This window comes from Qipengyuania gaetbuli (assembly GCF_020171365.1).
Taxonomy (GTDB): domain Bacteria; phylum Pseudomonadota; class Alphaproteobacteria; order Sphingomonadales; family Sphingomonadaceae; genus Qipengyuania; species Qipengyuania gaetbuli_B.
Genome location: NZ_JAIUZO010000002.1, coordinates 1,944,676 through 2,058,366, shown reverse-complemented (window position 1 = coordinate 2,058,366; position 113,691 = coordinate 1,944,676). Strand labels below are relative to the sequence as shown.

The 113,691-nt window shown below is 65.2% G+C and carries 103 protein-coding genes (2 of these 103 cut by a window edge); 44 read left to right on the top strand and 59 right to left on the bottom strand.

The window, feature by feature from the left end; genetic code table 11:
• Nucleotides 1-2,593: the 5' portion of a TonB-dependent receptor gene (locus tag LCL94_RS10655; RefSeq protein ID WP_224832180.1), read on the bottom strand. It extends 11 nt beyond the left edge of the window; only the first 2,593 of its 2,604 coding nucleotides appear in the window; it begins with the start codon at nucleotides 2,591-2,593; its stop codon lies off the left edge, out of view.
• A gap of 258 nt (nucleotides 2,594-2,851) precedes the next feature.
• On the opposite strand from LCL94_RS10655, the gene typA reads away from it, so the two are divergent.
• The gene (gene typA / locus LCL94_RS10650; RefSeq protein WP_224832179.1) at nucleotides 2,852-4,672 is read left to right on the top strand and encodes a translational GTPase TypA; all 1,821 of its coding nucleotides are present in this window, start codon (nucleotides 2,852-2,854) and stop codon (nucleotides 4,670-4,672) included.
• A gap of 12 nt (nucleotides 4,673-4,684) precedes the next feature.
• Here typA and LCL94_RS10645 read toward each other — a convergent pair whose 3' ends face one another.
• The gene (locus tag LCL94_RS10645) at nucleotides 4,685-5,461 is read right to left on the bottom strand and encodes an SDR family NAD(P)-dependent oxidoreductase (RefSeq protein ID WP_224832178.1); all 777 of its coding nucleotides are present in this window, start codon (nucleotides 5,459-5,461) and stop codon (nucleotides 4,685-4,687) included.
• A gap of 134 nt (nucleotides 5,462-5,595) precedes the next feature.
• Here LCL94_RS10645 and putP point away from each other — a divergent pair, with 134 nt between their 5' ends.
• Genes putP through LCL94_RS10630 form a run of 3 tightly spaced genes read left to right on the top strand, consistent with a single transcriptional unit; the run spans nucleotide 5,596 to nucleotide 8,174 of the window.
• A complete protein-coding gene (putP, locus tag LCL94_RS10640) occupies nucleotides 5,596-7,074 on the top strand; it encodes a sodium/proline symporter PutP (protein WP_224832177.1) in 1,479 nt (492 codons plus the stop codon).
• Nucleotides 7,075-7,088: 14 nt separating this feature from the next.
• Nucleotides 7,089-7,460: a VOC family protein gene (locus tag LCL94_RS10635; RefSeq protein ID WP_224832176.1), complete on the top strand. Its 372-nt coding sequence runs from the start codon at nucleotides 7,089-7,091 to the stop codon at nucleotides 7,458-7,460.
• 45 nt (nucleotides 7,461-7,505) lie between these two features.
• Complete coding sequence (locus tag LCL94_RS10630) at nucleotides 7,506-8,174, top strand: extensin family protein (RefSeq protein WP_224832175.1); 669 nt, start codon at nucleotides 7,506-7,508, stop codon at nucleotides 8,172-8,174.
• A 38-nt stretch (nucleotides 8,175-8,212) separates the two neighbouring features.
• On the opposite strand, the gene LCL94_RS10625 is transcribed toward LCL94_RS10630, so the two are convergent.
• From LCL94_RS10625 to LCL94_RS10595, 7 genes are all read right to left on the bottom strand, one after another.
• Entirely contained in the window at nucleotides 8,213-8,839 is a 627-nt protein-coding gene (locus tag LCL94_RS10625) for a response regulator transcription factor (protein ID WP_224832174.1), read from the bottom strand.
• 139 nt (nucleotides 8,840-8,978) lie between these two features.
• The gene (locus LCL94_RS10620; protein ID WP_224832173.1) at nucleotides 8,979-9,725 is read right to left on the bottom strand and encodes a proteasome-type protease; all 747 of its coding nucleotides are present in this window, start codon (nucleotides 9,723-9,725) and stop codon (nucleotides 8,979-8,981) included.
• A gap of 19 nt (nucleotides 9,726-9,744) precedes the next feature.
• Nucleotides 9,745-10,560, bottom strand: coding sequence for a transglutaminase family protein (locus tag LCL94_RS10615; protein ID WP_224832172.1), 816 nt, complete (start codon nucleotides 10,558-10,560; stop codon nucleotides 9,745-9,747).
• Nucleotides 10,560-11,504, bottom strand: coding sequence for an alpha-E domain-containing protein (locus tag LCL94_RS10610; protein WP_224832171.1), 945 nt, complete (start codon nucleotides 11,502-11,504; stop codon nucleotides 10,560-10,562). The genes LCL94_RS10615 and LCL94_RS10610 overlap by 1 nt, the downstream gene beginning before the upstream one ends.
• The gene (locus LCL94_RS10605) at nucleotides 11,504-12,931 is read right to left on the bottom strand and encodes a circularly permuted type 2 ATP-grasp protein (RefSeq protein WP_224832170.1); all 1,428 of its coding nucleotides are present in this window, start codon (nucleotides 12,929-12,931) and stop codon (nucleotides 11,504-11,506) included. Before LCL94_RS10605 ends, LCL94_RS10610 begins: the two co-directional genes overlap by 1 nt.
• A 77-nt stretch (nucleotides 12,932-13,008) precedes the next feature.
• On the bottom strand, nucleotides 13,009-13,761 hold the full coding sequence (locus tag LCL94_RS10600) for an esterase/lipase family protein (RefSeq protein ID WP_222554368.1): 753 nt from the start codon (nucleotides 13,759-13,761) through the stop codon (nucleotides 13,009-13,011).
• 86 nt (nucleotides 13,762-13,847) lie between these two features.
• On the bottom strand, nucleotides 13,848-14,384 hold the full coding sequence (locus LCL94_RS10595; RefSeq protein ID WP_224832169.1) for a DUF3617 family protein: 537 nt from the start codon (nucleotides 14,382-14,384) through the stop codon (nucleotides 13,848-13,850).
• A gap of 97 nt (nucleotides 14,385-14,481) precedes the next feature.
• Between LCL94_RS10595 and uvrB the strand changes: the two genes are divergently transcribed.
• The 4 genes from uvrB (at nucleotide 14,482) to LCL94_RS10575 (ending at nucleotide 19,691) form a co-directional block, all read left to right on the top strand.
• On the top strand, nucleotides 14,482-16,677 hold the full coding sequence (gene uvrB / locus LCL94_RS10590) for an excinuclease ABC subunit UvrB (protein ID WP_222554370.1): 2,196 nt from the start codon (nucleotides 14,482-14,484) through the stop codon (nucleotides 16,675-16,677).
• Nucleotides 16,678-16,791: 114 nt separating this feature from the next.
• Complete coding sequence (locus tag LCL94_RS10585; protein WP_224832168.1) at nucleotides 16,792-17,580, top strand: class I SAM-dependent methyltransferase; 789 nt, start codon at nucleotides 16,792-16,794, stop codon at nucleotides 17,578-17,580.
• A 42-nt stretch (nucleotides 17,581-17,622) separates the two neighbouring features.
• Entirely contained in the window at nucleotides 17,623-19,119 is a 1,497-nt protein-coding gene (locus LCL94_RS10580) for a S10 family peptidase (RefSeq protein WP_224832167.1), read from the top strand.
• A gap of 32 nt (nucleotides 19,120-19,151) precedes the next feature.
• A complete protein-coding gene (locus tag LCL94_RS10575; RefSeq protein ID WP_224832166.1) occupies nucleotides 19,152-19,691 on the top strand; it encodes a hypothetical protein in 540 nt (179 codons plus the stop codon).
• On the opposite strand, the gene LCL94_RS10570 is transcribed toward LCL94_RS10575, so the two are convergent.
• Nucleotides 19,633-21,726, bottom strand: a complete 2,094-nt coding sequence (locus tag LCL94_RS10570) for a protein-disulfide reductase DsbD family protein (protein ID WP_224832165.1) — start codon at nucleotides 21,724-21,726, stop codon at nucleotides 19,633-19,635. The genes LCL94_RS10575 and LCL94_RS10570 overlap by 59 nt on opposite strands.
• Before the next feature lie 25 nt (nucleotides 21,727-21,751).
• Between LCL94_RS10570 and LCL94_RS10565 the strand changes: the two genes are divergently transcribed.
• Complete coding sequence (locus tag LCL94_RS10565) at nucleotides 21,752-22,966, top strand: FAD-dependent monooxygenase (protein WP_224832164.1); 1,215 nt, start codon at nucleotides 21,752-21,754, stop codon at nucleotides 22,964-22,966.
• A gap of 4 nt (nucleotides 22,967-22,970) precedes the next feature.
• On the opposite strand, the gene LCL94_RS10560 is transcribed toward LCL94_RS10565, so the two are convergent.
• From LCL94_RS10560 to hemC, 3 genes are read right to left on the bottom strand one after another with little or no spacing between them, the layout of a single operon-like run.
• Nucleotides 22,971-23,846: an MICOS complex subunit MIC60 gene (locus tag LCL94_RS10560; RefSeq protein WP_224832703.1), complete on the bottom strand. Its 876-nt coding sequence runs from the start codon at nucleotides 23,844-23,846 to the stop codon at nucleotides 22,971-22,973.
• Nucleotides 23,847-23,890: 44 nt separating this feature from the next.
• Nucleotides 23,891-24,583 carry a uroporphyrinogen-III synthase gene (locus LCL94_RS10555; protein ID WP_224832163.1) on the bottom strand — a complete coding sequence of 231 codons (693 nt, stop codon included), beginning with the start codon at nucleotides 24,581-24,583 and terminating at the stop codon, nucleotides 23,891-23,893.
• Entirely contained in the window at nucleotides 24,580-25,509 is a 930-nt protein-coding gene (hemC, locus tag LCL94_RS10550; protein ID WP_224832162.1) for a hydroxymethylbilane synthase, read from the bottom strand. Before hemC ends, LCL94_RS10555 begins: the two co-directional genes overlap by 4 nt.
• A 48-nt stretch (nucleotides 25,510-25,557) precedes the next feature.
• On the opposite strand from hemC, the gene tsaD reads away from it, so the two are divergent.
• From tsaD to LCL94_RS10490, 13 genes are all read left to right on the top strand, one after another.
• A complete protein-coding gene (gene tsaD / locus LCL94_RS10545; protein WP_224832161.1) occupies nucleotides 25,558-26,598 on the top strand; it encodes a tRNA (adenosine(37)-N6)-threonylcarbamoyltransferase complex transferase subunit TsaD in 1,041 nt (346 codons plus the stop codon).
• Nucleotides 26,595-27,587 carry an NAD(P)H-dependent glycerol-3-phosphate dehydrogenase gene (locus LCL94_RS10540; RefSeq protein ID WP_224832160.1) on the top strand — a complete coding sequence of 331 codons (993 nt, stop codon included), beginning with the start codon at nucleotides 26,595-26,597 and terminating at the stop codon, nucleotides 27,585-27,587. Before tsaD ends, LCL94_RS10540 begins: the two co-directional genes overlap by 4 nt.
• On the top strand, nucleotides 27,584-29,077 hold the full coding sequence (locus tag LCL94_RS10535) for a lipopolysaccharide biosynthesis protein (RefSeq protein WP_224832159.1): 1,494 nt from the start codon (nucleotides 27,584-27,586) through the stop codon (nucleotides 29,075-29,077). Before LCL94_RS10540 ends, LCL94_RS10535 begins: the two co-directional genes overlap by 4 nt.
• 192 nt (nucleotides 29,078-29,269) lie before the next feature.
• Complete coding sequence (locus LCL94_RS10530) at nucleotides 29,270-30,895, top strand: vWA domain-containing protein (protein WP_224832158.1); 1,626 nt, start codon at nucleotides 29,270-29,272, stop codon at nucleotides 30,893-30,895.
• Between the two features lie 61 nt (nucleotides 30,896-30,956).
• On the top strand, nucleotides 30,957-31,697 hold the full coding sequence (locus LCL94_RS10525) for an OmpA family protein (RefSeq protein ID WP_224832157.1): 741 nt from the start codon (nucleotides 30,957-30,959) through the stop codon (nucleotides 31,695-31,697).
• Nucleotides 31,697-31,828, top strand: coding sequence for a hypothetical protein (locus tag LCL94_RS13435; protein WP_263611776.1), 132 nt, complete (start codon nucleotides 31,697-31,699; stop codon nucleotides 31,826-31,828). The genes LCL94_RS10525 and LCL94_RS13435 overlap by 1 nt, the downstream gene beginning before the upstream one ends.
• Nucleotides 31,825-32,301 (top strand): hypothetical protein, encoded by a 477-nt coding sequence (locus LCL94_RS10520; protein WP_224832156.1) that lies wholly within the window; start codon nucleotides 31,825-31,827, stop codon nucleotides 32,299-32,301. Before LCL94_RS13435 ends, LCL94_RS10520 begins: the two co-directional genes overlap by 4 nt.
• A 63-nt stretch (nucleotides 32,302-32,364) precedes the next feature.
• Nucleotides 32,365-32,736 carry a response regulator gene (locus LCL94_RS10515; protein ID WP_224832155.1) on the top strand — a complete coding sequence of 124 codons (372 nt, stop codon included), beginning with the start codon at nucleotides 32,365-32,367 and terminating at the stop codon, nucleotides 32,734-32,736.
• 15 nt (nucleotides 32,737-32,751) lie between these two features.
• Nucleotides 32,752-32,862 (top strand): four-helix bundle copper-binding protein, encoded by a 111-nt coding sequence (locus LCL94_RS10510; protein WP_224832154.1) that lies wholly within the window; start codon nucleotides 32,752-32,754, stop codon nucleotides 32,860-32,862.
• A 37-nt stretch (nucleotides 32,863-32,899) separates the two neighbouring features.
• Entirely contained in the window at nucleotides 32,900-33,349 is a 450-nt protein-coding gene (locus LCL94_RS10505; protein WP_224832153.1) for a lasso peptide biosynthesis B2 protein, read from the top strand.
• 92 nt (nucleotides 33,350-33,441) lie between these two features.
• On the top strand, nucleotides 33,442-34,617 hold the full coding sequence (locus LCL94_RS10500; protein ID WP_222554678.1) for an acyl-CoA dehydrogenase: 1,176 nt from the start codon (nucleotides 33,442-33,444) through the stop codon (nucleotides 34,615-34,617).
• A 153-nt stretch (nucleotides 34,618-34,770) separates the two neighbouring features.
• Nucleotides 34,771-35,412: a maleylacetoacetate isomerase gene (maiA, locus tag LCL94_RS10495; protein ID WP_224832702.1), complete on the top strand. Its 642-nt coding sequence runs from the start codon at nucleotides 34,771-34,773 to the stop codon at nucleotides 35,410-35,412.
• Nucleotides 35,413-35,416: 4 nt separating this feature from the next.
• Nucleotides 35,417-36,427 (top strand): fumarylacetoacetate hydrolase family protein, encoded by a 1,011-nt coding sequence (locus LCL94_RS10490; RefSeq protein ID WP_224832152.1) that lies wholly within the window; start codon nucleotides 35,417-35,419, stop codon nucleotides 36,425-36,427.
• A gap of 60 nt (nucleotides 36,428-36,487) precedes the next feature.
• Here the strand turns inward: LCL94_RS10490 and LCL94_RS10485 are convergent, their stop codons facing one another.
• Together LCL94_RS10485 and LCL94_RS10480 are read right to left on the bottom strand one after the other, a co-directional pair.
• Nucleotides 36,488-37,651, bottom strand: a complete 1,164-nt coding sequence (locus LCL94_RS10485; protein WP_160606277.1) for an acyl-CoA dehydrogenase family protein — start codon at nucleotides 37,649-37,651, stop codon at nucleotides 36,488-36,490.
• 44 nt (nucleotides 37,652-37,695) lie between these two features.
• Nucleotides 37,696-38,457 carry a crotonase/enoyl-CoA hydratase family protein gene (locus LCL94_RS10480; protein WP_224832151.1) on the bottom strand — a complete coding sequence of 254 codons (762 nt, stop codon included), beginning with the start codon at nucleotides 38,455-38,457 and terminating at the stop codon, nucleotides 37,696-37,698.
• Nucleotides 38,458-38,571: 114 nt separating this feature from the next.
• Between LCL94_RS10480 and LCL94_RS10475 the strand changes: the two genes are divergently transcribed.
• The gene (locus tag LCL94_RS10475) at nucleotides 38,572-39,840 is read left to right on the top strand and encodes an acetyl-CoA C-acetyltransferase (RefSeq protein ID WP_222554389.1); all 1,269 of its coding nucleotides are present in this window, start codon (nucleotides 38,572-38,574) and stop codon (nucleotides 39,838-39,840) included.
• Between the two features lie 12 nt (nucleotides 39,841-39,852).
• On the opposite strand, the gene cysN is transcribed toward LCL94_RS10475, so the two are convergent.
• From cysN to LCL94_RS10450, 5 genes are all read right to left on the bottom strand, one after another.
• Entirely contained in the window at nucleotides 39,853-41,760 is a 1,908-nt protein-coding gene (cysN, locus tag LCL94_RS10470; RefSeq protein ID WP_224832150.1) for a sulfate adenylyltransferase subunit CysN, read from the bottom strand.
• On the bottom strand, nucleotides 41,760-42,668 hold the full coding sequence (gene cysD, locus LCL94_RS10465; RefSeq protein WP_224832149.1) for a sulfate adenylyltransferase subunit CysD: 909 nt from the start codon (nucleotides 42,666-42,668) through the stop codon (nucleotides 41,760-41,762). Before cysD ends, cysN begins: the two co-directional genes overlap by 1 nt.
• A gap of 142 nt (nucleotides 42,669-42,810) precedes the next feature.
• Nucleotides 42,811-44,217, bottom strand: a complete 1,407-nt coding sequence (locus LCL94_RS10460) for an alpha-amylase family glycosyl hydrolase (RefSeq protein ID WP_224832148.1) — start codon at nucleotides 44,215-44,217, stop codon at nucleotides 42,811-42,813.
• On the bottom strand, nucleotides 44,210-45,760 hold the full coding sequence (locus LCL94_RS10455) for an MFS transporter (protein WP_224832147.1): 1,551 nt from the start codon (nucleotides 45,758-45,760) through the stop codon (nucleotides 44,210-44,212). The genes LCL94_RS10460 and LCL94_RS10455 overlap by 8 nt, the downstream gene beginning before the upstream one ends.
• Nucleotides 45,761-45,863: 103 nt before the next feature.
• Complete coding sequence (locus LCL94_RS10450) at nucleotides 45,864-46,895, bottom strand: LacI family DNA-binding transcriptional regulator (RefSeq protein ID WP_224832146.1); 1,032 nt, start codon at nucleotides 46,893-46,895, stop codon at nucleotides 45,864-45,866.
• A gap of 60 nt (nucleotides 46,896-46,955) precedes the next feature.
• Here LCL94_RS10450 and LCL94_RS10445 point away from each other — a divergent pair, with 60 nt between their 5' ends.
• The 7 genes from LCL94_RS10445 (at nucleotide 46,956) to LCL94_RS10415 (ending at nucleotide 59,321) form a co-directional block, all read left to right on the top strand.
• Nucleotides 46,956-47,705: a DUF6445 family protein gene (locus tag LCL94_RS10445; protein ID WP_318245579.1), complete on the top strand. Its 750-nt coding sequence runs from the start codon at nucleotides 46,956-46,958 to the stop codon at nucleotides 47,703-47,705.
• A gap of 190 nt (nucleotides 47,706-47,895) precedes the next feature.
• Nucleotides 47,896-50,703, top strand: coding sequence for a TonB-dependent receptor (locus LCL94_RS10440; RefSeq protein ID WP_224832144.1), 2,808 nt, complete (start codon nucleotides 47,896-47,898; stop codon nucleotides 50,701-50,703).
• A 114-nt stretch (nucleotides 50,704-50,817) separates the two neighbouring features.
• On the top strand, nucleotides 50,818-52,335 hold the full coding sequence (locus tag LCL94_RS10435; protein WP_224832143.1) for a tryptophan halogenase family protein: 1,518 nt from the start codon (nucleotides 50,818-50,820) through the stop codon (nucleotides 52,333-52,335).
• Nucleotides 52,332-54,173, top strand: a complete 1,842-nt coding sequence (locus tag LCL94_RS10430) for an alpha-amylase family glycosyl hydrolase (RefSeq protein ID WP_224832142.1) — start codon at nucleotides 52,332-52,334, stop codon at nucleotides 54,171-54,173. The genes LCL94_RS10435 and LCL94_RS10430 overlap by 4 nt, the downstream gene beginning before the upstream one ends.
• Nucleotides 54,170-55,792: an alpha-amylase family glycosyl hydrolase gene (locus tag LCL94_RS10425; RefSeq protein WP_224832141.1), complete on the top strand. Its 1,623-nt coding sequence runs from the start codon at nucleotides 54,170-54,172 to the stop codon at nucleotides 55,790-55,792. Before LCL94_RS10430 ends, LCL94_RS10425 begins: the two co-directional genes overlap by 4 nt.
• Nucleotides 55,789-57,825 (top strand): glycoside hydrolase family 97 protein, encoded by a 2,037-nt coding sequence (locus LCL94_RS10420; RefSeq protein ID WP_224832140.1) that lies wholly within the window; start codon nucleotides 55,789-55,791, stop codon nucleotides 57,823-57,825. The genes LCL94_RS10425 and LCL94_RS10420 overlap by 4 nt, the downstream gene beginning before the upstream one ends.
• Nucleotides 57,825-59,321, top strand: a complete 1,497-nt coding sequence (locus tag LCL94_RS10415) for a tryptophan halogenase family protein (protein WP_224832139.1) — start codon at nucleotides 57,825-57,827, stop codon at nucleotides 59,319-59,321. The genes LCL94_RS10420 and LCL94_RS10415 overlap by 1 nt, the downstream gene beginning before the upstream one ends.
• 6 nt (nucleotides 59,322-59,327) lie before the next feature.
• On the opposite strand, the gene LCL94_RS10410 is transcribed toward LCL94_RS10415, so the two are convergent.
• The 24 genes from LCL94_RS10410 to LCL94_RS10290 form a co-directional block, all read right to left on the bottom strand.
• The gene (locus tag LCL94_RS10410) at nucleotides 59,328-60,269 is read right to left on the bottom strand and encodes a hypothetical protein (RefSeq protein WP_224832138.1); all 942 of its coding nucleotides are present in this window, start codon (nucleotides 60,267-60,269) and stop codon (nucleotides 59,328-59,330) included.
• A 172-nt stretch (nucleotides 60,270-60,441) separates the two neighbouring features.
• Nucleotides 60,442-61,224 carry a Bax inhibitor-1/YccA family protein gene (locus LCL94_RS10405; RefSeq protein ID WP_224832137.1) on the bottom strand — a complete coding sequence of 261 codons (783 nt, stop codon included), beginning with the start codon at nucleotides 61,222-61,224 and terminating at the stop codon, nucleotides 60,442-60,444.
• A gap of 132 nt (nucleotides 61,225-61,356) precedes the next feature.
• Nucleotides 61,357-61,860: a YbjN domain-containing protein gene (locus LCL94_RS10400; RefSeq protein ID WP_224832136.1), complete on the bottom strand. Its 504-nt coding sequence runs from the start codon at nucleotides 61,858-61,860 to the stop codon at nucleotides 61,357-61,359.
• A 148-nt stretch (nucleotides 61,861-62,008) separates the two neighbouring features.
• On the bottom strand, nucleotides 62,009-63,634 hold the full coding sequence (locus LCL94_RS13430; protein WP_263611775.1) for an SPOR domain-containing protein: 1,626 nt from the start codon (nucleotides 63,632-63,634) through the stop codon (nucleotides 62,009-62,011).
• 56 nt (nucleotides 63,635-63,690) lie between these two features.
• Nucleotides 63,691-65,391 (bottom strand): cell division protein FtsZ, encoded by a 1,701-nt coding sequence (gene ftsZ, locus LCL94_RS10385; protein ID WP_224832135.1) that lies wholly within the window; start codon nucleotides 65,389-65,391, stop codon nucleotides 63,691-63,693.
• Nucleotides 65,392-65,524: 133 nt separating this feature from the next.
• On the bottom strand, nucleotides 65,525-66,817 hold the full coding sequence (gene ftsA / locus LCL94_RS10380) for a cell division protein FtsA (RefSeq protein ID WP_224832134.1): 1,293 nt from the start codon (nucleotides 66,815-66,817) through the stop codon (nucleotides 65,525-65,527).
• Nucleotides 66,817-67,713 carry a cell division protein FtsQ/DivIB gene (locus LCL94_RS10375; protein ID WP_224832133.1) on the bottom strand — a complete coding sequence of 299 codons (897 nt, stop codon included), beginning with the start codon at nucleotides 67,711-67,713 and terminating at the stop codon, nucleotides 66,817-66,819. Before LCL94_RS10375 ends, ftsA begins: the two co-directional genes overlap by 1 nt.
• A complete protein-coding gene (locus LCL94_RS10370) occupies nucleotides 67,706-68,671 on the bottom strand; it encodes a D-alanine--D-alanine ligase (protein ID WP_224832132.1) in 966 nt (321 codons plus the stop codon). Before LCL94_RS10370 ends, LCL94_RS10375 begins: the two co-directional genes overlap by 8 nt.
• A 4-nt stretch (nucleotides 68,672-68,675) precedes the next feature.
• The gene (murB, locus tag LCL94_RS10365) at nucleotides 68,676-69,599 is read right to left on the bottom strand and encodes a UDP-N-acetylmuramate dehydrogenase (protein WP_224832700.1); all 924 of its coding nucleotides are present in this window, start codon (nucleotides 69,597-69,599) and stop codon (nucleotides 68,676-68,678) included.
• Between the two features lie 38 nt (nucleotides 69,600-69,637).
• Nucleotides 69,638-71,059, bottom strand: a complete 1,422-nt coding sequence (murC, locus tag LCL94_RS10360) for a UDP-N-acetylmuramate--L-alanine ligase (RefSeq protein ID WP_222554410.1) — start codon at nucleotides 71,057-71,059, stop codon at nucleotides 69,638-69,640.
• On the bottom strand, nucleotides 71,056-72,252 hold the full coding sequence (gene murG / locus LCL94_RS10355) for an undecaprenyldiphospho-muramoylpentapeptide beta-N-acetylglucosaminyltransferase (protein WP_160606252.1): 1,197 nt from the start codon (nucleotides 72,250-72,252) through the stop codon (nucleotides 71,056-71,058). The genes murC and murG overlap by 4 nt, the downstream gene beginning before the upstream one ends.
• A complete protein-coding gene (locus tag LCL94_RS10350) occupies nucleotides 72,249-73,508 on the bottom strand; it encodes an FtsW/RodA/SpoVE family cell cycle protein (protein WP_224832699.1) in 1,260 nt (419 codons plus the stop codon). Before LCL94_RS10350 ends, murG begins: the two co-directional genes overlap by 4 nt.
• Nucleotides 73,509-73,513: 5 nt before the next feature.
• Nucleotides 73,514-74,809, bottom strand: coding sequence for a UDP-N-acetylmuramoyl-L-alanine--D-glutamate ligase (gene murD, locus LCL94_RS10345; protein ID WP_224832131.1), 1,296 nt, complete (start codon nucleotides 74,807-74,809; stop codon nucleotides 73,514-73,516).
• Nucleotides 74,806-75,876 carry a phospho-N-acetylmuramoyl-pentapeptide-transferase gene (gene mraY / locus LCL94_RS10340; RefSeq protein ID WP_160606249.1) on the bottom strand — a complete coding sequence of 357 codons (1,071 nt, stop codon included), beginning with the start codon at nucleotides 75,874-75,876 and terminating at the stop codon, nucleotides 74,806-74,808. Before mraY ends, murD begins: the two co-directional genes overlap by 4 nt.
• A gap of 17 nt (nucleotides 75,877-75,893) precedes the next feature.
• Nucleotides 75,894-77,360, bottom strand: a complete 1,467-nt coding sequence (locus LCL94_RS10335) for a UDP-N-acetylmuramoyl-tripeptide--D-alanyl-D-alanine ligase (protein WP_224832130.1) — start codon at nucleotides 77,358-77,360, stop codon at nucleotides 75,894-75,896.
• Nucleotides 77,357-78,829, bottom strand: coding sequence for a UDP-N-acetylmuramoyl-L-alanyl-D-glutamate--2,6-diaminopimelate ligase (locus LCL94_RS10330; protein ID WP_224832129.1), 1,473 nt, complete (start codon nucleotides 78,827-78,829; stop codon nucleotides 77,357-77,359). The genes LCL94_RS10335 and LCL94_RS10330 overlap by 4 nt, the downstream gene beginning before the upstream one ends.
• Entirely contained in the window at nucleotides 78,826-80,529 is a 1,704-nt protein-coding gene (locus tag LCL94_RS10325) for a peptidoglycan D,D-transpeptidase FtsI family protein (RefSeq protein WP_224832128.1), read from the bottom strand. The genes LCL94_RS10330 and LCL94_RS10325 overlap by 4 nt, the downstream gene beginning before the upstream one ends.
• Before the next feature lie 41 nt (nucleotides 80,530-80,570).
• Entirely contained in the window at nucleotides 80,571-81,086 is a 516-nt protein-coding gene (locus LCL94_RS10320) for a hypothetical protein (protein WP_224832127.1), read from the bottom strand.
• Nucleotides 81,083-82,021, bottom strand: coding sequence for a 16S rRNA (cytosine(1402)-N(4))-methyltransferase RsmH (rsmH, locus tag LCL94_RS10315; RefSeq protein WP_224832126.1), 939 nt, complete (start codon nucleotides 82,019-82,021; stop codon nucleotides 81,083-81,085). The genes LCL94_RS10320 and rsmH overlap by 4 nt, the downstream gene beginning before the upstream one ends.
• Complete coding sequence (locus LCL94_RS10310; RefSeq protein WP_160606496.1) at nucleotides 82,018-82,503, bottom strand: division/cell wall cluster transcriptional repressor MraZ; 486 nt, start codon at nucleotides 82,501-82,503, stop codon at nucleotides 82,018-82,020. The genes rsmH and LCL94_RS10310 overlap by 4 nt, the downstream gene beginning before the upstream one ends.
• A 337-nt stretch (nucleotides 82,504-82,840) precedes the next feature.
• On the bottom strand, nucleotides 82,841-83,596 hold the full coding sequence (locus LCL94_RS10305) for a GldG family protein (protein ID WP_224832125.1): 756 nt from the start codon (nucleotides 83,594-83,596) through the stop codon (nucleotides 82,841-82,843).
• Nucleotides 83,574-83,939, bottom strand: coding sequence for a hypothetical protein (locus LCL94_RS10300; protein WP_160606244.1), 366 nt, complete (start codon nucleotides 83,937-83,939; stop codon nucleotides 83,574-83,576). Before LCL94_RS10300 ends, LCL94_RS10305 begins: the two co-directional genes overlap by 23 nt.
• Nucleotides 83,940-83,971: 32 nt before the next feature.
• Nucleotides 83,972-84,988, bottom strand: coding sequence for a cysteine synthase A (locus tag LCL94_RS10295; RefSeq protein ID WP_224832124.1), 1,017 nt, complete (start codon nucleotides 84,986-84,988; stop codon nucleotides 83,972-83,974).
• Between the two features lie 42 nt (nucleotides 84,989-85,030).
• Entirely contained in the window at nucleotides 85,031-85,348 is a 318-nt protein-coding gene (locus LCL94_RS10290; RefSeq protein WP_224832123.1) for a 2Fe-2S iron-sulfur cluster-binding protein, read from the bottom strand.
• Nucleotides 85,349-85,429: 81 nt separating this feature from the next.
• Between LCL94_RS10290 and LCL94_RS10285 the strand changes: the two genes are divergently transcribed.
• The 3 genes from LCL94_RS10285 to LCL94_RS10275 are packed head-to-tail and all read left to right on the top strand — an operon-like array spanning nucleotide 85,430 to nucleotide 87,934.
• The gene (locus tag LCL94_RS10285) at nucleotides 85,430-86,047 is read left to right on the top strand and encodes a DNA-3-methyladenine glycosylase family protein (RefSeq protein ID WP_224832698.1); all 618 of its coding nucleotides are present in this window, start codon (nucleotides 85,430-85,432) and stop codon (nucleotides 86,045-86,047) included.
• A 26-nt stretch (nucleotides 86,048-86,073) separates the two neighbouring features.
• Nucleotides 86,074-86,880, top strand: a complete 807-nt coding sequence (locus LCL94_RS10280; RefSeq protein WP_224832122.1) for an SDR family oxidoreductase — start codon at nucleotides 86,074-86,076, stop codon at nucleotides 86,878-86,880.
• Nucleotides 86,881-86,890: 10 nt separating this feature from the next.
• On the top strand, nucleotides 86,891-87,934 hold the full coding sequence (locus LCL94_RS10275) for an alpha/beta hydrolase (protein WP_224832121.1): 1,044 nt from the start codon (nucleotides 86,891-86,893) through the stop codon (nucleotides 87,932-87,934).
• On the opposite strand, the gene LCL94_RS10270 is transcribed toward LCL94_RS10275, so the two are convergent.
• Nucleotides 87,931-88,224 (bottom strand): 4a-hydroxytetrahydrobiopterin dehydratase, encoded by a 294-nt coding sequence (locus LCL94_RS10270; protein ID WP_224832120.1) that lies wholly within the window; start codon nucleotides 88,222-88,224, stop codon nucleotides 87,931-87,933. The two genes, LCL94_RS10275 and LCL94_RS10270, sit on opposite strands and share 4 nt — an antisense overlap.
• Nucleotides 88,225-88,278: 54 nt before the next feature.
• On the opposite strand from LCL94_RS10270, the gene ccmA reads away from it, so the two are divergent.
• Both ccmA and LCL94_RS10260 read left to right on the top strand, forming a co-directional pair.
• Nucleotides 88,279-88,860, top strand: coding sequence for a heme ABC exporter ATP-binding protein CcmA (gene ccmA, locus LCL94_RS10265; RefSeq protein WP_224832119.1), 582 nt, complete (start codon nucleotides 88,279-88,281; stop codon nucleotides 88,858-88,860).
• On the top strand, nucleotides 88,857-89,516 hold the full coding sequence (locus LCL94_RS10260; RefSeq protein WP_224832118.1) for a heme exporter protein CcmB: 660 nt from the start codon (nucleotides 88,857-88,859) through the stop codon (nucleotides 89,514-89,516). Before ccmA ends, LCL94_RS10260 begins: the two co-directional genes overlap by 4 nt.
• A gap of 6 nt (nucleotides 89,517-89,522) precedes the next feature.
• On the opposite strand, the gene map is transcribed toward LCL94_RS10260, so the two are convergent.
• Entirely contained in the window at nucleotides 89,523-90,353 is an 831-nt protein-coding gene (map, locus tag LCL94_RS10255) for a type I methionyl aminopeptidase (protein WP_224832117.1), read from the bottom strand.
• 40 nt (nucleotides 90,354-90,393) lie between these two features.
• Nucleotides 90,394-91,224, bottom strand: coding sequence for a PdaC/SigV domain-containing protein (locus LCL94_RS10250; protein ID WP_224832116.1), 831 nt, complete (start codon nucleotides 91,222-91,224; stop codon nucleotides 90,394-90,396).
• A gap of 43 nt (nucleotides 91,225-91,267) precedes the next feature.
• Between LCL94_RS10250 and LCL94_RS10245 the strand changes: the two genes are divergently transcribed.
• The 5 genes from LCL94_RS10245 to glnA all read left to right on the top strand — a co-directional run bounded on the left by LCL94_RS10245 (nucleotide 91,268) and on the right by glnA (nucleotide 96,055).
• Nucleotides 91,268-92,656 (top strand): leucyl aminopeptidase family protein, encoded by a 1,389-nt coding sequence (locus tag LCL94_RS10245; RefSeq protein ID WP_224832115.1) that lies wholly within the window; start codon nucleotides 91,268-91,270, stop codon nucleotides 92,654-92,656.
• 77 nt (nucleotides 92,657-92,733) lie between these two features.
• The gene (locus tag LCL94_RS10240; RefSeq protein WP_224832114.1) at nucleotides 92,734-93,087 is read left to right on the top strand and encodes a hypothetical protein; all 354 of its coding nucleotides are present in this window, start codon (nucleotides 92,734-92,736) and stop codon (nucleotides 93,085-93,087) included.
• Nucleotides 93,080-94,006 (top strand): N-acetyl-gamma-glutamyl-phosphate reductase, encoded by a 927-nt coding sequence (gene argC, locus LCL94_RS10235; protein ID WP_224832113.1) that lies wholly within the window; start codon nucleotides 93,080-93,082, stop codon nucleotides 94,004-94,006. The genes LCL94_RS10240 and argC overlap by 8 nt, the downstream gene beginning before the upstream one ends.
• A gap of 241 nt (nucleotides 94,007-94,247) precedes the next feature.
• Nucleotides 94,248-94,586, top strand: coding sequence for a P-II family nitrogen regulator (locus tag LCL94_RS10230; RefSeq protein WP_160606231.1), 339 nt, complete (start codon nucleotides 94,248-94,250; stop codon nucleotides 94,584-94,586).
• A gap of 59 nt (nucleotides 94,587-94,645) precedes the next feature.
• The gene (gene glnA / locus LCL94_RS10225; RefSeq protein ID WP_222554430.1) at nucleotides 94,646-96,055 is read left to right on the top strand and encodes a type I glutamate--ammonia ligase; all 1,410 of its coding nucleotides are present in this window, start codon (nucleotides 94,646-94,648) and stop codon (nucleotides 96,053-96,055) included.
• Between the two features lie 100 nt (nucleotides 96,056-96,155).
• Here the strand turns inward: glnA and LCL94_RS10220 are convergent, their stop codons facing one another.
• The gene (locus LCL94_RS10220) at nucleotides 96,156-96,815 is read right to left on the bottom strand and encodes a hypothetical protein (RefSeq protein ID WP_224832112.1); all 660 of its coding nucleotides are present in this window, start codon (nucleotides 96,813-96,815) and stop codon (nucleotides 96,156-96,158) included.
• Nucleotides 96,805-97,017, bottom strand: coding sequence for a helix-turn-helix transcriptional regulator (locus LCL94_RS10215; protein ID WP_224832111.1), 213 nt, complete (start codon nucleotides 97,015-97,017; stop codon nucleotides 96,805-96,807). Before LCL94_RS10215 ends, LCL94_RS10220 begins: the two co-directional genes overlap by 11 nt.
• Nucleotides 97,018-97,167: 150 nt before the next feature.
• Here LCL94_RS10215 and LCL94_RS10210 point away from each other — a divergent pair, with 150 nt between their 5' ends.
• The 3 genes from LCL94_RS10210 to LCL94_RS10200 all read left to right on the top strand — a co-directional run bounded on the left by LCL94_RS10210 (nucleotide 97,168) and on the right by LCL94_RS10200 (nucleotide 99,432).
• On the top strand, nucleotides 97,168-97,764 hold the full coding sequence (locus tag LCL94_RS10210; protein ID WP_224832110.1) for a lysozyme: 597 nt from the start codon (nucleotides 97,168-97,170) through the stop codon (nucleotides 97,762-97,764).
• 86 nt (nucleotides 97,765-97,850) lie between these two features.
• Nucleotides 97,851-98,855, top strand: coding sequence for a hypothetical protein (locus LCL94_RS10205; RefSeq protein WP_224832109.1), 1,005 nt, complete (start codon nucleotides 97,851-97,853; stop codon nucleotides 98,853-98,855).
• Nucleotides 98,856-98,868: 13 nt separating this feature from the next.
• A complete protein-coding gene (locus LCL94_RS10200; RefSeq protein ID WP_224832108.1) occupies nucleotides 98,869-99,432 on the top strand; it encodes a fasciclin domain-containing protein in 564 nt (187 codons plus the stop codon).
• On the opposite strand, the gene LCL94_RS10195 is transcribed toward LCL94_RS10200, so the two are convergent.
• From LCL94_RS10195 to LCL94_RS10180, 4 genes are all read right to left on the bottom strand, one after another.
• Nucleotides 99,426-103,622, bottom strand: coding sequence for a translocation/assembly module TamB domain-containing protein (locus LCL94_RS10195; RefSeq protein ID WP_224832107.1), 4,197 nt, complete (start codon nucleotides 103,620-103,622; stop codon nucleotides 99,426-99,428). The two genes, LCL94_RS10200 and LCL94_RS10195, sit on opposite strands and share 7 nt — an antisense overlap.
• Nucleotides 103,622-105,706, bottom strand: coding sequence for an autotransporter assembly complex protein TamA (locus LCL94_RS10190; protein ID WP_224832106.1), 2,085 nt, complete (start codon nucleotides 105,704-105,706; stop codon nucleotides 103,622-103,624). The genes LCL94_RS10195 and LCL94_RS10190 overlap by 1 nt, the downstream gene beginning before the upstream one ends.
• A gap of 46 nt (nucleotides 105,707-105,752) precedes the next feature.
• Nucleotides 105,753-106,595, bottom strand: a complete 843-nt coding sequence (locus tag LCL94_RS10185) for an arginyltransferase (RefSeq protein ID WP_224832105.1) — start codon at nucleotides 106,593-106,595, stop codon at nucleotides 105,753-105,755.
• 133 nt (nucleotides 106,596-106,728) lie between these two features.
• Complete coding sequence (locus tag LCL94_RS10180) at nucleotides 106,729-107,982, bottom strand: threonine ammonia-lyase (RefSeq protein ID WP_224832104.1); 1,254 nt, start codon at nucleotides 107,980-107,982, stop codon at nucleotides 106,729-106,731.
• Nucleotides 107,983-108,089: 107 nt separating this feature from the next.
• Between LCL94_RS10180 and LCL94_RS10175 the strand changes: the two genes are divergently transcribed.
• Nucleotides 108,090-109,739 carry an amidohydrolase gene (locus LCL94_RS10175; protein WP_224832103.1) on the top strand — a complete coding sequence of 550 codons (1,650 nt, stop codon included), beginning with the start codon at nucleotides 108,090-108,092 and terminating at the stop codon, nucleotides 109,737-109,739.
• On the opposite strand, the gene tatC is transcribed toward LCL94_RS10175, so the two are convergent.
• The 6 genes in view from tatC to nagZ are tightly spaced (at most 59 nt apart) and all read right to left on the bottom strand, a layout consistent with a single transcriptional unit that may run on beyond the window.
• On the bottom strand, nucleotides 109,724-110,527 hold the full coding sequence (tatC, locus tag LCL94_RS10170) for a twin-arginine translocase subunit TatC (protein WP_224832102.1): 804 nt from the start codon (nucleotides 110,525-110,527) through the stop codon (nucleotides 109,724-109,726). The two genes, LCL94_RS10175 and tatC, sit on opposite strands and share 16 nt — an antisense overlap.
• 1 nt (nucleotide 110,528) lies before the next feature.
• Nucleotides 110,529-110,975, bottom strand: a complete 447-nt coding sequence (tatB, locus tag LCL94_RS10165) for a Sec-independent protein translocase protein TatB (protein WP_224832101.1) — start codon at nucleotides 110,973-110,975, stop codon at nucleotides 110,529-110,531.
• 23 nt (nucleotides 110,976-110,998) lie between these two features.
• Complete coding sequence (gene tatA, locus LCL94_RS10160) at nucleotides 110,999-111,229, bottom strand: twin-arginine translocase TatA/TatE family subunit (RefSeq protein ID WP_224832100.1); 231 nt, start codon at nucleotides 111,227-111,229, stop codon at nucleotides 110,999-111,001.
• A gap of 59 nt (nucleotides 111,230-111,288) precedes the next feature.
• Complete coding sequence (gene scpB / locus LCL94_RS10155) at nucleotides 111,289-111,879, bottom strand: SMC-Scp complex subunit ScpB (RefSeq protein ID WP_160606219.1); 591 nt, start codon at nucleotides 111,877-111,879, stop codon at nucleotides 111,289-111,291.
• On the bottom strand, nucleotides 111,876-112,676 hold the full coding sequence (locus LCL94_RS10150) for a segregation and condensation protein A (RefSeq protein WP_224832099.1): 801 nt from the start codon (nucleotides 112,674-112,676) through the stop codon (nucleotides 111,876-111,878). The genes scpB and LCL94_RS10150 overlap by 4 nt, the downstream gene beginning before the upstream one ends.
• A protein-coding gene (nagZ, locus tag LCL94_RS10145) for a beta-N-acetylhexosaminidase (protein WP_224832098.1) crosses the window boundary here: on the bottom strand, nucleotides 112,673-113,691 show its 3' portion. Its footprint extends 1 nt past the window's final position; the window shows 1,019 of its 1,020 coding nt (coding positions 2-1,020); the start codon is cut by the window's right edge — 2 of its three bases fall inside, at nucleotides 113,690-113,691; its stop codon occupies nucleotides 112,673-112,675. The genes LCL94_RS10150 and nagZ overlap by 4 nt, the downstream gene beginning before the upstream one ends.

The window sequence follows — 113,691 nt, the reverse complement described above, 5'->3', positions numbered from 1 at the left end:
AGCGTACGACGCCACCGTAAGTGCGCGGCTGGCTCGGATAGCCCGAAACCGTACCCGACTGCGCTACGCCGTCGAACACCGTGATGATGTACTGATCGTTCAGCAAATTACGCGCCCAAGCCCCAACTTCGATGCCGTTGTCGAGCGCCAGTGTGATCGAGCCGTTCACGAGGTTCACCTCGCGGCGGAAGATCTGCGTGTTACCGAGCGAAGCATTGTAGGTCGGCAGGCCGTTGTTGATGTCCGTGTTCGATTCATGGCTGTAATCGATACGCGAAATCAGGCGAGTGCCGCTGCTCCACTCGTGCGTGTAGGTCGCCGAGGTTGCAAGGCTCCAAGCTGGGATGCCGCCCGGACGCTCACCGGTAAGATCGCCCACAGGGCTTTCGGTGAAGCTGTCGAAGATCGGATCAAGGTGCGTGACCGCGAAGGTGAAGACCAGGCCATCGGTAGGCCGGAGCGTCGTGTCGAATTCAAAGCCCGTCACCGACTGCTGACCGGCATTGTTCAGCTGGAAGCCCGTACCGGTGAACAGGAAGGACTGGAAACCCTTGATCGTCTGGTCGAACACAGCGAGGTTGAACCCAAAACCGTCCCACTGACCCTTGACGCCAAGTTCCATAACCTCAGCCTCTTCGGGACCCGCGAAGCGCGAACCGGTGCCAAGGTTGGTGACGGCAAGGCCACCGTTCGTGATGGGCGAAGCCGGCGCGAGGATACGCGAGCGCGCCGGACCCGGGATGTAGTCACCGAAAGCTGGACGCGAATCACGCGATAGGTTGACCGAGCTTGCCTTAAAGCCGGTCGCATAGCTGGCGTAGACGTTGACCTCGTTCGAAACCTGATACGCTGCACGCAGCAGGTAGGTGAACTTGTCATCGGCCGTCTTGCCGTCTTCAACCGCGTTCGGGATGGTCAGGAACGGTGGCTGGAACTGGAACGGTGCCAGGCCCACAAGCGGAAGAAGCGGGTTGCAGTTCGGCGGCGGAGCGCTGGCTGAACATTGCGTAAAGGCCAAGGTACTCAGGGCCGTGCGGTTGGCGACAGGCAAGGCATTGAACTGCGCTGCGTTTGTCACCGTTCCGCTGGTCGCCAAGGTGATGAAGGCATCGATCGCATTGAAATTTGCCAGCTCATCAAACGCCTGACCCGCGAGCGCAAAGTCCTTCTTGTCGTCGGTGTAGTTGAAACCGCCGGTGAAAACGAGGCCATCAACGGGCTCGAAATCGACCGTTCCGAAAATCGAGTAGGACTGGTTGTCCATCGAGTAGGTTTCAGAAGTCAGCGGACCAGCCGAGAAGATGCTGTTCTGCGGGAAACCCACCCCGCTTTCAATCGCGTTGAAAGTGAAGGTAGGATCCATTGTCGCCGCCCGCGCCAGCAGGGTGAAGAAGCTGCGGGCCTGCGTTCCGGTCGTCAGGAAGCTGTCCTGCGTGATGCTTTCGTCGAAATAATAGCCGCCCAGCAAGAAGTTGATCGGGCCATCGAAGTCGGAAGCAACCCGCAGTTCCTGCGTGAATGTGTCGACGCCCTGATCACGTGTTTCGTAAAGGATATCCGCGCTGGTGAAATCGACGTCCTGATCCAGGAAGTTGGCGAGCTTGCGATACGATGTGATCGAGGTCACCGAGATCGGGCCGGTCTCCCAGTCGATCTGACCCGACACGCCGTAGTTATCCACCTTGTTCACCGGCTGCTGGTTGAGGTAGGTCGTATAACCGAAGAAGTCGGTAGTGAGGTTACCGCCTACGCCAACAACTGCAGCCGCAGTCGGTCCGGCAACGAGCGTGGAGACCTGGCAGCAAACTTCGTCGATTTTCGAATAATCGCCGATCAGTCGGACACTGAGATCAGGGGTCGGTTCGAACAGCAACTGCCCACGAGCGGCCCAGCGATTGCGGTTCGAAATTTCCTCGCCCAGGTTGACGATGGTCGCATAGCCATCGCGAGTGTTGTAGCTACCGTCTACCGAGAACGCGATCGTATCGCTGATCGGTCCGGTGATATCACCCTTGAGCACCAGAGCATTGTAATTGCCGTAGCTGGCTTCGAGCGACCCTCCGAATTCGAATTGCGGCGGGCGGGTCACGACCGAGATCACGCCTGCAGAAGCATTCTTGCCGAACAGCGTTGATTGCGGGCCGTTGAGAACTTCGATCCGCTGTACGTTCGGAAGGTCAGACAGGGCCGCGGCCGAACGCGAACGGAACACGCCGTCGATGAATACACCGACAGAAGGCTCAATGCCGAAGTTGTTGTCGCCATTGCCGAAGCCACGAATGATGAAAGTCGATGCCGAGGCGTTCTGCAACTGGCTGACGCGGAGTGAGGGGGTGACGGTCTGCAGGTCGAGTACGTCTCGGATCTGCGCGGCTTCAAGTGTTTCACCGGTGGTTACCGAGACCGAAATCGGGGTTTCCTGCAGCGTCTGTTCGCGCTTGGTTGCCGTAACCACGATGATGTTCTCATCAGGTTCTTCAGCAGCATCGACATCATCCTGCGCCAGGGCAACGCCGGGCAATGCCAGAGCAGCGGTGCCAATCAAAAGGGCAGAACGGACGGCCGCGGTACGACCAAGTGCTGTAAATTTCATATAAACGCGTCCTCTCCAACGATAGCGTTTCGGGTCTGTCTTCTGATCCCAAAATCACGCAGACGTATGCGCGAATAGAAGCACAAGACGCCGCGCTCAAGCCTTATGCGTTGCGCTTCAGCAACATAATTTTAAGTGTGTTCCCGATGTGACACAGGCTCGTGCTTGCCGCATTGCACCATTTGGGCTAGGGGCGCGCACGAATTGAGCGGGCCAGAATCGTCCGCCGCTACGGCATCCTTACGAAAGCATCAGATTATGTCCCGCGACCTTCGCAACGTGGCGATCATCGCCCACGTCGACCACGGCAAGACCACCCTCGTCGACCAGCTCTTCCGCCAGTCCGGCACCTTCCGTGAAAACCAGCGTGTCGAAGAGCGCGCGATGGATTCGAACGAGCTGGAAAAGGAGCGCGGCATCACCATCCTTGCCAAGTGCACCAGCGTCGAATGGAACGGCACGCGCATCAACATCGTCGACACGCCAGGCCACGCCGACTTCGGCGCGGAAGTCGAACGGATCCTGAGCATGGTCGATGGCGTGATCCTGCTGGTCGATTCCGCTGAAGGTCCGATGCCGCAGACCAAATTCGTGACCGGCAAGGCACTTGGCCTGGGCTTGCGCCCCATCGTGGTCGTCAACAAGATCGACCGCAGCGACGCGCGCCCGCAAGAAGTGCTCGACGAAGTGTTCGACCTCTTCGCCAGCCTCGATGCGAATGACGACCAGCTCGATTTCCCGAGCCTGTGGGCTTCGGGCCGCGATGGCTATGCCAGCGACGACGAAACTGCGCGTTCGGGCGATCTCAACCCGCTCTTCCAGCTGATCGTGGACCACGTCCCTGCCCCGGGCCTCGACACCGAAGCACCGTTCAGCTTCCTTGCCACCCTGCTCGACCGTGACAATTTCATGGGCCGCGTGCTGACCGGCCGCGTCCAGTCGGGGACGATCAAGCTCAACGATCCGATCCACGCACTCGATGCGCAGGGTAACGTCCTCGAAGTCGGTCGTGCGACCAAGCTGCTGTCGTTCGACGGGCTCGACCGCGTGCCGGTCGAAAGCGCCGAGGCAGGCGATATCATCGCGCTTGCGGGCCTTGAAAAGGCGACCGTGGCCAACACCATTGCCGATCCCAGCATCAAGACGCCGATCGAAGCGCAGCCGATCGATCCGCCGACGCTGGCCATGCGATTTGCCGTCAACGACAGTCCGCTTGCCGGGCGCGAAGGCACCAAGGTAACGAGCCGCATGATCCGTGACCGCCTGATGCGTGAAGCGGAAACGAATGTCGCCATCCGCGTCACCGAAAGCGAGGACAAGGATGCCTTCGAAGTCGCCGGGCGCGGCGAACTCCAGCTGGGCGTGTTGATCGAGACCATGCGGCGCGAAGGATTCGAACTCGGCATCAGCCGTCCGCGTGTGCTGTTTCGCGAGGAAAACGGACAGCGCATGGAGCCGTTCGAGACCGTCGTCATCGACGTCGATGATGAACACTCGGGCACGGTCGTGGAGAAGATGCAGCGCCGCAAGGCCGATCTTACCGAGATGCGTCCGAGCGGATCGGGCAAGACCCGCATCACCTTCTCGGCGCCCTCGCGCGGCCTTATCGGCTATCACGGCGAATTCCTGTCCGATACGCGCGGCACGGGCATCATGAACCGCCTGTTCGAAAAGTACGACACCTACCGCGGGCCGATCGAAGGTCGCCAGAACGGCGTCCTCATCTCGATGGTCCCGGGTGAAGCCGTCCCCTACGCGCTCAATGCGCTGGAAGAACGCGGCGAGCTGTTCATCCGCGGCGGCGCGAAGATCTACGAAGGCATGATCATCGGCGAAAACGCCAAGCCGGACGATCTCGAAGTGAACCCGATGAAGTCGAAGCAGCTGACGAACTTCCGTTCGACCGGCAAGGACGATGCCATCCGCCTCACCCCGCCGCGCGTGATGACGCTCGAACAGGCGATCGCCTATATCGACGACGACGAAATGGTCGAAGTGACGCCGGAAAGCATCCGCCTGCGCAAGGCCATCCTCGACCCGCACGAGCGCAAGCGCGCAAAGCGCGCCGCGCAGGGCTAAGTCTGGCGAAGGTCAGCCGAAGAAATTCGGCTGGCCGTTCGACGCCGTGATCCCGCCGTCGACCGGCAGATTCACGCCGTTGACGAACACGGCATCCTCGCTCGCGAGAAACAGCACGGGCCCAGCGATCTCGTCGGGCTCGGCAGCGCGGCCGAGCGGCATGCGGTTGCGCAGCATCTTCATCGCACCCTCGTTCTCGGTCACGCCCGTGGTCATGTCCGACCGCGTCATGGACGGGCACACGGCGTTGGCGCGCACGCCCTGGCTGCCGAATTCCAGCGCCATGGCGCGGGTGAGGTTGCACACTCCGCCCTTGGAAGCGTTGTAGACGCCCAGCCCCCAGTCGCCGCCGAGGCCCGACACGCTCGAGATATTGATCACATTGCCCTTGGCCGCCAGCAGATGCGGAAAAGCCTCGCGCGTCAGATAGAGGATGCCCTTCAGGTTGATGTCGATGATCATGTCGATGAACTCGTCCGATGCATCGCTCAGGCGCCCGGCACGTCCGACGCCCGCATTGTTCACCAGCACGTCGATGCCGCCAAAGGCCGCGACGGTCTTCTCGACCATCTCCCTGGCGAAGGCGGAGGAAGACACGTCACCCGCAGCTACGAGCACACGTTCACCGCCCAGCGATGCGGCGACCTTGTCGCAATCCTCGGCCTTGCGCGAATTGAGCACGACATTGGCGCCCTCTGCATGGAAGCGCCGTGCGATAGCTTCGCCTATCCCCATCGACGACCCGGTGACGATGACAGTCTTGCCGGTAAAGCGTGCGGGCTGGGTCATGGATGGGGCTCCTCTCTGCCTGATTGCCTAGGGTGCTAGAGGCGAAGCGGCATCACGCCAAGCCTCAAGCGGTGCTCAAGGCTGCCGGCACGGTTCGCTGGCCAGCACCGGTTGCATTTGTTACCTGCCTCGCCATGCAGACCGGAACACTGATTTCTCTCGCCCTTTATTTCATCCTCATGCTTGCCATCGGCCTGTGGGCCTGGCGGCGTTCGACCGACACCAGCGAAGGATATCTCCTCGCCGGACGCAACCTTTCGCCATCCGTGGCGGCGCTGTCCGCCGGTGCCTCCGACATGAGCGGCTGGCTGCTGCTCGGCCTGCCGGGTGCGCTTTATGCTGCTGGCCTGGTCGAAGCGTGGATCGGGATCGGCCTGTTCGTGGGCGCCTATTTCAACTGGCTGATCGTAGCCCCGCGCCTGCGCAAGCAGACGCAGGACCTGGGCAATGCCCTCACTATCCCCGAATTCCTCGCCAATCGCTTCCCCGACAAGGCAGTCGCGCTGCGCGTGATTTCCGCGCTGATCGTGGTGGTCTTCTTCTCCGTCTACACGGCCGCCGGCCTCGTCGGCGGCGGCAAGCTGTTCGAGACGAGCTTTGCTGGCCTGTTGCCCGATGTGGGGATGAGCGATTACATGCTCGGCATCTGGATCACCTGCCTGGTCGTGCTGGCCTATACCATGATCGGCGGTTTCCTTGCCGTCAGCCTGACCGATTTCGTACAGGGTCTCATCATGGTGACCGCGCTCGTCATCATGCCGCTCGTGATCATGTTCGGCCCCGGCGGCAGCGCGGGCGGGTCGCTGACGCAGGTGCCGGTCGACGGCTTCCTCAGCCTGACGCAGGGCCTGACCGCCCTTGGCTTCATCAGCGCCGTGACCTGGGGCCTCGGCTATTTCGGCCAGCCGCACATCATCGTGCGCTTCATGGCCGTCCGCTCGGTGGAAGAGGTCAAGACCGCGCGCAATATCGGCATGACCTGGATGGGTGTCGCGCTGATCGGGGCGATCGGCATCGGCATCGCGGGCCGCGCCTATGTCGAGCGCAACGGGCTCGTGATCGACGATCCGGAGACGATCTTCATCGTCCTTGCGAACCTGCTGTTCCACCCGCTGGTCACCGGCTTCCTGCTGGCAGCGCTGCTGGCCGCGATCATGTCGACGATCAGTTCGCAATTGCTGGTCGCTTCCTCGTCACTGACCGAGGATTTCTACAAGCTGTTCTTCCGCAAGGAAGCTGGCGAGCGCGAGAGTGTCAACGTGGGCCGCATCTGCGTGGCGCTGGTGGCGCTGGCGGCAATCTGGATCGCGCGCGATCCCGAAAGCCAGGTGCTGGGCCTCGTGTCGAATGCCTGGGCTGGCTTCGGCGCGGCCTTCGGTCCGCTCATCATCCTATCGCTGACCTGGGACCGCATGACGGGCGCAGGCGCCGTGGCGGGTCTCGTCACCGGCGCGGCGGTGGTCGCGGCGTGGATTGCGCTGGGCTGGAATGCGCAGCTTCCCGGTTTCGACGGCGGCCTGTATGAAATCGTCCCCGGCTTCATCGCCGCATGGCTCGCCATCTGGCTGGTCAGCAAGGCGACGGCGCCGGACGGCAAGCAGGCAGCAGCCTGACGAAGGAGGCGGATATGGCGAAGATTACCGGCCTTGGCGGCGTGTTCTACGTGGTCGATGACCCCGAGGCGACACGCGCCTGGTACCGCGACACGCTGGGTATCGATGGCGACTATGGCCCCATGCTCCGCTGGAGCGAGGAAACCGGTGAGAAGCCCTATTCGCTCATCAGCCACTTCAAGGACGACAGTTACCTTAAGCCGGGTACGGCCAGCTTCATGATCAACCTTCGCGTGGACGATCTCGACGGCTTCGTGGCCCAGCTTCGCGCCAAGGGTGTCGACGTGCTCGACGAGGTGGACGAAGGCTACGGCAAGTTCGCCTGGCTGCTCGACCCGAACGGGGTGAAGATCGAACTCTGGCAACAGCTCGCCGCACCCGAATAATCAGTCGCTTGCCCGCGATTCGGGCACGATGTATCCTCTGGTGCGATGAGGATCGGGTCTCTTGCCGCAATCGCCGTGTCGCTGCTTGCCGCGTCATGCGGCATGGTGCCCGATCGCCGCAGCGAGGCGCCGGTCAAGGCTGGTCCTGTTTTGACCGCCCCGATCCTGCAGTCCGCGGAAGGGCGCCAATGTCTCGCCGATCTGGGCAAATCGGGTGCGCGTTTCTCGCCCTTGCCCGACAAGTTGCGGGCGGGCGGCTGTTCCACTTCGAACACAGTCAGTCTGGACCAATTGGCAGGCGACGGGGGAAGCTTCGGCGTGACCAATTTGCCCTCCATCGCCTGTCCGGTTGCGAACGATTTTGCTGCATGGGCGCGTTTCGGCGTCGACCGCGCAGCGCGCCAGATCCTCGGCAGTGGGCTTGCCCGGATCGAGACCTTCGGCAGCTATGCCTGCCGCAATGTTGCGGGAACGAACCGCCTGTCCGCTCACTCGCGCGCGCACGCCGTCGACGTGTCCGGCTTCGTCCTTGCCGACGGGCGGCGGATCACGGTGAAGGAAGGGTGGAGCGCATCGCGCGAGGAGCGTGAATTCCTGCGCACCGTCCATGCCAGCGCCTGCAAGCGCTTCGGGACCGTGCTCGGCCCGGATTACAACGCGGCGCACCGCGATCACCTGCACCTCGAATTCGGTAGCGGCAGTTTCTGCCGCTGAGCAGCCCAGGGTGCGACCCGCGGGCTCGTGGGCGAACGCTAGGCGGAGCTCGCTTGCGCGCCATCGAGATGCGCCTCGATCCGCAGCCTGACCGCCTCGGCCGCGTGATGCGCGCCAAGCTTGCTCATCATGTTGGCACGGTGGATTTCGACAGTGCGCGGACTGATTTCCAGCTCGCGAGCGATCATCTTGTTGCTCCGCCCTTCCGCGAGCCAGTCGAGCACCTCCCGCTCGCGCGGTGACAGGGTGGCCAGGCGATTGCGGGCGTCGATCATCTTGCGGCGCGCAATGCCATAGGCTTCCGCTTCCTCTGCAATGCGCACCACCGTTTCGGCGAGGCGTTCGACCTGCAGCGGGAGGCGCAGGTAATCGAGTGCGCCCGCCTTGATCGCTGCCACCACCCGGCCGGGGCGCGGATCCGACGACGTGGCGACCACAGGCAGCCACAGCCCTGCATACGCCAGCCGCCGCAGCACCTGGGCGACCGAACCGCGCCCCTCTTCGTCGCAGGCGATGACCACGCCCCTGTCCGGCGCGGCGGCGATGAGTTCATCGACATCCGCATAGACTTCGCAATGGTGTCCGATGTCGAAGCCGAGATGCGCCTGCTCTGCCCGCGCCCTGCTGGAGCCGTCGACGATGTGAAGGGTATGCCGCTGTTCCATAAGGAGAACTTTGCCACCCTAGGGAAGAATGCGCATTCCGTAAGACTACGGATGCGGACCAAATGCTGGCTTAAAGCCGGGAACTCCGGCTGAAATCCTCACCGAAAAATGCGTCCGCTTCGGATGAAGTTACCGGCGACTACTCTTCGAAGTAGAAACTGTAATCGGGAAGCGAGTGGAACGCGTTCTTCAGCGCGTCGCCCCAGCTCGACGAAATTGCCTGGAAATAGGGGTCGTCATGGGTCACGCGGTGCTGGTGGCTGGCCTCGTAGCTGTCGCGTTCGATGACCTGCAGGTCGAGCGGCAGGCCGACCGATAGATTGGCCTTCAGCGTGGAATCGAAACTGACCATGAGCAGCTTCACCCCGTCTTCAAGGCTCATCTGGCGGTCGTAGCCGCGAATGATGATGGGACGACCATACTTGGTCTCGCCGATCTGGAAGAAGGGCGTGTCGAGGCTGGCCTCGATGAAATTGCCTTCGGGATAGACCATGAACAGGCGCGGCTCCATGCCCTTGATCTGGCCTGCCACGATGATGGAGGCCGTGAAGCGGCCATGTCCGCGGTCGCCGTTCACGCCCTGCCGTTCGGAAATGATGTCGCGCAGCAGTCGCCCGATTTCGGTCGCCACCTGGAACATGGTCGGCGACTTGAGGATCGCGTTGTCGCGCTCGTCCGGTTCCTTCGCGCGTTCTTCGAGCTGGCTGATGACTGCCTGCGTCGTGGCGAGATTGCCGGCCGTCATCAGCGTGATGATCCGTTCGCCCGGGACCTGCCAGGTGAACATCTTGCGGAAGACCGAAATGTTGTCGACGCCTGAATTGGTGCGGGTGTCGCTCATCAGGACGAGGCCCTTTTCGAGCACCATTCCCACGCAATAGGTCATTCCCGGTCCACTCTCGCGATTACTGCTGCACTTGCTGCTGTTCGACCGCCACGTCGACTTCGAGCACCTGCGTCGTATTGCCGAAGCTGATGCCCGTCACCGGCGCGGCATCGCGATAATCCCGCCCCGTGGCAACCCTGACATAGCGCGTATCGGGGGAGATCCCGTTCGACACGTCGAAGCCCACCCAGCCCAGCCCTTCGACATAGGCTTCTGCCCAGGCGTGGGTCGCGTCCTGTTCGACGCGATCATTCATCATCAGGTAGCCGGAGACATAGCGCGCCGGGATGTCCATGGCCCGCGCACTGCCTATGAAGATGTGCGCATGGTCCTGGCAGACCCCTGCGCGCGCGGCGAAGCTTTCCTCTGCCGAAGTGCCGGGATGAGTGGCTCCGATCGTATATTCCACCCGGCCCAGGATCGCGCGCGAAAGCTCGTGCAGCATTTCCAGCCGGTCTGCGCCGGACTTGCGCATTTCGCCGATGAACTTGCGCATGCCCGGCCCCGGGCGGGTAAGCTTGCTTTGCGTGAGGAAACTCCACAGGGGCAGATGCCCCGCGTGCTGTCCGATAACACCGGCATGGTCGTGCGTGTCCACCCGGCCCCGGCAGGTAATCGTGACCTCGCGCGTGCCCTGTTCGACCGACACCAGCGTGGTCGTGTTATGGTGCTGATCCTCGAACTGCAGTTCCTCGCGGGCGTTCTCGTATTCCATCGACCAGTCGAGGATTTCCTGCCCCTGCGTCTGCTTGGGCACCAGCCGCAGCCGCTGCAATGCGTGCACTACGGGCTGGTCGAAACGGTAGCGGGTCGTATGGCGGATCGAGAGGCGCATCAGGCAAGGAACCTGTAGTCGTTGGCAATGGCATCGGCGATAGAAGCATTGTTCGCGGTGAATTCGACGAGGAATTCGTGCAGGCCCTGATCGAAGATGTCATCGATGGTCAGTTCGGTCAGCCGCGTGTCGGCATCGCGCATCAGCATGTTGCTGTGCCCTTCGCTGCCATGCAGGCGCGCAAGGGCAGCGAGGTCGTCTCGCAGCGCACAATAACAGAAGGCGAGGCTGCGCGGGAAACTCTCGTCGAGGATCAGGAATTCGCAGATCCCGCGTGCATCGATCTGGCCTGCATTGAGCCAGCGATAGGCGCGGTCGCCGGAAACAGACCGGAGCACCTGGTCCCATTGCCCCGTATCGAGGCTGGACCCGACGTAGGAGAGCGAGGGCAGCAGCAGGTAGTACTTGATGTCGAGAATCCGCGCGATGCTGTCGGCCCGCTCGATAAATGTGCCGGCGCGGGCGAAGTGATAGCCTTCGTCGCGCAGCATGGACCCGGCCAGCGCGCCATGCGCCAGCGTGCCTGCTCGGCGGATGGTCGCCACCGTATCGAGCACGCGGTTCTCGCCCACGGGCTTAGATAGCTGGTCCTCGATCACCAGCCAGTTCTCGTTGATCGCTTCCCACAACTCGCCGCTGATGGCGTTGCGTGCCAGCCGTGCGTTCTGTCGCACGAGGCTGAACATCGACAGCACCGATGACGGGTTGCCCTTGTCGCGCAGCATGTAATTCCAGGTCTGGTTGCCGGTGTAGGTGCCGTGCTTCGCCTCGTATCCCGCGCGTTGCCCCGCGGTGGCAATGACGGAGCGCCATTCCTCTTCGGCCGTGACGAGGTCGCGGGTCAGCGCCATGCGCAGTCCTGCATCGAGCAGGCGCGCGGTGTTCTCCGCCCGCTCGAGATAGCGGAACATCCAGAACAGTCCGTTGGCGGTTCTTCCCAGCATCAATCCTTGAGCACCCAGGTATCTTTCGTGCCGCCACCCTGGCTCGAATTCACGACCAGCGAACCTTCCTTCAGCGCCACGCGGGTCAGGCCGCCGGGCGTGATGTCGATCTTGTCGGGCGAGACCAGCACAAAGGGGCGCAGGTCCACATGGCGCGGCGCGAGGCCCTTCTTGGTGAAGATCGGGCAGGTCGAGAGCGAAAGCGTCGGCTGGGCGATGTAGTTCGAGGGGTTGTCGACCAGCTTGGCGCGGAATTCCTCGATTTCCTTTTTGGTCGAGGCAGGGCCGACCAGCATGCCGTAACCGCCCGACCCGTGCACTTCCTTCACGACCAGCTCGCCGAGGTTGTCGAGGACATATTTGAGGCTGTCCTCGTCGGCGCAACGCCATGTTTCCACGTTCGGAAGCAGGGGCTTCTCGCCGGTGTAGAATTCGACGATTTCCGGCATGAAGGAATAGATCGCCTTGTCGTCGCAGACACCCGTGCCTGGCGCGTTGGCAATGGTTACCCCGCCCGCGCGGTACACATCCATGATCCCTGGCACGCCGAGCATGCTGTCGGGATTGAAGGTGAGCGGATCGAGAAATTCATCGTCCACGCGGCGATAGATGACGTCGACCGCCTTGTAGCCGCTGGTTGTGCGCATCGCGACGCGGCCATCGACGACGCGCAGGTCGCTGCCCTCCACCAGCTCCGCGCCCATCTGGTCGGCGAGGAAGGCGTGTTCGAAATAGGCGGAATTGTAGATGCCCGGCGTCAGCACCGCGACCACCGGCTTGTCGCCCGCGCAATCGGGCGCGCAGGCGGCAAGGCTCTTGGCAAGGCGGCGCGGATAATCCGAAACGCTCTCGACTGGGCAGCGCAGGAAGAGTTCGGGAAACATCGCCATCATGGTTTCGCGATTTTCCAGCATGTAGCTGACGCCAGAAGGCGTGCGAGCATTGTCTTCCAGCACGAAGAACTCGTCCGGCCCCGTACGCACGAGGTCGATGCCGACGATATGGGTGTAAACCCCGCCCGGCGGCGTGAAGCCGACCATATTGGGCAGCCATGCCTCGTTGTCGCGCAGCAGGCGCTGCGGCAGGCGTCCGGCGCGCACGATTTCCTGCCGGTGGTAGAGGTCGTGCATGAAGGCATTGAGCGCGGACACGCGCTGTTCGATGCCGCGCGTGAGGCGACGCCATTCGCCCGCCGTGATGATGCGCGGGACCATGTCGAAGGGGATGAGGCGCTCTTCCGCCTCGTCCTCGCCGTAGACGTTGAAGGTAATGCCGGTCTTGCGGAAGTTGGTTTCGGCCTCCGCGTGCTTGCGCTTCAGCAGCTTGCTGTCCTGGTCGTTGAACCAGCCGCAATAGTCGGCGTAGGCATCGCGAACCGATCCGTCGGGTTCGCGCATCTCGTTGAAGAATTCGGCCTCGCCGCTCATGAACCCCCGATTGTCTGACCGCCACGCAGGACGCGCGGGGCTGCAGGACCCGGCGTCCTGCTTAACAGACTAAAGGCTCAAGCGCGATCAAGTTCCGAAAGAAGCGCGCCCATGGCCTCGTGCGTAAGGACGAAACCCATGTGCGAGCAGCGCAGGGCAACGGCACGGTCGCGTTCGCCCGGCCGTCCGCAGGCGGAGCGCGGGTGCACGATGCCGTCGCGCGGCGACCAGAAGGCGACCGTTTCGACCGGCGGCTTTTCGCTTACCACGGTGTCGATCTCGGGTTCGTCCACGCGGTGTCCGGCAATCGCCTGGTAGGCGCGCCAGCCATTGTTCGCGCGGGGCGAGCCGGAAAAGGGCGATCCCATGGTCACGACCTTGGCGACCTTCGCCGGATGCTTCTTGGCCAGTTCGCGCGCCATTACGCCGCCAAGGCTCCAGCCGACCAGCACGATCGGCTCGCCATAGCGCGAATGGAGGTCGAGCAGGCGGCGTTCCACCTTGGCGAAACGGTCAGCGGTCGCACCGAGGTTGTAGCCGAGGCCCCAGCGCTTGGCAGTATGACCCGCCTCTTCCAGCTTGCGCGCCATCCAGCGCATGCGGATCGGATGGGCCCCGAAACCGGGCAACAGCATCACGTGGCGCGGATTGCGCGCTTTCTCGACAGTGAAATCCTCGAACCGGCGCCTGATCGGCTCGACCGGCCAGAGGAATTCCTTGGCCAGCAGCAGGGCCCGCGGCCCGCGCGCGTCGTCGGGGCACGGCTCGGCCGCCAGCGCCAGCCGGCGGCTCATTTCCTGGCGTGATTCGTAGAACGGTAACGTTGCCATCGTTCCGTAATAATCCACTACGCCGGATTTCGGTTCCTTGAACCGCCCCGCGTCACATCACGGACGCAAGTGCTGCATGGTGCAGGTCAGGTGCAGTCGCCGGTCCGCGTCATGGAAACCTTCATCGTGACCTTCTTCTCGCCCTGTTCGGACGGTTCGATGGCGGTCATGGTCATTTCGGACGCCGTACCGGTCGAGGTGCTGGCGAGCGAGACCTTGGCATCGCCGCCTGCCGCCTTGCAGGTCATGGCCGCCTGCATGCCGTCGGCATTGGATGTCAGGCTGTCGACGTTGCAGTCGCCGTTCTGAAGCTGCTCGGCCACGCCGACCATGCCCTTCTTGGCGTCCTCTTCATTGAGGCAGCGCGGCGGAGCCATGCCGCCCATGGCGCCCATGAATTCCTTCGCCTGCGCGATTTCCTGCTCGCTCATGGTCGGATCGACCAGTTCGACCAGTTCCATGTTCATCTTGTACTGGCCTGCTTCCAGCGGCTTTACCTTGGCGGTGGCGGCCTTGATCTCGTCGGCCGAGACGCTTCCGTCCCCGTCGGTATCCGCATCGTCGGAGCTCCCGCACGATGCGAGGGCGAGACTGGCGATGGCAAGCGTAATGGGAAGGCGCATGGAAAGCTCCGTAGTGATTTGCCCGCGACGCTAGCAGCCGCTGGGCGCGACGCAAGCGGCGTTGCACCGCGCCATAACGTTCCCCATATGTGCGCGCATGGCAGAGCTAGTTATCCGACGCGGACTCGAAGAACCCGACACCACCGGCGAGTTCGTGCCGCACAAGCCTGCACGCCCGGAAAAGTCGATGGGCGGGCGCCCGTTCAAGCTGGTGTCCGACTACACCCCCTCGGGCGACCAGCCGACCGCGATCGCGGAACTGACCAGCGCGGCGAAGGACGGCGAACAGACGCAGGTACTGCTGGGCGTGACCGGTTCGGGCAAGACTTTCACCATGGCCAAGGTGATCGAGGAATTGCAGCGCCCCGCCCTGATCCTGGCCCCGAACAAGATCCTCGCCGCGCAGCTCTATGGCGAGTTCAAGAGCTTCTTCCCCGAAAACGCGGTCGAGTATTTCGTCAGCTATTACGACTACTACCAGCCCGAAGCCTACGTGCCGCGGTCGGACACCTACATCGAGAAGGAAAGCTCGGTGAACGAGGCGATCGACCGGATGCGCCACTCGGCCACCCGCGCCCTGCTGGAGCGTGACGACGTGATCATCGTCGCTTCGGTCAGCTGCCTCTATGGTATCGGGTCGGTCGAGACCTATTCGGCGATGATCTTCGACATCAAGACCGGCGAGACGGTCGACCAGCGCGAGCTGATCCGCAAGCTGGTGGCCCTGCAATACAAGCGCAACGATGCCGCCTTTGCGCGCGGCAATTTCCGCGTGCGCGGCGACAGTCTCGAGATCTTCCCCTCGCATTACGAGGACATGGCCTGGCGGATCAGCTTCTTCGGCGACGAGATCGAGGAAATCAGCGAGTTCGATCCGCTCACCGGAAAGAAGGGCGCTACGCTCGACAAGGTGCGCGTCTATGCGAATTCGCACTACGTTACCCCCGGCCCGACGATGAAGCAGGCCGCCGAGGCCATCAAGTTCGAGCTGCAGGAGCGCCTCAAGGAACTGCACGAGGAAGGCCGCCTCCTCGAAGCCCAGCGGCTGGAGCAGCGCACCAATTTCGACCTCGAGATGATCGCTGCAACCGGTAGCTGCGCAGGGATCGAGAATTACAGCCGCTTCCTCACCGGCCGCCTGCCGGGAGAACCGCCGCCGACGCTGTTCGAATACCTGCCCGACAATGCGCTGCTGTTCGTGGACGAAAGCCACCAGACGGTGCCGCAGATCGGCGCGATGGCGCGCGGGGACCACCGCCGCAAACTGACGCTCGCCGAATACGGTTTCCGCCTGCCGTCCTGCATCGACAATCGCCCGTTGCGGTTCAACGAATGGGACGCGATGCGCCCGCAGACCTTTGCCGTCTCGGCCACGCCCGGTTCGTGGGAAATGGAGCAGACCGGCGGCGTCTTTGCCGAACAGGTCATCCGGCCGACCGGCCTCATCGACCCGCCGGTCGAGATCAAGCCGGTGGAAGACCAGGTCCAGGACTGCATCGAGGAATGCAAGAAGACCGCCAAGCTGGGCTACCGCACGCTTGTCACCACGCTGACCAAGCGGATGGCGGAAGACCTCACCGAATTCATGCACGAGGCGGGCGTGCGCGTGCGCTACATGCACTCCGACGTGGAGACGCTGGAGCGTATCGAGCTGATCCGCGATCTGCGGCTCGGCGTTTATGACGTGCTGGTGGGCATCAACCTGCTGCGCGAGGGCCTCGACATTCCCGAATGCGGCCTCGTCTGCATTCTCGATGCCGACAAGGAAGGCTTCCTGCGTTCGGAAACCTCGCTGATCCAGACCATCGGCCGCGCCGCGCGTAACGTCGATGGCCGCGTGATCCTCTATGCCGACCGCGTGACCGGCAGCATGGAGCGCGCCATGGCGGAGACCGAGCGCCGCCGCGAGAAGCAGCGTGCCTACAACGAGGAACATGGCATCACGCCGCAGACGATCAAGCGCCAGATCGCCGACATCGTCGCACATACCGCCGCGCAGGATGGCGTAACCGTCGATACGGGCGATGACGAGCGCAACAACCTCGTCGGCCATAACCTGCGCGCCTATATCGAGGACCTCGAAAAGCGGATGCGGGCTGCTGCTGCCGACCTCGAATTCGAGGAAGCCGGACGCCTGCGCGACGAAATCCGCCGCCTCGAAAACGACGAGCTCGGCCTTGGCGACGAGGAAAAGAAGGCCCCGCGCGTCGGGCGCAGCGATGCTGGGCGCCCCGGCACGCGCAAGACCCGCTACGGCAAGACACGCTACAAGCGGATGGGCGGCAAACCTTAACCTGCGGCAATCATCGACCAGCGGAGCGCGCGGTTCGACCGGCGTTGGTTCGCGGGCTTCCCTCCTCACCAGCGAGGGCGCAAGCTGGCGCCTTCATCGCAAGGGGAGAGAACCGTGAAGCCATATTTGATCCTGACCAGCGCGCTGGCCCTGTCGCTTGCCGCCTGTTCGCAGCCAGCATCCGAGGACGCCGCCCCGCCTGCAGAAACACAGGCCGTATCGGCCGACGCGCTGGCTGCGGCGGTCGCAAACGAGGCGCGGCCCGAAGCCGCACGTGAACGCGATGCCGGGCGCAAGCCGGCCGAAATCCTCGCCTTCCTCGGGCTCGAACAGGGCGATGCGGCGGTCGATGTCATCTCGGGCGGCGGCTATTGGGCGGAAATCCTTGCCCGCGCGGTGGGTGAGAACGGCAGCGTCACCGCCTTCGAACCCGAGCAATTCTATGACGAGGAAGCCTGGAGCGCGCTGTCCGAGCGCGAACCCGGGATTGCCGTGGAACGCTATCCCTTCGAGAAGTTCGCTCCCGGTGCCGACCGCTTCGATTTCGCGATCATGAACCTCAACTACCATGACGTGTATTGGGAATCGGAAGAGTACAAGCTGCCGCGCACCGATCCCGAGCAGTTTCTCGCAGCGCTTTATGCGACGATGAAACCGGGCGGCGTGGTCGGGGTGATCGATCACACCGGCAAGCCGGGCGACACCCGCAAGACGGTGGACGATTTCCACCGCATCGACCCTGCCGTGGTGCGTGCCGATTTCGAGAAGGCGGGCTTCGTGCTGGAAGCGGAAAGCGACATGCTGGCCAATCCGGACGACCCGCTCGACGTAGGCGTGTTCGACCCCGCGATCCGCGGCAAGACCGATCGCTTCGTCATGAAATTCGTCAAACCGGCCGGATAGAGGGGAATTTACGCAGGCTCCGGGCTTTGCCATAGCCATCCCATGACCAGACAGCTGTTGGCCGCTGCAGCGGCACTCGCCCTCGCCACGCCCCTTGCTGCACAGGAAAAGCCGGAGGCGTCGGCGCAGGCCGAAATGATCACGCCGCAGGTGAAGAGCCGCGACCTGTCCGGCACCTTCGGCGGGCAGCGCATCGCCTACAAGGCGACCGTGGGCGAGACGATCCTGACCGGCGACGACGGCAAGCAGGAAGCGGTCATCGTCACCACCAGCTATGTTAAGAGCCCGCGCGACACATCGCGCCCGGTGTTCTTCATCTACAATGGTGGCCCCGGTTCGGGCTCGGTGTGGCTGCAGATGGGTGCATGGGGGCCGAAACGGGTCGCCATCCCTTCCGATGCGCGCGACGACGGGGCGCCGCCCTACCCGCTGCTCGACAATCCCGACAGCCTGATCGACGTCGCCGACCTCGTCTTCATCGATCCGCCGGGCACGGGCTTCAGCTACCTGACCGACGGAACCGACCCGAAGAAATACTACGGCCTCAGGCAGGACGCGAAGGCCGTGGCGCAGGTCATCCGGCGCTGGATCAACGACAATGGCCGCTGGAACAGCCCCAAGTACCTCGGCGGGGAAAGCTACGGCACCACGCGCACCGCGATGGTGGTGGACGAGCTTGAAGGCGGCACCTTCAACGATGTCGGCCTTAACGGGTTGATCCTCGTTTCGACGATCCTCGACTTCGCGGGGCGCGAACCGACGCCGGGCAACGAGATGGCCTATATCGTCACCCTGCCGAACATGGCCGCAGCCGCGTTCTATCACGGCAAGGTGGAAGCACCCTCGGTCGAATCGATCGCGGAAGAAGCACGCCAATTCGCCATCGGTCCCTATGCGACCGCGCTGCTGAAGGGACAGGACCTCCCCGCGGCAGAACGCGCGGCCGTGCGGGCGGAACTGTCGCGCCTGACGGGCCTTTCCGAAGCCTATCTCGACCAGGCGGAACTGCGCGTGACGTCGGAGCGGTTCTACAAGGAACTGCTGCGCGACCGAGGTCTCACCATCGGCCGCCTCGATGCGCGCTACACCGGCCGCGACTACGACAATGCAGGCGAGACGCCGGACAACGACCCCAGCTTCTACGGCATCGATGCAGGCTACACGGCCGCGATCAACAGCTGGCTGCGGGACAGTCTGGGCTTTGCGACCGACCGCGAATACCAGTCCATCGGACGCGATCCGGGCCAGCATTGGGACTGGTCGCTGGGCAGCGGCTGGGGGCGCAATGCCTATCTCAACGTCGCGCCATTCGTCGGCAAGGCCATGCGCGAAAACTCGGGCCTGCGCCTGTTCAACGCGCAAGGCTGGTACGATTTCGCGACGCCCTTCTTTGGCGCGGAATATTCGCTCAATCGGGTGGGAATCCCGCAGGACCGGTTGACCTTCCGTTACTATGACGCGGGGCACATGATGTATGTGCGCGACGAAGACCGGGCAAAACTCAGCGCCGATCTCAGGGCATTCATCCGGGCGCGTTGACGCCCGTGGCGCGCACGGAGTAGCTGGCTTCCATGGTCCGCCTGCCCGCGCTCTGCGCCCTTCTCTTGCTGTCCGCCTGCAAGCCGCCCGCCTCGGACGAATATGTCACGCGCGAGCGGATCGCAGGTGAACGCACCGCGCCGCGCACGCCGGTCGCCTCGCCCGAGACCGACGGGGCGGTCTGGGCGCGCAGCACCGATGGCGAACGGCTGCTCTACGGCAAGCCCGGCGCCGCTCCCTATTTCGCGCTCGCCTGCGAGGAAGGGCGCATCCGCTACACACGCTTCGTCGAAGCCGATCCCGATGCGAAAGCGGTCCTCGCGCTCATCGGCAACGGCCATGTCGAACGGCTGTGGATCGATGCGGAAGAAGCGGAGGAAGCATGGGTCTGGCGCGGCCGGATTGCCGCCGACGATCCGCGCCTCGAAGTGCTGACCGGCCCGCGGAGCGTGGAAGCGACCGTCCCGGGTGCAGGATCGCTCAAGCTCAACCCCAGCCGCCTGCCGGGCGAATTTATCGGCGAGTGCGCTCCGCCCCCGGCTGAGCAAGCTGAGGAAGCAGATCCGGCGTAAGCACCTGCGGCAATTGCTGCGCGTCGCCGCCGGCTGGATACCACAGGTAGAGCGGCACGCCTGCCGCCCCCTGGCTGGCGAGGAAGCTGGCGATTTCCTCGTCCTTGCGCGTCCAGTCGCCGCGTAGCGATATCACCCCTGCCTGCTCGAAGGCTGCGCGGGTTTCCTCGCGTTCGATGGCAACGCTTTCATTGACCTTGCAGGTGACGCACCAGTCGGCGGTGAACCACACGAAGACCGGCTTCCCGCTCGCCCGCGCTTCGGCCAGCGCGTCTTGCGAGAAGGGACGCGGAGCGAGCAGGCTCTCGGCCTCTTCCGCGACAGGCGGGTCGAACGTTTCGGCCACCGCAAGACCCGATATCGCTGCCATGGCGAGGCCGACCGCGGCCAGCCGCGCGTCGCGCTTCTCTCCGGCGCGCGAGGGCAGGAAAGCGCCGAGCGCCAGCAATATGCCTGCCGCGACGCCCGTTCCGGCGAGGAGGAAAAGCGGCCCGCCCACACGCCAGAGGAGCCAGGCGAGAGCGAGCGCGGTGAGGCCCATCGGCAGCGCCATCCAGCGGCGGAAACGCTCCATCCACGGTCCCGGTGCAGGCAGGCGCTTGCGGATCGCGGGCACGAAACCGACCAGCAGGAAAGGCAGTGCAAGACCCACGCCGAGCGCGGTGAAGATGGCCAGCCCTTCCACCGGGCGCAGCACCAGCGCTGCGCCAAGCGCCAGCGCCATGAAAGGACCGGTGCACGGCGTGGCAACAAATGCGGCGAGCAGACCGGTGGCGAAGGACCCTGAAGAACTCGGCTTTCCACCAGAAATCGCGATCCCCGGAATGGAAAACAGGCCGAGGAAATTGGCCGTGATTGCCGCAGACAGAACGAAGAGCGAGGCGATGATCGCAGGCTCCTGCAACTGGAATGCCCAGCCCACCTGTTGCCCTGCCGACCGCAGCAGCAGGATCAGCGCGCCGAGCCCCGCACAGGCCAGCACGACGCCGGCTGTATAGGCCAGCGCATCGCGCCGCGCCGCCGCCTGGTCGCCGCCCGCCTTCGCCAGCGCCAGCGCCTTGAGGCTGAGGATCGGAAACACGCAGGGCATGACGTTGAGCAGCAGCCCGCCGAGCAGCGATGCAAGGAGCAGCACCCACAATTCGGGCATCGCATCCGGGCCGCGCAGCGGCTTCACCCCTTCGAGCGGTACGTCGGCAGGTTCGGCGACGAAACGCACGCCGCGCCCATCGCCCAGCGAGAGGATGCCCTCTACCTGTGCTGGCTTATCTCCGCCCGCCCTATCGATACGGGTCAGCGGCAGTTCGGCGACGAGGAGATTGCCCTCGCGAACCCATGTCTGGATCGCGGCGTATTGCGGCCTGAGGCCGTTCCCGAGGTCGGAATTCTCGAGGAAGAGGTGGAGATCGCCCAGTTCCATCGAGGCAGGCAGCGGGATACCGATGCGCAGGCGTTCGCCTGCAATCTCGAAGCCTGCCGTGCTGTCGAGCAGCGGCGCGACTGCCGCACGCCAGGTGGCGAAGTCGCCGCCACTAATTGCCCGCAGCTCCGCATCCTGCGGCACACAGACGCGGTCGGTGCAGGCAAGGTATTCGACATAGCCCGTTACCGACGCAAGAGCGGCGACGTCGGCACCCTCGGGCGGCGTGACCGGCACGAGAACGACGTACTCGCCCTCGAAAATGTGGTTCATCAGCCCGCCGATCAACAGGGTCTGCGGCACGGGGTAGAGCGGCTTTCCCACCACCCAGCCCTCGGGCAGGTCGAGTTGCAGATCCATGCCCTGCCCCGCATCGCCCGGGTTCGCCCAATAGCCGTGCCATTCAGGCGCGCTCGGCGTGAACCGAAGGGCCAGCAACCATTCCTCGCCCGCCTTCGGCGCACCATTGGCGTACAGCTGGACCGCTATATTTTCGTCGCCATAGCGGGGCGCGCGGTCCTGCGCGTGGGACACCGCCGGCAGCAGGCACAGGACAGCGATCAGGATCGCTGCCATCCTGACCCGCCAGACGTCCATAATCCTTGCCAGTGTCACGCCGCCCGCTCTAGGGACGGTGCCCATGACAGACAAGCGCGACCTGCTCATTCTCGGCGGCGGACTCGTCGGCTCCACACTGGCGCTGGCAGCCGCGAAACAGGGCTTTACCAGCCACCTGGTCGACCGGGCAGATCCGGCGGACCTGACTGCGGAAGGCTTCGACGGACGGGCATCGGCCATCTCGACTGCCAGCTGGCGCCTGTTCCGCAACATCGGCCTTGCCGACACGCTGGAGCCGCATGGCTGCCCGATCGAGAGCATTGCCGTGCTCGACCAGATGAAGCCGGGCCGCCTCGACTTCACGCCGGAGGAACACGAAGGTTCGCTGGGCCGGATGTTCGCCAACCGCGTGCTGCGCACCGCGCTGTTCGACGCAGTAAAGCAGGAACCGCTCATAACGCTCCACGCGCCGGTCGAAGTGACCGAACGCCACCGCGATGCCTATGGCGTTTCCGCCACGCTGGCGGACGGTAAGGTGCTCAAGGCCGACCTGCTGATCGGCGCCGAAGGCCGCCGCTCCCCCACGCGCGAGGATGCGGCGCTCAAGATGGCGAGCTGGGACTATTCGCACCGCGCTATCATCACCGGGCTCGACCACACGAAACCGCATGGCGGGGTCGCCTGGGAAATCTTCTATCCCGCAGGACCTTTCGCGCTCCTTCCGCTGCTCGACGGGCCGGACGGCCAACACCGCAGCGCGCTGGTCTGGACGGTGGACGAGAAGGACGCGGCCGGCGTGCTGAAAATGGGCGAGCGTGCTTTCCTCGCCGAAGTGCAGAAGCGCATGGGCGACCTGCTCGGCGACCTCACGCTGAACAGCCCGCGCACCTCCTACCCGCTCACCTTCCAGCACACCGCGCGCATCGTGGGCGAGCGCATGGCGCTGGTCGGCGACAGCGCGCACGGGATGCATCCGATCGCGGGACAGGGCCTCAACCTAGGCCTGCGCGATGTCGGTGCATTGGTCGAAGTGCTCGGCGATGCCCGCAGGCTCGGCCTCGATATCGGCGATGCGCAGGTGCTGGACCGCTACGAGAAATGGCGCGCGCTCGATTCCATCATGGTGATGGGCGCAACCGACAGCCTGACTCGCCTCTTCGGCGTGCCCGGCAAGGCGGCCAGCGCCGTGCGCAGGCTCGGCATGGCGGGCGTTCAGCGGTCCGGCTGGCTCAAGAAATTCTTCATGGACGAGGCCCGCGGCGTTTCGGGCGACGTGCCCGAACTGATGAAGGCCTGAGCGCCTACTCCACCGGGCTCGGCTGTTCGATGCGGTTGCCGGCCCCGTCGCGCAGGCGGCGTGGTTCGAGCACGGCTGCGGTTTCGATGAGGTCCAGCGCACGCTGCGCCGAGGCATAGCGTTCCGCATCGCGCAGCCAGCCTTCGGCATTGACCGCGCCCGGCAGGTTGCGAACCTCCGCCACTGCGGCATCGGCGCGGCCGGACTGCAGGAACAGGCGGGCACGCTCGAGCCGCTTTTCGGGCTGCGGCGACGGCGCGCTTTCGCGGCGGATGGTGAACAGCGCGCCCAGTTCGTCGGCAAAGCGTTCAAGGCTCGGCTTGCCTTCGCCCGTCTGCAATTGCGGGGCGAGCCCGTCCAGACGGGCGATCAGCTGGTCGAGCGTCACCGGCTCGCGCGAGAAAGTGAGAATAGTGTTCACCGCATTGGGCAGCGCGTCGCCGAAGCGTAGCCGCAGCTGGTCGGCGAGGTAGCCGAGTTCGGCCCCCTTATCGATCGCGCGGCGCGTAGCGAAGGCGATCAGAAGCCCTTCGGCGCGGGCGACATTGCCTGCCGATGCCTCGGCCTGGAGATCCAGCCGGGCAAGTCGCTGTTCGGCAGCGGCAAGGCGCTGGTCGATGCCGCCCTGCTGTTCGGCCACGCGTTCCACTGCCTGTGCGGCAGCGCTTTCGCTGGCGCTGGGCGTGGGGCTTGGTGCGGCAGTTTCGGTGGCGGCGGGTTCGGCGATCTGTGCCGGTTCTTCCGCAACCTCTTCCGAGGCGTTCATCCGCCAGGCGACGTAGCCCACCAGGGCAGCCCCCAGCGCGAATGCGCCGGTCACGGCAAGCAACATGGAGCGCGTGCTGCCCCCGGCCCGCCGAGTGCTCGAATACTCGTCCATCATACTCCAATCCACGACCCCGACGCCACTTTGCGGACGCCTGATTACCCCGCGCCTGTCTGGCACAACTGTTCCACCAAGGCCAGTAGCTCGGCATCGCGAGGGTGGCTCGAGGTGTGGACGGATTGCCAGCCATCGCCGGCCATGCCGGCAATCCGCGGTCCAAGCGCCGCGACGGTAATAGCCGACCGGTCGACGCCCAGCCGCTCGCATTCCTCGCGCAGGCGCACTGCCGCCTCGCCCGAATGGAGGAGGACGATACCGCCCTTGCCCAGCATTGCCGCCATGTCCCCGGGGATATCGAGCGGCACGGTGCGATAGACCACGCGGGTATCGATATCGGTGCCATCGGGCGGGTCCAGTTCGACATGCGCCTCGCCGGCCAGCCTCAGCAGGCGGCGTCCGCCCAGCTTCGCCTCGTCGAGCAGCGCCTGCAGGCCGCCGCGACCCGTGCGCGATACGATGAAGCCCTTCTCGCGCGCGCCTTCCGCGGTCGCTTCGCCCACGGCATAGACGGGCAGCCTGACCAGCCGGTCGAGATTGGTGCCGCCGTGCCGGAAGACGTTGGAGCTGCCGACCAGCAGGCCGTCGAAATCATCGACCTGCGGCGCGTCCCATTCGGCGGGTTCGACCTCGAAAAGCGGGCATCCATGCGCGTCCAGCCCCAGTGCACGGGCGGTTTCCAGCGTTACGGACAGGCCCGGTTCGGGCCGGAAGACGAAGACCGGGCGGCTCACCCCATCTGCCCGAAGTTGACCGACACTTCCCTCGGCGCCTCGCGCAGCATGTCGCGCGCAAGGGCGATGGCTTCATCCGTGTCGCCGGGCTCGAAGCGCGCTTCGCTATCGACGCGGATTGATCCGTCGGGGCTGTAGATGGCGGCGCGCATGTGCAGGCGCTCGCCCTCGTGCGTGGTGAGCACGGCGATGGGGCTGTGGCAGGTCCCGCCCAGCCCTTCGAGCAGCGCGCGTTCGGCCAGCACTTCCTGCCGGCTCTGTTCGTGATCGATGGCGGACAGGAGTTCGCGCGTGCGTTCGTCGCTGGTGCGGCATTCGACACCGATGGCGGCCTGCGCAGGCGCGGGGAGCCATTCCTGCGGATCGAGCCGTGTGCCGGTATTGTCCTCGCCCAGCCGCATCAGGCCCGCAGCGGCAAGGAAGGTTGCGTCGGCCTCGCCCGCTTCCAGCTTCGCCATGCGGGTGGCGACATTCCCGCGAATGCCGACCACTTCGAGATCGGGGCGGGCATGGAGCAATTGCGCGGCGCGGCGCGGGGCACTGGTGCCGACCCGTGCGCCTGCCGGTATGGCCGCGATGGAGGCTGCGCCCAGCAGCACGTCGGCCTTGTCCGCGCGCGGCAGGATCGCGCCGATGGCCAGCGCATCGGGGCGGATCGTCTCCACGTCCTTCATCGAATGGACCGCAGCGTCGATGCGCCCCTCGTTCAGCCAGATGTCGAGTTCGCGGGTCCACAGCGCCTTGCCGCCGATTTCGGCGAGCGGGCGATCCTGAATCCGGTCGCCGCTAGCGATAACAGGGACGAGTTCGACCGCCCCGACGTCCCAGCCGTGGGCAGCGCACAGGCGTGCGCGCGTCTCTTCGGCCTGCGCCATGGCGAGCGGCGAACGGCGGGTTCCAAGGCGCATGATCGGTGTGTCGGACATTGCGGTCGCTTGCCCTAGCGAGCGAGACCGCTAAGGGAAAGCGAAGTTATGACGCTTGTTCTCGGTATCGAAAGTTCCTGCGACGAAACCGCCGCCGCGCTGGTCGACGGCAACCGGCGGATCGTTGCGCAAAGGATCGCCTCGCAGGACGAGGAGCACGCTCCCTTTGGCGGGGTCGTGCCCGAAATCGCCGCGCGTGCCCATGCCGAACGGCTCGCCCCGATGATCGCGGGCGTGCTGGAGGATGCCGGCGTCACGCTGGAAGATTGCGATGCCATTGCGGCTACGGCCGGCCCGGGCCTCATCGGCGGGGTCATGGTCGGGCTGGTCAGCGCGAAAGCGCTGGCGATGGCGAGCGATACACCGCTCATCGCGATCAACCACCTCGAAGGCCATGCGCTGAGCCCGCGCCTTGCCGATGCGGACCTCGCATTTCCCTATGCGCTGCTGCTGGTATCTGGTGGGCATTGCCAGATCCTGCGCGTCGACGGCGTGGGCCGCTATCGCCGGCTGGCAACCACCATCGACGATGCGCTGGGCGAGGCGTTCGACAAGACCGCCAAGATCCTCGGCCTCGGCTTCCCCGGCGGTCCTGCGGTTGAACGGTTGGCGGCGACGGGCGATGCGAAGGCCGTCCCGCTGCCCCGCCCCATGGTTGGCAGCGGCGAGCCGCATTTCTCCTTCGCCGGCCTCAAAAGCGCCGTCATGCGAGCTCACGAGAGTGGGAAATATGCGCCCGAGGACATTGCGGCGAGCTTCCAGCAGGCCGCTGTCGATTGCGTCATCGACCGGCTGCGGATAGCGCTGGCAGCGATGGGACCCGTTGAAACTCTGGTGGTGGCAGGCGGCGTGGCCGCCAATGCGACCGTGCGCGCCGCGCTCGAAACCCTCGCAGGCGAGCATTCGATGCGCTTCACCGCTCCGCCGCCCCGCCTCTGCACCGACAATGCGGCGATGATCGCCTGGGCCGGTGTCGAGCGCCTGCAGATGGACGGCTTCGCGCCTGATCCGCTCGATATTTCGGCCCGCCCGCGCTGGCCGCTCGATCCCGAGGCAGAACCCGTGCGCGGTGCAGGAGTGAAGGCATGACGAGCGTCGGGGTTCTCGGAGCCGGTGCCTGGGGCACCGCGCTGGCACAAATGCTGGCGAGCGACGGGCGCGACGTGCGCATCTGGGCGCGCGAGGAAGAGCTGGTCGCCGAGATCAACGCCGCGCACACCAATTCGCTGTTCCTGCCAAGCGCGCGCCTGGCCGAGAGCATTACCGCCACCTCGGACCTTGCCGACATGGCCGCACTCGACGTGCTGCTGGTGGTCACGCCCGCCCAGCACATGGGCAGCGTGCTGGCTGCCATGCCGGCCCACCCGCGCGACCTCGTGCTGTGTTCCAAGGGCATCGAGGCGGGTTCGGGGCGCCTGATGAACCACGTGGCCAAGGAAGCCGCGCCCGGCAGCGCCATCGCAGTGCTGTCAGGCCCCACCTTCGCCCATGAAGTGGCCGCAGGATTGCCGACCGCAGTGACGCTCGCCTGCGCCGGCGGCGAGGCGCAATGGGACAGGCTCTCGCCGGTCGTCGCCCGCCCTGCCTTCCGCCCCTATTATTCCGACGACGTGACCGGGGCGGAAATCGGCGGCGCGGTGAAGAACGTCCTCGCCATCGCCTGCGGCGTGGTCGACGGGCTTGGCCTTGGCCAGAATGCTCGCGCGGCGCTGATCGCGCGCGGATATGCCGAGATGCTGCGCTTCGGCGAGGCGCTGGGCGCAAGGGCGGAAACGCTGGCGGGCCTGTGCGGCCTCGGCGACCTCGTGCTCACCTGCTCTTCCACCTCCAGCCGCAATTTCTCGCTCGGCAAGGCGCTGGGCGAAGGCCAGAGCGCCGAGGCGCTGATGGCCGACCGGCGCACCGTGGCCGAAGGCGCGCATACCGCACCCGTGCTGGTCGAACTGGCCGCGCGCCACGCTGTCGCCATGCCCATCGTCGCAGCGGTCTATGCGCTGCTGCAGGGCGACAATCCCAAGGCTGTGGTCGAAGGCATCCTCGCCCGCCCGCTCAAGGCCGAACTGGGCGATGCCGGATGAGTGCCGCCGCGCAGGATGAAGACCTGACCGCCCTCGCCAAGGGCGGGCGGCAGAATTTCTTCGGCTTCCTGCTGCGTCTGCTGGCGCGCCTGCCTTTCCTGTTCATCGCGGGCCGCCTTTACGGACCCGATGCTCTGGGCCGCTTCGCTTCCGCGCTGGTGGTCGTCGAGCTGGTCGCGCTGCTGTGTTCCATGGGCGAGAAGCGCGGCCTTGCGCAGCGCCTCGCCGAAGGGGAGGAGGCGCATCCCGCAAACCTCGTTTACGACGGGATGCTCCTGGCGATCGTGTTTTCCGCAATTGCAGCGGTCTTCTTCTGGTTCGTGCCCGCCCCGCTCTTCCCGAGCGGCGAGTTCACCCAGCTCGACCGGCTGATAGTGCTGGCCATTCCCGGCTATGCCCTGACCGAAATCGTGCTGGCAGCGCAGGCCTATCGCTATGACATTGCCACCACGGTGCGCGCCCGCGCGGTGGTGGAGCCGTGGACGATCTCGATCATGGCGGGCGTCTTCGTCTTCATTCCCGCGCTTGCCGACAGCGGGCTTGCGCTGGCCTATCTCGCCTCGATCTATGCGGGCCTCGCGGTCGGCCTGTGGTCCTTCTTCCGCAGCTATGGCCCGCCGCGCCGCTGGCGGCCCGAGTTCGGCTATATGCGCAAGGTCACCGCGCGCGCCCTGCCGCTGGCAACGGCCGATGCGATCGAATGGGGTACGCGCCGCCTCGACATCTTCATCCTCGGCCTCTTCGCCGCACCCGCCGCAGTCGGCGTCTATTACATCGCGCAGCAGGTCGCGAGCCTGCCGCAGAAGCTGAAAACCAGTTTCGAGCCGATCCTCGGGCCCGTCATCACCAAGAACCTGAAGACGAAGAACTACGAGGCGATCGCCAAGCAGGTCTGCCAGGTGGGCTTCTGGATCATCGCCGCACAGGCCGGCATCGCGCTGGCGCTGGGCGTTCCGGGCGAAGCGGTCATGGGCCTCGTCGGGCCCGAATTCGTCGGCGGTACGGGCGCGCTGGCCTTCCTGCTGGCGGCTGAAGTGGTCGCCGCGACTGCGGTCGTGTCCGAAGCGGTGCTGATCTACGTCGCGCGGGGGCGCAACCTTGCCATCTCGGTCGGCACCATCGCTTTCCAGGCGGCGCTGACGATCACGCTGATCCTGCTGGTCGAGCGGCTGGGTTACGGAGAGCCGTTCAAGGCCGCTGCAGCCGCCATCGCCCTGATGGTCGCGCTGGGCGTGGCAAGCCTCGTCAAGGCCCTGCTGCTGACCCGGATCCTCGGCTATCCGATCAACAACTGGCGCTGGGCGCTGGTCTATGCAGTTGCCCCCGCTGTGCTGGTCGGCTGGCTTGCCACACAGCTTCCCGAATGGGCCGAACTAGCATTCGGCATACCGGCGATCCTGCTGACATACGGCTTCATCATCTGGAAACGGGGCTTCGGCCCCGAAGACCGGGTGCTTTTCCAGCGAAATAAGGCAGAAGCGCCCGATTAGGGCGCGCCCTGCCTCTTTTTCCCAAAACACAATATATTCAACATTTTGCTTGCGTCTCGCAGCCGGTTTCGGCGCGCACAAACGCACGTCCGATTGACTCTCGCCTTATTTGTGCCACAATTTGGCCTTGTTGATGCCATTATTTATGTAATAACATCACATCCGGGAGAACGAATCGTGGAGAGGAAGAAAATGGACAATCGGACACGTCTTGCCGGCGGCTCGATGGCGCTGGCATCCACCATGGCCTTGCTGCTGCTTGCCGGATGCGAAGCGACAAACCGGAACGAGCAGGTCGAACACGTCACCACGGTGGATATTGCCGAACCGGCCTATGCGCCGATGTACGAAAGTGCCGAGGCCGTCGCCGCTCCCCCGCCCGTGATGGCGCACTGGACCGGCGATCCTGCGCTGATCCCGCCGGAAGACCGCGAACGCTATGCGGGCGAGGCGGTGTCGCCCATCCGGATCGCCGCGGTGGAGCCGGTGTCCACCTTCTCGGTCGACGTCGATACGGGCGCCTATGCCAATGCCCGCCGCTTCCTGACCATGGGGCAGCTGCCCCCTCAGGACGCGGTGCGGACGGAAGAGATGATCAACTACTTCCGCTATGACTATGCCGCGCCGCAGGACCGCACCAAGCCGTTCTCGGTCACACTCGACACGGCGGCCAGCCCGTGGAACGCGCAAGCGAAGCTGGTGCGGGTGGGCCTGCGCGGATACGACCTCCCGCGCGAGGATCGTCCGGCGGCCAATCTCGTCTTCCTCGTCGATGTGTCCGGATCGATGGACAGCCACGACAAGCTGCCACTGGTCAAGCAGGCGCTTTCCGGCCTTGCCGGGGAAATGACCGGCAAGGACAAGGTGTCGATCGTCGTCTACGCGGGCAGCACGGGCGTCGTGCTCGAACCCACCAGCAGCCCGGCCAAGGTACGCGCCGCCCTCGCCCGGCTCGGCGCAGGCGGATCGACTGCCGGCGCGGCGGGGCTCGAACTCGCCTATGCCATGGCCGAGCAAGGCTTCATCAAGGGCGGCGTGAACCGCGTGATCCTGGCCACGGACGGCGATTTCAACGTCGGCATTTCCAACACCGACACGCTGGTCGACATGATCGAGCGGAAGCGCGACAGCGGCATCACGCTGACCACGCTCGGCTTCGGTACAGACAATTACAACGAGGCGATGATGGAGCAGATCGCCGACCACGGTAACGGCAATTACGCCTATATCGACACCGCGCTGGAAGCGAAGAAGGTGCTGCGCGACGAGATGAGCTCCACGCTCTTCACCATCGCCAAGGACGTGAAGATCCAGGTCGAATTCAATCCCGCCGCAGTCAGCCAGTACCGCCTGATCGGCTACGAGAACCGCGTGCTGCGCGAAGAGGATTTCGCCAATGACCGCGTCGATGCCGGCGATATCGGGGCAGGTCACCAGGTCACCGCGCTCTACGAGGTGATCCCCGCAGGCGCGAAGGGCTGGGTCGGCGAGCGCCGCTACGACGCGAACAAGGGCAAGGCCGCTTCCGGCCCCGCCGACGAGGCCGCCTTCGTCCAGCTGCGTTACAAGCTGCCCGGCGCATCGCAGTCGAAGCTGCTGCAGTACCGCCTGCCTGCAACTGCCCTCGAAACGCGGCGCCTGCCGCAGGGCGACTTCGCCTTTGCCACTGCCGTTGCAGCCTATGGCCAGAAGCTGCGCGGCGATGCGCTGCTGGCCGATTTCGGCTGGGACCAGGTCGTCCGGCTCGCCGGAAACCAGCGGGATTTCTGGCGGCAGGAGTTCGTCGAGCTCGCCCGCACGGCCGAAGCGCAGATGTAATACCCCGCCCCGCGCGCCGCAGGTCTTGCACCCACGCGGCGCGCGGCTAGAAGGCGGGGCGATGACGTCGCGCCCCGCCCTTACCATCGCGCTCGGTGCCGCCTTTGTGGCGGCGCTCGGCTATGTGGCGAGCGGACCGGGCGCCGACGCCATGGGCACTCGCCTGGCCGAACAGGCCGATGCGGCACTGAAGGAAGCCGGCCTCGGCATGGTCAGCGCCAAGTTCACCGACCGCTTCGGTGCGCCCACGCGCCATCCCATGCTCTCTGGCGGCGAGAAGCTTGACGAAGGCCGCCGCGCCGAAGCCGCGCGGCTGGTCGCCTCGCTCCCCGGCGTGGGCGGGACGAGCTGGGAAGACGGTTTCGCCAATGCCGCAGCGGGCGCGATCGAATACGAGCCGCTGCACTGCCAGGAAGACGTCGAAGGCCTGCTGCGCACCCGCTCGATCCGTTTCGAGGAAGCAAGCGCGGAATTGCTGCCGGTCAGCATGATCCTGATCGACGAGGTGGCGGACGCGCTGCGCCCCTGCCTCGGCTCGATCATCGCGATTACCGGCCATACCGACGACACGGGCACCGAGCCGGGCAATATCGCGCTCAGCATGGACCGTGCGCGCGCCGTGCGCGAGGCGCTGGTCCAGCGCGGCATCCCGCGCGACGGTCTGCGCGCGCAGGGCGTCGGCTCGGCCGAGCCGGTCGAGGGCCTAGCCCCCAATGATCCGGCCAATCGCCGCATCGAATTCTCGGTCGTCCGGATCGAGCCGCTCAAACCCACGCCAGTCGATACGCCGGGACCGCGCTGATGCCCATCTGGCTCGAAACCACCGCCCTCATGCTGGCCGCCTACGGGATCGGCCTCGCCATCGGCTGGACCGTCTGGGGCCGCGCACCGGCGCCGGATACGGAAGATATGCAGGAGAAGGATACGCTATGAGCGAACTCATCGCCGAACAGTGGCTGCTGGTCGTCGTCGCCCTCGTCATCGGGCTGGTCGTCGCATTCTACCTCTTCCACGCAGGCAAGCGCACCCGCGTCACCGGCGCGAAAAGCGACGTGCTGGACGAAGGCGCGGAAAAAGCGCAGCGCAATGCCGCGCTGATCGACAGTGCGCCCGCCGCTACCCGCGATGCGACGCAGGCCGCTGCACCCGCAACCGCTGCGTCCGGAGGCGACGACCTCACCCGCATCAAGGGCGTCGGTCCGAAACTGGCCGCAACGCTGACCTCGCTCGGCGTCACCCGGTTCGAGCAGATCGCCGCCTGGGACGATGCCGAAATCGACCGGATCGACGCGCAGCTCGGCCGTTTCGAAGGCCGCATCCGCCGCGACGACTGGGTCGGCCAGGCCGCCTTCCTCGCCAAGGGGGACACGGCGGGCTTTACGCAGAAATACGGCGCCACTGCCTGATCCGGGAACCATCCCCTCCCCACGCGTTAATCCTATGGGTCGAGAGCGCGTGAGGAGACACGGATGGGACATTTGCAGCAACCTTTGCGCATTCTCGTGGCCGAGGATGAACTGATTATCGGCTACGACCTGTGCGATACCGTGGCGGAAGCCGGTTACGTCGTGGAAGGCCCGTTCGACGACCTGTCGTCGGCCATGCTCGCCTACCAGAAGAACAAGCCCGACATCGCGATCCTCGACGTCCAGCTTGGCGATGGCATCGTCTATCCGCTCGCCGAACAGATGATGGCGGAAGACGTGAAGGTCATCTTCCATTCCGGCCAGCTGACGCCCGACCAAGTGCACGAACGCTTCCCCGGCGCTCGCGCCTTGGCAAAGCCCTGCCCGCCAGCCGAAGTCATCCATTCGGTGCAGGAAGCTGCCCTGACCCACTGATTCTCGCTTGCCGGAATGTTTGCTGCGCTATGCAGCCAGCAGAACAATCCGCACCGCCAGCTATGCGCCACCATGTGCCGCGAATGCGCCGAGGATTGCCGCAAGGCCCTGCCGCTCGTTAAGTGAGGCAAAGCGCGCCGGCACGTGATATGCTGGGCGCTTCATGTCGAAGCTCCAGTCCTTCCTGGCCCTAGACGGCGCCGACCGGATCGCCACTTTCGAGGCGATGGGATTGCTGCTCTACGCAAGGCTGCTGGTCGCGATGGTGCCGCCGCGCCGCTGGCGATCGCGCTTCGGCTCGATCGGCTGCGCTGCGCCGCAAGGCGGAAGCGGGGCCGTCGATCTCGGCACGGTCAGGCGCATGCGCCTTGCCGTGATGCGCGCGCTGCGCAACGTGCCCGGCGCTCCCAATTGCCTGCCGCAGGCGCTGGCAGCCCGCTGGATGCTGGAGCGGCGCGGGATCGCCTCCGACCTCTACATCGGCACCCAGCGCGCACCGGGCGACCACCCCCGGTTCCACGCCTGGCTGAAAGTGGGCGAGGAATGGGTCACGGGACTATGCGACGAGGGCGAATATGCCCTCTTTTCTACAGGCGATGCGGAAGTGGCCTGAAAGGGCGCTTGTCCGGCCTTGCACCGCGCCGCGCTTGGTGCCAGTGCCCGACCCGTAACAAAGGAGACTATATGGCCGGCCCTAACAGCGGGATGGTGCCCTTCGACTGGGAAGACCCGTTCAACCTCGACGACCAGCTGACCGAGGAAGAGCGGATGATCCGCGATGCAGCCAATGCCTTTGCACAGGGCGAGCTGCAGCCGCGCGTGACCGACGCCTATCGCGAGGAAATGGACGCGCCCGAACTCTTCCCGCTGATGGGCCAGGCCGGCCTCTTGGGTGCGACCGTGCCCGAGGAATACGGCGGCGCAGGCGCCAGCTACGTCGCCTACGGCCTCATCGCGCGCGAGATCGAGCGCGTGGACAGCGGCTACCGCTCGATGGCCTCGGTCCAGTCCAGCCTCGTGATGTACCCGATCCACGCCTATGGTTCGGAAGAACAGAAGCGCAAATACCTCCCCGGCCTCGCCAGCGGCGAACTGATCGGCTGCTTCGGCCTGACCGAACCCGACGCGGGCTCCGACCCGGCAGGCATGAAGACCGTCGCGAAGAAGGATGGCGACGGCTACAAGATCTCCGGCTCCAAGACCTGGATTTCCAACGCCCCCTTCGCCGACGTCTTCGTCGTCTGGGCGAAGAGCGAGGCGCATGGCGGCGGCATCCGCGGCTTTATCCTCGAAAAGGGAATGGAGGGGCTTTCCGCTCCCAAGATCAAGGGCAAGCTGTCGCTGCGCGCCTCGACCACCGGCATGATCGTCATGGACGAGGTCAAGGTGGGTGCGGATGCGCTGCTGCCCGAAGTGCAGGGCCTCAAGGGTCCTTTCGGGTGCCTCAACCGCGCACGCTACGGCATCAGCTGGGGCGCGCTGGGTGCAGCCGAATTCTGCATGCACGCCGCGCGCCAGTACGGCCTCGACCGTCACCAGTTCGGCGTGCCGCTGGCATCGAAGCAGCTCTACCAGCTGAAGCTTGCCGACATGATGACCGAAATCTCGCTCGGCCTGCAGGGATCCTTGCGCGTCGGGCGCCTGATGGACGAAGGCAGGTTCTCGCCCGACATGATCTCGATCGTGAAGCGCAACAATGTCGGCAAGGCGCTCGATATCGCGCGCAAGGCCCGCGACATGCACGGCGGCAACGGCATTTCCGAGGAATACCAGGTGATCCGTCACATGGTGAACCTGGAAACGGTCAACACCTACGAGGGCACGCATGACGTCCATGCGCTGATCCTCGGCCGGGCCATCACCGGGATTGCCGCGTTCTGATGCCCTTTCCTACTTTTGCGCGTGGTGGCATCAGGGTCTCATGAGAGAGCCGAGAACCGCAGCAACCCGCGCAAAAGCAGGCTCTGGTACGCCCGGCGCTTTTTCCGCCTGGACCGTGTTCCATCTGTTCCAAGCTGTAGGAGAGGCCGCATGATGAAGCTGCATGGCTACTACCGCTCGTCGACCAGCTACCGCCTGCGCATCGCGCTGGAACTGAAGGGGCTGGATTACGAATACGTGCCGGTGAACCTGCTGACTTCGGAACAGAAGGGCCAAGCCTTCACCAGCCGCAACCCGTTCGGCTCGGTGCCGTTGCTCGAAGCCGACGGGCGCGACCGTGCGCAGTCGATGGCGCAGCTCGAATGGCTGGACGAAGCCTATCCCGAAAACCCACTGCTGCCGGCGGATGTCGAAGACCGCTACACCGCGCGCGAACTGGCCTACGCCATCGCCACCGAACTGCACGCGCCGCTGAACCTGCCGGTGCTCAAGTACCTCGCCAATGAATACGGCAAGTCGCAGGACGAGATCGGCGTGTGGTACCGCCACTGGCTTGCCCGCACGCTCGAACCGCTCGAAGCGCGGCTTGCGCAGCTGGGAACGGGCGACTTCCTGTTCGACAAACCCGGCTTCTTCGAGGTCTGCCTGCTGCCGCAGGTCTACAATGCGCAGCGCTTCGCCTTCGACTTCGGCGCCATGCCCCACATCACCCGGGTCGAGCAGGCCTGCCTTGCCCTGCCCGCCTTCCAGCGGGCCCATCCGGACAACCAGATAGACAATCCTGAGAGGAAATAGCCCCATGAAGCTCGCCACAATCAAGGACGGAACCCGCGACGGCAAGCTGGTGGTCGTCTCCAAGGACCTCACCCGCTACTGCGCCGCCGACAACATCGCTCCGACGCTGCAGGCCGCGCTCGACAATTGGGACGAGATCGCGCCCAGGCTAGAAGCGCTCTACATCGATGTCGAACACCAGGTCGTGCCGTGCGCACGCTTCCACGAGCGCGAGGCGCATTCGCCGCTGCCGCGTGCCTACCAGTGGGCCGACGGCTCGGCCTACATCAACCACGTCGAACTGGTCCGCAAGGCACGCGGCGCGGAAGTGCCGGAGAGCTTCTACCACGACCCGCTGATGTACCAGGGCGGCAGCGACAGCTTCCTCGCCCCGCGCGACGACATCCCGCTGGGCGACACCAAGTGGGGCTGCGACATGGAGGGCGAAGTCGCCGTCATCACCGACGACGTGCCGATGGGCGTCACTTCCGAACAGGCAGCAGGGCACATCAAGCTGGTCATGCTGGTCAACGACGTGTCCCTGCGCGGCCTGATCCCGGGCGAACTGGCCAAGGGCTTCGGCTTCTTCCAGTCCAAGCCTGCCAGCGCCTTCTCGCCGGTCGCCGTCACGCCCGACGAGCTGGGCGATGCGTGGCAGGGCAATGTCATCCACCTGCCGCTGATGGTCGATTACAACGGCCAGCCTTTCGGCCGTGCCAATGCGGGCGTCGATGCGACCTTCAGCCTCGCCGACCTGGTGGCCCATGCCGCCAAGACCCGGAACCTTTGTGCAGGCAGCATCATCGGTTCGGGCACCGTCTCGAACCAGGGCCCCGATGGCGATCCGGGCAAGCCGGTCGCCGAAGGCGGTCTCGGCTACAGCTGCATCGCGGAAATCCGCATGATCGAGACCATCGCGGACGGCGAGCCGAAGACCCCTTTCATGAAGCCGGGCGACACGGTGCGCGTCGAAATGCGCGACGGCGAAGGTCACTCCATCTTCGGCGCGATCGAACAGAAGGTGGTGGAGGCCTGAGTAGCCCCTCCCCGAATTCCCTGGGACCAGATCACTAGCCCCGAGGATCGAGTCAGAACACTACATCGAGCGCGCAATCACCATTTTCATGACTTCGTTGGACCCGCCGAAGATGCGGGTGATGCGGCTGTCACGATACATGCGCGCGATCGGGTAGTCGTTGATGAAGCCTGCACCGCCATGGAACTGGAGGCACTTGTCGACCACTTCACCCTGCAATTCGGTGACCCAGTACTTGGCCATGCAGGCCGTATCGACACTGAGTTCGCGCTTGAGGTGCTTTTCGATGCAATCGTTGACGAAAATCCGTGCCGCAGTCGCGCGCGCCTTCAGGTCGGCCATCACGAACTGCGTGTTCTGGAAATCCCAGATGGTCTGGCCGAAAGCCTTGCGCGACTTGACGAATTCCATCGTGGTCTCGAGCGCCTTTTCGATGCCGGTCATCGCGCCCATGGCGATGATCAGGCGTTCCTGCGGCAGTTCGCCCATCAGCTGATAGAAGCCCTTGCCTTCCACACCGCCGAGAACGTTTTCCGCCGGGACGAAGACATCGTCGAAGAACAGTTCGGAGGTATCGGCCGCGTCCAGCCCGATCTTGTCGAGCTTCTTGCCGCGCTGGAAGCCTTCGGCCCCTTCCGTCTCGAGCAGCATGAGCGAAATGCCCTTGGCGCGCTCGTTCGGGTCGGTCTTGGCGACGACGATGATGAAATCGGCCGTCTGCCCGTTGGAAATATAGGTCTTGGCCCCGTTGATGCGGTAGCCATTGCCGTCCTTCAGCGCTGTCGTGGTGACGCTCTGGAGGTCGGACCCCACGCCCGGCTCGGTCATGGCGATGGCGCTGACGAGTTCGCCAGTGACCAGCTTGGGCAGGTACTTCTTCTTCTGCTCTTCGGTGCCGTGGCGCACGAGATACGGCAGGATCACAGTGTTGTGCAGGCTGGCGGCAAAGCCTTCGACGCCGTGCTTGGCCTGCTGGTCGATCACCACCATGTCATGACGGAAGTCGCCGCCATGGCCGCCATATTCCTCCGGCACCGACACGCCGAGTAGGCCCGCCTCGCCCGCCTCGCGCCAGAAATCGCGTTCGACCTGGCCTTCCTCGCGCCATTTGAGCACGCGCTTTTCAGGGGCATGCTGCTGGTAGAACTTGCCCACGGCATCGGCGAAGATCGAGATTTCCTCGTCGTCCATGAAAGCGGGCTGGGGTACGTCGATGACGGGCATTCCGGGGGTTCCTCTCTCGTGACTTTCTATCGCTTCTTAGGGTCTTACTTGCCCTTCCAGTTCGGCTTGCGCTTCTCGGCGAAGGCAGCTGCGCCTTCGCGGGCGTCTTCGGAAACGAAGACCGGCGCGATCAGTTGGGCCTGGCGATTGTAGCGTTCGTCCATCGGCCAGCCGCGCGATTCCTTGATGATCTGCTTGGAGACGCGCACCGCAAGCGGGCCATTGGCAACGATCCGGTCGGCCAGTTCGCGCGCACCGATCAGCGCCGAGCCATCGACCACGCGGTTGATGAGGCCGAGTTCATAGGCGCGGTCCGCACCGATGAAATCGCCGGTCAGCGCCAGTTCCATGGCAACGCGTTCGGGGATCTGGTCGGGCAGCATCATCACGCCGCCGGCCGCAGCAACAAGTCCGCGCTTCGCTTCGGGGATACCGAACTTGGCATCCTTGTTCGCCACCACGAGATCGCAGGCGATCATCAGTTCGAGCCCGCCGGCCAGCGCATAGCCTTCGACGGCCGCAATCAGCGGCTTCTTCGGCGGGGCCTGCACCACGCCGCCGAATCCGCGACCTTCGATGCTGGGCGATTCGCCGCGCAGGAATCCCTTGAGGTCCATGCCCGAACAGAAGGTGCCGCCAGCGCCGGTCAGGATGCCGACGCGCAGGTCGTCGTCCGCATCGAGACGGTCCATTGCCGCCGCGATGCCCTCGGCAGCGGCCTTGTTCATGGCGTTCTTGGCTTCGGGACGGTTGATCGTGACAATCAGGACGCCGTTGTCGACCTCGGTCAGCACTTCCTCGGACATCTCGCTCTCTCCATTGCAAACTGAAACTGTTCTTGCGCCCTTGCTGCTTGAGGTTTACGCAAACGTCAACCGGCAAAAGCCGCAAGATTCGACAAGACGAGAGAGGATCAAGCCATGTCCGAAGCCTATATCATCGACGCCGTCCGCACCCCGCGCGGGATCGGCAAGCAGGGCAAGGGCGCGCTGGCCGCAATGCATCCGCAGCACCTCGCCGCGACCTGCCTGAAGGCGATCAAGGACCGCAACCACCTCGACACCAAGACCGTCGACGACGTGATCTGGTCGGTCAGCACGCAGGACGGCATGCAGGCGGGCGACATGGGCCGCATGGCCGCGCTCGACGCAGGCTACGACATCACCTCCTCCGGCACCACGCTCGACCGCTTCTGCGGCGGCGGTATCACTTCGGTTGCCCTCGCTGCGGCACAGGTGATGAGCGGCATGGAAGACTGCGTCGTCGCAGGCGGCACGGAAATGATGAGCCTTACCGCCCAGATGTCGAAGGAAAAGATGGCCGCCGGCCTGCGTCCGCCGATGATGGGCAGCTATAACGAGCGCCTGATGCGCACCCACCCGCAGAGCCACCAGGGCGTGTGCGGCGATGCCATCGCCACGATGGAAGGCTTCACCCGCGAGGAACTGGACGAGGTCGGCTATCGCAGCCAGCAGCGCGCTGCGCAGGCGATCGCGGAGAACCGGTTTGCAAAGTCGGTCGTGCCCGTGGTCGACGACGACGGCAACGTCGTGCTCGACCGGGAGGAATATCCGCGCCCCGAAACCACCATGGAAGGCCTCGGCCAGCTGGAGCCGGCTTTCGCCAAGATCGCCAATGTCCCGCTCGACAAGAACGGCACGACCTTCGCCGGGCTGGTCAACGCCAAGTATCCCGACCTCGAGATCAAGCACTTCCACCACGCGGGCAACAGCTCGGGCGTGGTCGATGGTGCCGCCGCCGTGCTGGTGACCAGCAAGGATTATGCGCAGAAGCACGGCCTCAAGCCGCGTGCCCGCATCGTGGCGACTGCCAATATGGGCGATGACCCCACGCTGATGCTGAACGCTCCGGTCCCGGCCGCCAAGAAAGTGCTGGAGAAGGCCGGCCTGACCAAGGACGACATCGACCTCTACGAAATCAACGAGGCCTTTGCCGTGGTTGCGGCCAAGTTCGTGCGCGACCTTGATCTCGATTGGGACAAGGTCAACGTCAACGGCGGCTCGATCGCTCTCGGCCACCCGATCGGGGCGACCGGTTCCATCCTGATCGGCACCATGGTCGACGAGCTTGAGCGCCAAGACAAGCGCTACGGCCTTGTCACCATGTGCGCGGCAGGCGGCATGGCCCCGGCAATCATCATCGAGCGAGTCGACGATTTCGTCGACTGATCCGGCCCGCCACTATTTGAGAGGCAGGATCTTAGAGATCACGTAGTCGGCAGCCTCTTCCGGGGTCATTTCCACCGTGTTCACGCGGATTTCCGGGTTTTCCGGGACTTCGTAGGGGCTGTCGATGCCGGTGAAGTTCTTCAGCTTGCCTTCGCGCGCCTTCTTGTAGAGGCCCTTCACGTCGCGTGCCTCCGCCACTTCGAGCGGGGTATCGACGTGGATCTCTATAAACTCGCCCTCGCCCATCATGTCGCGGACCAGCTGGCGGTCGGCGCGGAACGGGCTGATGAAGGCGGTCAGCACGATAAGTCCTGCATCGGTCATCAGCTTGGCGACTTCGCCGATGCGGCGGATGTTCTCGATGCGGTCGCTCTCGGTAAAGCCGAGATCCTTGTTGAGACCGTGCCGGATATTATCGCCGTCCAGCAGGAAGGTGTGGCGGTTCATCATAGCCAGCTTCTTTTCGACCTCGTTGGCGATGGTCGACTTGCCGGAGCCGGACAGGCCGGTGAACCACAGCACGCGGGGCTTCTGGTTCTTCATCGCGGCGTGATCGTCACGCGTGATATCGGTCGCCTGCCAGTGCACGTTCTGCGCGCGGCGCAGGGCGAAGTGCATCATCCCCGCCCCGACCGTGCGGTTGGTCAGCTTGTCGACGAGGATATAGCCGCCCAGCGTGCGGTTCTGCTCGTAAGGCTCGAACACGACGCGGCGGTCGGTGGTGATTTCCGCGACGCCGATCTGGTTGAGGTGGAGCGTCTTGGCCGCGAGGCGGTCCATTGAATTGACGTCGATCTCGAACTTGGGCTCGGCCACCGTCACGCTGACAGTCTGGGTGCCGAGCTTGAGCCAGTAGCCGCGCCCGACGACCAGCGGTTCCTCGTCCATCCACACGATGGTGCTTTCGAACTGGTCGGCAACCTGCGGCGGATTGTCGGCTGCTGCCAGCACATCGCCGCGCGAACAATCGATCTCGTCCTCCAGCGTGAGCGTGACCGACTGGCCCGCGCCTGCTTCGGGAAGATCTCCGTCCATCGTCACGACCGCCTTCACGCGGCTGGTCTTGCCAGAGGGGAGCGAGCGCACTTCGTCGCCCGGCTTCACGCTGCCCGAGGCAATCAGGCCGGAGAAGCCGCGGAAATCGAGGTTCGGGCGGTTCACCAATTGCACCGGCATGCGGAACGGGCGCGCGAGGTTGGCGTCGCTGCGCACCTCGACCGCTTCCAGGTGCTCGATCAGCGTGGGGCCATCGTACCAGCCGGTATTGCCCGAGCGCGCGGTGATATTGTCGCCCGCAAGGCCCGAGATCGGGATCGCCGAAAAACCTTCGATACCGATGCTCTGCGCGAAATCCGCATAGTCGGCCACGATCGCGTCATAGGCGGCACGATCGTAACCGATCAGGTCCATCTTGTTCACCGCCAGCACGAGATGGCGGATGCCGAGCTGGTGGCACAGGAAGCTGTGCCGTCGCGTCTGCGTCAGCACGCCCTTGCGCGCGTCGATCAGGATGACGGCGAGGTCGGCAGTCGAGGCGCCGGTCACCATGTTGCGCGTATATTGTTCGTGGCCCGGGCAGTCCGCGACGATGAACTTGCGGCTCTCGGTCGTGAAGAAGCGGTAGGCGACGTCGATGGTGATGCCCTGCTCGCGTTCGGCGGCGAGACCGTCGACCAGAAGGGCGAAGTCGATCTCCTGCCCCTGCGTTCCCACCCGCTTGCTGTCGCTTTCCAGCGCAGCGAGTTGGTCTTCGAAAATCATGCGGCTGTCGTAGAGCAGGCGACCGATCAGCGTGGACTTGCCGTCATCGACGCTGCCGCAAGTGATAAAGCGCAGCATCGATTTGTGCTGGTGCTTGTCGAGATAGGCGTCGATGTCCTCCGCGATCAGCGCGTCGGTCTGGTAGGTGGGCGGTGACATCAGAAATAGCCCTCCTGCTTCTTCTTCTCCATCGAGGCATCGCCGCCATCCTTGTCGATGACGCGGCCCTGCCGTTCCGACGTAGTGGTCAGCAGCATTTCCTGGATGATTTCGGGCAGCGTCGCCGCCTCGCTCTCGACCGCGCCGGTCAGCGGGAAACAGCCGAGCGTGCGGAAGCGGATCGAGCGTTCGGTGATCTCGGGCCGGCGGCCCATGACCTTTTCCAGCCGTTCGATATCGTCCGCCATGAACAGCCCGCCCTCGTATTCGAAGGTCGGCCGGCGGGCAGAGAAATAGAGCGGCACGATCTCGATGTTTTCCAGATGGATGTATTGCCAGATGTCGAGCTCGGTCCAGTTCGACAAGGGGAAGACGCGGATGCTCTCGCCCTTGGCCTTCCTGGCATTGTAGAGGTTCCAGAGTTCGGGCCGCTGGTTCTTCGGGTCCCAGCCGTGGCTGGCAGTGCGGAAGGAGAAGATACGCTCTTTCGCGCGGCTCTTTTCCTCGTCGCGGCGCGCGCCGCCGAAAGCGGCATCGAAACCGTATTTGTCGAGTGCCTGCTTCAGCCCTTGCGTCTTCCACATGTCGGTGTGGAGCGGGCCATGGTCAAAGGGGTTGATGCCCCGTTCCTCGGCTTCCGGATTGCGGTGGACGAGCAGTTCCATGCCGGCATCGCGCGCGCTCTTTTCGCGCAGATCGTACATGTCGCGGAACTTCCACGTCGTATCGACATGGAGCAGCGGGAACGGCGGCGGCGAAGGATAGAATGCCTTCTTCGCCAGGTGCAGCATGACCGCGCTGTCCTTGCCGATCGAATAGAGCATCACCGGCTTGTCCGCTTCCGCCACCACTTCGCGCATGATGTGGATGCTCTCGGCTTCGAGGCGCTGGAGATGGGTAAGGGTCATCGACGGTCGGGCCCGGGGTCTGCGTAATCTCTATCGGCGAGCCTGTGAGATGGCCAGAAGCCTCCTATCCCGCAAGCGCCATTTGGTCGCCTGCGGGATAGGATTGTTTTCAAGCCGGAAACGGCGGGCGCCCGGTGCGGCCCTATTCGCCCTTGGTCGAAAGCAGGCGGAAGCCCCATGCCGGCAGCGTCACGCTGTCGCCTGCTTTCAGCGTCACCTTGTCCTTACCGCGGAACTCGTCATAGGTGCCGGCGGCCAGCCCGTCGGCCAGCTTTGCGGTCACTTCCGAGCCCGAGAAGTTGAACAGGCCGACGACCTTGTTGCCATCTTCCTGGCGCGCCCATGCCAGCACTTCCTGCGGCCTGTCGGTGACGACCTGGTGCATGCGCGCACCCCATTTGCCGTTTTCGAGCGCGGAGTTCGCCTTGCGGAAGGCGATCAGTTCCTTGACCAGCGCCGCATAGTCGCAGCCCTCGCCCTGGCTCCAGTCGATCGCGTCTTTCTCGAAGAATTCGAGCCGCTTGGCATTGCAGGCCTCCATTCCGTTGTGGACCATGGCGAGCCCTTCGCCGGTGAAGGACAGGGCCGTCATGGCATTCAGCGCGGGGCCGTAGTTTTCGGCCATCGTGCCTTCCCAGGCGTTGCTGTCGTGGTTCTCGATATAGGTCATGCGCATGGCCTGGCGCGGCCACAGGCTCTCGTTCTCGGCGTAATAGCCATAGAAGCTGGTCGCATTGCCCTTGCCCTGCGCCACGTTCTTCGAAGTGACGTGCCAGTCCCAGCCATAGGTCGCGTCGAAGGCCTTGTGGTGCCACGCGGTCTGCTGCACCTCGCCAAGCATGAACACCGGCCGGATTGCCTCGAGGCGCGGTCGCATGGTTTCCCAGAAATCGAGCGGGACGTATCCGGCCACATCGGCGCGGTAGCCGTCGATGCCGAATTCGCGCACCCAGTATTCCATCGCCCCGCCGACGTGTTCGCGCACGCCGGGCTTGGTCCAGTCGAGATCGACGATATCCGACCAGTCCCACCATGGCGTGGGGCGGAAATCGCCGTCCCAGCTCTTCTCGTACCAATCAGGATGTTCGGTGCGCAGCGCATTGTCCCACGCGGTGTGGTTGGCGACGAGGTCGAGGATGACCTTGAAGCCTTGCGCGTGCGCGGCATCGACGAAGGCCTTGAGGTCCTCCTTGGTGCCGAATTCGGGGTTCACACCGTAATAGTCCTGCACCGAATAGGGGCTGCCGAGTGTACCCTTGCGGTTTTCCTTGCCGATCGGGTGGATCGGCATGAGCCACAGCACGTCGACGCCCAGCTCCTTCAGGCGCGGCAGTTCCTCCTGCGCGGCGCGGAAAGTGCCCTCTTCAGTGAACTGGCGGGTGTTGATCTGGTAGAGCACCGCGTCGCGCGCCCATTCCGGGTTCTCGAGCGTGACCACGTCGCGCGGTTCCCAAGGCGAGGCCGCAGGCTCTTCGGCAGGCGAGGACATGGCATAGGCGCCTCCGGCCAGCGCGGCGGCGGCGGCGGTCCCGATTACGAACTTACGCATGTGCAGTCTCTCCCGGAACGCTGACGCGGAGCATTGCAAAGCCGGCGAGCGCCCAGCTCGCGGCGGCAAACAGCATGGTCCAGATGGGATCGGCCGGGAAAAACGCGTTCATTACGCTGCCCATGACCGTCGCCACCAGCAATTGGGGGACCACGATGAAAATGTTGAACAGGCCCATGTAGATGCCGAGCTTCGACTGCGGCAGGCTACTCGCGAGGATCGCATAAGGCATGGCGAGGATCGAGGCCCAGGCGATGCCTTTCAGGATTTCGCAGATGATCAGCAGGTTCGGATCGCGCAGCACGAAATAGCCAAGGAACCCGAGTGCGCCGAGCAGGAGGCAAGTCATGTGCGTGCGCGCCTTGCCGATTTTCCTCGAAAGGACCGGAAGCAGGGCGAGCGCAGCGACAGCCGCGACACCGTTCTGGACGGTGTAGATCAGGTTCCACCAGTTCGCGCCCTCGTTGTAGGCGGCGGTGGTCGGGTCGGCGCTTCCGTAGAAATATTGCGAAACGATCGGGCCGGAATAGATCCACATGATGAAGAGCGACGACCAGCTGAAGAACTGGACCACGGCCAGCCGCTTCATTGTGTCGGGCATCCCGCTGAAATCGCCCACGATGCTCGACAGCATGTTGGCGTGCTGGCCCTTCTTCGCCATCGAGATGGCGATCATGCTGAGCAGGCCGTAGCCAGCTAGCAACGCGCCGAGCAGGAGGATTTCCTTCTCCAGCCCGAGCGGGCTCACGCTGAGAGCGACTGCGAGGCCCAGAGCCATCCAGACGGCGGCAGAAGTATAGTTCTTGGCCGCCAATGCCCGCACGCTCTGGCCAGCTTCGGCCTCGCGCTCGGTCTCGAAGGCGGCCATTTCCTCGGGGCTGTATTCCTTGGTGGTCACGACCGTCCAGCCGATGGCGACGAACAATGCTGCAGCACCTGCCCAGAAGCTCCATTTGACCGTGTCGGGAATCTCGCCTGCCGGGGCCACGTTGCTCACCCCGAATTGCTCGAGCAGCCACGGGAAGATTGCGGCGACCACCGCGCCAGCGCCGATAAAGGCGGTCTGGACCGCGTAGCCGGTTGCGTGCTGCGACTTGTCGAGCATGTCGCCGACGAAAGCCCGAAACGGCTCCATAGAAATATTGAGGCTGGCATCGAGCACCCACAGCAGCGCAGCAGCAAACAGCAGCGGCGCGCCGAATGCAGGCGCCAGCGGCATGAGCAGGAGCGAGATCGCTGCCAGCAGCGCACCGGTCATGAAATAGGGTCGGCGGCGGCCGAACCGGTTCCAGGTCTTGTCCGACAGGTGTCCGATAATCGGCTGGACGATCAGACCGGTGAGCGGTGCAGCCACCCAGAGCGCGGGCAAGTCGTCAAGCGAGGCGCCCACCGTCTGGAAGATGCGGCTCATGTTGGAATTCTGCAGCACGAAGCCGATCTGGATGCCGAAGAAGCCGAAGCTGATGTTGGCCAGCTGGCCCCAGCCGACCTGCGGCTTGCGTGTTTCTAGCTGTGCGGTTTCGGCCGCGCCCTTGGTCGCCATGCGAACAGTCCTCTCCCGGCCGGGTCGTCATGCCCGGTCTATCCGGAAGGTGGCTCGCACGAAGCGGGCCTTTGCGCAAACACGTATACGAATACGTAGCGCCTCAGACGGGCGCGGTGCTGCCCCTCGTGACGAGCTTGCCGGGCAGCTTGTGCGGCGGAATTTCGCGCCCTTCGATCTGTGCCAGCAACGCGTCGACAAGCGCTTCCCCGGCCCCCTTGATGTCCTGCATCACGGTGGTGAGCGGCGGGGTGGTGAGGCTGGCGGCAGGGATGTCGTCGAAGCCGACCACGGCAATGTCCGCCGGCACCCGCTTGCCCGCTTCGGCAAGCGCGCGCATGGCGCCGATCGCGATGAGGTCGCTGGCGGCAAAAATGGCATCGCAGGCCCGGCCGCTGGCAAGCAGGGTCCGGGCCGCGGCATAACCCGCCTCTTCCGTGGTGATCGCAGCGAAGCAGGGCGGCGCGGCAAGGCCTGCCTCTTCCAGAGCGGAGCGCAGCCCTTCGTAGCGGCCGGCGAATTCCGGGCTGGTGTCCCCCGCCTCGCCGAGGAAGACCACGTCCCGCCGTCCGGTCTTGAGGAAATGGGCGGCCACCTTCCTGCCGGCATCGACATTGTCGGTCCCCACGGTGGCGCCGCTGGCATCGTGGCTGACCGAACCCCAGCGCGCATAATGCGTGCCCTGGTCAACCAGCTTCTGCAGCTTGGGCGTGTAGAGCGTGTAGTCGCCATAGCCGAGCAGGATTAGCCCGTCGGCACGGTGGCTGTCCTGGTACTTCACGTGCCAGTCGTCTTCCATGCGCTGGAACGAGATGAGCAGGTCCAGCCCGCGATCCGCGCAGGCCCGCGTGATCGAACCCAGCATCGCGAGGAAGAACGGGTTGATCATGCTCTCGTCGGGCGTCGGATCCTCGAAGAAGAGCAAGGCAATCGTGTTGGAGCGCTGCGAGCGGAGCGAGGATGCGTTCTTGTCGACCGTGTAATTGAGATCCTGGGCGATCTGGCGGATTTTCTCCCGCGTCTGCGCGCTCACGGAACGGTCGCCGCGCAGGGCGCGGCTTACGGTCGGCTGCGATACTCCGGCAGCATAGGCAATGTCGAAACTGGTCGGGCGACCAGTCGGCTTGCGTCCCATCTCTCTCCTCCGGACCGGAAAACCGGTCCACGGCCGGACCATAAGCGCGACAAAGCGATCATGCAAAGCGGCAGGCCCTTCAAAGCGAATAAAAACGCGGTATTGGACGTGGTGAAGATGGAAAGCCCCCTCGCCCTTTCGCCCCGAGCCGCAGTCTCGATGGAGACATTCGGCGCAGAAACGCAGCCGGTCGTGACCGTGGCCGATGTGCTGACCGATCCTGATGGGGTAATCGAGATCGCTGCCCGGCACCGGTTCGGGACTCACGGGGCATTCTACCCCGGCATTCGCGCGGCCGTGTCCGAAAAGATCGGCATGCCGATGGTCGCGCCGCTGCTGGAACGCTTGGTCGAGGTCTTCTCCCTGCCGCGGCTGCCCCGCTTTCGCGAATGTTACCTTTCGGTCGTAACCCATGCGCCAGCGGAGCTCGCCCCCATCCAGCGCCTGCCGCATTTCGACGGTACCGAGCGCGAGCGGCTGGCCGTGCTGCTATACCTCGACAAGGCCGATCGCGGCGGGACGGCCTTCTACCGCCAGCGGGCAACCGGTTTCGAAAGCGTGGATGGCGAGCGGTTCGACACCTACCGATCGCAGCTGGAGGCCGCGACTGCCGAACACGGGCTTCCGGGCCCGGCTTACATCTCCGGCGACACCGCGATTTTCGAACAGATCCACCGCGTCTCCGACACGTTCAACTCGATGGTCATCTATCGCGGAAACACGCTCCACTGCGCTGATTTGGGGGCAGATTTCGTGCCCGACCCCGACCCGAAAACGGGCCGACTGACGCTCAATCTGTTCCTCGACTGACCGGCTTCCAGCTGTGTGACATTTCCGCGACTCGCCCCCCTGCGAACCGGTTGCGTATACGTATGCTGTCTTCCTGAGCCCGCCTGCTGACCCGTATTCAAGCACCAATACGGGCGGGCTTTCGCCGCCTGTGGGGTTTCGAGTCGGTCCATAAGAAAAGCCGGGGCCGGCCATCAGGGAGAGCACGATTATGGCATTTCGTTCCAAGCTCGTCGGGGGCATCAGCGCCGGCGCCGTCACTATCGCACTGGCCGCATTCGCAACGCCCGCAATGGCGCAGGAAGCCTCGGTTGAGCCGGGCGATGAAACCGCCTCGCAGGAACAGCCGGGCGAAGACAACATCATCGTCGTCGAAGGCTACCGCCAGGCGCTCGAAACCGCGATCAACCTGAAGCGCGACGCGCCGGTTATCGCCGAAGCATTCAGCTCGGAAGACATCGGCAAGCTGCCCGACGTCTCGATCGCGGAAACGCTGGGCCGCCTGCCCGGCCTCGCCGTCCAGCGTATCGACGGCCGTGCACAGAGCCTCTCGATCCGCGGCCTTGGCCCCGACTATTCGACCTCGCTGCTGAACGGCCGCCAGCTCGTTTCCTCGGGCGACAACCGCGCCGTCGAATACGACCAGTATCCGGCCGAACTCATCGACCAAGGTGTCATCTACAAGGTGCCTTACGCCGGTCTCATCGGCCAGGGCCTTGCCGGTACAGTCGACCTTCGCACCATCCGCCCGCTCGCCAAGGGTGAGCGTATCGTTTCGCTCTCGGGTCGCCTCGAGTTCAACGAAGACGGCTCGCTCAACCCCGACGTGAAGGGCTGGGGCTATCGCGCCACCGGCACCTATGTCGACCAGTTCGCCGACGACACGCTCGGCCTCGCGGTCGGCGCTGCCTATCAGTCGAGCCCGAGCCAGGTGAAGAAGTTCAACGCCTGGGGCTATCCCAACGATGCCGGCTACAGGGTCCTTGGCGGCATGAAGCCGTTCGCCAAGTCGGTCGACCTCGATCGCCTGGGCGTGTTCGGCACCCTCGAATGGGAACCGAGCCTCGAGTGGAACACCACGATCGACATCTTCTATGCCGACTATCGCGAGCGTATCCCGCAGCGCGGCATCGAATTCCCGCTCAACCCCGGCTGGGGTTCGGGTGCGACGATCACCGACAATAGCGGCGGCGATTTCCCGAACAGCGTGACCTTCACCGGCGTCCAGCCCGTGGTCCGCAACGACTACGACCGCAAGGACACCGAAACCTTCGCTGCCGGCTGGAACACCAAGTACGAGAACGACGACGTCATCCTCAACTTCGACGTCTCCTACTCGAGCTCGGACCGCCGCCTGCAGCAGATCGAAAGCTATTCGGGCCTGACCTACGCGGCCAATGCTTCCGGTCCGTCGGACACGGTGACCTACACCCGTCCGTCGAGCGGCTTCCCGTTCAACTTCACCAACACGATCGACTATTCGGACACCAGCCTCATCCAGCTGACCGACCCGCGTGGTTGGGGTGCCGGCGGCATCGTGCAGGCCGGCTTCATCAACGACACCTCGACGGACGACGAACTGTGGTCGGCCCGTGCAGAAGTCATCGGCAAGGTCGACAGCGGCTGGGTCAAGAATTTGGTTGCCGGTATCGCCTTCGACGATCGCACCAAGTCGCGTGACATCGTGCAGAACTTCCTGAGCCTTGCCGGCGGCCCCTCGGTCTATGCCGCCAACGGCGCAGTGACCCGCCTGCCGATCCCGAGCGATGCGCTGCTGACCCCGATCGCCAGCCTCGACTTCCTCGGCTTCGGTCCGCAGGTCGCCTACGATCCCTTCGTGCTGCTCAACAACGGCACCTATGTCCTGACCGACGTGCAGAGCTCCAGCCTGCCGTTCCCGGGCGACTGGTCCGTCAACGAGAAGGTTTGGAACGGCTGGCTTCGTGCCGACCTCGAAGGTTCGCTCGGCGCGATCCCGGTCGAAGGCAACATCGGCGTGCAGCTGGTCTTTACCGACCAGAGCTCGGACGGCTTCCAGTCGAACGGCGGTATCGGCGCAGCGCTGATCCCCGTGGCCGGCGGCGACGAATATGCCCACGTTCTGCCGAGCGCGACGTTCAACTTCGAAATCTCGCCGGACATGAAGCTGCGCCTGGGTGCGGCCCGCACGCTGGCCCGTCCGCGCATGGACCAGCTGAACGCTTCGTATAACGCCAGCATCGCCAACCAGCCCCCGTCGAGCGGTTTCAACTCGATCTTCAGCGGTGGCGGCGGCAATCCGCAGCTGCGTCCCTATGTCGCAGACGGCATCGACGCCTCGTTCGAATGGTACTTCGGCGGCGAAGGCTACCTGGCGCTTGCAACCTACTACAAGTGGCTGGACGACTTCGTGAACCCGAACGCTCCGGTTCTGCGTGACTTCTCCTACCTCGTCCCGACCCTGACGCCGGCCCAGCAGCTTGCATTCGCTGCCACCGGCAACCAGACGCAGGGCCTCGTGGGTGGTCCGGACAACGGCGCGGAAGGCTACATCTTCGGCGTGGAAGGCAGCATCGCCCTCCCGCTGGGCGACATGACCGGTTTCCTCCCGGGCTTCGGCGTCCAGTCGAGCGCGTCCTACACCGACAGCAAGCTCGACGTGACCCTGTCCAATGGCGACACGTTCAACGTCGACACGCCCGGCCTGTCGAAGTGGGTGGTCAACTCGACCGTCTACTATGAAAACAGCGGCTTCGAAGCGCGTGTCAGCCACCGCTATCGTACCGGCTTCCTTGCCGAATTCATCGGCATCTCGGCCAGCCGTTCGTTCCGCCAGACCTATGCGGAATCGATCTTCGATGCGCAGATCGGCTATCGCTTCCAGGAGGGCACGTCGCTCGACGGTCTTGCCTTCACCCTGCAGGCGCTGAACCTCACGAACGAGCCGTTCATCAACTACACGGACGGCAATCGCGAGTTCGTGGTCGACTATGAGGAATACGGCCGGACCTACCTGGTCGGCGTTTCCTACAAGTTCTGATCGGCTATCGACGGCGGGGCGGTTCACATCTCCTCCGGACCGCCCCGTCCCCGATACGCCGGATGCGCAGCCATGCTATGGCCCGCGCATCCGGCGTGACGGGAGCCCAGAGCCATGACCCAGGACACCATTACCAGATACGTGATAGCCGGGGGCGGAACCGCCGGCTGGATGGCAGCGGCGGCCCTTGCCCGTTTCGCCCCGCCCGGGACCTCGATCACGCTCGTCGAAAGCGATGCCATCGGCACGGTCGGCGTAGGCGAGGCAACGATCCCGCAGATCCATCTGTTCAACGGCGCGCTCGGCCTCGACGAGGCGGAGTTCGTTCGTGAAACCAAGGGCAGCTTCAAGCTCGGCATCGAATTCGACGATTGGCGGCGCCAGGGCGAAAGCTACATGCACGCTTTCGGCAATATCGGCCGCGGCGTCGGACTGCTGCCCTTCCAGCATTACTGGCTGCGTGCCGCAAAGCTCGGCATTGCCAAGCCGCTGATCCGTTATTCGCTCAACGAACTGGCTGCGCGCACCATGCGAATGCAGCGCGGGCGCCGCACACCGCAATCGCCCGAAATGCCCTATGCCTACCATTTCGACGCGGGCCTCTATGCCGCCTATCTCCGGCGCTTCTCGGAAGCCCGCGGGGTCGTGCGCAAGGAAGGCATGATCGCGCAGGTCGAACAGCACGGCGACACGGGCACAATCGCTGCCCTCGCGCTCGACGGCGGCGAACGCGTCGAGGGCGATTTCTTCATCGACTGCACCGGTTTTCGCGGCCTGTTGATCGAACAGGCGCTGGGCGCAGGGTTCGAGGACTGGACGCATTATCTGCCCTGCGACCGCGCAATGGCCGTCCCTTGCGCCAATGGCGGCGATTTCACGCCCTACACCCGCTCCAGTGCGCGGAAAGCGGGCTGGCAGTGGCGCATCCCGCTGCAGCACCGCATCGGCAACGGCATGGTCTATTCCTCGGCGCACCTGTCGGACGACGAGGCTGCCGAAACCCTGCTTTCCCACCTCGATGGCGAGCCGCTGGGAGATCCGCGCCCCATCCGCTTCACGACTGGCAAGCGCCGACGCCACTGGCAGGGCAATTGCCTCGCTCTCGGTCTGGCGGCAGGTTTCATGGAGCCGCTGGAATCGACCAGCATCCACCTCATCCAGAGCGCGATAAGCAGGTTCCTGTCGGTTCTTCCCGCCGGCCGGCCCGATCCGGCCATTGTCGACTGGTTCAACGACCAGGCCGATTTCGAATGGACCCGCATCCGCGATTTCCTCGTCCTTCACTACACGGCCAACGAACGTGAGGGAGAGCCCTTCTGGGACGCAGTCCGGCACATGGAATTGCCGGACACGCTGGAGGCCAAGCTGGAAAACTGGCGGGCCTCCGGTTTCATTCATCGCGAGCACGAGGAACTGTTCACCGAAGTGGGCTGGTTCCAGGTGCTCGTCGGACAGGGCGTGGAAGCGCGGGGCTACAACCCGATCGCCGACACGCTTGCAGAAGAGGAACTGCGCCAGCTCCTCGACGGCACCGAATTCGCCCTTATCGAAGAGGTGAAGCAGATGCCGCGGCATCTCGATTTCGTGCAACGATTCATCAATGCCCCTCCCCAGCAGGAAGCCCCCGCATGATCCGCAAGTCCCTTCCCCTCCTGGCCCTGGGCCTCGCGGCCTGTGCGACGGCGCAGACCCCGCCTGCTGCCGTTTCGACCGGGCCGGAAGTGAATTTCAGGGACCGCCTGCCGAGCGAGGAAATCGTCTATTTCGTCCTGCCCGACCGGTTCGAGAACGGCGATCCGACGAACGACCTTGGTGATTTCACAGGCAACCGCCTGCAGACCGGTTACGACCCCACGGCCAAGGGCTTCTTCCACGGGGGCGACCTCAAGGGCCTGACCGACCGGCTCGACTATCTGGAAAAGCTGGGCGTCACCGCCATCTGGTTCGCGCCGATCTTCCAGAACAAGCCGGTGCAGGGCCCTCCCGGTGACGAAAGCGCGGGATACCACGGTTACTGGGTCACCGATTTCACCCGTCCCGACGGCCATTTCGGCACGCGGGAGGAGTTCAAGGCCTTCGTCGGTGCCGCCCATGCGCGCGGGATGAAGGTCTATATGGACATCATCACCAACCATACGGCCGACGTCATCACCTATGCCGATGGCGACGCGACCAATTTCGAATACCGCAGCAAGGGCGACTATCCCTATTCGACGCGCGGCGGCCCCGATGGTGCGCGGATCAACGAAGGCTTCATGGGCGATAGCGACAGCAGCGAGGCGAATTTTGCCAAGCTGACCGATCCGAACTACGCCTACATCCCGGTCGTGCCCGAGGCGGAAAAGGACGTGAAGGTCCCCGCCTGGCTCAACGATCCGATCTACTACCACAACCGCGGCAACAGCTCGTTCACCGGCGAAGACAGCCGCTTCGGCGACTTCTCGGGCCTCGACGACCTGTTCACCGAGCATCCGCGGGTGCGGGCCGGCATGATCGAGATTTTTGGCGACTGGGTGCGCGACACCGGCGTCGACGGCTTCCGCATCGACACCGCGCGTCATGTCGATCCCGGTTTCTGGCAGGAATTCGTGCCCGCTCTCGAAGCCGTGGCGAAAGAAAACGGCATCCCGAACTTCCACATGTTCGGCGAGGTCTACAAGGACATCCCGGAAAACGGCTACATCGCCGAGTATACCCGCCGCGACAAACTGCCCGCCGTGCTCGATTTCGCCTTCCAGGCAGCGATGCGCGAACTGCTCGGGCGGGACAAGGGTACGGTCGTCCTGGCGCATATGTTCGACGGCGACGTACTGTATGAAGGCGGCGAGGATACCGCGGGCAAACTGCCCACATTCCTCGGCAACCACGACATGGGACGGTTCTCGACGCTCATCAAATGGGACAAGCCCGAAATCTCGCAGGACGAGTTGCTGAAGCGCGTCATGCTTGGCCACGCGATGATGCTGAGCCTGCGCGGCAGCCCGGTGATCTATTACGGTGACGAGCAGGGGTTCGTTGGCGACGGCAACGACCAGCTTGCCCGCGAAGACATGTTCCCTTCGCGCACCGCGGTCTACAACGACAATGACCTGATCGGCACGGACGCGACCACTGCGGACAGCAATTTCGACGAGAACCATCCGCTGTTCCGACTGATCGCGGAATTCTCCGCCATCCGGCGCGCGCACTCCGCCCTCACCCGCGGCCGCCAGGAAGTGCGCCATTACGAGCAGGAGCCGGGCATTTTCGCCGTCAGCAGGTTCGATCCCGACGAGGGTACGGAATACCTCGCCGTGTTCAATACCACCGGCGCCCCGCGCAGCGCCAATGTGATGCTCGGCTACGATGCCCGCCGCCTCGATACGCTTGCAGGATCCTGTCCGGCGGCAGTAACCGCGCCGGGCAGCGCCGCCTTTACCCTTCCCGCCTTCGGCTGGGCCGTGTGCCGCGTTTCGGAGACCTCGAAATGAACCGCGCAAGTCCGATTGTGAACGTTCACACCGACGCTACCGACCTGCCCTGGTGGAAGGGTGCGGTGATCTACCAGATCTATCCGCGCAGTTTCCGGGATTCGAACGGGGACGGTATCGGCGACCTTCCCGGCATTACCGAGAAGCTGCCGCACATTGCCGGCCTGGGTGTCGATGCGATCTGGATTTCGCCCTTCTTCAAGTCGCCGATGAAGGATTTCGGATACGATGTGTCCGACTATTGCGACGTCGACCCGATCTTCGGCTCGCTGACCGATTTCGACGCGCTGGTCGCCCGCGCGCACGAACTGGGCCTCAAGGTGCTGATCGACCAGGTCTATTCGCACACTTCGGACGAGCACGACTGGTTCGCCGAAAGCCGTTCCAGCCGCGATAATGCAAAGGCCGACTGGTATGTCTGGGCCGATGCCAAGCCGGACGGCTCGCCGCCTTCCAACTGGCAGTCGGTGTTCGGCGGACCGGCGTGGACTTGGGACGCGCGCCGCGGCCAGTATTACCTGCACAATTTCCTCAACAGCCAGCCGCAGATGAACCTGCACAATCCGCAGGTGCAGCAGGCGGTGCTGGACGTCATGCGCTTCTGGCTGGAACGAGGGGTCGACGGTTTCCGCATCGACGCGCTCAATTTCGCGATGCACGACCCGCAATTGCGCGACAATCCGCCGGCGCCGGCCACCGACCGGCAGCGCACGCGCCCGTTCGACTTCCAGCTCAAGACCTACAACCAGTCGCACCCCGACATTCCCGCTTTCATCGAGCGTATTCGCGCCCTGACCGACGAATATGACGGCGTGTTCACCGTCGCCGAAGTCGGCGGGGACGATGCAGAACGCGAGATGAAGGCCTTTACGGAAGGCGAGAGCCATCTCAATTCCGCCTACGGGTTCAACTTCCTCTATGCCGAGAAGCTGACGCCGACGCTGGTCTGCTCCGCGCTGGCCGAGTGGCCCGACGAAGACGGTATCGGCTGGCCGAGCTGGGCATTCGAAAACCACGACGCGCCGCGTGCCCTCAGCCGCTGGTGCGCTCCGCAGGACCGCGACGGTTTTGCCCGGCTCAAGGTGCTCCTGCTGATAAGCCTGCGCGGCAATGCCATCCTCTATTACGGCGAGGAGCTGGGCCTCACGCAGGTCGATATTCCGTTCGACCAGCTGCACGATCCCGAAGCCATCGCCAACTGGCCGCTCACCCTCAGCCGTGACGGTGCACGAACCCCCATGCCATGGGATGGCAGCGCGGATGCAGGCTTCGGCAGCAGCCAGCCCTGGCTGCCGGTGGGCGACGAGAACCTCGGCAAGGCTGTATCCGCCCAGGACGGTGCGGCGGGCTCGCTACTCGAATTTACCCGCCAGGCGATTGCCCTGCGCAAGGCTAATCCGGCACTGCACCACGGCCCCGTTGTCGCCTGCAAACATGACGGCGACCTGCTCGAACTGGTCCGCGAGGCCGGCGGCCAGCGCCTGCGCTGCCGGTTCAACCTCGGCGCGGGCACGATCGCCTGCGAGGATTGCGACGGGCAGCCGCTGATCGCCATCGGCGGCGCCAGCGCGACCGCCCTTCCCCCCTACTCCGCCATCATCCTGGAGACTGCCGCATGATCCGCCACATTGCCCTGCTGCTGGGCGCATCGCTTCTTCCCATCAGTGCGGCACAGGCGGAAACCGTCACCTCGCCCGACGGCCGGATCAAGGTATCGCTGGACGCGGACGGCGAAGGCATTCCCTACTACGAGGTCACGCGCGACGGCGTGCCGGTGATCACCAAGTCGAACCTCGGCTTCAATTTCACCGACGCCGATCCCATGCGCCGCAATTTCGAAGTCGTCTCCTTCCGCGAGGAAGCGCACCAGAGCAGCTGGGAACAGCCCTGGGGCGAACGCCAGTGGGTGCAGGACTTCCATAACGAGCTCGCCGTCACCTTCCGCCAGCGCGATACGTCCGCCCGCGAAATCACGGTGCGGATGCGCGTGTTCGACGACGGCATGGGCTTTCGCGTCGAATTTCCCGAAAGCGCGTCGCAGCCGGTCTACCGGATCGCCGACGAACTGACCGAATTCAACATCGCGGGCGACGGCACTGCCTGGTCGATCCCGGCGGGCGACTGGAACCGCTACGAATACCTCTACCAGAAGACGCCCGTCAGCGCGCTGTCGACGGTCCATACGCCCGTGACAATGGTCCTGGACAATGGCCTGCACCTGTCCTTCCACGAGGCGGCGCTGGTCGATTATTCGGGCATGTGGCTGAAGCGCATGGACGGCACGCGCCTGCGCGCCCTGCTCTCGCCTTCGCCCCGCGGTCCCAAGGTCATCCGCGAAGGCGCCTTCGCCACGCCGTGGCGCACGATCCAGATCGCCAGCGGGCCAAAGGGCTTGTTCGAGAGCAATCTCATCCTCAACCTCAACGAGCCGAACAAGCTTGGCGACGTGAGCTGGTTCACGCCCCACAAGTACATCGGCATCTGGTGGGAAATGCATCTCGACAACACCAGCTGGGCGAGCGGCGCCAAGCATGGCGCGACCACCGAGAATGCCAAGAAGCACATCGATTTCGCCGCCGAACACGGTTTTCGCGGCGTGCTGATCGAAGGCTGGAACCTGGGCTGGGACGGCAACTGGTTCGGCAATGGCCGCGATTTCGATTTCACCACCGCCTATCCCGATTTCGATATCGAGGCGGTAGCCGCCTATGCCCGCGAAAAGGGCGTGCGCATCATCGGCCACCATGAAACCGGCGGCAACATCAAGGTCTACGAAGAGCAGCTGGCCGACGCGATGGCGTTCTACGAGCGGCTCGGCATCGATGCGGTCAAAACCGGATATGTCGCCGATGCGGGCAGCGTGATCGCCCCCGCAGATGAAAACGGCGAAGGCGAGATCCTGGTCTGGCACGACGGGCAGGAAATGTCGCGCCACCACCTCAAGGTCGTGAAGGAAGCTGCCGAGCACAAGATCGCCGTCAATCCGCACGAGCCGATCAAGGACACGGGCCTGCGCCGCACCTATCCCAACTGGGTCAGCCGGGAAGGCGCGCGCGGTGCGGAATACGATGCCTGGGGCGTGCCCAAGAACGATGCCGGGCACGTACCCGAGATGATCTTCACCCGCCTGCTGGCAGGGCCGATGGACTATACGCCGGGCGTCTTCTCGCTCGAAGGACGCGGGGCCGAAGCGGCAGACATTCCCAGCACGCTTGCCCGCCAGCTGGCCTTCTACGTGGCGATCTATTCGCCCATCCAGATGGTCGCCGACCTGCCGGAAAACATCGCGAAATACCCGCAGGCGCTGGACTTCGTGAAGCGAGTGCCGGCCGACTGGGCCGAAAGCATGCTGGTCGACGGCAAGGTCGGCGAATTCGCGGTTATCGCCCGGCGGGATCGCAACACGCTCAACTGGTACGTCGGTGCGGTGACCGATGAGAAGGAACGGCAGGCGAAGGTGCCGCTCAGCTTCCTCGATCCGGGCAAGAGCTACCGCGCGACCGTGTGGCGCGACGGGGCAAAGGCCGATGGACTTGGGGCCGATCGCCATGCGATGGAGGTCGAGACCATGACCGTAACCTCCGACAAGACGCTCGACCTTCGCCTTGCCCCTGCGGGCGGCTTTGCGATCGAGTTCGTGCCGCTGGGGTGATGGACGCGGCCAAACCGCCCCGTGTCGTCGTGCTGGGCGGCGGCAGTGCAGGCTGGATCACCGCCTGCCTGCTGCACCGCGAATGGGGCGACCGCGGGGGCACCGTCACTGTCGTCGAAAGCCCCGCCATCGGCATCATCGGCGTGGGCGAAGGCTCGACCCCGCAGCTCAAGGCTTTCTTCGACCATCTCGGCATCACCGAGGCGGACTGGATGGCTGCCTGCGACGCAACCTACAAACTCGGCATCCGTTTCACCGGCTGGAGCGAGCGGGAAGGCTGCGAGAGCTATTTCCATCCCTTCCCCGGCCCTGTCGACCTGCACACCGAGCCCGGCTTCACCCACAATTGCGCGCTGCGGCGCCGCGGGGTGGACGTCCCGGCCCACCCGGACGACTGGTTCCTCGCCGCGACGCTCGCTGCCGGGTGCAAGGGGCCGCAGCCAGACGCCAACTTCCCCTTCCCGCAAAGCTATGGCTACCATTTCGATGCCCACAAGCTCGGCGCGTTCCTGCGCGACTGGGCCGTGCCGCGCGGCGTCGAACACCGGGCGCTAAAGGTGGAGGACGTCGAGCTGGATGCGCGCGGCGACGTGGCTGCACTCCTGTGCGAAGGCGGGGAACGCGTGGAGGGCGATCTCTTCGTCGATTGTTCGGGCTTTGCCGCGCTGATCGCCCAGAAAAAACTGGGCGAGCGGTTCATCCCTTTCACAGAGAACCTGTTCAACGACCGCGCGGTCGTCTTGCCCACCCCGCATTCCGGCCCCGTGATCCCGCAGACCGAAAGCGTGGCAATGAAGGCCGGATGGCGCTGGTCTATCCCGCTGACGACGCGCGTGGGGAACGGCTATGTCTATTCCTCCCGCCACATTTCCGACGAGGAGGCAGAAGCCGAACTGCGCGCGGCGCTCGGCCTCGGACCGGACGATCCGCAGGCGCGCTTCCTGCAGATGAAGGTCGGCCGGCTGGAGAACAGCTGGACGCGCAACTGCCTTGCCGCCGGACTGTCGCAAGGCTTTATCGAACCGCTCGAGGCGACTGCGCTGCATATCGTCATCGCCACCGCGCTCGATTTTGCCAGTGCCTACGAAAGCGGCGGTTTCACCGACCGGCACCGCGACGAGTTCAACCAGCGTATCGCAGCCCGCTACGACGGGATCCGCGACTACATCGTCGCCCACTACCGGGTGAACCAGCGCAGCGACACGGATTACTGGCGGGAAAATGCCGCCAACCAGGCGCTGTCCGACAATCTCAAGTCGATGATGACGGCGTGGTTCACGCACCAGCCCATCATCGAGGCCAATGCCGCGATTTACGGGCAGGAACCTGCCTATGCCGCGATGAGCTGGCATGCGCTGTTCGCAGGCTATGGCACCTTCCCGCCGCGCGAGAAATTGCAGGCCGCACCCCAAGGGCTGGATGTCGCGGATGTGGAGGCGACCCGTGCGATGCTGGCCGCCTGCGCGCGCAATTTTCCCGACTATTCGCCGGTCTGAGGACGCTTAGCGCGGATCCGGCGTATCGACCGGGCCGACCTCGCCCTGCACGACTTCGCCCGACTGGAAGATCGGTCCCTGCGTCGGCAATGCCGTGGTGGTTTCGCCCGTCGCAGGGTTCTGCGTGGCGACCACGACCGGCTGCTGGGCGGAAGCGGGCGGTGCCTGCGTCGAAGCCGTGGCGCTACGCGGCGCGGCTGCCGGCATGGAGTTCACCAGCGTCTGCCCCGGTGCGACATTGACCCGCGGATCGAGCGGGTTCGTGTACCCCTGCACCGTGGTGGTCACGGACGAAGGGCCGTAACGCGAATCCCAGGCGGCCAGATCGACGCGGTACTGCTCGTAAGCGCGGTAGAAATCGTTGAAGACCGACTCGATCCGCGGCAGCGCGACCGCCGCGAAACTGTCGAGCGTGTTCGGCTCTGCCAGCAGCACTTCCTGGCTGACGGAATAGGTCACGTCGCAGAAGTTCTTCAGCGCCGGCGGCAGCGCGAAATAGTTGTAGACCTGCGTCATGTAGGAATCCTGCACGTCGCGGTAGGTCGCCCCGTACTTCTGGCGGAATTCGCTCTGCAGGGCGCGGTTGGTGGCCGACAACTGGCGCGCGTTGCGCTTCAGGAAAGCGCCGTAATTGTCGACGATCGAGGTGCGCATCGGCTCGGGGCAATTGAGCGCCGCCACGTTCATCGCCGAGCGCAGGTTCCAGGTCGTCTGGGACGGGGTCAGGTTGGCATTGACGGTCTGGCGCACGCCGTTCGCCACCAGCGGGATCGTCATGCCCGTGGTCGCGCCCATCGGCGGGACCGGACGCGGCGGTATCACCACCGGCGGAGGCGGCGGAGGCGGCGGAGGCGGCGGGGGTGGCGGCGGAGTGGCACAGGCGGCAAGAGCGAGCAGACCGCCGGCGACGGCGGTGAAGCGGATTGTGATGTTCGAACGGCGGCTCACGGCGCGCTGGCCCTCCTCAAGCATGTGCGACCCCAACATGCGCCTGTCTGCATTGACCGGCGATGAAGCGTGGCCGAAACCTAGCCGCAAGCAGGACCAAAGAAAATGCCCGGGGCGCAAGTTACGCCCCGGGCACGATGAAGAGAGTCGCTGCTGCGACGGGCGGAGCGAATTACTCGCGGTTGCCCAGGAACTGCAGCAGGAACATGAACAGGTTGATGAAGTCGAGATAGAGGCTGAACGCACCCATCACGACCGCCTTGCCCGCATATTCGGTACCGCGGACATAGCTGTATTCGTTCTTCAGGCGCTGGGTGTCGTAAGCCGTGAAGGCGGCGAAGATCAGCACGCCGAGGATATTGATCACCAAGGCCATAGCGCCCGACTGGAACACAAACTGGTTCAACAGCATTGCCACGATAATGCCGATCAGGCCCATCGTGAGGAAGCTGCCCCAACCCGACAGATTTTTCTGGGTAGTGTAGCCGAATAGGCTGAGGCCCGCGAAAGCAGCAGCCGAGGCGAAGAAGGCCGAAGCGATCGATTCACCCGTGTAGGTTTCGAAGATCGTCGACATCGACAGGCCGAATATCACCGCGAAGGACCAGAACATCGCCTGAAGCGTGGTCTTGCTGAACCGCGCCACGCCGCCGAAGCTGAGCACGAGAATGAAAGCCAGTGGCGAGAGCGAGATGATCCAGCCAAGCATCGTCGGCTGCCTGACTTCACCCATCGTGGTTGGTACTGCCTGATATGCTAGATCGAACAACGGCGAATTGACGAACAGCAGCGCGACGATGCCGGTCAGCAGCACGCCCGATGCCATCATGTTGTAGATCGACAGCATGTGCTGGCGCAGGCCAGCATCGAAAGTGGTCTGGCGGGATACGGCGTCGCCCGCGCGCGGTACGGACGTGGCGCCCGTCCTACGGTCGGTGTCGTTCCAGTCGGACATTGTCAAAACTCCTCTGCGCGCCTCACACAATAGTGCGGCGCTCCGGACCCGAATATCGGTGTTTCTCCGGTCGATTTCAAGCGAAACCGGAATGCCTTTGGCTAACGCAAATCAACCATTTGGGCCCTGCGGTCAGGCTTCGCCAGCCGCATCCACCATGGCGGCCTTCAGCGCCTCGCGCGGGGTCTTGTCACCCCAAAGCACGAACTGGAACGCCGGGTAGAAGCGGTCGCATTCCTCGACCGCGATTTCGACCAGCGACTGCGCCTGCGACAGGCTGAGCAGCCCTTCGTCGCCCAGGATGGTGCCGTTGCGATAGAGCAGCACGCCGCCGTTCGACCAGATGTCGAAATGGCCGAGCCACATCTGCTCGTTGACCAGCGTCACCAACTCCTGCGCAACCGCCCGCTTTTCATCCGGGATGCGGATTTCCGGCAGGCACAGCAGTTGCAGGACCATGTCTTCCGGACGCCAGATCCCGCGCAGCTGGTAACTCGTCCAGCTGCCCGGCACCTCGCCGCTCATTTCCTCGCCCGACGACCCGCAGGCCCAGCCGCGGGCCTCGAACAGGGCCATCAGCATATCGAGTGGAGCGGCGTCCTCTTCGGCCTCGAACCGGCTTTCCGAGGTTCTCATTCTGGCGATCCCGTGGCTCTCATGTGAGGCCTTTTGCAGAACGGCGTGGCGGCTTGGCAATCGGCCTGCGCGAGGGTGCTGGGGAGAACGCAAGCGGCTTGTGCAAACCCTGTGCACAAGCTGCCGGATACGGATAGGCGAGGCCCGCTCAATCGAGCGGCGCAATCTCCTGGCCTTCGTCGCTGGAGAACGGGAAACTGTCGATTTCCAGCTCTTTCAGGCGGGTCACCATGGCGCGCGCGGCATCGCGCGATTCGTAAGGCCCGGCCAGCAGACGGTTGGCTTCGCCCCAGGGCGTGGTGAACGGGCCCTTTTTGTCGAGCGCGCCGTCAGCCTTGCGCGAAATCCTGCGCCAGTCGTAGCCCAGCGCCTTCAGATCCTTGCCGGTCGCGACCTGCACCCAGTGGCGGGCTGGATGTTTCGGCGGGGGCGGCGGAGGCGGTGCTTCGACCTCGCGCGGGGCCTTGATGCGGGTGATGTCCACTGCACCGGCGCGCGGTGTGGCACTGGTTTGCGTAAGGTCGAAATCGGCGAAAGCATCCGCGACGCTCGGCTCCGGCTCGGCCGGTGCAGGCGCGGGAGGCGGTGATGCTGGCGGAGGCGCCGGAGGAGGCGCTGTCTGCGATACGGCTGTCGTTGCCGGAAGCTCTCCGCGCGCAACAACGACCGGCTCGCTGACGGTCGACGCGATCTGCGGTGTGGGTGCAGGCGCGGGCGTGGGCGCCGGAAGAGGTGGCGGCGGCGGCGCAGGTCGCTGCACAACGGGTTCGATGCGCGGACGGCTCGTAACCGAGCGCTCGAAGGCCGGGATCGTGCTTGCCACCTGCGGCGCGGCGCGGCGCGGTTCGGGCGAAGGGGCAGGTTCCGGCGTCGGTGCCGGTGTTGGCCTTGTGGCCTGTGCCTGCTGCTGCGCGCGGGTGCGCTCGAGCTGCGAACCCATCGGCGGGCCTTGCGGCGCAAGGCCTGCATCCGCGCCGCGCACTGCGGAACTGTCGAACCCGGCGATCGCCGGATCGTCGCGACCGATTGCTGCTGTTCGCGGGAATACGCCGAGCGTCCCTGCGGCCGCCTGCTGCGCGGGCGTCAACTGCGGCATGTAGCGGAGGTAAGGTTCCACACGCGAAGCCATGGGCGTTGGCATCATGTCGCGCGCGATCTTCACTGCTGCCTCGACCTCGCCCAGCACAGCGAGGCCGAACGCGCGGGTGCGGAACGCGGCATTGTCGCCCTGTTGCAGCAGCGGCAGCAACGTCGCCTCGAACCCGGCCTTGTCGCCAGATATCGCCTGGCTGAGCGCGAGATTGCGCCGGATATCGGAGTTCTCGCCCTGCGACAGCGCCAGCCGGTACAGCGCTTGCGCACTCGCCGCATCGCCGACGAGGTCGAAAGCGAGCCCGCGGTCGGCGGCCATCAGCGCCGGTGCAACCCCTGCCCGCTCGGCCTCGGCGAAGAGCTGCAACGCCTCAACGGGGCGGCGGGAATAGGTATAGGCGCGTGCAAGGCCCAGCGTGATGCGCGAATTGGCCGGCGCTATGTCCTGGGCACGGCCGAAGAAACCGATGGCGGCGGGAATGTCACCCAGCTTGAGCGCTGCTTCGCCTGCGTCGAGCAGGGCCGGAACATCACCCGAATTGCGCGCAAGCCGCTGGAGGGCCGAGTTGAGCTCGTCCGTCCCTTCGGGCGGGAGCGGCTGGACCACTTCCTGCGCTGCAAGCGGGGTCGCGGCGATGGCGAGCGCGACCAGGGCCGCGCCGCGCCATCTGCTGTTTTTCATCGGTCGATACATGGCCTGCCCTTGCCGCGCCCGGAGCGCAGCGGGGTTCGGAAACCTTACTGGTTGTTCTGGCGTCCAAGGAAGCGCGGGATGTTGAGCGAGCCGCTGCTGCCCTCATCCTCGTCGCCATCGTCATCGTCGTCGCTTTCCGACTGGGATGAGCCGCGCGACAGGTTCGCCATGCGTTCGAACAGCGTGCTGCCCTGCGAAGCGGGTGCACCGCCGCCGGCATCGCCGCCGCCGCCACCTGCGCCGCCGCCCAGGATCGCCTGCTTGCGGCCGGGCTTGCTGGCGAGCGGGCTCTGCCCGTCGGCATACTGGTCCGCGCCGAGCTGCAGTTCGTCCTGGCCTGCTTCACCGTCGAGCGGGTCGGACAGGTCGAGCGGCGAACCGGCAGCGCCATCGCCATCGTCGGTCCAGCCGTCACCGAAGCCGGTGTCATCGGCCGGCGAAGGCAGGTCGTCTTCGTCGTCGGCGTAATTGTCGAAACGCTCGGTCTCTTCGTTGCGCAGGCCGGCGAGCGGATCGACGATGCCGTCGACATCGTCGTCTTCTTCGTCCTCGTCACCGAAATCGTCGGCGCTGGCAGACGACAGGCCCAGCGAGGAGATGCCCTCGTCTTCGGCCATAGTGTCAAGAACGTCTTCTTCCGGCTCGGCCGAGAGGCCTTCGCTCAGTTCGAAGGGTTCGTCATCGGTCACGCTTTCGCTCGGCAGGTCGAGCACCGGGCGCTGCGGGGCGCGCGATTCCGACATGGAGAAGCTGCGCGTCGGCGCTGCGGCAGACGAACCGCTCTGTTCGATGCCGGTGGCAACCACCGAGACGCGGATCTTGCCCTGCAGGTCGGGGTTGAAAGCGCTACCCCAGATGATGTTGGCGTCTTCGTCGACCAGCTCGCGAATGTGGTTCGCAGCCTCGTCGACTTCGAGCAGCTTCATGTCCTCGCCGCCAATGATCGAGATGATCACGCCCTTGGCGCCGGCCATCGACACGCCGTCGAGCAGCGGGTTGGCAATCGCCAGTTCGGCAGCTTCGAGCGCGCGGTTTTCGCCCTCGCCCTCGCCGGTGCCCATCATGGCCTTGCCCATTTCGCTCATCACCGAACGCACGTCGGCGAAGTCGAGGTTGATGAGGCCCGGCATGACCATGAGGTCGGTGATCGAACGCACGCCCTGCTGCAGCACCTCGTCGGCGAGCATGAAGGCTTCCTTGAAGGTGGTTTCCGCCTTGGCGACCAGGAACAGGTTCTGGTTCGGGATGACGATCAGCGTGTCGACGTGCTTCTGCAGTTCCTCGATCCCGGCTTCCGCGGCGCGCATGCGGCGGGTGCCTTCGAACAGGAACGGCTTGGTCACGACGCCGACAGTCAGCACGCCCTTGCGGCGCGCGGCTTCCGCGATGACGGGCGCTGCACCGGTGCCGGTGCCGCCGCCCATGCCGGCCGCGATGAAGACCATGTTGCAACCGTCAAGCGCGTCTTCGATGTCCTCAACCGTTTCTTCGGCCGCGGCCTTACCCACTTCAGGGCGGGCGCCAGCGCCGAGGCCGCCGGTGATATCCGGGCCGAGCTGGATGCGCTTTTCGGCCGACGAGCTGGACAGTGCCTGCGCATCGGTATTGGCCACGATGAATTCCACGCCCTCGATCTCGGCCGCCATCATGTTCGCGATCGCATTACCACCGGCGCCACCGACGCCGATCACCATGATCTTGGGACGCAAATCGTCGCTGGAAGCGGGGCCGATATTGATGCTCATTGAGCTTTCCTCGAAGTAAAAAGTCGACTGAAAACGGTTATGTCACACCTTTGGCAGAAAGCGAATCGCCGCGCCAAAGGTAAATAGCCTTATCCACAAGGCCTAAAGCGCGTGTTACCTTGGCATTCAACCATCAGAAGTACTCCTTCACCGCCTGGACTACGCGGTTGAGCAGGCCGAGGCCGGAATAGCGCCGCGAGGGCTGGTAGCTGGGGCCGATGGACCGGATGTCGACCGGGTCTTCCGAGGCATAGAGGCACAGGCCCGCCAGCGTCGCGAAACCGGGCGTCGCATGCGCTTCGGGCAGGCCGCGCAAGGCCGGCGGCTTGCCGGTCCGCACGGGCAAGCCGAGCGCACCCTGCATGAATTCGGCAATGCCATGGAGTTCCGCCCCGCCGCCGGTGAGGACGACCTGTCCGCCGCTGCTCCCCGAAAAGCCCATCCCCTTGAGAGCCTTGGCGATTTCGGAGGTCATCGCGCCCAGCCGGTCGGTGACGACCGACACCAGTTCTGCGCGCGGGATGCGGTTATGTTCGTCCGCGCCTCGCGCAGGCTGGCCGCTGGGTTCTTCGTCCGGCGCATTCACCGGGATCATCTCGCGGTGGTCGCTCGGCGTCGCGATGGCCGATCCCGAAACGCATTTGAGGCGCTCTGCCTGGCTGCGCCGGATACCCAGCGAAGAGGCAATGGCATCGGTGATGTCGTTGGAGCCGACCGGGATCGATCGCAGGCCCAGCAGCATCCCGCCGGCATGGACCGAGACATTGGTCACCTGCGCGCCGATTTCGACCAGCGCCACGCCAAGTTCGCGCTCTTCAGCAGACAGGCAGGCATAGGCCGCGGCAAGCGGGCTGGCGACCACGCCTTCGACATCGAGATGCGCGCTTTGCACCGCTTCGATGAGGTTCCTCACCGGCGCGCCTTCGGCCAGCGTGACATGGATATCCACGCCCAGCGATTCCGCATGGAGGCCTGTGGGATTGGCAATCCCGTGCGCCCCGTCGAGCGTGTAATGGGCCGGCTGCGCGTGCAGTACCATGCGCCCGTCGGGCTGGATATGGTCGCGCGCCGCGTAGAGCAGGTGTTCGAGATCGTCCTCGTCGATGCGGCGCCCACCGATGGCGATTTCGACGCTGGCAATCTTGCTCGACAGGCCTGCGCCCGCACAGCCGATCCACACGCTCGATACGGAGGTATTGGCGTTCGCTTCCGCCTTTTCGACGGCATTGCGGATGGCGTGGGTGGCGAGGCGCATGTCGGTGACATAGCCGCGCTTGATGCCCTCGCTCTTGCGGTGGGAAGAACCGAGCACGACCATCTCGCCGTCTTCGGCCTGGCCCATGATCATGGCCGACACGCGGAAGGATCCGATGTTCACTGCGCCGAAGACGCGGGTGACGCGCGGCAAGGGAAGCTGCGTGGCCATTACTGCGCGCTCATCCCGCGCGGACAGGGGCCGTCCTTGCAGCGCAGGTAAGCGCGGTCGGGAACGCGCATGTCGATGGCAACCGCCTGCCCCCCGATCAGCCGGTTGCGCCCGTCCATTTCGGCAAATTTGACCAGCGCAGCCGGCCCCTTCTCGCCTTCGGGAAGCGCCAGCATCTGGCCGGTACGGAAGGTGAGGTTCCAGCGGCGATTGCCGACCCATTCGGCGGCAATGATCTGCGGCTTCAGCGCCGGCGCTGCATCGAGCAGGCGGCCGAGGTCGGCGACCTGCTTCTGCGCGCCCGGGCCGGAGATCAGCAGCTTGCCCTTGGCAGCATCGGCCGACACGGGTTCCAGTTCGTGCCCCTCGTCATCGACCAGCATAAGCCGGTCGGGTTTCGCCAGCACGGCATGCGGCTCGCGCTCGACGATATCGATGCGCAGCGTGTTGGGCAGCTGGCGTGAGACGCGCGCATCCTTGACCCACGGTAGTTCGAGCAGGCGCTCGCGGATTTCCTCCAGCTCGACGAGCGGCATCGGCCGGTCGGTTTCGCCCAGCACCTTCTGGTAGACGAGCTGTTCGCTCATCCGCTCGACGCCGGTGACGCGCACGGTGCGCACTTCGTACCCTGCGCGGCTGGCGGATTTCGCCAGCTCGGCGCGCGCGAGTTCGGGAACGCCGGCAAAGCTTGCCACCGTCCACGCGATACCTAGCCCTGCCGCGACGATCAGGAAGAGGAAGAATTTGTTCCACTGCTCTTCGGTGAAGGGCAGCGCAGCCATCACCTTGTCGAGCATCCCGCTGGTATGCCGCTTGGCCGCCCGCGCCTTCTGGTTGCGGCTGCGCGCCGCAGCCGAGCGCCTGACGCCGGTGGGCTTGCGGGTGACCTTAGCCATCGCGCCGCCCCTTCTCGCGCAGGGCTGCGGCGATGATGGTTTCCACCAGTTCGCCATAGTCCATGCCGATGTGGCGCGCCTGTTCAGGCACGAGGCTGAGCGGGGTCATGCCCGGCTGGGTGTTGGTCTCGAGCACGAAGAGCCCGTCCTCGCCCTGTTCCTCGTCCCAGCGGAAGTCCGTCCGGCTGGTACCCTTGCAGCCCAGCACCTTGTGTGCCTTGAGCGCGATTTCGAGGCACAGGTCGCGGATATTGTCGGGAATGTCCGCCGGGCAGACGTGGTCGGTCATGCCGTCGGTGTATTTCGCGTCGAAATCGTAGAAGCCGCTCTTGGGCTTGAGTTCGGTGACCGCAAGCGCGCGCGGACCATCCTCGAAATCGACCACGGCCGACGTCATCTCGCGCCCCTTGATGTAAGGTTCGGCGAGCAGTTCCTTGAATTCCTGCCACGGTCCCTTGGCATCGCGCGCAATCGGATTGCCGTAATTGCCTTCGTCAGTGACGATGGCGACGCCGACCGAGCTGCCTTCGTTGACGGGCTTGAGCACATAGGGGCGCGGCAAGGGATCGCGCTCGAACAGCTCTGCGCTCTTCACGATGCGGCCGCCGGGCATGGGAATGCCATGCGGCACCAGTGCCTGTTTGGTCAGCTGCTTGTCGATCGCGATGACCGAGGTCACGAGGCCCGAATGGGTATAGGTCACGCCCATCAGGTCGAGCATGCCCTGCACCGTGCCGTCTTCGCCCGGAACGCCGTGGAGCGCGTTGAACACGACATCGGGAGCAGCCTCGGCAATGCGGGCCGCGACCTGCCGGTCCATGTCGATGCGTGTGACCTTGTGGCCGCGCGCTTCCAGCGCCTTGGCGACGCCTTCGCCCGACATCAGCGAAACGGGCCGTTCATTGGCCCAGCCGCCCATCAGGACGGCGACGTGGATCTTGGCCTCGAGAATGCTCATCGTATCAGGGCCTTCCAACCCGCTGGATTTCCCATTCGAGCATGACGCCCGAGTTTTCATAGACGCGCCGGCGCACTTCCTCGCCAAGCCCTTCGATATCGGCGCTGGTGGCCGTGCCGGTGTTGATGAGGAAGTTCGTGTGCTTCTCGCTCACCTGCGCGCCGCCCATGGTGAGACCGCGGCAACCGGCCTTGTCGACCAGTTCCCACGCCTTCATCCCGGGCGGGTTCTTGAACGTGGACCCGCCGGTCTTGGTGCGCAGCGGCTGGCTGGCCTCGCGTGCATCGGCGATACGGTCCATTTCCGCACCGATGGCTTCCGGATCGCCGGGCGTGCCCTGGAACCGGGCCGACACCACCACCGCCCCGTCGGGCAGGGCGGAATGGCGATAGGTATATTGGAGGTCCGCCGCCGGCAGCGTCACCAGCGCCCCGTCGGGCAGGATAACCTGGCAGTCGATCAGGCAGTCCGACACCTCGCGCCCGTAGGCACCGCCATTCATGCGCACGAAGCCGCCCACGGTGCCGGGAATGCCGCGCATGAATTCGAGGCCCGCAACACCCGCATCGCGCGCCGCACTGGCGACGAGGATGCCGTGCGCGCCGCCGCCGCAGGTCACGACCTGCCCGTCGACCGAAACCTTGGCGAAGGGCTTGCCCAGCTTGATCACCACGCCCGGCACACCGCCATCGCGCACGATCATGTTGGAGCCGAGACCGAGCGCCATCACCGGAAGTTCGCCTTCCAGCCGTTCGAGGAACAGGCGCAAATCCTCGAGGTCTTCGGGCTCGAACATCCAGTCGGCATTGCCGCCGGTCTTGAACCACACCAGCTTTGCAAGCGGGGCATCCGGCGTCAGCTTGCCGCGCAGCCCATCCGTCGAAACGGGGGTAGCGCCACCGCCCTCGACCTCGCAGTCGGGTGCCATGCCGTTGTCCCAGTTGAAGACGTCGTCGGGCTGCTCCATCACGCGCCGCGCTCCTTGGCGATCGCGTCGGCAAGGCCGGCGGCCCATTTCGTGATGTCGCCGGCGCCGAGGCACACGACGAGATCGCCCTGCTGGACCTCTCCGGCCAGTTGCCGGGCGAGATCGTCACGGTCGGTCACCGTGGCGACGGAACGGTGGCCGCGCGACTTGATGCCGGCGGCAAGCGCTTCGGCATCGACGCCGGGGATCGGGTCTTCGCCCGCAGCATAGACAGGCGTGATGTAGACGAGGTCGGCCTCGTTAAAGGCGCTCTGGAAGTCGTCCATCAGGTCGCGCAGGCGGGTGTAGCGATGCGGCTGCATCACCGCGATCACGCGGTTGCCCGTCGCCTCGCGCGCAGCGCCCAGCACGGCGCGGATCTCGACCGGGTGATGACCGTAATCGTCGATGACGGTCGCCTTGCCGTCGCGCGTGGCAACTTCGCCGACCTTGGTGAAACGCCGGCGCACGCCGCCGAAGCTGGAAAAGCCGTTGCAGATGACATCGTCGGGGCAGCCCATCTCGATGGCGACCGCAATCGCGGCGAGCGCGTTCTGCACGTTGTGGCGGCCCGGCATAGGCAGGGCCACGTTCTGGATCCGGCGGTCCTCCTCGCCGCGCTGGCGGACGATGACGTCGAAGCGGTTTCCGCCCTCGTGCGGTTGTACGTTGACGCCGCAGATGTCGGCCTGGAGGCTGAAACCGTAAGTGATCACGCGGCGGTCGCGGACCTTTGCAGTCACGGCCTGCACTTCCGGGTGGTCGATGCACATCACAGCCGCGCCGTAGAAGGGCACGTTGTGGATGAATTCCACGAAGGCGTCCTTCACCCCGTCGAAATCGCCGTAATGGTCGAGATGCTCGGGATCGATATTGGTGACGACCGCGATCGTCCCGTCGAGCCGGAGGAAGCTGCCGTCGCTCTCGTCCGCCTCGACCACCATCCAGTCGCTGTCGCCGAGGCGTGCGTTGGAGCCGTATTGCTCGATGATGCCGCCATTGATGACGGTCGGATCGATATTGCCCGCATCGAGCAGGGCCGCGATCATGCTGGTCGTGGTCGTCTTGCCGTGCGTGCCCGCGACCGCGATGGTCGACTTGAGGCGCATGAGTTCGGCGAGCATTTCGGCGCGGCGCACCACGGGGATGCGGTTTTCCAGCGCATGGGCGACTTCGGGATTGGTCCGGCGCACGGCGGTCGAGGTGACGACCACGGCCGCGCCTTCGACGTTTTCGGGCTGGTGCCCGATCTTCACCGCGATGCCCTGTTCGCGAAGGCGTTCGACCACCGGGCTTTCGTTGATGTCGGAGCCTTGCACCGTGTAGCCGAGGTTGTTCATCACTTCCGCGATGCCCGACATGCCGATGCCGCCGATACCGACGAAATGGATTGTGCCGATGTCGGTTGGTACGCCCTTCATTCGGCCATCTCCCGGTTCGCGCCCTGCCCCGCCGGGATACCCTGCGACGCCCCGCGGGCATTGTTTCCGCCGACGCGGATGACGTCCATCATGTCCGCCCCGCCGAAGCTTTCGACGAGGTCGGCGAGGTCTTCCACCGCCTTGGGCCTGCCGCAGTTCCACGCTGCATGGGCGGCATTGGCGAGGCCCTTGGGATCGTCCGCCAGCACGCGGATCTGCTTGGCGAGTTCCTTCGCCTCGAAGCGCTCCTGCCGGATCATGCGCGCGCCGCCCGCCTTCACCATCTCGCGCGTGTTGGCAGCCTGGTGGTCGTCTGTCGCGATGGGCAGCGGGACGAGGATCGCGGGCCGGCCCACGGCGGTGAGCTCGGCAATGGTCGAGGCACCCGCGCGGCCGATGAACAGGTGCGCATCGGCAAGGCGGCTGGCCATATCCTCGAAATAGGTGGCGAGTTCGGCCGGAATGCCGTGGCTGCGATAGCGTTCGCGCACATTGTCGAGGTCTTCGGCGCGGCACTGCTGGGTCACCTGCAGCCGGTCGCGGATGGCAGGGGGCAGCATGGCAAGCCCGTCGGGCACGATTTCGGACAGCACGCGCGCGCCCTGGCTGCCGCCGGTCACGAGGACACGCAGCAGGCCGTCTTCGCCGAATGCAGGAAACGGCTCGTCACGCAGCGACAGCACGCCTGCGCGCACCGGATTGCCGACGAGGTGGACCTTGCCCTCGTGCTTGGGCTTGAGGCGCTGCACATCGGGATAGGCCGTGGCGATGGCGTCCACCCGGCCCGACAGCAGGCGGTTCACGCGGCCCAGCACGGCATTCTGTTCGTGCACCACGGTGGGGATGCCCGCCGACGTCGAGGCGAGGATCGCGGGAAGCGAGGGATAGCCCCCGAAGCCCACGACCGCGCTCGGCTGGAAGCTGTCGTAAAGGCGCAGCGCCATGCTGCGGCCCTGCGCAACGGCGCGTGCGCCCTTCAGCCAGTGCAACGGGTTCTTGCCGAACCGGCCTGCGGGCAGGACATGGGCGGGCATGAAATCGGGCTTGCCGGGAATCTCCGCCCCGCGCTCGTCGGTGATCAGCGCGACGTGATGGCCGCGCCGGTCGAGTTCGGCAGCAAGGGCGAAAGCGGGCAGCAGGTGGCCGCCGGTCCCGCCGGCAGCAAGCACGTAATGTCGGTTGGAAGCACTCATTGGTAGATATCGCGCGTCACACGCACCTGTTTGGTATCCATCGGTTCCGCCTGCCCTAATCCGAGCAGGTCGCCAAGCCCCCGGGTCGACCTTTTCAGGAACGGATTACGCCGCGTAATCGCGATGAGCAGGCCGATGCCGAAGCACACGGCGATGGTGGACGAACCGCCATAGCTGATGAGCGGCAGCGTCATGCCCTTCGACGGGAAGAGCTGCAGGTTCACGAGGATGTTGATGAAAGCCTGCCCGCCCAGCAGCGCGGCAAGGCCGGTGCCCGCCAGCAGCGCGAAAAGGTCGTCCTCGTCGATCAGGCGCATCAGCACGCGAATGACCATGCCGAGATAGAGCAGGACGATCACCGCGCAGGCGATCAGGCCGAATTCCTCGCCGATGACCGAGAAGATGTAGTCGGTATGCGCTTCGGGCAGGCTCATCTTGCGGATGCCAAGGCCGTAGCCCGCGCCGGTCCACCCGCCAGCCAGCAGCGTGCGGCTGGCAAGGTCGACCTGGTCATACGCCGTACCGCCGCCGAAGAAGGAATCGATACGGTGGCGCGCGTTGTCGTAGAGGAAATAGGTCGCGGTGATGCCGACGATGCCGCCGCCGATGACCGCGCCGAGGCGCTTTACCGGAATGCCCGCGACCAGGATCATCACCAGCCACATCCCGGCAAACAGGATCGCCTCGCCGAAGTTCGGCTGCAGCATCAGCAGGCAGAAGATGAGGCCCGTGAGCGCGGTGGATATGCCGAGCACCGGCAGGTTCGGATCGCGCATCCGCCAAGCAAGGATCCACGCCATCCCCACGGCGAAGGCGGGCTTCAGGAATTCGGACGGCTGGAACTGCATGCCGAGCCAGATCCAGCGCCGCGCACCGTTGATCTCCACCCCGATGAAGGGGACGACGAACAGCAGCGCGAGCATGGCTGCACCCAGCAGCAGGGCAAGGCGCCGCGCGTTCTCGCGGCTGAGCATGGACACGCCCAGCAGCACCGCCAGCGCGATCGCCTGCCAGGCGAGGTGGCGGTAGAAGAAGTACAGCGGGTCGAGCGAGGTCGCCGAGGTCGACAGGCGGTCCGCACTTGCGGGACTGGCCGCAGCAACCGCAATCGTGCCAAGCGTCATCATCAGCAGCACGAGGCCCAGCAGCGCGCGGTCGATCTCGCGCCACCAGATCTTCAGTTCGCTCCAGCGCGACAGCTTGCCCGCAGGCATATGCGCAGGCTTGCGTTTCGCGCCGGGGACGAAGGGCTGCATGGTGCTCATTTCAGGCCCTCCACCAGTTCGCGGAAATGGTCGCCGCGCGCTTCGAAATCGCGGTACTGGTCGAAGCTGGCGCAGGCAGGTGAGAGCAGGACGGTGTCGCCCGTCCTTGCCTTTGCGGCGGCAGCGCTCACCGCGCGGTCGAGCGTCGCACACTGCTCCACCGGAACGCGGCCTTCGAGGAGGGCGGCGAAGTCGGGTCCGGCCTTGCCGATAGTGTAGGCGGCTTTCACATGGCCCAGTTCGGCCTCGCACTCGCCCAGCCCCGGTTCCTTGGCGAGTCCGCCGAGGATCCAGTGGATATTGTCGAACGCGGCCAGCGCCGGTGCAGAGGCGGCAGTGTTGGTGCCCTTGCTGTCGTTGACATAGGCGACGCCCGCGATTTCGGCGACCCGCTCCATCCGGTGGGCGAGGCCGCGGAAACTGGCGAGCGCAGCATTCACCGTCGGTCGGTCGACGCCAAGGTCGAAGGCGACGGCCCATGCCGCATAGGCATTCTGCGCATTGTGCGGACCTTGCAGCGAAGGGGCATCATCGAGGTCGAGAAACGCGCTGTCCTTCGCCCCAGCCGAAAGCGTGGTCACTTCTCCGGGCCCGTCGATCTGCCTCATCGCCTCGGCAATGTCCGGATCGCAGCTGGCATCGACGCCGGTATGCCCATCCGACTGCATGGCGAACAGGCGCAGCTTCGATGCGCGATAGGCCTCGAACCCGTCGTACCGGTCGAGATGGTCCGGCGTGACGTTGAGCAGCACAGCCACATCGCAATCGAGGGAATAGGTCAGGTCGATCTGGTAGCTCGACAGCTCCAGCACATAGACGCCGCCCTTGGGCAGCGGCTCCTGCTCCAGGATCGGCAGGCCGATATTGCCGCCCATGGTGGTCGGCACGCCTGCGGTCTTGAGGATGTGGTGGACCAGCGCAGTCGTGGTCGACTTGCCGTTGGTGCCGGTGATGCCGACGACACGGTGCAGCGGCAGGTCACCCCGCGCCTGCGCGAAAAGCTCGATATCGCCGATTACCGGCACGCCGAAGCTGTCCGCATGCGGCTTGATCGGGTGCGTATTGAGCGGAACGCCGGGGCTGACGACCACGCCCGCGTAGCCGGTGAGGTCCGCTTCCAGCGGGTCGCCGATGGCGCAGCGTCCGGCATAGGGCTCGCGTGCCTCGGCGCGGTCGTCCCACACCAGCACGTCGGCTCCGGCGGCGAGCAGCGCTTCGACCGTCGCCCGCCCGGACCGCGCGAGGCCGAGCACCGCGTATCTCTTGTCCTTCCAGGCAGGCGAGGTGATCATCGTAGCTTGAGCGTCGCGAGCCCCAGGAGTGCGAGCACGATGGCGACGATCCAGAAGCGGATCACGACCTTGCTCTCGGACCAGCCGAGCTGCTCGAAATGGTGGTGGATGGGAGCCATGCGGAAGACCCGCTTGCCCGTGCGTTTGAACCAGAAGACCTGGATGATGACGCTCAATGCCTCGAACACGAACAGCCCGCCGACGATGGCAAGGACAACCTCGTGATGCGTCGCCACGGCAATCGCACCCAGCGCGCCGCCAAGGGCCAGCGAACCCGTGTCACCCATGAAGACCGCAGCCGGCGGCGCATTGAACCACAGGAATGCGAGCCCCGCGCCCATGATCGCGGCGCAGAACACGGCCATCTCACCAGCGCCCGGCACGTGCGGGATGCCCAGATAGGCGGAATAGTCCACGCGGCCGACGAGGTAGGCGATGATGGCGAAAGTGCCCGCCGCGATGATCACCGGCATGGTCGCGAGCCCGTCCAGCCCGTCGGTCAGGTTCACCGCATTGCCCGCGCCCACGATGACGAAGGCGGCAAAGACGAAATAGAACCAGCCCAGCTCGATGCCGAAATCATTGACGAAAGGCACGTAGAGGAAGGTGTTGATCTGGCTGACGATGATCCAGCTTGCAGCGCCTGCCACGATGAATTCGAACAACAGGCGGGTGCGGCCCGACACGCCCTTGTGGCTGGCCTTGGACACCTTGTCGTAATCGTCGAGGAAACCGATCAGGCCGAAACCGCCGGTCACGGCAAGACAGGCCCAGATGAAGGGGTTCGACAGGTCCATCCACAGCAGCATGGAAATGAACAGGCTGACGAGGATCATCAGGCCGCCCATGGTCGGCGTGCCGCGCTTGGCGAGGTGGGTCTGCGGCCCGTCTTCGCGGATTGGCTGGCCCTTGCCCTGGCGCACACGCAGCATGTCGATGAAGCGCGGGCCGATGACGAGGCCGATCAGCAGCGCGGTCAGCAGCGTCGCACCCGCGCGCGCCGTCTGGTAGCGGACCAGATTGAACAGGCCTTCGAAATTCAGGTACTCGGCAAGGAGGTAAAGCATCGGGCCGCGCGGGCCTCCTATTCAGGGCGAGTGAAACGGTCCACGAGCCGGCCGAGACCGACCGAATTGGAGCCTTTCACCAGCACCGCGTCGCCCGACACGATGCCGAAATCCTCGAGCAGCTCCATCGCCTCGTCGGCGGTCTGGCAATGCTCCCACTCGAGCGGCTTGCCAAGCGAGTTCAACACCGGTTTCCCCAGTTCGCGGGCCAGTGCGCGCATCTCGTCGCCCACCAGCACCGCATAGTCGATGTCGGCGGCAATCACGTGCTGCGCGAGGTCGGCATGGAACTGCGGGCCGAAGTCACCAAGCTCCTTCATCGCACCCAGCACCGCAATGCGGCGGGTGGACGGCGTCGCGCCCAGCTGCGCAAGCGTTGCGCGCATGCTGGCGGGGTTGGCGTTGTAGCTTTCGTCGATCAGCAGCGCCTTGCCGCCCGGCGCGTCGATCCCGTGGCGGGCACCGCGGCCCTTGAGGCCGCCCATCTCGGCAAGCGCGAGGCCGGCAGCCGCCATGTCGCCGCCCGCTGCCCTTACGGCAGCCATCACGGCGAGCGAGTTGATGATCCAGTGTTCGCCCGGCTCGGCCACGGTGTAGCACAGGCGGCCGGTATCGAATTCGCAGGTCACCAGGCTGCCGCCATTGGCGCTGGGGATGGCATCGAGCAGGCGCATGTCCGCATGGCGCGCCTTGCCGAAGCTGACGATCCTGGCGCCGTGACGCTCTGCAGCGGCGCGCAATTGTTCGTAATGGGGCGTATCGGCGGGGATGACCGCCGTGCCGCCCGGTTCCAGTCCTGCGAAGATTTCCGCCTTGGCGTCGGCGATGGCCTCCATGGACCCCAAATTCTCGATATGGGCTGGCGCAATCGTGGTGATGACCGCGACATGGGGGCGCACCTGCGTGGTCAGGCCCTCGATCTCGCCGGCATGGTTCATGCCCATCTCGAACACGCCGAAACGGCTGCGGGCACCCATGCGCGCAAGGCTGAGCGGCACGCCGACATGGTTGTTGTAGCTGCGGGTCGAACGGTGCGCCGCCCCGCGGCTGGCGCGTTCGAGCGCGGCGAAGATGGCTTCCTTGACGCCTGTCTTGCCGACCGATCCGGTGACCCCGATGATACGCGCCTGCGTACGTTCGCGGGCTGCGCGGGCCAGCGCTTTCAGCGCCTCGGTCGTGTCCTCGACCAGGATGTGCGGATAGTCGACCGGGCGGTCCACCAGCGCGGCGACAGCGCCGTTGGCGAAGGCCTTGTCGAGGAAGCGGTGGCCGTCCATCGCCTCGCCCTTGAGCGCAACGAAGAGATCGCCGTGCACTACGTCGCGGCTGTCCATCTCGACACCCGCGACCTGGAAATCGCAGCTGGCCGTGCCGCCCGTCGCCTCGGCGATAGCGCGGGCATCCCACAGGGTGAGCGGCAGGCGGTCGCGCGGGTCGGCAGGCCAGTCGATGAAGGCCGGATGGCGCAATATGGCAGCGCTCATGCGTCACCTCTGGCGAGTGCGGCAGCGCATTCGCGCGCGACTTCCACATCGTCGAAGGGCAGCACCTTCATGTTCTCTCCCGATCCGATGATCTGACCCTGTTCGTGTCCCTTGCCCGCGACGAGCACGATATCGTCGGGACCGGCCTCGCCGATGGCGGCGCAGATGGCGTCGCGGCGGCCTGCTATCTCGCGGGCACCCACGGCGCCTCCAAGCACGGCGCGGCGGATCTCCGCAGGGTCTTCCCCGCGCGGATTGTCGTCGGTGACGATGACTACGTCGCTCGCCTTGGCAGCAGCTTCGCCCATGGGCGCACGCTTGCCGTGGTCGCGGTCGCCGCCGGCGCCGAAAACGGTGATGAGACGGCCCGTGACGTGCGGACGAAGCGCGGCGATGGCCGCCTCGATCGCGTCGGGCGTATGGGCGTAATCGATATAGACCGGAGCACCCGAGGGCGCGATGACCGCGCGTTCCAGCCGCCCGCGCACGGGCTGCAGGCGTGCAACCCCGTCCCAGACGCGGCTTGCATCGATGCCGGTTGCCAGCGCGAGGCCTGCGGCAATAAGCGCGTTCGAGACCTGGTAGGCACCGATCAGGGGCAGGTTGATGGTCCGCTGCGCCCCGGCGTGTTCGACCGTCAGCGATTGGCCGAGCTGGGTGGGTTCGCGCTTGACGAGGCGGATGTCCTCGCCCGTTTCGCCGACCGTCATGACCGCAAGGCCGCGTGCCTTGGCGTGTTCGACCACGCGCGCATTCCATTCGCTGCCGTCGAGCCAGACCACGGCAGTCGCGCCGTCCGATGCTACCTCGTCGAAGAGGCGCATCTTGGCCGCGAAATAGTCTTCCATGTCCTTGTGGTAATCGAGATGGTCGCGGCTGAAATTGGTGAAGGCGGCGGCTTCGACCGGCACGCCCTCGTTGCGCGATTGGGACAGGCCGTGGCTCGACGCTTCATAGGCGACATGGGTCACGCCTTCGCGCGCCAGGCCGCTCATGTTCGACAGGAAAGTGACGATGTCGGGCGTGGTGAGGCCGGTGGAGACGCTCTCGTCGGGGGTGGTGACGCCCAAGGTGCCGATGCTGGCCGCGCGCTCGCCCGCCATGCGCCAAATCTGGCGCGTCATTTCGACGGTGGAAGTCTTGCCGTTGGTGCCGGTGACCGCGACGATATGGTCGGGCACGGGGGTGAAGAACTGTGCGGCCAGCAAGGCAAAGGCCTTGCGCGGTTCGTCGGCGGCGATGTGGAGTGCGCCTTCTACCTTTGCCTCGGGCCGTGCGACGACTGCGATCGCGCCAGCCTCGATGGCGGCAGGGATGTAATCCTCGCCATTGGAAACGCTGCCGCGGAACGCGCCGAAGACCGTGCCGGGCGCGACCTTGCGATTGTCGATCGCAAAGCCCGTCACGCTGGCATCGCCCCCTTCGGGACACGCCATGCCAGCCTTTTCACACAGCCTTGAAAGCCTCACTCCTGCGCCTCCGGGATCAGCGGCTTGATTGCCGAGATGTCGATGTCGCGCGTATCGTCGGGGCGCACGCCGATCAACGGCCCGATGCGCGGGACGAGCCGGCCCACGATGGGCGCTGCATTCCATGCGGCAGTTCGCTGGAAACTGGAGGCGACGGTACCCTTGGGCTCATCGAGCATGGCGATGATCACATAGCGCGGGCGGTCCATCGGGAACGCTGCGGCGAAGGTCGAAACCAGCGCGGTCTTACGGTAGCCGGCCGAGCCACCGGGCTTTTCGGCAGAGCCGGTCTTGCCGCCCACCCGGTAACCCGGTGCATCGGCATTGCGGCCCGTGCCATAGACCGCGATGGCGCGCAGCATCTGGCGCATCCGGCTGGAAGTGGAAGCCTTGAACACGCGGCGACCCTTGGGCGCTTCGCCCGCGCCCAGCTTCTTCAGCGTGGCGGGACGCCATACCCCTCCGTTGACCATGGCGGCATAGGCGCTGGCGAGGTGCAGCGGGGTCACGGCGATACCGTGGCCGAAACCGACGGTCATGTTCGTCAGGCGCGCCCAGTCGCCCCTCGGCCAGAGCGGGAAGCCCTTGGCCGGCAGTTCGATGTGCGGACGCTCGTTCATGCCCATGTCGATCATGTACTGGCGGAGGCGCTCCGGCCCCATGTCGTCGGCAATGCGGGCAGTGGTGGTGTTGGACGAGTGGATCAGCGTTTCCACCGCGTTGAGCGTCGGGCCCATCGCATGGCTGTCCTTGATGGTGAAGCGGCCGACCTTCACCGGCGATGCGTCGTAGCGCTTGCCGAGGTCGCGGATGGTGCCGGAATCGATCGCGGCCGCCACGGTCAGCGGCTTGAAGGTCGAACCCAGCTCGTAGACCTGGTTGGTCACGCGATTGAACATCAGCTTCTGCCCTTCCGCATCGATGCGGTTGGGGTCGAATTCGGGAAGCGAGGCCAGCGCGAGCACTTCGCCCGTGTCGACGTCGAGCACGATGCCGGCACCGCCCTGCGCCTGCGTCAGCTTCATGCCGCGGCGCAGTTCGTCTTCCAGCGCACCCTGCACGCGCACGTCGATCGACAGCGCAACCGGCGTGCCGCGGGTGGCGGGGTTGCTGAGATGGTCGTTCAGCACCTGCTCCATGCCGACGCGGCCCGTGCCGTCGGCGGCGACATAGCCGAGCACGTGCGCACCCATGGCGCCCTGCGGATAGTGGCGGTCCTGCTCCATCGGCACTTCGAGCGCGAGCTCGCCGATTTCCTGCACGCGGTTTGCTTCTTCCGGCAGCAGGCGGCGGCGCAGATAGCCCTGCTTGCCCGACGCGAGATGCGCGGTCAGCTTGTTCTCGTCGAGGTCGGGAAAGATCGCGACCAGCTTGCGCGCCACTTCGCGCGGCGAACGCACCAGCGGATCGCCGTCTTCGCCCAGCGCCTTGGGATTGAACCACAGGGCATAGGCCGGGAACGCGCGGGCCAGCGGCACGCCGTTGCGGTCGGTGATCTCGCCGCGCGGGGGCAGCAGGGCATCGGCCAGCGAGGTGGCGCGGGCGCCCTCGCCGTTCATGCCGAGATAGGAAATGCGCATCAGCGCGACCATTGCGGCCAGCGCGAAAGCGAGCGCGATCCACAGCACGCGCCAGCGTGCGAGGTCGAGCGAGCGCTGGCGCAGCGTAACGAGCTGCACCCGCCCGCTTGCAACCGCCATGCTAACCGCGCCGGGCCCGCCATGGATGGCGGAAAAAGCGTTCACCGAGCCACCTCGGCAGCGGCAAGCGTGGCATTGCCCGGCTGCGACAGGCGCTGGGCAAGCGTGGTGGCGAGGCCGTTTGCGACTTCACGCCGGGCGCCGGCGGGAGGTTGTTCCTCCTCGCCGAGCCAGTCCCCGAAGAGGCTCTCTTCGTTTTCACCCTGGCTGACAGGGCGGAGCATGGCGACACGAATGGGCTCCGGGGCATCCATCCCGCGCGGCGAGCCGAGCGCGGCGAGCTGGCGTTCCTGCTCGACATACTGGTCGGCCCGGGGGGCGGAATATCCGAACTCGACCTGGTTCCAGGCGGCGAGCTGCTGCTGGCTGGCGCGGGTCTGGAACTCGGTTTCGAGCATCAGCTTGGCGCGTTCGGCAGCGATGATCTGGCGTTCGACAAGGCGCACGTCGCTCTTCACCGCGTTCACCTTGAAAGTGAGCGCGAGGAGCACTGCAAGGCAGGCGCCGAGCGAGAGGAGCCAGCCGATCTGGCGCAGGCGGGAAGACCGGGCCATCATGCCGCCTCCCTCGCTTCGGTGGCCGTGCGCGTAGCATGGCGCAGCACCGAGGAGCGGGCGCGCGGGTTGCGCTCGATCTCGGCATCGGTCGGCTTGATTGCCTTGGAAACCTTGATGAAGACCGGATCGCGCTGCGCCGCCTGTGGGACGTGACGCGAGGCGCTTGGGGTTGAGGATGCCTCGCGCAGGAAGCGCTTGACGATCCGGTCTTCGAGGCTGTGGAAGCTGACCACCGCGAGGCGGCCCCCTTCGCGCAGCAGGTGTTCGGCGGCGGACAGCCCCTGGGACAGTTCGTCGAGCTCGCCGTTCACGTGAATCCTGATGGCCTGGAAAGTGCGGGTGGCCGGGTCCTTCTTGTCATGGGGCTTGTGCCCCAAGGCGCTGCGCACCACACGCGCCAGTTCGCCGGTCGTCTCCAGCGGGCGCGCGGCGACGATGGCGCGGGCCACGCGGCGCGACTGGCGTTCCTCGCCATAGCGATAGATGACGTCGGCAATCGCCGCTTCGTCGGCGGTATTGAGAAAATCTGCCGCGCTTTCACCGTCCTGGCTCATGCGCATGTCGAGCGGACCGTCCGCGGAAAAGGCGAAGCCGCGCTCCGCCTGGTCAAGCTGCATTGAAGACACACCGATATCCATCACCACGCCATCGACTCGCGCCACCCCGGTCGACGTCATGACGTCGAGCATTTCGGAGAAACGGTGCGGATGGAGAATAAGGCGCGGCGGGTTTTCCCCCGTCTCGCGCCAGGTGCGACCCGCAGCAATTGCGTCGGGATCCCGGTCGAAGGCATGGACCGTCGCGCCGCGCTCCAGCAGCGCGCGCGTATAGCCGCCCGCACCGAAGGTCGCGTCGATGACGACGTCGCCCGGCTGCGGGTCGAGAGCCTCGATTACTTTGTCGAGAAGGACGGGGATATGGGGCGCGGCGCTCATTTGCCCTTCGCCTTCGCTTCGGCGAGGAAGCTTTCGCAGGCCGCCTTCGCGCCTGCCCATTCATCGTCCATCTTGGCCAGTTCTGCGGGGTTCCACAGAGTGAAGAAGCGGCCGCCGCCCTGGAAATAGAGCCCGTCCTCGATCTTGCCGAGCGCACGCAGGTGTTCCGGCATCACGAAGCGGCCGCTGTCGTCGAAGGGCATTTCGATAAAGCCGAACAGCTGGCTGGCGCGGGTGTCGCGGTCGAAATCCCTGCCGAGGCGCACGGCCATTTCTTCCTCGCGGTCGAGCTGGTCGTTGAGCTCTTCCTTGCGGGACAGGCCGAAGCCGACGAGGCAGTCCCACTTGTTGTGCTTCATCAGGCACAGCACGCGGCCGTCACTGGATTCCTTGAGCGCCTTGCGGAAGACCGGCGGAAGCACAAAGCGGCCCTTGTCGCCCGCAGGCGAATAGGCTTGTCCGCTGTACCCTCCGAATTGCACCTACCCCGTCCCCGGCTCGTGTTCGACACCTTGCCCCGGACACACCTCCCCCGTCCCGGGCGAGCAAGGCTCGACCGGCTCGCCCAACCCATTGATCGAGCGCGCAAAGACACTGGCTGTCCGATGTCAGGTAGATTTATCGCGGGAGACGCGGGGATGGAAGGGAAAATTGCGGGAAATTACGGGATAAACCAGCAATACACTGATTTATAACGCGTTTTTACCGAAAAAGCTTGTGGGCAATCTTACCACATCCTTAAGCCAAGTCACGGATTTCTGCGGAGAATCGGGTCCGGTCCCGCAAATTCCCGGCATTCCTCCCGGGTTTTCCCGCGCCTTACCGGCCCCGGAGTCGCGCCAGCAGCGACTCGACTGCAGCACTTCGTGACGCATCGTCGCTTTCGGTGTCGAGAAGTGCAGCGTCCGCCAGCAGCAGCACGCGCCCCTTGCCCACGCGGCAATCGGCCAGCAGGCCCTCGCCTGCGATGGCGCATTCGGCACCTCCACCGCTCTCTGCCGCAACGAAGCGGCCGGCCAGCCGGACGGGTACCGCGAGATCTCCGACCGTGACAACTCGTTCTTCCTCACCCTGCGTGTCGTCGAATTCGAGTGCGAGCCCCCAGCGTGCGAGGATGGGCGAGATCAGCACGACATCGAAGGGCCGGCGCGGATCGCCCAGCGCGAAATCGGAATGCTGGGTGAGGAAGGGATCTGCCAGCACCAGCGCCCTGCCCCCGCCGCGCACCCAGTCGTCGAGCGCGACGTTCTCTTCCGCCGACAGAGCGCGCGGCTGTGCGATGAGGAGGGTGTCGAGGTCCGCAATGACGCCGTCTTCCAGCGTGTCGAGCGGCACCAGCTCATGACGTTCTTCAAGGGCAGCACGCACCCAGGAAGGCTCCTGCGCTTCGGGTTCGAGCATGGCGGCGATGTCCTGCTGCTCGTTCCAGTAGATCGGCAGCGTAGTGAACAGCCCCAGCCGCTCGCGCGGCACTTGGGCCTCTGCCTTGTCCGCCGCACCGCCATCCGCCCCGCACGCGGCGAGCAGGAGGGCGGCAAGCGGAGCTAGGAGGTTATTCGCCCGCAGGCGCGGCATTGCCCACACCCTGTTCGGGCACCGGGGCCGGACTTTGCGATGCAGTCGGGCTGGGCCCGGCGGGAAGATCGGGGACCACGCCCGCCTCCACCAGCGGGTCGGCCTGCGTCGGGCCGGCGCTCGGCTCGGTCGTGGAGGCCGCTTCCGGCACGGCAGCGGCATCGACTTCGCGGGTGCGTTCCTGCACGAGGCTCGCAAGCCCGACGAGCAGGACCATCAGCACCACGCCGGCAACGCCGATCTGCATGCGATGGATGGCCTGCGCCCGGGTACCCCCGAGCGGAACCTCGGGAAGCTCGCCCGGCTCGGGCTTGCTGGTCGACAGATCGAAATAGCGCGGCATTCGGGAGATTCTGCGCTGCTTGGGGCGCGAGGTCAATCGGTGCCTTCGAGCCAGTCGAACACCGGCAGGCCCTTCGCATGCAGCCACTCCGCATTGTAGAGCGTCGAGAGATAGCGGAAGCCGGTGTCGCACAGGATGGTGACCACGCGCGGGTTTTCGCGGCCTTCGGCGATCAGCTGCTTGCCCAGTTCGACCGCGCCGCCGACATTGATGCCGCTCGACAGGCCGAGGCACAGGCCCTCTTCGCGCAGCAGGCGGGCGACCCACTTCAGCCCTTCCTCGTCGGAGATGCGGAACTGCGTGTCGATCGGTGCGCCTTCGAGATTGCCGGTGATGCGGCCCTGCCCGATGCCTTCTGCAACCGAAGACCCTTCGGCCTTGAGTTCGCCATTGGCGTAGTAATTGTAGAGCGCCGCGCCGTGGGGGTCGGTCAGGGCGATGACTACATTCTCGTCCAGTTCCTTGAGGCCCATGCCCACGCCGGCAATCGTGCCCCCGGTGCCCGCTGCGCAGGTGAAGCCGTCGATCCGGCCGCCGGTCTGGTCCCAGATTTCTTTCGCCGTGCCCTCGATATGCGCCTTGCGATTGGCGGTATTATCGAACTGGCCCGCCCAGATGGCGCCCTCGATCTCGTCCGCCATGCGGCGCGAGACGTGCTGGAAATGGTTGGGGTCGGCGTATTTGGTCGGCGGGACGAGGACCAGTTCCGCGCCGAGCGCGCGCAGGGTCTGCATCTTTTCCTTCGACTGGTTGTCGGGCATCACGATGATCGTGCGATAGCCCAGCGCATTGGCCACCAGCGCGATGCCGATGCCGGTGTTGCCGGCGGTGCCTTCAACCACGGTGCCGCCGGGCTTCAGTTCGCCCCGCGCTTCTGCATCGCGGATGATGTAGAGCGCGGCGCGGTCCTTCACCGAGGCGCCGGGATTGGCGAATTCGCACTTGCCGTAGATGTCGCAGCCGGCTTCCGCGCTCGGCCCTTCGAGGCGCACGAGCGGCGTGTTGCCGATCAGGTCGAGCGTTCGCTCGCGAATGGGAATTGAAGTCATGGTCGCTGAGGTAGGCGCGCGGCCCCTACCTCGCAAACAACATCAATCTTCAGGGGCGATAGTAACCTTCATCCCGTCGAGATCGCCGGTGAAGGGGATCTGGCACGACAGGCGCGAGGTTTCGGTGCGGTGGTCGGTCGATTCGAGCAGATCGTCCTCGTCCTCGCTCATCGCCGGAAGCTTGTCGGCAAAGGCGGGGTCGACATGGATGTGACAGGTCGCACACGAACAGCAGCCGCCGCACAGCGCCAGCAGCTCGTCGAAGCCGTTGTCGCGGATCGCTTCCATTACGGTGAGGCCGTCCTCGACCTCGATCTCGCTCGTCTCGCCTTCGCGGGTGGTGACGATCAGCCTGGGCATCGATTGCGTATCCTTGTTGCCTCGCCCGCCTCGCGGGCCCTATGCCGCGTGCTGCTATTCAAAGTGACGCGGGAGCGCAAGGTGGGCCTGACCAATTCGCAATTGCGCGAGCATCTCGATGCCGTCGCCGCGCAGGACAAGGTGGTGGCCGGCGCGCTGGAACGCTGCGGCTATCCCGAAGAGCGCATCCGGCCCACCGGCTATCGCACCCTGCTGCGCACCATCGTTGGCCAGCAGGTCAGCGTGGCCGCAGCCGCCTCGGTCTGGAACAAGCTGGAGGCCGAACTGGGCGAGGAGATGCAAGCCCACGAACTGCTTGCCCGCGATTTCGACACGCTGCGCGCCTGCGGCCTCTCGCGCCAGAAGCAGGGCTATGCCCGGTCCCTGTGCGAACTGGTGGCAAGCGGCGAACTGGAATTCGACAGCCTGCCGGAAGACGACGAGCAAGCCATCGCCGAGCTTACCCGCATCAAGGGGATCGGGCGCTGGTCGGCGGAAATCTACCTGCTGTTCGCCGAAGGGCGGCAGGATATCTGGCCGGCGGGCGACCTTGCCGTGCAGGAAGCGGTCGGACGCCTGCTCGACTTGCCTGCCCGGCCCGGCGAGAAGGAAACCCGCACGCTGGGTGATCGGTGGAAGCCCTATCGCGGGGCGATGGCCATCTTCACCTGGCACACCTATAACAACGCGGCGCTGTGAGGGACACACAAGGGGAGAGACATTCGATGAGCCAGCGTAAGGCCATTTTCATCACTGGCGGCGGATCGGGCATCGGCCGCGCCATCGCGCTCAAGTTCGCCTCGGAAGGCTGGTTCGTCGGCCTCGGCGATATCGACCAGCGCGGCATGGACGAGACGCTGCAGCTGATCGAAAACGGCTTCACCTACACGCACAAGTTCGACGTGCGCGACCGCGCGGCATGGGACACGGCGCTCGACGGCTTCTCCACCGCGGCAGGCGGGCGCATCGACGTGCTCGCCAATAATGCCGGCATCCCGCTGGGCGGTGCGTTGGTCGAGAACAGCACCGAGGAAATCGAGCGATGTCTCGATATCAACCTCAAGGGCGTATTGTTCGGCGCGCAGGCGGCCTACCCCCACCTCAAGAAGACAGCGCCGGGCTCCTGCCTGCTCAACACCGCGAGCGCTGCGGGCATTTACGGCACGCCCGGAGCAAGCGTCTACACGGCGACCAAGTTCGGGGTGAAGGGCATTACCGAAAGCCTCGACGGCGAATGGGCGGATGACGGCATCCTAGTGCGCTCGCTGTGCCCCAGCTTTATCGACACGCCGCTGCTCGAACACGCGCCCAATGCGCAGAGCAACGAGGCGATCCGCCAGCGTGTGAAGGACGCGGGGCTGGAAATCACGCCGGTCACCGATGTCGCGGAAGCGGCCTGGGCCGCAGTGCATGGCGACAAGCTTCACACGCTGGTCGGCAAGACCGCGCGCAGCCTTGCCTTCGGCGCGCGTTGGATGCCCGGACGGGTGCGCAAGCAGACCCGCTCCAGCCTGAGGCCGCTCGGCCAATAGGAACCTGTTCGTGAAAATCAGCCATTTCCTGCCGCTTGCGGCACTCGCCCTCGCCGTGCCCGGTGCCGCGCAGCTTCCGCAGGCAGAGCCTTACGTGCTCGGCCAGACCTACACGGTTTCGACCGAAATTCTCGAAGGCGAGAGCCGCAAGGTGACGGTGCGCCTGCCGGTGGAATACGAAGCCGAGCCCGAACGGCGGTTCTCGGTCGTCTACCTGCTCGACGGCGGGCCGGACCAGGATTTCGCGCATATCGCCGGCATCTCCCAGAGCCGCGAGATGAACTATTCGTTCGAGCCGTTCATCCTCGTCAGTATCCAGAGCGTGAACCGGCGGCACGAACTGGCCCCGCCCGTGGCCGACCCGCGCCCTTACGAGCAATTCCTCAACGCGACGCCCGGCGGTTCGCCCGCGTACCGCCGCTTCCTGCGCGAGGAACTGAAGCCGCTTATCGAGGCGAATTTCCGCACCGACGGGCACGATGCGATCATCGGAGAATCGCTTGCTGCTTTGTTCGTGGTCGAGACGCTGCTCGAAGACCCCGAACTGTTTGACGACTACATCGCGATCTCGCCCTCGCTGTGGTGGGAAGAAATGAAATACGGGCGCGAGGCGCCACGCTATTTCGCGCGTCATCCGGCGGGCAAGCGCCGGCTTTACCTCACCACCGCGAACGAGGGTGACTGGCACCGCGAAGGGACCGAACGGCTGGTCGCGGCGCTGCGCAGCGATGCACCCGAAAGCCTGCGCTGGACCTTCGTGGACGCAGGCGAGAGCGAGACGCACGGCACGCTCCTCCACCCGATGGCGCTCGACGCCTTCCGCGCGCTCTACGGCACGCCCAGCCGCGAATATCGCGGCAGCCCGCTGATCGGCGGCCCCGCGATTACCGAGCGTACGGCAGAAGAGAAGGCCCTGCTCGAGAGCGAATGCACGCGCGACAACAGCAGCGCGATGACGCCGGGCACCGCCGAACGCGGGCGCGAGGCGCTTTATTATCGCTGCCTGCTGCTGGAACTCGGCCCTGCCCCGCGGGAAGGGACGCTGGGCGACTAGACCAGCGCGTCGATCTTCTTGGCCATGTTGACATCGCGCAGCGACAGCCCGCCCGCGTCATGGGTGGTCAGGGTGATCTCCACGCGGTTGTAGACGTTGAACCATTCGGGATGGTGATCGCGCTTTTCCGCCATGATGGCGACGCGCGTCATGAAGGAAAACGCCTCGGCGAAGTCGGAAAATTCGAACTTGCGCTCGATCGCAGCGCCGTCGCGAGCCAGCGACCACTTGGGCAGCGCACGCAGCCAGGTGGTGCGTTCTTCCTCGGTCAATTGTTCGACGGCGGCCATTTGCGAATCTCTCCTGCTTGTCGCTGCGGGCGCTTTTGCCTATCGCTCGCGCCCATGCAAGCGCGCCTCGCAGCAATGGACCTCGCCTGCCGCCGCGGCGAGCGGCTGCTTTTCCGTGGGCTGTCCTTTTCCTGCGAACCGGGTGCCGCGCTGCAGGTCGCAGGCGCCAACGGCGTCGGCAAGTCGAGCCTCATCCGCATCCTTGCCGGCCTGCTGCGCCCGTTTGCCGGGCGGGTCGAAAGCGAAGGCGCCATGGGCCTCGTCGACGAACGGCTGGCGCTCGATGCGAACCTGCCGCTGGGCCAGGCGCTCGGTTTCTGGGAAAGCCTCGACGGGTGCCGCGATGCGGGCCGCGCGTTCGAGGTCCTGCAGCTGGATCCGCTGCTTGACGTACCCGTGCGCTACCTGTCCACCGGCCAGAAGAAACGCGCCGCGCTTGCCCGCTTGCTCAATCGCAACTGCCCGATCTGGCTGCTCGACGAGCCGCTGAACGGTTTGGACACGCAGGCGATGAAGAGCGTGGAGGCGCTGGTGGCGCTGCATTGCGGGCGCGGCGGCATTGCGGTCGTCGCCTCGCACCAGCCGATGGCGCTGCCCGATCCGCAGAAGATCGACCTTCCGAGGTTCTCGGCATGAGCGGGTTTGCGACCCTGCTGCGCCGCGATCTCGGCCTGCTGCTGCCCGGCGGACGCGGCGGCGCGGGCGTCTTGCCGCTGCTGTTTTTCCTTGCCGTCGCCATGCTCTATCCCTTCGCGGTCGGGCCCGATGCGCAATTGCTCGGCCGGACTGGCGGCGGCGTGATCTGGGTGGCGGCGCTGCTGGCGGCGATCCTGCCGCTGGAAAAGCTGGTGTCGGGCGATCTGGAGGCCGGGGTGTTCGACCAGCTGGCCCTGCGCGGCGTGAGCGAGGAATGGGCCATGGCCTCGCGCCTCATCGCGCACTGGCTCGCCTTTGCGCCGCTGCTGTTGGTGGCAACGCTGCCCGCTGCAGCCCTGCTCGGCCTGTCGGGCGAGACGACGCGAACGGTACTTCTCGGCCTGCTGGCGGGCACGCCGGGACTTGCCGCCGTTGGACTTGCCGTCGCGGCACTGACCGCCAGCCTGCGCGGCGGCGCAGCGCTTGCCGGATTGATGGTGATCCCGCTCGCCGTGCCGATCCTGATCTTCGGAGCCGGCAGCCTCGCCCGCCCTGATCCGAGCGGGATTCTACTGACCGCTGCTATCAGCCTCGGCCTGTGCGCCCTCGCCCCGATTGCCGCAGGCGCGGCGATCCGGGCTGCACGGGAAAGCTAGAACCGCTTACGAGTAAGGCGGCTTGTGGAGGCCCTTGGGGCTTTCGGTGAAGATTTCCACGCCGTTCTCGGTGATGCCGATCGAGTGTTCGAACTGCGCCGAAAGCGACTTGTCGCGCGTCACGGCGGTCCAGCCGTCGCTGAGCATCTTGGCGTGCGGACGGCCAAGGTTGATCATCGGTTCGATGGTGAAGAACATCCCCGGCTTCAGCAGCGGCCCGGTGCCCTTGCGGCCGGTATGGATCACTTCGGGCGCATCGTGGAACAGGCGGCCGAGGCCGTGGCCGCAGAATTCCTGCACCACGCCGTAACGGTTCTGGCGCGCATGCGCCTCGATCACTGCACCGATATCGCCGAGACACGCGCCCGGCTGCGAGGCCGCCTCGATGCCGAGCATGAGGCATTCGTAGGTCACGTCGACCAGCCGCCTGGCCTTCAGCGGAACATCGCCGACCAGGTACATCCGGCTGGTATCGCCGTGCCAGCCGTCGAGCAGCGGGGTCACGTCGATATTGATGATGTCCCCGTCCTTGAGCGCCTTGTCGCCCGGGATGCCGTGACAGATCACGTGGTTGATCGAAGTGCAGCAGCTGTGCGCATAGCCGCGATAGCCCATGGTCGCGGGCACCGCGCCGCCATCCAGCGTCATGGTCCGCACGAGATCGTCGATCTCGCCCGTGGTCACGCCCGGCTTCACGAAATCGGTCAACTCGTCGAGGATCTGCGCAGCCAGCCGCCCGGCCTTGCGCATGCCTTCGAAGCCTTCCGGCCCGTGGAGCTTGATGGTCCCGTCGCGGTAGACGGTCTGTTCGCTGTCGATCACCTGGTATTCGGTCATGGCCGCCACATAGCGATGCCGGCCCGAAATTGCGAGGGGATCAGCGCGCGACGCGAAACGCCTCGGCGAATTCGGGCTTCACGGCGTCGAGGACGGAGGCGGTGACGGGAAAGTTCAGCTCGTAGGCTCCCTCGGCATAGGATCCGGCGACATAGGGGCCGAAATAGATCCCGATCCGGTCGAAATGCTCGCCGTCGGAAGAGCCGACCAAAACACTCGCCTCGTCGAGCCCCGGGCAATCGTCGAAAATGCCCCCGGCTGCCCTGTCCACCTTCATGCCGCGCTTGCGCTCGCGCTGGCGGTCGAGCGCGTCGCAAAGCTTGCGGCCCAGCGCATTCTCCAGCGTAACGGGCGACTTGAACAGCGCGATGCCGTCCACTCCCTCGCCAGTTTCGCGGTTCCACAAGAGCGAGCTGCGGCCGTAATTGCCGTGAGCTCCGCCGGTGAAAACGTAGAGGTCCTGCGAAAGGCTGAGCCAGCCGGGGATGTCGGCGACGACCTTCCATTCGACCTCGAAACCGCGGTTGACGCAGGAAACGCAGTCTTCGGGCGAGGTAGCCAGCGCTTCGGCCCACTCCGCCTTCTGTTCGGCCAGCGCCTTGTCACGCTCGGCAGTCAGCCGCCGGGCAAGCGCAGGGGTAGCCGACACGGCAGCGGGCCATTTGTAGGCGAACTCGCGTACCGCCTCGCCCTCCTTGTCACTGTCCTCGAAGTCCACCGCCTTCGCGGTGTCGGCGGCCGGTGCCCCGGCATCCTCCGCCGGGTCCGCAGTCGCGGCAGGAGCTGGTTCGTCCGCCGCGTTCTCGGCTGGAGATTGCGAGCAGGCGGCACTCGACAGGGCGAGCGAAATCAGGAACAGGCTTCTACGCATCTCATTTCCATGCCCGAGATCAGATTAGTACGGGGTGAACTTCATGGCCGATACCGCCGCTCTCATCCAGCCCGACCAGGGCCAGGACGCAACGCTTATCCACCTTGTGAACAAGGACGGGTTCGAAACCTGGGCGAAGAAGCTCTCCGCACCCCAGCGTGCAGCGCTCAAGGCGCAGAAATTCGACGGCAGCGGATACCAGGTGGGCATCGTCCCCGATGGCGACGGCTGGTTCGCGGTCGGCGGTGTGGCCAATCCCGACAAGCTGTCGAGCTGGTGCATGGCCAAGCTGGCCGAAGTCCTGCCCGAAGGCACCTATCGCCGTGCCGATGGCCAACCCGGTCCGGCGCTGCACGGCTGGCAGACCGCGCAATACCGCTTCGAACGCTACAAGAAACCCGAACAGCCGGTCGGCCCGCGTATCCTGCTGACCAAGGACGCCGGCCGGATCGAAGGCGCCATCGCCGAAGCCAAGGCGGTCTGCCTCGTGCGCGATCTCGTCAACACGCCGGCCGAGGACATGGGCCCGGCAGACCTCGAGGACCAGGTGGAGAAGCTGGCCAAGCTCCACTCGGCCAAGGTCAGCGTGACGAGGGGCGACGCGCTGGAGCGCGATTATCCCATGGTCCATGCGGTCGGGCGCGCTGCGGCGCGCAGCCATGCACCGCGCCACATCCACCTCACCTGGGGCAAGGAAAGCGATCCCGTGCTGGCGATCGTCGGCAAGGGCGTGTGTTTCGATTCCGGCGGTCTCGATGTGAAAAGCTCTGCCGGCATGCTGCTGATGAAGAAGGACATGGGCGGCGCGGCCCATGCCATCGCGCTGGCCGGGCTGATCATGGGTGCCAAGCTGCCCGTGCGCCTGCACCTGCTGGTCCCGGCGGTCGAGAATGCCATTTCCGGCAACAGCTTCCGCCCGGGCGACGTGCTCAAGACCCGCAAGGGACTGACCGTCGAGATCGGCAACACCGATGCCGAGGGGCGCCTGATCCTGGGCGATGCGCTGACCCGCGCGAGCGAGGAAAAACCCGACCTCGTCATCGACTTCGCCACGCTGACCGGCGCGGCGCGCGTGGCGCTCGGCCCCGACTATCCTGCCCTGATGACGCGCCGCGACGAAACCGCGCAGGCGCTGATCGAGGCGGGCAAGGCCAATGACGACGAGCCGTGGCGCCTGCCCCTGCCCGAAGCCTATCGCGAATGGCTCAACTCCGACATCGCCGACACGAACAACGCCCACGCCAATTCCTTTGCCGGGGCGAGCGTGGCGGGCCTGTTCCTCGACAAGTTCGTGGGCGAAGGCATCGACTGGGCGCATTTCGACACTTTCGCATGGCGTCCGATGCCCAAGCCGGGGCGGCCCAAGGGCGGCGACGCCTATGGCCTGCGCGCCGCGTGGCATATGCTCAAGGCGCGCTATGCGGGGACATGAGGGGCAGCCGTCTTGCGGGAATGGCCAAGCGCGGCTAAGCGCGCGGGCTTGTATCCAATAGCATGACATCCGGTTTCGTGAGCGAGCATACCAGCTATTCCCTGCCCGAAGGCATCGTCGGACTGAAAGGTCCGGTCACCCGGCCCGCCCCCGGGACGCTGCCGCTGCGCGGAGACCTGGCGCATATCGCGCTCGCCGGACGCTATCTGGCAGCGCATTATGTCGTTCCCGTGAAACGCCGGATCGGCGATGCCGATGTCGTCCTGAAGGTTGGCATGCGCGACGATGCCGACAATGGCGCGACGCTGTCCGCCGGCAGCGACGTCGAACTGCTCGACATTGCCGGAAACTGGGCGTGGATCGCCGTCGGACCGGACGGGCCGAGCGGCTACGTCCATATCGGCGCGCTGGCTGCCGAAAGCGGTGCATAAGGTCTTCATCGACGGCGCGGCCGGGACCACCGGCCTCGAAATCGCCGCACGGCTGGAAGGCCGCAGCGAATTTACGCTGATCACTCTCGACGACGAACGCCGCAAGGACGCATCCGCCCGGCGCGAGGCGCTGAACGAGGCCGATGTCGCCATCCTCTGCCTGCCCGACGATGCCGCGCGCGAAGCGGTCGGGCTGATCGATCCGGCCAGCGGTACGCGGGTGATCGACGCCTCGTCCGCGCATCGCACCGCCGAGGGCTGGTGCTATGGCTTTCCCGAGCTGGTCGGTGCCGACCGCGTGACCGATGCGCGCCGGATCAGCAATCCAGGCTGCTACCCCACGGGTTTCCTCGCCCTTGTCGCGCCGCTGGTGCGCGAGGGCCTGCTGCCCGCCGACTGGCCCTATACGGTCAATGCCGTCAGCGGATATTCGGGCGGCGGCAAGGCGCTGATCGAACGCTTCGAGGCCGGGGGCGCGCCCGCATTTCGTGCCTATGGCTACGACATGGCGCACAAGCATTTGCCTGAAATGAAGCGTCATGCCGGGCTCGAACATCCCGTGATCTTCGCCCCTGCCGTGGTCCCCGCCTATCGCGGCATGATCGTTGAAGTCCCGCTGCATCTCGGCGCGATGGCCACCGATCCCGGCGCCGATGCCCTGCGCGATGCGCTGCGGGCATTCTATGCCGGATCCGAGGTCGTGACCGTTCGCGATGCGGGCGTGCCGGGCGAACTGTTGCTTGAACAGGATGCCGCGCCGTGGGACGGGATCGAGCTTGCGGTGTTCGGCAACGAAGGCGGCTGGAACGCGCGGCTGGTCGCGCGGCTCGACAATCTCGGCAAGGGTGCGAGCGGGGCTGCGGTGCAGAACCTCAACCTGCTGTGCGGCCTTCCCGAAACCGCCGGCCTCCAGCTTTAGGCCTGCCTAAAATTTAGGCAGCACCCGACTGCGCTTTAGGCAGCGGCGGCGCGTAAATCTTCCCCGATTGCGCAGTTGTGGCAAAACTCTTGCCGAAAATGACGCAATCCCGCCACAGGGCTTGCCGAATCCCTCCCGCACCGCCATCGCGCCGCTTGGCACGATTCTTGGAACACCGCGCGAAAGCGCGCATTCGTTCACCAGGGCGCGCGCAATTCTGACCAGGCGGGAAACAGGCCACGTGAAAAAGATCGAAGCGATCATCAAGCCCTTCAAGCTCGACGAGGTGAAGGAAGCGCTGCACGAAATCGGCGTATCCGGCATCACCGTGACCGAGGCCAAGGGCTTCGGCCGCCAGAAGGGTCACACCGAGCTGTATCGCGGCGCCGAATATGTCGTCGATTTCCTGCCCAAGGTGAAACTCGAAGTCGTCGTCACCGACGACATCGCCGAACGCACCGTCGAAGCGATCGCTGCCGCCGCGCAGACCGGCCGCATCGGCGATGGGAAGATTTTCGTCTCGTCGATCGAAAGCGCGCTGCGCATTCGCACCGGCGAAAAGGACGAAGACGCAATCTGAGCTACCTGTCCGGCAATCCGCCGGGCGCAACACGAACTACCCCATACGGAGGCAATACAATGGCTAGTGCTAAGGACGTCCTCAAGCGCATCAAGGACGAAGGTATCGAGTGGGTCGACCTGCGCTTCACCGATCCCAAGGGCAAGTGGCAGCACCTGACCATGGTCGCCAAGATCCTGGGCGAGGACGAGTTCGAGGACGGCCTGATGTTCGACGGTTCGTCGATCGCCGGCTGGAAGGTCATCAACGAATCCGACATGATCCTGAAGCCCGACCTCGAGCGCGTCTACATCGACCCGTTCAGCGCCGAGCCGATGATGATTATTTTCTGCGACATCGTCGAACCCTCGACCGGCGAATGGTATGCCCGTGACCCGCGCACCACCGCCAAGCGCGCCGAAGCTTTCCTCAAGTCGACCGGCATCGGCGACACCATCTACGTCGGCCCCGAAGCCGAATTCTTCATGTTCGACGATGTCCGCTTCGAAGACGGCTATGCCGGCTCGGGCTACGCCATCGACGACATCGAACTGCCGACCAACACCGGCAAGGAATACGAGAGCGGCAACCTCGCTCACCGTCCGCGCGCCAAGGGCGGCTACTTCCCGGTGGCCCCGGTCGACAGCGCCGTCGACATCCGCGGCGAGATGGTTTCGACCATGATCGAAATGGGCCTCAACTGCGACAAGCACCACCACGAGGTGGCCGCCGCGCAGCACGAACTCGGCCTCACCTTCGGCACGCTGGTCGAAACCGCCGACAACATGCAGATCTACAAGTATGTCGTGCACCAGGTCGCCCACATCTACGGCAAGACCGCGACCTTCATGCCCAAGCCGATCAAGGCGGATAACGGCAGCGGCATGCACACCCACATGTCGATCTGGGACAACGGCAAGCCGACCTTCGCCGGCAACCAGTATGGCGGCCTGTCGGAAAACTGCCTCTATTTCATCGGCGGCGTCATCAAGCACGCCAAGGCATTGAACGCCTTCACCAACCCGACCACCAACAGCTACAAGCGCCTGGTGCCGGGCTTCGAAGCGCCGGTGCTGCTGGCCTATTCGGCCCGCAACCGCTCGGCATCGTGCCGTATTCCCTACGGCACGGGCGACAAGGCCAAGCGCGTCGAATTCCGCTTCCCCGACGCGATGGCCAACCCCTACCTCGCCTATGCCGCGCTGCTGATGGCCGGCCTCGACGGGATCCAGAACAAGATCCACCCGGGCGAAGCCATGGACAAGAACCTCTATGACCTGCCGCCGGCCGAACTGGCCGACGTGCCGACCGTGTGCGGCAGCTTGCGCGAAGCTCTGGAATCGCTCGAAGCCGACCACGAGTTCCTGCTCAAGGGCGATGTCTTCACCAAGGACCAGATCGACGCCTATGCCGAACTGAAGTGGGAAGAAGTCCTGCGTGTCGAAACGACGCCCTGCCCGGCCGAATTCGACATGTACTACAGCGCGTAAGCAAACCCGCCCTCAAGCAGCGAAGCGGTAGGGCAAAAAGAAAAGGGCCGCCCGGAGAAAATCCGGGCGGCCTTTTCGTATGCGCAGGACAGAAGCGGGCTCAGCGCATCGTCATCATGCCCTTGCGCGCCGTTACGATGAAGCTGGCCAGCAGCATCATGGCCCAGAACAGCGACAGCCAGTCGAGCGCGCTTGCCGCAGGCGCAAGGCCGAAGTGGGTGAGCACCGCCCAGCCGCCTCCGAAAAGCAGGACGAGGTAATAGCCCGTGGCCGCCGCTTCCTGGCCGATCGACTTCATCAGCTCGTCCTGCTGGCGATAGGACTTGAAGGACAGCCACGTGGCCAGCGCCATGCACAGGGCAAATCCGATACCGGCCACCTCTACAGGCACCGGTCCCACCGGCGCGGACAGGGCCAGCAGGAACAGCGCGAGACCGGACGCACCGAAGGCCACGCTGGCGAGGCCGAGCATGGATTTCTGCTCCTCCAGTTCTTCCGCATCCTCGACATTGAGGAAGGCCGCGCCCTTGTTCGGAGCCATCACGCCGAAACCGACCGCGCCTGCAGTGAGCAGGTAGACGAGGCTGACCAGCGCCGCGATTTCGCGCGAAGTGCCCAGTTCGCCAAGGCTCCCGGCATCGACCACTTGCATAAAGGTGAAAGCGACCACGAAGCCGGCGACGCCGCCCAGCCCGGTGGCGAACACTGTCTTCTTCAACCGCTTCTTCCGTTCGTCGGGGGCATTCGCTTCAGTCGTCATTTTCCGGTTCCCATTCGTCGATGAAGAGTTCGGGCACGTTCACGCCGAACAGCTTCGACATGCGCAGCGCCAAGGGCAGTGACGGGTCGTACTTGTCGGTTTCGACCGCGTTGATCGTCTGGCGGGACACACCGAGCCGGCGGGCAAGTTCGCCCTGGCTCCAGCCTTTCCCTTCACGAAATTCTCGCAGCCGGTTCTTCAAGGAATCGCCTCCAAAGCCTGTAAAGAGCTCTTTACTGTAAAGACCTCTTGTCAGTCAAGAGCTCTTTACAGGTATGGCGAAAGGGTTTTCCTACTCGCACGCCTTGGGCCTAATTCCCCCGCCTCGACTTTCCACACGAGGTGCCGATCCATGAACCGCAAGACCATCTTCGACCACGTCCGCCGCCTGCTTGGCCGGGGCTTTCGCCAGAGCGAGGTCGAGGCGCTCGACCGCGTGCTCGACGAGGCGGGCGGAATTCTTCCCCAGGACCGTGTTCCATCCGTTCCATCCTGTGGTGTCTCGCCAGCGGGCATCCAACTGGTGAAGCGGTTCGAGGGATGCGCGCGGCTGCGGCCCGACGGGCTGGTCGAAGCCTATCCCGATCCGGGCACAGGGGCCGCGCCCTGGACCATCGGTTGGGGCGCCACGGGGCCGGACATCGGCCCGGCCACTGTCTGGACCCGCGAGGAATGCGACGCGCGGCTCGAGGCCGATCTGCAGCGCCATGCCGCCGACGTGCGCGAGGCCATCGGCGATGCCCCGACCACGCAGGCGCAGTTCGATGCGCTCGTCAGCTTCCACTACAACACCGGCGCCATCCACCGCGCCAGCCTGACCCGGTTGCACCGCGCCGGCCGGCATGCCGATGCGGCCAACGAGTTCGCCAGGTGGAAATATGCAGGCGGCCGCGTGCTCAAGGGCCTCGTGCGGCGGCGCAACGAGGAAGCGCGGCTATACCGTTCCTGAGGCGAGACGGTTTACCAACCTTGCCAGCAGCTTAATCGGAACCCGAATCGGACAAGGCCCGTTACCCGAGGCAAAGGAGTTAACAAATGCGAGTTCTACTAGCAGGTGCCGCCGCGCTCGCCCTTGCAGCGAGCGGGGCCGCGGCACAAGGAAACGGTAATGGAAACGGCAAGGGCAATGGCGGTGACAAGCCGGCCGCTGCCCAGGCCAAGGGTAACGGCAATGCCAAGGCCGATCGCGGTCCGCAGCGCATGGAAGCGCGCGGAAACGGGAAGGGTAATGCCAAGGCGGAGCGCGGAAACGACCGCCGTCCCGCACAGGCCGGCAATGCCAACCGCGGCAACGGCAAAGGCAATGACCGTGTCGTCGAACGCCGCGGCAATGGTAACGGCAACGGAAACGACCGCAACGATGTCCGTGTACGCTACGACGACCGCGGTCGCGACGGCCGTAGCGTAAACGTGCGCTACGACGGCGGCGGCTTCTGGCTGGCCGGCGACCGCGAGCGCGGGCTGATCGACGGCTGCCCTCCGGGACTCGCCAAGAAGCGCAATGGCTGCAACCCGCCGGGCCAGCTCAAGGACGATTATCGCCGCAGCCTGTTCGGCGTGGACTATCGCCCGAGCCTGTTCGGCCTCACCAGCTATGGCCGCGGCGACTACTACTACCGCGACGGCTATCTGGTGCGGTACGGCAATGACGGCATTTCCGGCTGGATCCCGCTGCTCGGCGGCGCCCTGGGTGTCGGCAACCTCTGGCCGGTCGGCTACACCAGCTACCAGGTGCCCGACTATTACGTCGACTATTACGGTCTCGGAGGGCCCGACCGCTATCGCTATGCCGACAACGTGATCTACCGCGTCGATCCCGAGGATGCGGCAATCATGTCGATCGCAGCCCTGATCACCGGCGACGAGTTCGCCGTCGGCCAGCCTATGCCGCGCGGTTACGACGTCTACAACGTACCTGCGCCCTATCGCGACCGGTATTACGACACGCCGGATGCCTATTACCGCTATTCGGACGGGTACGTGTACCGCATCGATCCGGAAACGCAGCTCGTGGCTGCCGCCATTGACCTGCTGATCTGAGGAGACGCGAGCAATGCTGACAAAAAACAAGCCCTTCGCCCACGCCTTCGCAATCGTGGGATTGGTCGCCCTCTCCGCCTGCGGTAGCGGCGCGGAAACCGATGCCGCCGATGCATCGACGCAGATCGACGAGACGGAAACGCTGGCCGCTGCCCTCGGCAAGCTGCCGGAACTGTCGACGGTGAACTCGGCGATCGTGACTGCCGATCTCAACACCGTGTTCGACGGCGTCGGCAGCTACACGCTGCTTGCCCCCAGCGACGAGGCCTTTGCGGCTCTCGGGGAGGCCGGGAAGCAGCTGATGGCCGAGGAGCAGAAGCCGATCCTCGTCGGCGTGCTGCGCAATCACATCCTGCCGGGCTATCTGCAGCCCGAAGACATCGCCAAGGCGATCGATGCCAAGGGTGGCGCGGTGACCATGACCACGCTCGGCGGTGGAGATGTAACCTTCACAAAGGACGGCGAGACGATCACCGTCACGCGCGAGGACGGCGCAAGCGCGCAGTTCTCGGGCAAGGCGGTCGCCGCGTCGAACGGCGTCGTCATCCCGATCGGGGCCGTCCTACAGCCTCAGTAATCGCGACTGATCTCGGCAACGACGCTTTCGCGTCCGATAGTCGAGACACTCGCCAGCAGCGACACCCAGCTCGTGACACGGAACTCGACCTGGGTGGCGCTGTAGCCTTTCCCGTCAGTGATGATCTCGACGTAGAAGCGCCGGCCGATGTTCTTGCCCAGCGCAATGCCCGTGCCCCTTCCAAGCGCCGGATCGGCGCTGACGATGCGCAGGCGGTCGAGGCCAATGGCAGAGCGCAGCTGGTTGATCGGGTCCATGCCTCCGCCTCCGCGCAGGCTGGCCACAGCGGCACCGAGCTGCAGTGCGTCGGTCGCGGACAGCGTGGTGATCGAACCGCCGAACAGCAGCCGGGCGAGAATCTCCTCTTCCGGCAGTGACGGGTCGGACGCAAAGGTGATTTCGGGCTGCACGGCATTGCCGGTGATCGTGACGATGACGTTGGTGTCACCAGCCTCCGTCTCGGCCCGGATGTCGAGGCGGGGGTTGATGGGGACGCTCTCGTCGAAATCGATCTCGCCGCGGGTCAATTCGAAGCGCGTGCCCGCGAACGTGTAATCACCGCGCACGACCTCTGCCGTTCCGCCGATGCGTGGATCGTCGGTCGTGCCGCGCAGGATGATGTCGCCGCGCCACTCGCTGTCGAGGCCCATTCCGTCGACGTCGATCCGGCTCTCGGCCCTTGCATCGATCAGGTAGCGCCACGGCCTTGCGGTCGCCGCGCGGCGCCGACGGTCTGCCGGCAGGTTGATCTCGCGCGTGCTGATCCGCGGCAGGCGCAGATCGTCGGCTGCCGTGCCGAGGCGCCAGCTGGCGCGGTCCACCCGCACTCGACCTGCGATCGTGCCGCCGAGCCCGTTGGAGATGATCCGCAAGGGTCCCGTGACCGTCGCCGAAAGGCCGTTCGCATCGACCAGTCGGGCATTGCTGGCCGCGGCGCGCAAGTCGAGGGTTGGCCCGCGAATTTCGACGAACCGCCCTTCCACACGCTCGCCAAGGCCTGCGAGATCGACGATCCCGCTCCCCGAAACCTTGCCCCCATTGACGGTCGTTCCGGCAAACCGGGTGAGACGAAGGCGCGAACCTGCAAAAGAGCCGCGCACGCTCACATCGTCGACATCGGTGCCGGACAGGGCGCTGCGGACCCGCAGGTCATCGCTGGCCACCGTGCCCCGCACCCTTGGTTCGGCAAGCGAACCGCTGGCATTGGCCGCGATCGATACAGGGCCGGTAAGATCGAAAGCCTCGACTGCCGCCAGCCGCCAGAGGCTTTCCGCGGCCCCCTGAAAACGCAGCTGGCCATCGAGGCGCCCTGCCCTGAGACGCCGGGTCAGATCGCCCTCTGCCGGCAGGCCCGTGATGTAAGCCTGCACACGCCCTCGCCTGATCTCGTCGCTTTCCATCACCGCGCGCGCTTCGAAGCTGTTGGTTTCCAGCCGCGCCACGAGCGACAGGTCCATGGGCTTCGACGACAGGACGAGGCCCGAGCGCGTGAGGTCATCGACCTTCACGCGCGCCGAGCCGGTCGGCAACCCGCCTGCGGGGCTACGGTACTCGACCACACCGGAAATCGTGCCGCCAAGGCCAAGGTCCGACAGGGCGACATCGCCAAGCGACAGCGGCATGCGCGCCAGTTTCAAGTCGAGCGCAAGATTGCCGCCGCCGAATTCGCCCGAGGCGACCATGCCGCCATCGCCATAGGACAATTGCGTCGGCGACAGCCTCCACCCGCCATCCTCCATCTTGGTGAGGTAGGCCCGGCGCGGCATGTAGATGGCCCGTCCGGCGAACTCGCCCTGTGCGGCGACAGCGATGCGTTCCGGCTGGAAACGTCCCTTGAGGTCGAGCGCGAAACGGACCCCGCGCTGGCCGGTGATACGGGCATCGACGCTGCCAACCCCGTTCTCGACCTTCCCCTGCGCCGCGAGCCGGGCAATGAAGAGCCTGCCGTACTGGACCCCTTGCGCATTGGCCGTGCCCGAAAAGCTGGAATTGCCTTCGCCCAGCAGTCCCTCGACGTCGATGTCGGCGCGCGCGATGGTCAGCGACGTATCCCCGCCGAAGCTGGCGTCGCGAGCGGTCAGGTCGATGACGAGCCCTTGCCGTCCACCCTGCGGAGCGAGCGCTATCGTGCCTTCCAGTCCGCCCCGCGTAAGCGCGAGCACTCCGTCGACCCCGCCGTCAACCAGCGTCAGGCCGCCGCTTACCGACGTCTCGGAAACCGTGAGCCGTTCGACGTCGATATGCGTCGGACCGTTTGCCGGAGCGAACAGGGCCAGGATCCCGTCGAACGGGCCGAGCACTGAATCGCCCTGCGTGTCGATGGCAAAGCCGTCCTCGCTCGGGGCGATGGCCACACGTACGTTCTCGAGCCCGGTGAAAGGCCTTGCAAAGACAAGCTGCGCAGTGGGGCCGTCGTCCGCGATGCGCGCTTCCACGGTAAAGTCGCCATATTCGGTATGCGTGCCGGACCCTGCCAGCTGTGTCGCCCCGCCCGAAACCGACCCGTCGAGCGCCATCTGCAGCTTTTCGGCACTGACCCGGACGCGATTGAAATCGAGCGCCGCGCCGCTGCCGGTCGCGATGCCGCCACGCACGCGGATTGCCGGACCTGCCAGATTGGCGAGGGTCGCATTGGTCACCGGCGAGACGCGCGCATCGAGGTCCGCGCCAAGCTTCCACCCGCCGGGATAGAGCTCGAAATCGGCCATGGCGGTCCCGCCTGCCCGTCCGACATTGTCGAGCACCAGCCCGTCCGCCCGCACGGGACCGCGCAACTGGTAGCGCCCGGCATCCAGATCGCCGCGCAAGGCAAGATTGGCGGCAAGGCCGCGGAAGGCGACGCTCAGGTCATCGGCAACCAACCGGTTACCTGACAAGGCGAGCTGGCCGCGAAGAACGCCGTCCACGAGGCGCGGATCGACCAGCGCATTGCCGGTCGAAACCCGTCCTGCGGTGACAGCCAGCGGGACAGTCCAGGTCTTGCCGTCATAGCGGGCCGTGCCTTGCTGCCTGAGGGAAGTGACCCGGGTCTCACCCGAAACGAGCTCGCCGATCCTGAGTTCGTGGACGATGTCGAGCTGGTCGAAAGCACCGTTCAGCGTTGCAGTCGCGGTCGTACCGTTGAGACGCAGGCCATCATCGAATAGCGCCGGATCGCGGAGCCGGGCGGCGAGCCGGTAATCCTCGACACGGTTTTCCGCGAGATCGAGCAGGCCGTTGCCATCGAGCAGTATGCCCCGCCCGACGAGTATCGTTCGCCCGTCGAATTTGCGGTCGTCGATGGTCAGCCTTGCCTTGATCGCCGTGTCATTGCCGAGCGCCCGTTCGGGCAGGCCGTCGACGAAGTCGGTCGCGTCGAATTTGCCGAGAACTCCGAACACGCCCTCACGATTGGTGATGCGGAGCGCTGCGATACGGTCTTCCCCGCTGCGAACCAGCAAGCCGCCCTTCCACGCCGACCAGGTGCCCTCGCCGCGCAGGCGCGCCTCGTAAGGCCCCTCGACACCCAGAATGCCGGCAATCGCCCCGCCCTCGCTTGCGCTGATATCGGCGGAGAGGTCGAAATCGTCCCCGTCCGGCTCTGCGTGCAGTAGCAAGGCCAGGGAATCGTCCGCGCCCAGCTTGGCATCGCCATCGACGAACAGGAGCCGGTCACGGACCTGGACTTCGGCAGCAAGATCCACGCGCTGGGAGGCGTCGCCGGCAATTCCCGGCGCAAGCGTGAGATTATCGATTTCGAATCGGTCGACCGCGATGTCGAAGCCGGGAAGCACCGGACCGTCATCCTCGCTCGGCAGGAATTCCGGTATGCGCGACAGGTTTCCGCGGCGGGCGACGAAGCTGTCGATATCGAGCCGGTTGCGCAGCCAGCCGCGCGGGTTCCAGTCGATCTCGGCGCGCGGGATGGTCAGGAAGACGCCTTGCGGATCGGACACGCGCACATCGTGCAGGACCGCATCGCCGTAGATATTTCCGTCGATCCGGCCGATGGCGATTTTGAGGCCGTTGGGAAAGACGTGGCGCGCGATCCGGTCAGCGAGGAAACGTTCCCCGATGGGGGTGTTGAGAAGCAGGAGCGCGCCCACGACCAGCAGCACCGCGCCGCCGAGTAGCCCCAGCGACCATTTAGCAATGCGCCCTGCGATGGACCTGCGCTTCGACGCATCGGTAGACACGGCGGCCTCTTCCATCAGAACGCCTGCCCCAGAGAAACGTAGACGGCGACAGGCGAATCGCCTTCGTCGGGGTTGAGCGGCACGCCGACATCGAGGCGCAGCGGGCCGAAGCCGGTATCGTATCGCACACCGACGCCTGCACCGTACTTCACGAAGCGGAAGTCGGGGGTGGAATCGATCGACACGGCCCCGATATCGAAGAACGGAACCACCGATACCGCCCCGTCGAAGAAGCCCGTCCCGATACGTGCTTCGACCGAAGCTTCGACGAGACTGCGTCCGCCGACCGGTTCGCCAAGGTCGTTCTTGGGGCCGACGGCCTGGTAGCCGTATCCACGCACCGATCCGCCGCCGCCTGCATAGAGCCGGCGGGAGGGCGCAATCGCGAACAGGGGCGCGCCCAAGATGCTGGCATAGCGCAGCCTGCCGGCGGCGACGATGTTGCTCCCGATCGACTGGTAATAGGACGCATCCGCCTGGTTCGCGAGATAGTAGAACTGTTCCTTGGCGGTTCGCGAGGTGGCCGGGGCGAGGAAGGCCGAGACACGGAAACCCTTGGTAGGATCGAGCAGCGAATCCGTCGTGTCGACAGTCGCACGGCCATAGACCGAGGCGACAAGGTAAGTCTGGCGCGGCCGCTCGATGCCCTTGAGCACCCGGTTGCGATCGTCCGTGGCGAGAATGAGCGCGCCGAGCGTCCAGCTAAGGGGCTTCTGGAACAACAGGGTGGAGAGCCGCTCGTAAGTCCCCGACAGAGCAATCGAGTTCGCGTCATAGGCGACCGTATCGATCGCGGAGACATAGGCGTCGACCGTCAGGACCTGGTCGCGCCCGCCGAAATTGTTCTTGCGGAAAGTGACGCCCGCAAGCTGCTCCTGTGTCCCCAGCACGCCGCGTATCTTGAGCGAACCTTCGGGCGGGAAGAGGTTGCGGTGCTCCCAGCTTGCCTGGACACGGAAGCCTTCTTCCGAACCGTAGCCGATGGCGCCCGCGATGGTGCGCAGCTTGGCGCGGGTCATTTCGACATCCATCGCCACCACGCCCGGCTCGTCGCCTTGCGGCGCGGAAATCTCGCGCGGCGTAATCGCGACGGAGGACACAAGGCCGGTCGCCGTCACCGCGCGCCGCAGGTCCATCGACAGGCTGCGCTGGTACGTGTCGCCCGGTTCGAAGCGCGCGATGCTGGCAAGGTGGCGGCTGGACAGGAATTCGGGATCGTTGCTGGTGACCTCGCCGAACACGTACTTGCCGCCCGGCTCCACCGGCAGGGTGAGGTCGCCTTCCTGCCGGTCGTGGTCGATCAGCAGTTCGGGTTCCTCGATCCTGGCGAAGGCATATCCGCTTTCGCCCAAGGCCCGGTCGAGGTCGAACTGTTCCTGGATGATCGTGTCGCTCTGGAGGTAATCGCCGGGCAGGATGTTGAAGACATCGCGCAGCGCGTTGTAATCGGGTGCGCTCCTGAGATTGCCGAGGTCGATGGCCCCGTAGCGATAGCGCACGCCCGGAATGACATCGAAGCGCACGACCGGCCTGCCGTCGGCCTCGCCCTCGCCCGGTTCCAGCGCGCCGATCGTGCGGAGGATCTCGCCATTGTAATAGCCATACACCCGCAGGAGGTTGTTGAGCAGTTCCTCGTCCTCGCGCGCACGGGCGGCGATCTGTGCGACATTGGCATCGTCGGCCCCGAGTTCCTCGATAGTCGAAAGCGCCTCGTAACGCGCGACGAAGCCGCCACGCTCGGTAAAGGGAGGTTCGGCCTGCGGGAAACCGAGGATCAGATTGTCCGCGAGCTGCTCGGTCTCGGCATTCTCGAATGCGATCTGCGGGGCGCCCGTATCGAGATCGGCGAACTGGATGTCCTCTTCCGGCTCCAGCGGCTCGAAACCATCGATTTCCAGTTCGTCCGGCCATGCAAGATCGAACCCGGGCGGAGCGTCGATCGGCGTTTCGGGTTCGGGAACCACGTCGCCGGTGGTCTCGGTGTCTTCAACCGTACCCTGCGCTGCCCACTCTTCGGGATTGTCCAGCGCACTGTCGGGGATCAGGTCCTCGAGCCGTTCGGGCGCCTGCTGGTCCTGCGCAGCCGCAGGTACCGCCACAAGGGCGAGCGCGGCAACACAGCTTTTCAGGAATGCGCGTATCGGTTCAGTCGGCCAGCTTGTATTCGCGCTGGCTTCCGTCCTTGGCCGGCAGGGGCTCGGCAGTGCGAGCGACGCGCGGCCGGGTTGCTGCGGTGATGAGGCGCTTCTGCTCGTCTTCGGGCATGCGTTCCCATCCGCCCCGGGTAAGGCGTTCGAGCGGGCGGTAACGCACCTTGTATTGCATCCGCTCCGACCCTTCGACCCAATAGCCGAGGTAGACGTAGGGCAGGCCCTGCGCGGCTGCCCGGCGGATGTGGTCGAGGATGATGAAATTTCCAAGCCCGGCACGATCCTCAATATCAGGGTCGTAGAAGCTGTAGATCATCGACAGCCCGTCGCCCTGCACGTCCGTGAGACAGGCGCCGATCAGCCGTCCCGGCTGCGCCCCAACTCCCGGCTCCCGATATTCAACGACATAGCTGGATACCGGAGTGTGTTCCACCATATCCGCAAAGTCGGATTCGTCCATCTCTGCCATGCCGCCGCCGGGGTGGCGATGGGCAAGATACTTGCGCAGCAATTCGTACTGTTCGTCGGTCGCCCAGGGGCGGCATTCCGCGACTTCGATATCGCTGTTCGCCTTCAGCGTGCGCTTCTGGCTGCCGGAAGGCTTGAATTCATTGGCGACGACGCGGACCGAAACGCAGGCCTGGCAGTCGAGGCAGGAGGGCCGGTAGGCGACCGTCTGGCTGCGGCGGAAACCGATTCGCCCGAGCGCTTCGTTGAGTTCATCCGCGCTCTGCCCGCGCAGTTCCGTGAACACCTTTCGCTCGCTCTTGCCCGGCAGATACGGGCACGGCGCGGGGCTCGTCACGAAGAAGCGGGGGAAGCGGATCGGGGCCGTCACGGGTTGATGACATCCTCTGCGTTGCGGGCGACTTATATGTTTAACGACTCCTTTATGCCCGAGAGGTGCCCGGGTTAAAAGTGCCTTAACCACGAAAGTGGACCCAAGGCCGTTTGCGGCCCCGCCGTTCGCCCTATTCCAGTTCGGCCAGTTCGACCGAATAGCCCTTGGCTTCCAGCGCCTTGACCAGGCGGTCGATCTGGCTGCCGTCGCGCGCCTCGCACTCGATCTCGGTGATCAGGCCCTTGGCGGGAAGCGCGGTGAAAATGCGCTGGTGGTAGATCTCGATGATGTTGACGTTGTGGTCGTTGAACTCGCGCATGACCTTGTAGAGCGCGCCGGGGCGGTCCTGCAGCGTGATCCTGAGGCGCGCCAGCCGCCCGCTGCGGGCAAGGTCGCGCAGCAGCACGTTGGCGAGCAGGCGGGTGTCGATATTGCCGCCGCACAGCACCAGGCCGACGGTCTTGCCGGCAAAGCGTTCGGGGTAGGACAGGACCGCGGCAAGGCCCGCAGCGCCCGCACCCTCCACGACCGTCTTCTCGATCTGGAGAAGCAGCGACACGGCGTGTTCCAGCTTGGGTTCGCCGACCAGCAGGACCTCGTCGACCAGTTCGCGGATCACCTGGCTGGTAAAGGCACCGGGCTGCTTGACCGCAATGCCTTCCGCCAGCGTGTCGCCGCCGCACGGCAGCTCCTTGCCGGTCACGGCCGAATACATCGAGGGGAACAGCTGGGCCTGCACGCCCACCATCTCGATATCGGGGCGCAGCGCCTTGGCGACCGTCGCCATGCCGCTCATCAGGCCGCCGCCGCCGATCGGCACGACGAGGCAGTCGAAATCGTCCTTCGCCTCGAGCATCTCGAGCGCGACCGTGCCCTGCCCTGCAGCAACATTGGGATCGTCGAAGGGGTGGACGAAGGTGAGGCCGCGTTCGCGCTCCAGTTCGCGCGCATGGGAATAGGCCTCGTCGAAGGTCTCGCCGAACAGTTCGACCTTCCCGCCCACGCTTTCGGTCTGCATCACTTTCACGCTGGGCGTGGTCGAGGGCATCACGATGGTCACGGGAACGCCCAGCCTGCGCCCGTGATAGGACAGGCCTTGCGAGTGGTTGCCTGCGGACGCCGCGATTACGCCGCGGCGGCGCTGCTCTTCCGAAAGGTGGAGCAAGGCATTCAGCGCGCCGCGTTCCTTGTAGGCGGCCGTGAACTGGTGGTTTTCGAACTTTAGCCAGATGTCCGCCCCGGTAATCTCCGAAAGGGTGATGGAATGCATCAACGAGGTCTTGACCACTGCGCCTTCGATACGCGCAGCGGCAGCCCTCACATCGTCGAGGGTCAGGAGATCGGTCGCCTTCTCTCCGGTCGGCAGGGGATTGGCCTGTGTCATCGCCGGGGAAACTACGGCCCCCTCCTTGGCGGCGCAATGAGCGAAAGGGTTTGCCCGTGCCAAGCTTTGCCTTATCGCAGGCCCCGAACACGGATTGGGAAAGCCTGATGAAGAAGACACTTATCGCCGCCCTGCTCGCCACCACCGTCGCCGTGCCCGCACAGGCCGACGTGCTGGTCGACAACGTGACCGGCATCACCATGGATGCCGACGGCAAGGTGAAGCGGTTCGAGGCGCTGGTGATCGACGACGATGGCAAGGTGGCGAAGGTCATCGGCCGGGGCGAGGACCGCCCGCGCACCGACTACCGCGAGGATGGCAAGGGCCGCGTCATGCTGCCGGGCATGATCGATGCGCACGTCCACGTGATGGGCGTCGGTTTCGGCGCGCTGACACTGGACCTGTCGGAAACGAATTCGCTCGAGGAAGCGCTCGACAAGATCCGCACCTTCGCTGCCGAAAACGAAGCCCGTCCGTGGATTCTCGGGCGCGGGTGGAACCAAGAAAAATGGGGCCTCGGCCGCTTCCCGACCGCTGCCGAACTCGACAGCGCCGTGGCCGACCGACCGGTCTATCTCGAGCGCGTCGACGGCCATGCCGGCTGGGCCAACAGCCTCGCGATGCAGGCCGCCGGCATCACGGCGCAGAGCAAGTCGCCTGCGGGCGGCAGGATCGAAACCCTGCCCGGTTCGAAACAGCCCAGCGGCGTTTTCGTCGATGCTGCCGAGGAACTCATGCGCAAGGCCATCCCGGCCCCGCGCGCCAACGAGCGCGACCTGGCGCTCGCCGAAGCGCAGAAGGTCTTCCACCGCTACGGCATCACGGCAGTCGCCGACATGGGCACCACGATCGAGGACTGGCAGGCCTTCCGGCGCGCCGGCGACATGGGCTCGCTGAACCTGCGCATCATGTCCTATGCCTCGGGCCCCGAACAGATGGTGCTGATCGGCGGATCGGGCCCCTCACCGTGGCTCTACGACGACAAGCTGCGCATGAACGGGGTGAAGCTCTATCTCGACGGCGCGCTGGGCAGCCGCGGGGCATGGCTCAAGCGCCCTTATGCCGACGATCCGGGCAATTACGGCCTGCCGCTGCAGACGCCTGCGCAGCTTCGCAACATCCTCGTGCGCGCCGCACAGGGCGGCTTCCAGCCGGCAGTCCACGCCATCGGCACGGCTGCCAATGCGGAAGTGCTGAACGCGGTGAACGAGATCGCGGAAAGCTTCGACGGCGATCGCCGCTGGCGGATCGAACACGCGCAGATCATCGACCCCGTCGACCTGCCCAAGATCGCGCAGAACGGCATCATCGCCTCAATGCAGCCGCTCCACCAGACGTCCGATCGCCTGATGGCCGAGGCGCGGCTGGGCATGGACCGCCTCGAAGGTGCCTATGCCTGGAACACCGTGCTGCAACTGGGCGGCAAGCTGGCCTTCGGCTCGGACGCGCCGGTGGAACCGTCGGACGTCTTTGCCGGCTACGCAGCCGCGATCACGCGCATGGATGCCAACGGCCAACCCTTCGGCGGCTGGCTGCCGAAGGAGCGCGTCAATCGCGAGGAAGCACTTGCCGGGTTCACTTCGGACGCGGCCTATGCCGGATTTGCGGAAGGCCGCTTCGGAAGGCTGCTGCCGGGCGAGCGGGCCGACTTCATCCTGGTCGACCGCGACCCGCTGATGGCGACGCCGGAAGAAATCCGCGCGACCAAGGTACTGGAAACCTGGGTCGGCGGCCGGAAGGTCTACGACGCGGACTGATCGGCGGCGGTTTCTTCCGCTGCCTTTTCCTTCGCGTCGCGCTTCTCGAAGATGCGCATCAGCACGAGCGAGCCTTCGAACAGCAGCAGCAGCGGGATCGCCAGCAACAGCTGCGAGCCCGGGTCGGGCGGCGTAATGACCGCCGCCACGATCACGACCAGCACGATCACATAGCGCCTTGCATTGACCAGCTGTTCGCGCGTCACGATGCCTGCGCGATGCAGCAGCAGCAGCAGGACCGGGAGCAGGAAGCTCATCCCGAAGGCGAGGATGAACTGCATGACGAGGCCGAGATATTCGTTGGCCGTCGGCAGTGCGTTGATTTCGAGCCCGCCTGCCGTGCCCTCGAAGCCGAGAAACCACTCGAAAGCCGTCGGCATCACGACGTAATAGGCCAGCGCCGCGCCGCAGGTGAACAGGAAGGGCGTCGCGATCAGGAAAGGCAGGAAGGCCTTCTTCTCGCGCGCATAGAGCCCGGGCGCGATGAAGGCCCAGAGCTGGTTCGCGATATAGGGAAACGCGATGCAGAAGCCTGCGAACAGCGCCACTTTCAGCTCGACGAAGAACACCTCGTAAAGCTTGGTGAAGATCAGCTGGCCCTTGCCGTCGGGAAAGGACGATTTGAGCGGTTGGATCAGGAAACCGAGGATTTCGTCCGCGAAATAGAGGCACACGCCGAATGCCACCACCAGCGCTGCGACGCAGCGAACCAGCCGCGTGCGCAGTTCCATCAAGTGGTCGAGCAGCGGCGCCTGGCTCTCGTCGATATCCTTGATCTCGAAGGCCATGTCAGCTCTCGCCCTTGGCCGGCGGAGGGGGCGGCACGTCGCCGAGCGGCAGGCCCGGCTCCGCATCGGCTACGCCGCCATGTTCCGGCGCTTTCTTCGGCGCGGCCCGCTTGATGGCCGCCTCTGCCGCGGCATCGGCATCCGCCGGATCCGCCGCAGGAGCCATGGAATTCATTTCGCCATCGGGCGCGCCGCCTTCCGGCTCGTTGCCGGTCGGATACTTGGCCATGATTTCCTTGTTCCGGTCGGCCCACTGCTTTTCCATGTCCTCGATTTCCGCCTGCCGGACCATCTCGTCGATGCCGGCGCGGAAATGGGTGGACATGCGGCGCAGCTTGCCGATCCAGCGACCCGCAGTACGCATGGCACGCGGCATGTCTTTCGGGCCGATCACGAGGATCGCCACGATGACAATCACCAGCAGTTCGCTGGCGCCGATATCGAACATGCGTGCCTCCGCCCTCTAGCGGATTACTTGGTGTCGGACGTCGACTTGACCTGGTCTTCGGTCAGCCCGTCGCTGGCGGGCTTCGCCTCGTGTTCGAGGTGCTTGGTCGGCTTGGCATCGTCTTCGTTCATGCCCTGCTTGAAGCTTTTGATGCCCTTGCCGAAATCGCCCATCATCTCGGAAATGCGGCCGCGGCCGAACAGGACGAGGATGACGATGGCGATAATGATGAGCTGCCAGGGGCCGAGCGACATGGGGATACCTTTGTAAGTGGGTTTCTGCCGATATAGGCGCTCGGCCGGCGCAATGCCAGTCAGCTTGCGTCCTCGCTCTCGTCTTCCTCGTCCGGCATCGCGGTGAGTTCCTCGAAGGCGTCGTCGACAGGATCGAGCAGGCCGGTCGCACGCAATTCCGCGATTCCTGGCAGGTCGCGGCGACTGGAAAGACCGAAATGGTCGAGGAATTCGGGCGTCGTCGCGTAGATCGTAGGGCGCCCGGGCACTTCCCGCCGCCCGGCGATTTTCACCCAGCCCGCTTCCATCAGCACGTCGAGCGTGCCGCCCGATGTCTGCACCCCGCGGATCGATTCGATTTCCGCGCGGCTCACAGGCTCGTGATAGGCGATGATCGCCAGCACTTCGGTCGCGGCGCGGCTGAGGCGGCGGACCTGCTCCTTTTCCTTGCGCAGCAGGTGGGCAAGATCGGGCGCGGTTTCGAAATGCCAGCGCTTGCCGCGCTCGACCAAGTGAACGCCGCGTTCGGCATAGGTTTCCGCCAGCACGGCCAGCGCATCGCGCACATCGGAAGTCGCCGCATCGCCCAGGAACCCGGCCAGCGCATCCACGCTCATCGGCTCCTCGGCCGCGAACAGCGCCGCTTCGATCGCGCGTTCCAGTTCGGTCACGACACGCGCCTCAGGCGCAGCGGACCGAAGATGTCCTCCTGCGCAAGCTCGGCCTTGCCGAGCCGGGCGAGTTCGAGCGCGGCCACGAAGCTCGATGCGAGCGCCGAGCGCTTGAGACGCGGTTCGGCGTGTGGCGGCAGGAAATCGCGGATTTCCATCCATTCCAGCGTCACGCCCAGCATGTTCGACACGCGCTCGAGCGCGCTGTCGAGAGTCATCACGGGCCGTTCGCGCACCATGTGGATGGCGGGCGCAGTGCGCGCCTTGACCCGGCCATAGGCCTCGATCAGCGCGAACTGGTCGCAGTGCCACTGCGTCTTGCGGACAATGGCGAGGCCTTCGGGTGCCCCGCGCAGGAACACGTCGCGCCCGATGCGGTCGCCGCCCATGAGGCGTGCTGCCGCATCGCGCATCGCGCCAAGCCGCTGGAGACGCAGCTGGAGCTTGAGCGCCAGTTCTTCCGGGCTCGGATCTTCCTGCTCTTCCTTGGGCAGCAGCATCGCGGACTTGAGGTAGGCGAGCCAGGCGGCCATCACGAGGTAGTCCGCCGCCAGTTCCAGCTTCAGCGCCTCGGCCTTGTCGATGTAGTCGAGATATTGCTCGACCAGGGCGAGGATTGAAATCTCGCGCAGGTCGACCTTCTGGCGCCGCGCGAGGTCCAGCAGCAGGTCGAGCGGCCCTTCCCACCCGTCGAGTTCGAGATAGAGCGCGCCGTCGTCGACCGGCGCCTCGGCGGCAATGCCGTCCCAGTCGTCCGCCTGCTCGGGCGCGTCGCCGAAGAGCAGCCCGTCGCTCATGCCGCCTGCTCCGCCACCGCGAGCAGCGCGTCGCGCTTGGCCAGGAGATGGCCGATCTCGACCTCGTCCGCCGGGTCACCCATCAGCGCGTGGACTCGTTCGAGGCGCGTGCTCGCTTCGTCGCCCATAGCACCGATCCGGTTCGCGATGGCGACCTGGTCGTCCATGCGCGCCCAGCAGTTGAGAGCAATGTCGCATCCGGCGGCCAGCGCCTTCTCGCAGCGTTCGGGGATCGTGCCTTCGAGCGCCTGCATGTCGATATCGTCGGACAAAAGCAGCCCGTCGAAGCCGATCTTCCCGCGAATGACATTGCCGATCACATCGGGCGAAAGCGTTGCCGGGCGATGCTCGTCCCAGGCAGTGAAAACGATATGCGCGCTCATCCCCAAGGGGTGGCTGGCAAGCGAGCGGAAGGGTTCGATATCGACTTCGAGCTCCGCCTCGCTCGCATCGACGCGGGGGAGCTCCTTGTGGCTGTCGACCGTGGCGCGGCCATGGCCGGGCATGTGCTTGAGGCAGCCGACCACGCCTGCGTGCCCCATCCCGTCGAGCACCGCGCGGCCGAGCGCTGCCACCTGCATCGGATCGCTGCCCAAGGCCCGGTCGCCGATGACATTGTCCGTTTCGGGCCGCCGCACGTCGAAGGGGGCGTGGAAATCCACGCTGACGCCGACGCGGGCGAGTTCGCGGGCAATCGCTTCCGCATTCACGCGGGCTGCCTCGATTGCGGATGCCGGGGCGATTTCGAACAGGCGCGCGAATGCCTCGCCAGCGGGGAATTTCGGCCATTCCGGGGGCTTCATGCGCGAAACGCGCCCGCCCTCCTGGTCGATGGAGACGATCAGGCGGTCGCGGCCATGGATGGCCCGCAAATCGTCGGTCAGCCGGCGCATCTGGTCGCGGTCTTCGCAATTGCGCGCGAACAGGATGTAGCCGGCCGGATCGGCGTCCTTGAAAAAGGCGCGTTCCTCGGCCGTCAGTTCGGGGCCGGAAATGCCGAAGATTACGGGCAACA

Coding starts and splice junctions, on each gene's coding strand:
- LCL94_RS10475 (WP_222554389.1), top strand. CDS start 38,572: ATGTCCGAAGCCTATATCATCGACGCCGTCCGCACCCCGCGCGGGATC.
- LCL94_RS10375 (WP_224832133.1), bottom strand. CDS start 67,713: ATGGCTAAGGTCACCCGCAAGCCCACCGGCGTCAGGCGCTCGGCTGCG.
- LCL94_RS10270 (WP_224832120.1), bottom strand. CDS start 88,224: ATGGCCGCCGTCGAACAATTGACCGAGGAAGAACGCACCACCTGGCTG.
- LCL94_RS10455 (WP_224832147.1), bottom strand. CDS start 45,760: ATGGCGACCAAGGGCGCGGCCGAAACCGCACAGCTAGAAACACGCAAG.
- LCL94_RS10400 (WP_224832136.1), bottom strand. CDS start 61,860: ATGAGAACCTCGGAAAGCCGGTTCGAGGCCGAAGAGGACGCCGCTCCA.
- LCL94_RS10425 (WP_224832141.1), top strand. CDS start 54,170: ATGAACCGCGCAAGTCCGATTGTGAACGTTCACACCGACGCTACCGAC.
- LCL94_RS10505 (WP_224832153.1), top strand. CDS start 32,900: ATGTCGAAGCTCCAGTCCTTCCTGGCCCTAGACGGCGCCGACCGGATC.
- LCL94_RS13435 (WP_263611776.1), top strand. CDS start 31,697: ATGCCCATCTGGCTCGAAACCACCGCCCTCATGCTGGCCGCCTACGGG.
- LCL94_RS10250 (WP_224832116.1), bottom strand. CDS start 91,224: ATGCGTAGAAGCCTGTTCCTGATTTCGCTCGCCCTGTCGAGTGCCGCC.
- putP (WP_224832177.1), top strand. CDS start 5,596: ATGCAGACCGGAACACTGATTTCTCTCGCCCTTTATTTCATCCTCATG.
- LCL94_RS10220 (WP_224832112.1), bottom strand. CDS start 96,815: ATGACGACTGAAGCGAATGCCCCCGACGAACGGAAGAAGCGGTTGAAG.
- LCL94_RS10510 (WP_224832154.1), top strand. CDS start 32,752: ATGTTTGCTGCGCTATGCAGCCAGCAGAACAATCCGCACCGCCAGCTA.
- LCL94_RS10460 (WP_224832148.1), bottom strand. CDS start 44,217: ATGCGTAAGTTCGTAATCGGGACCGCCGCCGCCGCCGCGCTGGCCGGA.
- LCL94_RS10335 (WP_224832130.1), bottom strand. CDS start 77,360: ATGAGCGCTGCCATATTGCGCCATCCGGCCTTCATCGACTGGCCTGCC.
- LCL94_RS10615 (WP_224832172.1), bottom strand. CDS start 10,560: ATGCGCCTCTCGATCCGCCATACGACCCGCTACCGTTTCGACCAGCCC.
- LCL94_RS10420 (WP_224832140.1), top strand. CDS start 55,789: ATGATCCGCCACATTGCCCTGCTGCTGGGCGCATCGCTTCTTCCCATC.
- LCL94_RS10280 (WP_224832122.1), top strand. CDS start 86,074: ATGAGCCAGCGTAAGGCCATTTTCATCACTGGCGGCGGATCGGGCATC.
- LCL94_RS10535 (WP_224832159.1), top strand. CDS start 27,584: ATGAGTGCCGCCGCGCAGGATGAAGACCTGACCGCCCTCGCCAAGGGC.
- LCL94_RS10600 (WP_222554368.1), bottom strand. CDS start 13,761: ATGGCAACGTTACCGTTCTACGAATCACGCCAGGAAATGAGCCGCCGG.
- LCL94_RS10480 (WP_224832151.1), bottom strand. CDS start 38,457: ATGTCCGAGGAAGTGCTGACCGAGGTCGACAACGGCGTCCTGATTGTC.
- LCL94_RS10150 (WP_224832099.1), bottom strand. CDS start 112,676: ATGAGCGACGGGCTGCTCTTCGGCGACGCGCCCGAGCAGGCGGACGAC.
- LCL94_RS10435 (WP_224832143.1), top strand. CDS start 50,818: ATGACCCAGGACACCATTACCAGATACGTGATAGCCGGGGGCGGAACC.
- maiA (WP_224832702.1), top strand. CDS start 34,771: ATGAAGCTGCATGGCTACTACCGCTCGTCGACCAGCTACCGCCTGCGC.
- LCL94_RS10490 (WP_224832152.1), top strand. CDS start 35,417: ATGAAGCTCGCCACAATCAAGGACGGAACCCGCGACGGCAAGCTGGTG.
- LCL94_RS13430 (WP_263611775.1), bottom strand. CDS start 63,634: ATGAAAAACAGCAGATGGCGCGGCGCGGCCCTGGTCGCGCTCGCCATC.
- tsaD (WP_224832161.1), top strand. CDS start 25,558: ATGACGCTTGTTCTCGGTATCGAAAGTTCCTGCGACGAAACCGCCGCC.
- LCL94_RS10210 (WP_224832110.1), top strand. CDS start 97,168: ATGAACCGCAAGACCATCTTCGACCACGTCCGCCGCCTGCTTGGCCGG.
- typA (WP_224832179.1), top strand. CDS start 2,852: ATGTCCCGCGACCTTCGCAACGTGGCGATCATCGCCCACGTCGACCAC.
- LCL94_RS10180 (WP_224832104.1), bottom strand. CDS start 107,982: ATGACACAGGCCAATCCCCTGCCGACCGGAGAGAAGGCGACCGATCTC.
- LCL94_RS10515 (WP_224832155.1), top strand. CDS start 32,365: ATGGGACATTTGCAGCAACCTTTGCGCATTCTCGTGGCCGAGGATGAA.
- LCL94_RS10195 (WP_224832107.1), bottom strand. CDS start 103,622: ATGGAAGAGGCCGCCGTGTCTACCGATGCGTCGAAGCGCAGGTCCATC.
- LCL94_RS10450 (WP_224832146.1), bottom strand. CDS start 46,895: ATGGGACGCAAGCCGACTGGTCGCCCGACCAGTTTCGACATTGCCTAT.
- LCL94_RS10525 (WP_224832157.1), top strand. CDS start 30,957: ATGACGTCGCGCCCCGCCCTTACCATCGCGCTCGGTGCCGCCTTTGTG.
- LCL94_RS10605 (WP_224832170.1), bottom strand. CDS start 12,931: ATGAGCGGCGAGGCCGAATTCTTCAACGAGATGCGCGAACCCGACGGA.
- LCL94_RS10300 (WP_160606244.1), bottom strand. CDS start 83,939: ATGCCGCGCTATTTCGATCTGTCGACCAGCAAGCCCGAGCCGGGCGAG.
- LCL94_RS10320 (WP_224832127.1), bottom strand. CDS start 81,086: ATGATGGCCCGGTCTTCCCGCCTGCGCCAGATCGGCTGGCTCCTCTCG.
- LCL94_RS10325 (WP_224832128.1), bottom strand. CDS start 80,529: ATGGCGGTTGCAAGCGGGCGGGTGCAGCTCGTTACGCTGCGCCAGCGC.
- LCL94_RS10175 (WP_224832103.1), top strand. CDS start 108,090: ATGAAGAAGACACTTATCGCCGCCCTGCTCGCCACCACCGTCGCCGTG.
- LCL94_RS10565 (WP_224832164.1), top strand. CDS start 21,752: ATGACAGACAAGCGCGACCTGCTCATTCTCGGCGGCGGACTCGTCGGC.
- tatC (WP_224832102.1), bottom strand. CDS start 110,527: ATGGCCTTCGAGATCAAGGATATCGACGAGAGCCAGGCGCCGCTGCTC.
- cysD (WP_224832149.1), bottom strand. CDS start 42,668: ATGACCCTTACCCATCTCCAGCGCCTCGAAGCCGAGAGCATCCACATC.
- LCL94_RS10430 (WP_224832142.1), top strand. CDS start 52,332: ATGATCCGCAAGTCCCTTCCCCTCCTGGCCCTGGGCCTCGCGGCCTGT.
- LCL94_RS10290 (WP_224832123.1), bottom strand. CDS start 85,348: ATGCCCAGGCTGATCGTCACCACCCGCGAAGGCGAGACGAGCGAGATC.
- ftsA (WP_224832134.1), bottom strand. CDS start 66,817: ATGGCCACGCAGCTTCCCTTGCCGCGCGTCACCCGCGTCTTCGGCGCA.
- ccmA (WP_224832119.1), top strand. CDS start 88,279: ATGCAAGCGCGCCTCGCAGCAATGGACCTCGCCTGCCGCCGCGGCGAG.
- LCL94_RS10260 (WP_224832118.1), top strand. CDS start 88,857: ATGAGCGGGTTTGCGACCCTGCTGCGCCGCGATCTCGGCCTGCTGCTG.
- murG (WP_160606252.1), bottom strand. CDS start 72,252: ATGAGTGCTTCCAACCGACATTACGTGCTTGCTGCCGGCGGGACCGGC.
- LCL94_RS10205 (WP_224832109.1), top strand. CDS start 97,851: ATGCGAGTTCTACTAGCAGGTGCCGCCGCGCTCGCCCTTGCAGCGAGC.
- uvrB (WP_222554370.1), top strand. CDS start 14,482: ATGGCAGAGCTAGTTATCCGACGCGGACTCGAAGAACCCGACACCACC.
- LCL94_RS10520 (WP_224832156.1), top strand. CDS start 31,825: ATGAGCGAACTCATCGCCGAACAGTGGCTGCTGGTCGTCGTCGCCCTC.
- LCL94_RS10295 (WP_224832124.1), bottom strand. CDS start 84,988: ATGACTTCAATTCCCATTCGCGAGCGAACGCTCGACCTGATCGGCAAC.
- map (WP_224832117.1), bottom strand. CDS start 90,353: ATGACCGAATACCAGGTGATCGACAGCGAACAGACCGTCTACCGCGAC.
- LCL94_RS10560 (WP_224832703.1), bottom strand. CDS start 23,846: ATGGACGAGTATTCGAGCACTCGGCGGGCCGGGGGCAGCACGCGCTCC.
- LCL94_RS10530 (WP_224832158.1), top strand. CDS start 29,270: ATGGACAATCGGACACGTCTTGCCGGCGGCTCGATGGCGCTGGCATCC.
- tatA (WP_224832100.1), bottom strand. CDS start 111,229: ATGTCGCTCGGCCCCTGGCAGCTCATCATTATCGCCATCGTCATCCTC.
- LCL94_RS10580 (WP_224832167.1), top strand. CDS start 17,623: ATGACCAGACAGCTGTTGGCCGCTGCAGCGGCACTCGCCCTCGCCACG.
- rsmH (WP_224832126.1), bottom strand. CDS start 82,021: ATGAGCGCCGCGCCCCATATCCCCGTCCTTCTCGACAAAGTAATCGAG.
- LCL94_RS10645 (WP_224832178.1), bottom strand. CDS start 5,461: ATGACCCAGCCCGCACGCTTTACCGGCAAGACTGTCATCGTCACCGGG.
- glnA (WP_222554430.1), top strand. CDS start 94,646: ATGGCTAGTGCTAAGGACGTCCTCAAGCGCATCAAGGACGAAGGTATC.
- LCL94_RS10595 (WP_224832169.1), bottom strand. CDS start 14,384: ATGCGCCTTCCCATTACGCTTGCCATCGCCAGTCTCGCCCTCGCATCG.
- murD (WP_224832131.1), bottom strand. CDS start 74,809: ATGATCACCTCGCCTGCCTGGAAGGACAAGAGATACGCGGTGCTCGGC.
- LCL94_RS10445 (WP_318245579.1), top strand. CDS start 46,956: ATGCAAAGCGGCAGGCCCTTCAAAGCGAATAAAAACGCGGTATTGGAC.
- LCL94_RS10630 (WP_224832175.1), top strand. CDS start 7,506: ATGAGGATCGGGTCTCTTGCCGCAATCGCCGTGTCGCTGCTTGCCGCG.
- tatB (WP_224832101.1), bottom strand. CDS start 110,975: ATGTTCGATATCGGCGCCAGCGAACTGCTGGTGATTGTCATCGTGGCG.
- hemC (WP_224832162.1), bottom strand. CDS start 25,509: ATGTCCGACACACCGATCATGCGCCTTGGAACCCGCCGTTCGCCGCTC.
- LCL94_RS10370 (WP_224832132.1), bottom strand. CDS start 68,671: ATGAGCATTCTCGAGGCCAAGATCCACGTCGCCGTCCTGATGGGCGGC.
- LCL94_RS10635 (WP_224832176.1), top strand. CDS start 7,089: ATGGCGAAGATTACCGGCCTTGGCGGCGTGTTCTACGTGGTCGATGAC.
- LCL94_RS10245 (WP_224832115.1), top strand. CDS start 91,268: ATGGCCGATACCGCCGCTCTCATCCAGCCCGACCAGGGCCAGGACGCA.
- LCL94_RS10415 (WP_224832139.1), top strand. CDS start 57,825: ATGGACGCGGCCAAACCGCCCCGTGTCGTCGTGCTGGGCGGCGGCAGT.
- LCL94_RS10485 (WP_160606277.1), bottom strand. CDS start 37,651: ATGCCCGTCATCGACGTACCCCAGCCCGCTTTCATGGACGACGAGGAA.
- LCL94_RS10305 (WP_224832125.1), bottom strand. CDS start 83,596: ATGCCGCGCCTGCGGGCGAATAACCTCCTAGCTCCGCTTGCCGCCCTC.
- cysN (WP_224832150.1), bottom strand. CDS start 41,760: ATGTCACCGCCCACCTACCAGACCGACGCGCTGATCGCGGAGGACATC.
- LCL94_RS10540 (WP_224832160.1), top strand. CDS start 26,595: ATGACGAGCGTCGGGGTTCTCGGAGCCGGTGCCTGGGGCACCGCGCTG.
- LCL94_RS10575 (WP_224832166.1), top strand. CDS start 19,152: ATGGTCCGCCTGCCCGCGCTCTGCGCCCTTCTCTTGCTGTCCGCCTGC.
- murC (WP_222554410.1), bottom strand. CDS start 71,059: ATGAAGGGCGTACCAACCGACATCGGCACAATCCATTTCGTCGGTATC.
- LCL94_RS10500 (WP_222554678.1), top strand. CDS start 33,442: ATGGTGCCCTTCGACTGGGAAGACCCGTTCAACCTCGACGACCAGCTG.
- LCL94_RS10440 (WP_224832144.1), top strand. CDS start 47,896: ATGGCATTTCGTTCCAAGCTCGTCGGGGGCATCAGCGCCGGCGCCGTC.
- murB (WP_224832700.1), bottom strand. CDS start 69,599: ATGGCACCCGACTGCGAGGTCGAGGGCGGTGGCGCTACCCCCGTTTCG.
- LCL94_RS10625 (WP_224832174.1), bottom strand. CDS start 8,839: ATGGAACAGCGGCATACCCTTCACATCGTCGACGGCTCCAGCAGGGCG.
- ftsZ (WP_224832135.1), bottom strand. CDS start 65,391: ATGAGCATCAATATCGGCCCCGCTTCCAGCGACGATTTGCGTCCCAAG.
- LCL94_RS10200 (WP_224832108.1), top strand. CDS start 98,869: ATGCTGACAAAAAACAAGCCCTTCGCCCACGCCTTCGCAATCGTGGGA.
- LCL94_RS10610 (WP_224832171.1), bottom strand. CDS start 11,504: ATGCTGGGAAGAACCGCCAACGGACTGTTCTGGATGTTCCGCTATCTC.
- LCL94_RS10405 (WP_224832137.1), bottom strand. CDS start 61,224: ATGTCCGACTGGAACGACACCGACCGTAGGACGGGCGCCACGTCCGTA.
- mraY (WP_160606249.1), bottom strand. CDS start 75,876: ATGCTTTACCTCCTTGCCGAGTACCTGAATTTCGAAGGCCTGTTCAAT.
- LCL94_RS10620 (WP_224832173.1), bottom strand. CDS start 9,725: ATGACCTATTGCGTGGGAATGGTGCTCGAAAAGGGCCTCGTCCTGATG.
- LCL94_RS10350 (WP_224832699.1), bottom strand. CDS start 73,508: ATGCAGCCCTTCGTCCCCGGCGCGAAACGCAAGCCTGCGCATATGCCT.